Origin of the sequence: Polynucleobacter sp. MWH-Adler-W8 (assembly GCF_001889925.1) — a bacterium.
Taxonomy (GTDB): domain Bacteria; phylum Pseudomonadota; class Gammaproteobacteria; order Burkholderiales; family Burkholderiaceae; genus Polynucleobacter.
The window spans coordinates 1-82,177 of the sequence record NZ_LZFI01000001.1; the positions used below are offsets into that span (position 1 = coordinate 1).

Sequence of the window (82,177 nt, forward strand, 5' to 3'; positions counted from 1 at the left end):
ACCTAGGATGTTTAATTCCGCCTCTAAACTGTTGCTTTAAAAGACAATTTACTCTTGCTCAATGTTAACAAATTTGTTAATATACACGGATGAGCTATTCCATCCTTTATTACAGCGAGCAGGTTCAAGAAGACATTATGAATCTTCCCGACACGCTTCAAGCTCGCTATATTGGATTGACCACTCGAATGATTGAGCATGGGCCGAATTTAGGCTTGCCTCATACGGATTCATTTGGCGGCGGCTTATTTGAATTAAGACTTAAAGGGGCTGAAGGTATCGCCCGAGTTTTCTTTTGTACGATGGTGGAGAAAGAAATAGTGATGCTCCATAGCTTTATTAAGAAGACTCAAAAGACGCCTGAGAAAGAATTAAAGATTGCGAAAGCACGTATGAAGGAGTGGAAAAAATGACAACACAGAAGAAAACAAAAATGCTTACCCATAAACAAATGATAAGCAAAATGCTTAAAAAGCCAGCTGTAAAAGCCGCAGTCAAAGAACTTGATCGCACTGAATTTGCTATTCTTGATGAGATTCTTACGGCAAGGAAAGAGGCTGGATTAACGCAAGCTCAAGTGGCAAAAAAGATGGGAACACAAACCCCAGCTATTGCTAGATTAGAAAGCTCTCTGGCTACCGGCAAACATTCCCCAAGCCTAACTACCCTAAGAAAGTATGCGGCGGCCTTGGGCAAGAGAGTTGAGCTTCATTTAGTCTGAGGACGTCTATATCCACTGTAATCATTTCACCCATAATTCATAATAGCTATGTTTGAAATAAAATTGATTGATCAGTTTTACTTTCTGGGACAACTAATCAGATATGGCATTTAGCATTGAACAGCTAGGGGATATTGACTATTTGGTCGGGCAGTGGTGTCTGCTTCTGGCTCCACTTGAAATCAAAAAAGATCTTGATTACGATTACGAAATCGATGGCCAGACTGTAAGTGTTTTTGAAGTTCGCCCTTTGTGGCGTGGAAAACCAGGAGAGTTAACTCGACGACCGTTTGTAAAATTTCGGTATATACAGTCTGAGGCTCTGTGGCATATTTATTGGATGCGAGCCAGCGGAAAATGGCAAGCCTATGAGCCAAATCCAATCTCAAAAGATCTCAATGAGGCACTACAAGTTATTGATGCCGATCAATATGGCTGTTTCTTTGGATAACAAGCTTGGGTTAGTCACCCTAGTTGCATTGCCTTGACTATTAGCTACTCCAGAATAAAAAACAAGATTTATAGTGTCGATGCTAACTTTCAAATGAAAAAAGAGAGCTAGAAGCTCTCTTTTTGAATTCTTGGTGGCCCGGGGCGGAATCGAACCACCGACACAAGGATTTTCAAATATCCTCCGATAGACCGCTTTCGCTTTGATTTCAAGGGCTTGAGTCACCAGTCTTAACTTGTCTAAAAATTTTGCGTCCTTGTGCCGGTCAAATTTAGCAATGAGATCAGAATCTTGCGAATGGCGATTTTTCAGTGTGTACAGATATGTTGCCATCCCTGCGCCGATCACCCGCCATAGTGCCTGTAAATGTCGTTTTAAACGACAAAATAAAACCACTCGGAAGAGTGGTTTTATTTTCAATTGAAATTAGATTACCCAACCCGCATAGGCAATAGGATCATTTGACGCCCACTAAAGTGCAATCTTTCCTGAATCTCCAATGGGGTTTGATTATGTAAGAACTTGGTAAAGAAGTTTGATTTAGCCAAAAGTAGCTTGCTTGAGAAACAAACGCTTTCATTTGGGAACTCAACATAAGCCTCATCCGTTAACTTCATAAACTCTTTGATTGGATCGGTGCCAAAACCAATTTTTGAAGTTGCGGCTAATCCATGCTGATGACAAAAATCAACATAGTACGCCATCGATTTTTCCATCTTCTCTTTAAGTTCTTCCATTTTTTGATGGCCTTCAAAGCTCGTTGCATCTACTTCACCCACTGCTACGAAAACATAATTCTTGTAGTGTGGGAAAAGTCTCATCGCCCACATCAGGGCATGCATACTGGCACCACGATGGCGACTAACCAAGATGATTGCGGCAGGTTTAGATTTATCTAGTTGAGTGATAGCCTCTGACTTCTCTACCAGCAGATCTGGGAACGCCTCATCCGCTTTTGATAATTGAACCCTAAAGTTCTCATAGTGCTTTCTTGTCAAGAGACAAAGAACTACCACTACAGATGTGACCAGGATAGTTAACCAACCGCCTTCAAATAGCTTTTCACTGATGGTAATCATCAAAATAGAGATGGTGACTACAAAACCTAAAGCGCTGAGCAAAAAGTGCTTTAACCAACCCTTATTTTTACTGTGCTTGATCCAATAGACTGACATACCAAATAAAGACAAACTAAAGGTTAGGAACACATTAATGCTGTACAGAACTACCAAGGTTGCAACAGAGCCGCCTGTAAAGAGAAGAATTAGTAAAGCGGCAACACCCATCACCAAAATACCGTTCTGCCTTACTAAGCGACTTGATAGCTCACGGAACTGTCTTGGCACCCAATAGTCGGCCGCCATGTTAGAAAGCACAGTTGGGCCATCTAAGAATCCCGTTTGTGCGGCAACAAACAACAATCCAGCCTCGAGCAATAGAACTACAGCTAAGGCAATATCGTTAACTCCACCGCCATTAGGATTTAAGTGATTAATAATTGAACCAAACGCTGTTGCATTTAGAGTTTGGCCTTCAACCTTTTCTGCGCCCCAAAGCATATAGAGCAAGATGATGCCGCCAGCAGTAATTGCCAATGAGAATGCTAAGTACCACATCGTGCGTTTGCCATGAGGCACTCTAGGCTCTGCAAGCGTATTCACATTATTGGATACGGCCTCTAATCCTGTATAGGTACCGCCTCCTAACGAGTAGGCTTTTAAAAATAAGGATGCAACCATGATCCAGCCTAAATTTGAACCTAATGCATTTGCTTCGGAGATAGCATTTGGAAATAAATTCCCGAGTTCAGGCGCATGAACGCCAATACCGTAGGCAATCAAAATAGCGTGGGTAATACAAAAGCCCAAGAAGATCGGCAAAAGAATCAAAATGGATTCTTTAATGCCTCTAAAGTTTAAGAATATAAGGAACACCACCAAGCCGAGTTCAATGATCAACTTGTAGTCTTGGTACTCAGGTGGGATCAAACTAAATGCGGCATCTACTCCGCTGGCAAGGGAAATAGCAATTGTTAATACATAGTCAACCAATAATGCTGATCCAGAAATTAATCCCGCCTTTGAGCCCAGCAATGCGGTAGCTACTTTATAGCCGCCGCCACCCGTAGGAAAGAGTTCAATAATTTGGTTGTAGCCCAATGCAATGATGAACACCGTTAAGGCTGTAGCCATTGCCAAGAACAGCGCCATATTGTGATTAGCACCTAAAGCTAAGAAAGCCTCTTCAGGACCATAGCAAGAAGATGACAGTCCATCGGCCCCCAACCCAACCCAAGCCAGTAGCGGAATAATAGATATCGCCCCTCTTGTTTTTGGATCCATTGGATCTAAGGCTTTGCCCTTAAAAAAATTAATGATTTTTTCCATCGTGTCCTCTGCGTTTCTTGGTTATATATCTAGGCGATATCCAACGCCTGTTTCAGTTAATAAAAACCTTGGTTGAGCTGGGTCATCCTCTAACTTTTGGCGGAGGTGCCCCATATAAATTCGTAAGTAGTGGTTATCTTCGGTATGCTGACCACCCCACACCTCTTTCAATAGCTGACGATGTGTCACTACCTTACCGCTATTTGTGAGCAAAATATTCAGCAATTGATATTCAATAGGGCTTAAATGAATCTCTTGATTAGCCTTAGTGACCTTGCGAAGGCTGAGATCGATCCTCACATCACCAAAACTAAATATTGGTGTATTAACCTCTGATTTAGATAGGCGCCTTAAAAGAACTCGCATTCTTGCCATGAGCTCTGCAGTACCAAAAGGTTTTGTGAGGTAATCATCGGCGCCTGCATCAAGTGCTTTTACTTTCTCATGCTCCTGCATTCTGGCTGAGAGCACTAGGATGGGATTGGTAGACCATGTGCGGTAGTTATTGATAAAACCAAGGCCATCGCCATCAGGCAAACCTAAGTCCAAAATGATTAAATCGGGCTTCTCTTTTGCGGCTACTTGCGAACCGCCGAAAATAGTCTGCGCTTCAAAGGCTACTAGATCCATGCCTTTTATGACTTTGATGATGAGTCCGCGAATATCTGCATCATCCTCAATCACCAATACTTTGATGGCTTGATCGCTCATAGCTTGGGTAACCCAGCATTTTCAGCAATAGGCAAAGTAAAGGTAATTACTGAGCCTACCTTTGATTCATTATTCTTTGCCGCTATAGAACCGCCGTGTGCCTCAACAATTTCCCTGCAAATTGCTAAACCCAATCCCATTCCTGATTGATTCGTATCAGAAATTCCTCTAGCAAACATCTCAAATAATTGACCAGGCTCTTGAACAAAACCAGCACCAGCGTCAATTACAGATACTTCAACGAATTGCTCGCTTTTGTTAGCACTCACCTCAATAGTTGCAGATTCAGACGAATACTTGGCGGCATTCTCTAGCAAGTTACAAAGTACCCTTTCAATTAATACTTCATCAAAAAACAATGGCGGTACATCGCGTGCAATGCTTGTCTTAACAATGCTTTGTGGAAACGATGTGGAGAAGTGTTTAATGCTAGAACCAATAACATCCTCTATTGGTTGCCATTCCTTTTTAAGGGTTGGGCCCTGTGTTTGCAATCTGGCCATCTCCAGCAAATTTCCAATCATGCTTGATAGCCTTAGACCCTGGCCTCGAATGGTTTCAAGATCGGCTTTACTCTCAGCATTAATATTTTGATTCCGATCTTGCAGGCTCTCAGCCAAACCAATCATGGTTGTCAGCGGAGTACGAAGATCATGTGAGAGGGAAGAAAGAATTGCGCTCTTTAAACGCTCTGTAGCGGCCTCTACTTTACTGAGCTCCTGTGCTTGTACAGAACGCAATTGAGCAATAGCTAATGCAATTAAATTGGCGGCTGTTTGTAGTAGATCGTCACGACCGTAGTACCTTAAAGACTTTGTGGGATCGGACGCCACAAGAATGCCCAGCGTCTTTAATTCAGAGCGAATGGGTAGATAAATGATGGATTTACCATCCACCTCATCAACCTCATGAAATATCCGAGTGCCGCTCTGCATAGACCATGCAACAGATTGCATATCAAATCTTGTACTCTTTAACTTCTCTGGACTCTCAGTAATGAATAAATCTATTTCAATACCGATTGGGCCCTCTAAAGCTGATTTAGCAACTTGAATAACCTGCTCATCTGATTGGGCGCTAAAGAGTCCTCGGGATAAATTTTGAAGGGCTTTGGCCAGCCCCTCTCTGGCAGAAACATCTTTAATTTGCTCTTTTAATTTTGCGGCTAAATGACCAGTAACTAGACCAACAATCAACATTACCAAAAAAGTAATGAGGTATTGGCTGTCGTCTACAGAAAATGAAAATCTTGGAGTGACAAAGAAGAAATCAAAAAATCCTACATTGATAAAAGCCGAGAATGTAGCGGCATTACGGCCCAATGAAGTAGCAATCAAAAAAGTGCTTAGCAGGAAGATCATGACAATATTGGCAAGATCCACCACGCCTAACAGGGTAGTACAAGCCAGACTTAGAATTGATGAAATCCCAATACAAATCAAGCCAGAGAAGAATGGCTGATTAGCTATAGAGGAATTTATTGTCTTTTTATCCACTTAACTATTTTCGATCTATTGGCGTAAAAAAGGCGTAAAAATGAATTTGTCGTTTTAAACGACATCACCGATACAGGGATGAAAATTTGATTTGTCCTTTTAAAGGACACTTCTTGATGGGGATATCCGATGGCGTCTAACCCTGCCAAGCCATAAAAGAAAATAGCCCAACAAGTGGGCTATTTAAATTCTTGGTGGCCTGAGGCGGAATCGACCAAGCCTAAAGATATCCAATCCTAGCTCTAGACTTGTAATCTTCTAAAGACTTTTTTCAAACCCAAAGTCAGCGGTAGCACCATTAATACTGAGCCAGCAATTAGGGCAATAGTATTAGGGACTCCCAGCCTATCGCCGACAAAACCATAAACAAGGGGTGAAATAGCACCAGAACCAATTGTTACTGTATAAAACACTCCAAATGCTCTTGATCGCATGTGCGGTGGAACTAACTCGGGGACAGTTCCATAAAGCCCAGAGGATGTTCCATTTAAGGCAACACCAACTAATGGCAGCATCAACATAACAACATCAACATTTAGCGGCAAGGTTAAAGCCATCAGAATAGACGTAGCAATCTCTGTTATTAAAGTGGTTTTGATTACGCCAAATCGAGCTGCGATAAACCCGCAAACAAATTTACCTGCGGCGCCACCAGCAAAAGTTAAACTCAGCGCAAAGCCTACCTGCGTGACTGTGGCGCCTTTAGACATTAATAAAAAAGGTAGTAGTGTTAGAAACCCCATACGAGTAGCGCTATCGATAGCAGCAATTGACGATAAAGAAATAAAGCCTAGATTAAGAAAGTTGCTGCCTGCACCTTTTCCGCTTGTATCACTTGATGCCTTATTTAACTGGGTCTTAGAGTGATTGGTAACTGTTGTTTTAGGTAGAACAACTGCTAAGAACATTACAGCCAACAATCCCAAGAGCCCCATCACGCTGGTTACGGTATGCCAATCCCAGACTGCCAATAAAGCCGCACAGAGTGATGGCAATAACACCTTCCCTATATCGCCAGAAAAGTTATATGTGCTCAGAGCACCCCTTAATTCCGAGCCTTCAAAAGCATGGGAAGTTAATGAGGAGGAGAGGGGGTGTTGAACGCTTGCGCCAATACCACTAAGAATTAAACAGGCCGCCAAACCTAAAAAACTGGTAGTCCAACCAGACAATAAAAACCCAATTGCCGCAATCAGAGTGCCGAATAGCAATAGGCGTTTTTCACCGACCTTTTCTGACAACATGCTTGATGGAACTTGTAAGGAAGCCATCGCCCCCGAATATAAAGTCTTTAAAGAGCCAACTTCAGCAAGCGATAGACCAAATGCCATTTGCCAAATGGGAAACATGACATACAGTAGGTCGGTATATCCATCATGAAGAATATGGGCACCACAACAAGACCCCAGGATTCTTTTCTTGAGCGCTTTCATAGCAACAATGTAACCGAGCCCAAATGAAAAAACCACCCGAAGGTGATTTTAGTATTTCTTGGTGGCCCGGGGCGGAATCGAACCAGGGCCGAGGATGCCTGATCCAAGCTCTTTTTAATTTCGTTGTACTCAAATCGAGCTTTTGGATTTACCTTGGAATGTTACTGAGCCCATTGCTCACAAAGTACAGTTGGGTTTCCATAGCCCCGCCCATTTTCCATTCCAGAATTCATGCAATAGTTAAATCTTTCTAAAGCAAGCCCAGTTAAGCCTGTGTTGTATACGCCCCCTCCTGACGTTCCTACTGAAGGAGGCGGCCCCCCAGAGCAAACCAATTGACCGTTTTGTGCAGAGATATTCGTACATTGGGTGGCATTTGTAAGTCTTGCCGCTACCCATTGGCCTCGCCCATTCTGACAAGACGCTACCATAGTTGTCCCCTCCATAGCTGATGCTTGACATGAATTAGACCAATTGCCAGGAATCATTCGATATGGCTGAGCATTTGTCTGAAATGCAAGAAGTGTGAAGAAAGTAAAAACCGATACTCTAAGAAATAACATGGCAGTTCCTTTTAATTATTTAAATGTCCGTTGGTGATAAGAACAAACTTAATCTCCCTCTCTTTGGAGGCTGTACTTCAGAGTGAAGTCATACTGTCTGGCAAAAAGCATGCTGGACATTAACGCAAGAGAATTCCTGGTGATGCCGGGATACTGCCAGGGACTTTATTAAGGCTTAATAATTGCGAAATAATCTTCAAGACCATTGGCGAATAGCCGTTATCGTTTGCTGGAATACTATGAACATCGTCATCAATATTTTTTACTCTTGCAAAATTTTTATTACTTGAGTCATTTTTTCTGACAATCAATAAGGCATATTGATTTTCTTGGCCGATTTTTCGAGCTTGAGTAGTTGCTGATGGAGGCAATGTAACAATGAAGGGGTTTTCTTGATTCTGGGCGGATACTACCTGTCCAAGATATTCGAAGACTGTATTGGGTGATCGAATGGTTAAGATTAGTTCAGATTTAGAGCTCTTATTTTTAGGGGCGTTTAGACTTGCTTTGCAAAAAATGTCAGAGCTAAATTCTTCTTTAACAAAGTTGGCAAATTTGTTCTCATCAACGCAAATCTTAAATTGAGGTTGCAGTTGCATTTGGCCGTACATTCCACCATAAGCACCGGATGATCCACCATACCCGCCATACCCACCTGGACTTTGATAAGGCGATGGCATGTTAGGTTGTGAATAGTTTGCTGTTCTACCTAATGCAGGAGAACTATTTTTCTTTGGCCCCTCTTTGACCTGATCAACAGTCAAGCCGTAACTTAGCAACTTATAAAGCTCGGCTTGGAAGGCGGGATATTCTGGTAAAAGCGGATTGTTTATATACCGAGTAGATTTACCATCAGCTTGCTTAATTTCAATTGAAGCAACTACTAGACTAAACATTACCTCTCTCGGAATATTATCGGAAATAAAAAACTTGGCAGTTCCAATAGGGATTTGAGATAAAAATCCTTGCAGAAAAGTGGCATTATCAAGTGAGGACTGGGAAAAGTTAAAACTATTACCAAAAGATGGGTTGAGACTCGGGCTAAATGAGCTTATGCCAAGAGGGCCGCCTGCAAGCCCTCCAATGAATCCATTCATTGATGGACCTAATCCTGTATTAAAACTTACATTTCCAGATCCATTGATGCTGGGAATATCTAGAAAACTTAACGGGCGCTCATTGGATGCGCGGATGATATTAATCAGGATGCTATTTAATTGGTACTGCTCCAAAATGATAGCGTAGCGTGCCGACATCTCTGTAAAGTCTGGAGTGACGGGAGTAGTACAACCCCCAATCAATATTGTTATTGAAATTGAGTTACAAATTGCTTTGATGCCATTAATGATGGTGGAATTCACTGACACCCCAAGAATTGAACTATGTTCGAAATCTAGGGCGGTAGGTTTGGCAGAATGCCAAGTCAGCTCAGAGGTCTGTTGGAATCATATTAACTGATTACAGTTGGTGATGGAGTAAAGAAAGGGTAAACACTTGAAATATTTGTCGTTTAAAACGACATCGCAAGCACCGGCCCTAGATGACAGTCGCTTAAATAGACGCAGGACCAACACAGGGATGACAAATCCCCAATAAATAAAGCGTCCTTTTAAAGGACAGTTCATGATGGGGGGATGTGAACGGCAACTGTAAACCATGTGGTCGGTACCGGACGTAAAGCATGTGTCCGGTACGTACCCCAGTAATCTTGGTGGCCCGGGGCGGAATCGAACCACCGACACAAGGATTTTCAACTCTGATAGACCGTCTTCGTTATTTTTATTTTCAAAGTCTAACAGCGTACCCTCATCGTTGTGTGCGAGCGTGTGTATTTTTTTCTTCGCTGTAAAAAAGTATTTGTACAGCATCGCAACTATACCTCCCATCCGTCTCACAAAGATTTTTTTATTGTCCAAAAATCCACCAAAACCACCACGATTTCGCATCAAATCAACACTTTTATTAGCGTACCGCAAAGCTATATACAGCGTGGCTCTACGGACTTGTACGAACTTTGTACGCTTATGCGTAGCGTTGCTGTAGCTGTTTGCGTGTCCGTTCTGCTTCACGCTGTTGTCGCTGTCTATCACGCTCCGCTTGTAATCGCTTCTTATCGTTATCAACATTTTGTTTAAGCGAGGAGATGCGTGCTTGTGCTGGTGTAAGCGGTGGCTTGGGTTTGATAGTTTGGATTTCGTAAAAACGCATATTGTATTTACAACACACAACATCACACCTCTGTGTAGTTCAGCACATTATCAACACCGTATTGTGCTTCCCCTAACTGCTTTGCCATATAAGCATTATCAGCATATATCAGCGTGTGGGCTGTTTGCGTTTGACTAATGCGTACCCATAGTTTGTATTGTTTCATTTTGTAAATCCACTTCGCAGTTTGTTAGCGGCAACATCAATCGCCTCGTCAAGCTCGCCTGCCTCTACCGCACTTTTAATAACTTGTAATGTGCTCACTAAATCATTCGCAGTAGCAACTTCTACAGCATACTTGCCTTTTGCCAACTCCAATACTCTTGCTCCGTACCTAACAGCAATCGCCAACTTGCCGTTGTCGCCGACAAACCACCAACTTTTTAATCGCTTGTTTGTTTCAATCTGTTTGCGTACTCCACTTTCTTTATCGGTGTAGCTACGAAACTTTTGTACGCTAAATGTTGTACCACTTTGTTCTGCTTTAGCTAACTCAATCTGCTCCCATAAGCGTTTTGATAACTTTAGGCGACGCTGTTGTACTTGCGGTACTTGAGTTGGCTTTTTAGTAGCCGTAAGTTTGAGTGCGGTGAATGTTGTCATTGCTGTTCCTGTTTTTGTTTGCTTATACACACAATAAGTTCAAGTTTGTACATAGGACAACCGTTATTAGCTCCCTTTACCAATCTCACCAAATAAAAAGCCACTTTTTTATATCAACTCTTTTCACTGACATAAATAAAAGTGACGAATAGAACAGAGGAAAGTCCTATACGCCATTTATTACTACCGATAACGAGTTGCGACACTCAGTTGATATGTCGCCCTAAAACTGGACTTAGAGTCACAGGGATGGAAAATCTGGGCGGTAGCAGAGACTTGAATTCACTATCCTTAACAGGACGCCGTCAGTTTTGCTAACTGATTGAATAAAGTAGATAGACAGCACAAAGTTGATAGTACATAGTGCTATAACAACACGAGTAAGCCCTGCTCACACAGCAACTTACGAACAAGACAGAGGTAGCTACTTATGCTTTTGTCATTGTTGCGTTTCATTTCAACCGCACATAAAAGGAGATAGCGAAACCGCCCTTACCAAATATGGTTGTGCTTTAAGTAGTGTAGTAAAGAACTCGACAAAAGAACTTTTCTATAGCTGAGCCTATTGCTTAAGGCTCAGTGTAGGTTGAATCTGACAAAAGCTCTTTAATCAATATTGATTTACCACTAAAGATATATTTTGTTTAGTAAAGAAAGAGAAAAATGTGATGAGCGAAAGCGAAAGCACAAGCGAACGCAAAGCGTTTGCTTATACAAGGTGACTTAGATAAAAATCACCAACCCAAAAGTTTAAGTACTCCACCTAAATAATCCGTAGCCCTCAAAACCAAGAGCTATAAGGGGTTTTGGACTTGTACAAAGTTGGTACGCTTATGCGTAATCACACAGACTTACACGCATACAGCATAAGTTTGTACATAAACCCCTCAAATCATTGCTACAAGCAGTTTTTTGAATAGAGCGAATACATACACAGCAGATTTGGATAAAAACAGCATACAGCGTGTTTTTTGATGTGGCTTTTGGACAACGCAGTAAATACAACACCAAATATTTTTCATAGTTTCATATCACTTGTTGCTAACCACTTGTTTTTTGGAAAGTTTTTAAACAAGCAGATAGAGGTAGGAATATTGGTAATAAGAAAACACAATAACTACAACATTTTATTTGATAGAAGGGATACAAAATGGCACAAGCTAAAACACTTACGCAGAACGAAGTAGATCAGGTACTACGCTACATAGCAACAAAGCAACGATACGCAATACGCAACAGAGCAATGTTGCTAACCAGCTTTTATAGTGGCATGCGTGTTGGTGAGATTGCGAGTATGCGGGTATGTGATATACGCAACGAGGATGGTACGATTAAAAACGAAGTGCGTTTAAGTAGCTCACAGACAAAGGGAAATGTTGGCAGGGTTGTATTCGTAAATGAGAAGCTACGGACAGAGTTAGCGTCATATCTACACTTTCATAAACCCAAAACCAATACCGAGCCTTTGTTTTTTACCGAAAAACGAATAGGGTTTAGTGCGAACACAATGACACAATGGTTTTTTTGGTTATACAAAAAGGCAGGTATTAGCTCAGCTTCATCGCATAGCGGACGCAGGACTTTTATTACCAATCTTGCTAACAAAGGCGTTGGTGTGCGTGTATTGGCGAGCTTAGCTGGACACAAGTCACTCAACACAACAATGATTTACATTGATACGAACGACGACATTAAACGCAGGGCAGTGGAGTTGATTTAACTTTTAAGACGGGCGATTGCGTTTTCTATCGCTTCTCTCTTGTATTGCCTTTTCAAATCAAACTTGGTAGCACCGCCATTAGCACTTTCGCTGTGTATGCTACGACTACCTTTAACACGCGGCACAGATTGTGGGTCAGCGTTTGGAGCATTGCTAGCACTCGTATCAACTTCTCTGTCTAACCATAATCTCACTTCTTGTGCGAGCTGTGCGTCATTACCATCTAATAAGTCACACAAATACATTACCGCATCTTCGTACGCACTTTCAGCTTGATGGTGTAATCGTAATCGCCCATGTCTATTGCGACTATCAATACGAGAACGGGCAGTGACTGGCGTAGATTCAGCACGAGCGTGATAAAAATCACCCTGCTTTAGTTTGTCCAAATACATATTCAACTCTTGCGGACGCTCTAATACTTGTGTGTAATCAACTTTTAAGTATTCATTAGCATTTTCAAAATCTTGCCATTGCTCATCGGTTAGAACGCCCTTCAAATCCCTGCGTGTTATGTCTTCACCTTTTTTAAGACGGGCGAGCAGTTCTTTTAATCGCTTTAAGCGTTTGGCTTTTGCTTTTGGATCAAGCTGTGCTACAGCATTGGATTTAGCTTGCTGTGCTTGTAGTAGCTTGTTTCGTATTTCGGATAACTTGGACATTTACGCACATAGGGTTAAGGTTCGTACAGATATTATGCTTGAACTTTAACTCCTTGTGCGTGAGCCTACTTATTGGCTTCTTTTAACTTTATCCAACTTTTTCTAAACAACAAATAACCAACCATAAGTACCAATCCCCCAAAAACAGCTCCAAGCGTAATCAAACTTCTTTTAGGCTCTACTTTTATATTTGGGGCATAGATTGGGGTTGTTAAATATGCTTCCTTTGTTTGTGGTTCAGTTAAAGCGATTTCTAAATCACTTATCTGCGTACGCAAATCTTTAACCTCATTCTCCTTGCTTAAAGTAGTAGCCAATAGCAATGTAGAAGCTGAAAACTTGGAGTCTGAAAAGTCAAAGTTAGGTTTTTTACTTGATAATATTTTTGTTATTTGCTCGGCTGACTCAAGTTTAGATTTTAATGTTGCGAGCTGATTTTTTCTTTGCTCAAGTATTGGTTTTGCTATTTCGTTTTGACTTATACGAATATCATTCAATACACTCTCCAAGCATTTCTTTGCGTCTTCCACATTTTTTGCTTTGTATGAGATGCTAATAATAGGGGCATTTTTTGCTAATGCTGGCTTTATGCTTTTAGCAATAACATTACCAGGCTCTATTGAATCCTCAACCTTACAACTCACAAAACTATTTTGTGAGTAATACATAGGCATTTGGAGCTTTTCTAATAAGATATTTGGAGTCTCAACATCACTATTAGCTACCTTAGCAACTTGAATATTTGCTGTTGCTTGATACTTTGGTGGAACTATAAAAGCATAAGCACCGCCCAACACTCCGCCAATAAATCCACTAAGCAAAATCTTTCTGTAGTTTTCCTTAAAAAAGTCAAATACTTCTAACAGAGATAACTCGTCATCTGTATTGTTCAAATTGTTATCTATCATTTGTCAATCCCCCAAGTAATGTCAAGCAACTCCATTACCAAAACAGCCAAACCATATATATAGGCTGAAAGAGAAACGACGAGAAAGATTATTGCTGGGTTTGTAAAACGAATCTTTCGTTTTACAAAAGTGTTTGTGTTTATTCGGGGGGGGGGAGATTTGTATCATGTAAGTTATGCCAATCTATGTGCCGCCATTGTTGCTGTTAGTTTGCTGTAGTGTCTTTCAATCATTGCCGAACTATTACCCATTTGCTTAGAAAGAGTATGAACATTAGTATCATTTTCTATAAGCTCCAATGTAGCATAAGTATGTCGCAATGAGTACAAAGTTCTATTTTTTCCGTCTTCACTTTTCTCTAAACCACTATCACGCATCAACCTTCTAAATGTTCCATTCAAGCTGGGGGGCTGATAGCCGTCTGTAAATGTAAAAAGTTTATGTGCTGTCCGCTCTTTAAGTAGCTGTTCAAACTCAATACCATTGTGTGCCTGCTGTCTGCTATGTAAGCGTTTAAGCACATCAACAGCCCTATGCTTCGCTATCAACCATCTACCGCCAGTCTTACCGTTAACCCATATTCGTAAGTACCTAACGCCCTTGTCCGTATGCCACTCTATGTGCTTCCAACATATACCCAACGCTTCTGTGCCGTGACGCATCCCCGTTAGCAATAACATCTCAACATAATCACGCAGTAGCGGACGCATTTCACGCTCTACAGCAAGTCTGCCTTGCTTGCTCCACTCCACCATATAAACAAGCAATGCCTCTATCTCCGCTCTGCTAAAGGCTGGGCGGGCGATGCTCTTTTGTCCTCGCGTTGATAGCTTAGGTATTGCCACTCGCTCGCTAATCCATCCTCTACCTATAGCAACACTACATAACCTGCTCCACGCACTGGCAAAGTTATTGAGTGTGCTTGCTTTAGGTAGCTTTGCCATTTGCCTATTTCTCCATAGTTCAAACTCCACTATGTCTGCGTGCGTAAGTTCTTCTAAATGTTTTTCCGCAAAGTACGGGATGAAATACTTTTCAATACAAGTGATGTACGAGTGATACACACTCTTGCCTCTACCTAAGTCCAGCTCCTTGCGTAGCTCGTCTAATGTTGCGTCTGCTATTTGTGCGAAGTTGTGTGCTATGTGTGCTAAACCTAACCGCTGTCTAAACCTTATCTCATCGTACATTTCGCACGCAACAGCAACGGCTTGCTCTACGCTTGCTTTGCGTGTGCTTACTCTGTACCAACTTCCATCTGCTAACTTAAAGCGACATTGATATAAAGGGCTGGCACTACGACGATACAAAACTACTTCACCATCACGCAAATACAAAATATTAGGGTTAGAGGTGTAGTGAGCTGTTAGTATTCGTAGATGCTTTGCGAGTGTCATTACGCAAAGTTAAACAGCGTGTTGCTAAAGTGCGGGGAGCGTAGATTATTTTTACGCACGCAAAGAGCAAAAATTTGTACAAGCACAAAAGAAAACACCCCAACCATTCGGTTAGGGTGCTTCAGGTTAAATCTTGGTGGCCCGGGGCGGAATCGAACCACCGACACAAGGATTTTCAATCCTCTGCTCTACCGACTGAGCTACCAGGCCAAGACTGCTTATTATACGCAAACTGTTCTTAAAGCTGTTAAAAAATGCTCTACTGTGCGTTTCCACCTTGTAGTTATCAGCTTTTCTACTGTGTGTACGCTATACAAAATAGTTTTCACTGTGTCCATTTTGTCCCACTGTAAAAACCCTGCGTTTACTTAAACCACACCCTACAAGCACACAAATCTCACCAAAATATTGCTGTTAGCAGTTGTAGCACACCAAAATTCAGGTTGTCCTCGTGCTGTACTGACACTACGCTATAAAAATGCGTCGTCCGTTTACACAGTTAGTTAAAGCACAAAGTACAAGTAGCAACAGCCTCACCACCTTACAAAATGACAATATTGTTTACTTGCGCGACGGAGAGGTAGTGCTGTACAAGCGTGAAAACAGTAGCGTATGGCAGATGCGCTACAGGCTATATGACAAGGAGTGGCGCAGGGTAAGCACAAAGCATCACAACATAGACTACGCAATACGAACAGCAGGCGACATATATGACGAGGCGAGATTTAGAGAGCGTTTAGGGTTGTCGTTCACTCGTCGCAAGTTTGGTGCTATCGCTAAAGTTTGTTTACAAGATATAAGAACAGAAATAGACGCTGGCATAAAGCCAATGACTAACAGCGACTACACAAGAGCAATAAACAAATATCTTATTCCGTTTTTTGAAAACTACTATATAGAAAATATAGACGCAGAAGTAATGCGTCAATATGAAGTGTGGCGCAATGAACTAATGAAACGCATTCCATTAGCAAGCACATTAGCAACTCACGCCAGCGCATACAGACGAGTGATAGATACAGCAATACAGCGTGGATGGCTGAGTGAAAACTTACCCACAGCACAAATGAGTAGGCGCGGAGAAAAAGGCAAAGCACGACCAGGCTTCACAAGAGCAGAGATTGATTACTTATTAGATTTTTTAGATAGCTACAGTAAAGGTGGACATAGTGCTCGCGCAAAAGAAATGCGTCTGCTGAGTAGAGACTACATAGAGTTATTGATTGGTACAGGTATGCGCTGTGGCAAAGAGAGCTTACACATTAAATGGAAGCACATAGAATGGTACACAGACACTAATACAGACAAGCGTTATCTGCGTATATGGGTAAGTGGCAAGACAGGCTCACGCTTACTGATTGCTAAGCATATTGTGAGAGAAACATTAGAGAGGTTGATTAGTAGGGAGGATTTATTTAAGGGGAAGGATTTAGATGCAGTATTAGCAGAGAAACACGATATATATTTGTTTAAGTACAGCAACGGCGAACAGCCTAAAAGTTTTCATACAACATTTATATGGCTTATGAAGGCAAGTGGCTTATTAAAAGACACAGCTACAGGACAGAACAGAACGCTGTACTCATTGCGCCACACTTATGCTACATTGGCTTTAACTGATGGCGCTATGGATGTTCATACGCTTGCTAAACAAATGGGAACGAGTGTGGGCATGATTGAAAAACATTACAGCAAACTTACAGCAACGATGGCGGCAGATAGGCTGGCTTAAATCTATGCCAAAACTCAATGTCACACATTTAGTTGGACGCATACAAGAACGCATAGAGCAACTAGAGCGTGGTGATGCACTGGAAGCCAGAGATATAAATGCGTTGCTTAGTAAAGAGCAACAGCAAGTGTTAAAAGATGCGTGGACTAAACAACAAGCACTACGCAAAATACATAAGCCACCTAAATCAAATGAAGAAGCAAACAAGATTGGCTGGAAAACGATTAGAGAAGTGCGTTTAGAAATATATAAGCAAGCACTACAGGAAGCGCAAGATGGTGTAGGCGGTGGAATAGAAAAGCTATTGCACCAAAGCGAAGTAAAAGCGGCTCATGTGTTTATGGATGCGTTTAGTAAAGCAAAAGATGAAGATAAGAACGCATGGAGCGCAGGCAATATTGCACTACGCAGAAATGGATTTAACAGGATTGATGGGCAAAGCTATGGCTATAGCAACAGGCGTGATAGAGAAGTAAAAGAAATGGAAGATAGCTTGCGCGAAAGAATGGAAGACGATTTGAGCGCAGAAGAAAAGGAGCAGTTGGAGTTGAGTAGAGAGTATGACAAAGCAGTAGCAAAACGACGCAAATAGTGGGTTTATTAAAAAGCAGGCTTTTGCTACCTGTTAAAAACCCTGCGTTTTGTAAAACCTACCCTTTCTGCCCATTTCACCCTTATATCCATTAGCCCAAAAGCCCATAAACAGGCTGTTTATAGATAAAAAGGTTTTATATGTACAAAGCTACAAGAGAATTTATTAAAGCAAGGCAACCTCACACTAAGCTGGAACTTAAAGTTGTCAGCGTAAAACAATTAGGTGGCGGAATAGCTAACAACTGTAGTGATAACGCTATTGATAATGCTGAGAATATGGATGGGGTTAGAAGTGTTACAGGATGGTTAGTACATCCGTTTAATCCACTAACAAATACAACGGAAATAATTCAACACTGGTGGAATATAGATGAGAATAGAAATTACTTTGATACATCGCCTGATGCTTTAGGTGTGAAGTGTGACTATGTATTAGATTTTGATTTATATCGCTATGCTTATGACAACTATGATGACATTGAAAGCATTGTTGCTTGTTCTCTTGTGCTTAAGGACGGCGCTTATACAGCCGCCCTAGCTGATTTAAGCAATATACAAAATGTAAGATACAAACTGATTAACTCGCTAGACACGAAAACTCTATTCACAATGTTTTAGAGACTTACAAGCAATCATTTCAATTAGTTGTTTAGCCTTTAATGGCTTTCATTAATATGACAAAGCTAATACAAATATCAAAATCAATCTTTATGCTCAAAAAAGTAATAAGATTGATAAATGTTATCCAAATCAGATATACCCTTACCCAATCTTATAAAGCTACTAACCTCTTTTAATACTGAGGCAGGCTATCTAGTGCCGACGGAAACTGGAATGTCCAAGTCAATATTGGATGCACATGGCGCATTAAGGAGCTACCTAGCTCAAAATGGAGTACATGATTTTGATTTGCAAGGCAAAGGCACTGATGCAAAGGTAACAGAAGAAATCAATGTAATAACAGCCAGCGAAATAGTTATAACAACACTCTCTCTGTACAGGCCTGAAACAAAGCACGGAGATCCTCGTTTATGGGTTTACAAATTAAATCAATACGCTAATCCATATAACTTACTTGTGTTTATAAAGATTAATGAAAAGTTATTTTTATTTAATGCAAGTGATAAACAACTTATACAGAGTGATGAGGCGGGTAACTTACATTTAGCACCTGACACTCCTTTAGCAGAATTACTACAGGCTAAGAGTGAATTCTTGGATCCACATGCACAAGAGTTAATTAGCAAACTACAGGTTATTTCAAATATGGGGTTTGTAGAGTCATTACGCAACGGAGATACGGGTGTTGGAATGACACTAGAGACATTACTGGGCATACACGCAAACTCCAATAGAGCACCAGACTACAAAGGCATAGAGATTAAAACTAAGAGGGTACGAGGCACAAACAATAGAGCATCAAATAATGTCAGCCTTTTTTCTCAAATCCCAAATTGGAATCTAAGTAGCTGTAAGAATGGTATGGCCATACTTAATAAGTGTGGCTATGTTGATGCAACGACAAATAGACTTCAGCTGTATTGCACAGTAAGTAACTCTCCCAATCCACAGTTTTTACATTTACTTATAAATGAAAATGAAAATTTAGTAGAGTGCAATAAAACACAGAATGGAAAATCTGATCCTGTAGTTGTTTGGGACTTAATGAATTTGTCAGCACAACTAGAGGCAAAGCATAAGAAAACATTTTGGGTAAAAGCGAAGACTAAGAAAAATGAAAAAGATATTGAGTGCTTCCATTACATAGAGGTGGAGCAAACAGAAAATCCACTCACTGCAAACTTGCCAGCTCTAATAGAGATTGGTGCAATAACAATGGATTTCACTCTCTCTAAAAAGGCTACAGGGAATAGCACGAGGGATCATGGCTACCTATTTAGAATTAAACCAAGTAACTTTGATTTACTTTTTCCACCTAGTAAAATAATCAGCTTAACAAGTAACTAACTTTCGTTTGCTTTGTTAATTATTTTTGCAAAGTGTTCACCTACAGCCTTAGCTAAGAAAACAGGTACAGCGTTGCCTATCTGAGTGTACTTGGGCAACTCTCTTGCAAAATTACCTTCGCGTGGATTTCCTGCTCTACGAATACCGCCCGTAGTGCGCGAACCAGCAAAACGATAGTAGTCTGGAAATCCCTGCAATCTTGCCCACTCTCTTACAGTAAGAGTTCGTGGTTGTGAAAAATGAACATAGTCATCAGGCAATGATGTTGCAGTAATGGACGGTCCGCCTTCATCCCACTTTGCAGGTAACACTCTTTGTGCAAACTTTTTAGTTTGCATGCTCTCATGTATTTTCCCATCATGTGCATGCATGTACTTAAATTTAGCAAGAACATTAGGAGCATGCTTGCTGTACTCTTGCTCAGTTAATGATGCCCCCTTTGCAAGTACCTTACCATCTGTAGTTGTACGGAAATATTTTTGGATTTTAGTTTTAGCAGGTTTTACATACTTATCTGTAAATCCACCATTCACATAGTTGTCGTCTACAAGATCGCCCAGCAAGTTGTCTAAATCACATGCTTCATATGTGGGGGATGGCAAGAAGCCATTGGCTACACTGCCTTTAATAAGGGATTCAGATTTTTTATATACATCGTTTCTAATCCCTACTAATAAGACTCTTGGACGATTTTGTGACACGCCATAGTCCTTAGCGCGAACTAAGCTAAAGTTGACTTGGTAGTCTTTCAACTTCTTAAAAGTTGATTGCACATCATCCCAAATCTCTCCCTTAACACCATCTCCATTCCACTTTGCAGATAGCAACCCTTTTACATTTTCAAATAAAAATATTTTTGGTTTCAAAACACTAACAACATAAGCCATGTCTTCGTATAAATGGTTTGATGGTAGCTGTTCTTTATCCACAGAGTATGAGCGTCTGTGACCAATGCCAGAAAATCCCTGACATGGTGGACCGCCAACTAACAAATCTAAATCGCCATTTTTAATATTAATACCTAATTGATTCTTAAATTCTTTAATTGTATTTGTTAATAATTTTTTATTTAGGACTAAGTCTTTAATGTCATTGCAATGAAAAGCTATATCGCGCAGATATGGATATTCGTCTTCACGATTTAACAAATAGCTTTCAATAGCATCTTTGTTTAGCTCATTTACATATGCAGGGTGAAAGCCAGCCAGCTCAAGCCCAAAAGACAAGCCACCACAACCAGCAAAAAAGTCAGCCACATATAATTTTTTGTGTTTCATGTTATCTATTTTACAGTTTTCTATATAAATTAAACTAACTCCACTGCTTTGCGAAGCATATCGTCGTTAGCATCCACATAAATGGCTGTTGTAGATATAGACTTATGTCCCATTAAGCGCATAAGAACACGCAGACTTGTTCCATTGCTTGCTATGCCTGTAGCGTAAGTGCGCCTGCCACTATGGGATGAAGCACCACCAACTCCTGCTTTACGATATAACCAAAAGAACCACTGTGTTAATGTATTAGCAGAGAAGCCTTTTGATTTTTCTGTAGCAAACAAAGGTAGCGATGTTTCCTTAGGTGAGTAATGCTTTAAGTAAGTAGCTAACTCCGTTCGTAGCTTCTCATTTACAAATACAACCCTTCCTTTATTCCCCTTTGTTTGATTTGCGGATAAGCGTATTTCACTTTTAACTGTTCCATCTTCATTCCGTACATCACATATTCTTAGTGCGGCAATCTCCCCCACACGCATTCCACTCCAATAACTTGTAAGTAGCATTGCCCTATTTCTAGTGCTGTATTTCTGTTTAGTGCTTATGTAGCGCAATACCATATCAATTTCCGACTGATTTAATGTTTTTGCTTGTGCCATTTCCTGCCCCCATAAAAGAATTTGTTGTTATTAGTATGTTTTCTTATTAGCAAAATTCCTACCGAAAATTGATAGAAAAAGAGTTTCCAATAATCAATGACTTACAAAGTCAGAGTAGGCTGTTATAAGAATTTGTTAATTTTCTTATTACGCTGTAGTCAATAAGCCACAGTTAAAGCAAGCCCTACACGCTGTTATTTAAGCGATCTGTAGCTTGGGTATTCACTTAGACGAGATTGCGCTTTATGCGAATGATTTGATGTATTGCTTAGTTGTTTGTAATTAAGTTGGTTGTATATAAGCGAACGCAGTTCGCTTGTGTATCGCATTCGCTATCGCTTCTGCTCACACATTTCTTTCTTTTCATATATTGATTTGATAATTGTTATTAAGACTTTCGCTAGATTCAACCTACACTGAGCCTTAAGCAACAGGCTCAGTAGTAGTAAAAGATTCTTTCGCTGAGTTCTTTACTACACCACTATAGGCACAACCAAATTGGTAAGGGCGGTTTCGCTATCTCCTTTTATGTGCGGCTTAAAACGCAACAATGACAAAAGCAATAAGTGGCTACCTTTGTCTTGTTTGCAAGTTGCTGTGTAAGCAGAGCTTGCTCGTGACGCTCACAGCTATATTAGCTGTCGTCTTTGTGCTATTCATATACTTGATTCAATTAGTTAGCAAAGCTAATAGCGTCCTGTTAAGGATAGTGAATACAAGTCTCTGCTACCGCACAGAAATTCCATCCCTGCGACCCTTAGTCCAGTTTTAGGGTGACATAACAACTGAGTGTCACTGCTCATTATCGGTAGTAATTGTTGGCACATAGAACTTTCCTCTGTTCTATTTGCCACATTTATTTATACGAGTGATAAGAATAGAAATTAAAAACTGGCTTTTTATTTGGTGGTTTTAGGTTATTTTGGACAAATGTGTTTAATAGCACTAATTTTGGTTGTCCATTTATAGGCTGTGAAGCTAATGTTTATATAGGTTTATGGAAAAGCAGGGTTTTTTACTACTCATTTTGTAAAAATCCTGCATTTTATAAAACCCCTCTTTTACAAACATTAGGAGCAATAAATGAATACATTAGCAACACTAAAACTAACGGCAACTAAAAAGCCAACACAAGTACCAAGCGTAGTACAGCGCAGGACTAAGTTAGCAAAACGATTGTGGGAACAGATTGAGTTAGCTAAAGCAGAGCAAAATGGAACAAAGTTTTCCGTACCCAAGTTTCGTAGCTACACAGATAAAGAAAGTGGAGTACGCAAACAGATTGAAACAAACAAGCGATTAAAGAGTTGGGTGTTTGTTGGTGACAATGGAAAGTTAGCTATTGCTGTTAGATACGGCGCAAAAATATTGGAGTTAGCAAAAGGCAAGTACGCTATTGAGATAGCAAGTAGCAATGAAGTGGTGCCTACATTACAAATTATTAAAACAGCAGTGGAAGCTGGTGAGCTTGATATTGCTATTGAAAATGCCTCAGTAAAACTGCGTGAAGGATTTGCAAAATGAAGCAATACAATCTGTGGGTGCGCATCAATCAAACGCAAACAGCCAACACTATTGTTTATGCAGAGAATCCTTACACGGCAAAACAGTTAGGTGAGCATATGTATGGTGTGGGCAATGTATTGAACTATACGGAAGTATGAGTAGTGCTTTAGTGGGGGTTGGGTTAAATACTTGTATGCGCTTTTATGAATTTGCCCACACCCCCACCATAAAACCCATTAAGCCAATGAACCCTAAGCAGTACCGCCTGTATAGCCTTAAGCGCAATAAAGATAATGCTAAGCAGGCTTATAGGGCTGAAAAGGACAGGCAGACTCTAACTAACGCACAGCAACAGATTTATAAGAGTACTCACTAAAAATTGCCGCGCAGTTTTTAACGCCAGCTAAGAACCTAACCCCCACCAGTTTTAATCTACCCCCCTACTAACTGCTAAATGTTAAATGTGTGATTTGACGCAGAATCGTGGGGTTTTTGGTGGTTTTTATATGTATTTTTATTTTTATGATTGAGGGGATGAGAGGCTATGCAAAAATACTTTTTATAAGCAGTGGGTGGTTTAAGTAAACGCAGGGTTTTTGTTTTTACTTAAACACTTTTACAACACACCGCACAAAAAACAATCTTGTGCGTTGTCATCCACGCTTGCTACAAAATATTTTTACTGTGTAAGTTTTTTAGAGTCACTGTGTCACACAGCGTGTCACGCACCATTTTGCTATCGCCCTGCGAAGCATATAAACATTGGGCTTTTGACTACCGTAGGAGTATTTTCAATCCTCTGCTCTACCGACTGAGCTACCAGGCCAAGACTTCGAATTATAACGAATTGGCTTGGGGCGCCCTCAAATTTGCTTAGCCCCCTTGATTTCTGGGCTTAGCGGTATTTGCGCTAGTTGGGCGAGGGCCTAGCTTTCGCCCTTATTGCGCGATGTATCTATTCCCAAGGCTTTTAACTTGCGATACAAATGGGTTCGCTCTAGACCTGTGTACTCTGAAATCTTAGTCATGCTACCGCCCATGATTTGCATTTGATGCTCAAAATACGCCTTCTCAAATAAATCTCTAGCCTCCCTCAAAGGGAGATCAAAGTACGTTTTTGCAATTCCACTAATGTACTCACCCTCGGCAGGTGGGGCAACCAACTCGGTTGTTGCTTGCTTTGGTGCGATAACGGAGCTAGCACTCGACTGAACAGCTCTAACCTGTTCTGGCTCTACATATTTAGGAGAGCTCTCCAGCGCTTTGCTGACTGTCTTTAAAAGCTTTTGTAGGGCAATCGGTTTTTCTAGAAAATTGAGGGCGCCAATTCGAGTAGCTTCAACAGCGGTGTCAATAGTTGCATGTCCGGACATCATCACTACTGGCATCGTGAGCTGGCCAGTATTGGACCATTCTTTTAATAATGTAATGCCATCGGTATCAGGCATCCAAATATCTAACAAGACTAAGTCGGGGCGCATTTGTTCGCGAATAGTGCGCGCCTGAACAGCGCTTTCTGCAGCGTAAACAGTATGGCCTTCATCTGTGAGAATCTCATTGAGAAGCTCACGAATTCCCATCTCGTCATCAACAACCAAAATACTAGCCATGCTTATGCTGCCTCTTTTGCTAGATTCATAAACAATATTGACACTTTCGCACCAACCACTTCTTCACCCTGCGTACGGTTCCGAATTTCAATTTTGGCGGAGTGATCATCAATGATTTTCTTAACTACTGCCAAACCCAGACCTGTGCCTTTGCTCTTTGTTGTTACGTAAGGCTCGAAGGCTCTTGCCAATATCTTAGCTGGAAATCCAACCCCACTATCACTTATCGTTAATCGCACAGCATTTTGCGCTATGCCATTGTGTTCGCCATAAGGGACTAATTCTGTCTTAACCTCTACGAGACTGCTGGGGCGAGGCCCCTCAAGAGTGGCATCTTGAGCATTTTGTAACAAGTTATGGATTACCTGTCTTAGTTGTGTGGGATCCCCCATGATATCTGGGCAATGAGGATCTAACTGGGTACGAAGTGGGCTCCCCTCATAAAGTCCCAAAATTTCTGAGGTGAGTGTATTAATGGAGACTGGTTTGAGCTGTGGAGTTGGCGTCTTTGCAAAATCCCTAAAATCATTCACCATCTCTTTCATGGCCTGCACCTGGCCAATGATGGTTTCAGTACTACGATTAATCATCTCTTCTTGCTCTGGACTCAACTTGCCTGCAAGCTTATGCTGTAATCTTTCTGCAGAAAGCTGAATGGGCGTTAGAGGGTTTTTAATTTCGTGGGCAAGGCGTCTAGCAACCTCACTCCAAGCGATAGATCTCTGTGCGCTCACCACATCAGTGATGTCATCAAAAACAACCATGCGTAAATCGCCAGTCAGTTCTGTGCCACGCACGAACAGAGTCACGCCTAATTCATTTTCAAATTCATTAGTAGTGTGTAGTTGAATTTGTTTTTGCCACACAGGCGCATTAGTCTGTGCAGTCTTTTGCTCCGCCTCACCTTCGCCCAACACTGCGAGCTTCATGGTGGAAAAGCCCTCTTTAATAGCCCCCTCAAACTCCAATAGAGCCGGGCTACTGCCAAGGGGCTTTCCATCGAGCAGAGTCAGGTCCTGGCCAAAAATACGGTCTGCGCCTGCATTACTAGAAACAATGTTGTAGTTTTTATCAAAAATACATACGCCTGCAGTGAGACTCCCCAATACACGCTCTAAAAATGCTTTGGACTCCTGCAAAGAGGTGCGGGTGTCAGACAGCTGCCTAGTCATGACGTTAAATTGCCGCGTAAGCATGCCAAGCTCATCGCCAGTATCAAGTTCTGGTTTTGGTGACAAATCTCCCTGCGCAACCTCTTGGGTGCCTCTCAGAAGCATTAGGAGAGGGCGGGCAAGCTGCCTACCCAACATCAGAGCCAAAGTAATCGCCACGAAGACTGCAAAGAAAAGGGTGAGCGTTAATGTGCCTACAAACATCTTACGAAGGCCAGTACGTCCCAGCGCTTTTTCTTGATATTCACTATAAGCAGACTCCACAGCAAAAATATTTTTTGCTAACGGGGTTGGTATATAGCGCACTAATTGTAAAAAGTATTTGTCTTCGGCGTCCTTGCCAGAATCTAATTTGTTATGCGTAGATTTTTTTCTTACGATGGGAACGATTGCCCTGACTCGATAGCCGCGTTGACCACCTTCCACTTCAATTTGATCTAAAAAGGTCATGCCCTTCTTGCTAAATGCTTCTGCAACCACGTCGGCAGTAGGTGCAGGAAAATATTTTTTAGGTTTTAGTTCACTAGTGAAGATCAAATTGCGCTGCATATTGAAGAGGCTAACCTCCTGAATACCAAATTGATTGCGAATTTTCATCACCGCTGCAGCCACCTGCTCGGCAGGGGTGCCCGCTGGAATTTGGACGATCTGCTCGGCAATGAAATTTCCCTCACCCAAAATCTCCTCTTGGGCCACTCGCAAAGTTACGCGCCCCAACTCTAAACCCGAGTTCAGCGCTGTCTCCACCTTGACGTCAAACCAGGTCTCAATACTGCGCGATACAAACTGCAATGACACGCCATACAAAATTAAACCTGGAACAATTCCGACTAAAGCAAAAATCATGGCCAACTTTGCAATCAAACGCGTACCAAAGTGCCCTCGATACCATCGCACAGCGATAACGGCCACCAAAATCAAAATGACTAGGGTTAAGCAAATCCCAATTACTACATTGGCTGCATAGAGCCAAATGAAGTAATTATCAAAAAACTCTGTGTTAGATGAAGCAATCGCCAATAAAACTAAAAGCAATAAAGCAAAGACCCCGATCACACCAATCGTGATCGGAATTATTTTTTTACTCCAAGCCTTGGATGTAAAAAAGCCTGGGTCTAGCATGGCTGCTATCGATCTCATCGCTTAATTAAATTGGGGCCATTAGGAGAAAAAGGGAAGCGATACCAATCGCTTGATACATTCCATTCACGGTTATTGAGTGCGTTTACTTGGAATGGTTTTGGTAGCCTACTGAGATCCAAGCTCATACGCATACTTGCCGTATAAGATTTACCAGGATCTAGTTGAGCGCCTTCAATGACGCGCCATCCACCAATGCTACCCACCGCTTGCAATGCCTCAGACATAGTTGGGGCAGAAAAAGTGAAGCCCTCTGAAGCAATTCGGTATTGCTGCGTCAGCGGCTGATAAGAAAGGCGCGTCTGCCTTTGCGCAAGCACAGACTTTTCATCAAACCAATACCAACGCGATCGCATTAAATCAAACTCCGTTTGAAAATAGAGGACGACGCCTTTTTGTACTGCGTCTTCTAGTCCGGGAGATAACTCGATCTGAAAAGCTGCATTGAGAAGCCAGTCGTTATCCACCTTCTCCAACTCAAAGGATTTGATCTTGATTCCTTCGGCGCTAACGGTTGTTGAAAAAATACCCAACAACATCAAGAACAAAAAGAGGAATTGTTTAATTCTTCGGCTCATGGCCCATTTTTCTTAAACAAAGCATAGTAAAAACCGTCATTTAGCTCACCAGGCAAAATCTGGCCTGGAGCAGCTAATCGTACCGCATTGGAGTGCTGCTCAGCAAACCAAACAGTCTGCTCCTCGCCCTCCTTAGGGAATATCGAGCAAGTGACGTACAAAAGAGTGCCTCCCGCTTTGAGCATCTTCCACGCTTGATTCAGAATTGCACGCTGCCTTTCTTGGAGAGCCCAGATATCTGCTTCGCGCCTTAAAAATGGAATATCAGGATGTCGCGACACTATTCCAGAAGCTGAGCAGGGGGCATCAAGCAGAATCTTGTCAAAAAGAACACCATCCCACCAAGCCGCCTTGGAAGCATCGCCGCGTAACACGCGGACTTTGTCAGATTGCAAACGAAGGCGGTCTAGGTTGCCGCCAATTTTTCCAATGCGCTCGCCATCCAACTCCAGAGCCCGCATCGAACAATCTGCAAGCTCCAATAGATGCGCCGTTTTTCCACCGGGAGCTGCGCAGGCGTCCAACACCAACTCTCCGGTCTGGGGATTTAATAAGATCGCGGCCAGTTGTGCGCCCGCATCTTGCACAGACACAGCGCCAGTATAAAAACCTGGCAAGTCCGATACGGGAACCGCTTCAGGCAACAAGAGAGCGGAAGGCAACTGAACACCAACCAATTCATCTATTGGCTTTGATGAAATTCCGGCCTCAGATAATAAGGATTGATATTGCTCACGCGTATATTGCCTTTGGTTTACTCGCAAAATTAATGGCGCACGCTTGGCTTGTTGAAACAAAATGGATTGCCATGCTTTGGAGTAATTGCGCTTGAGGTTTGCTCGCCACCAAGCAGGGACATACATTGGAATTGGATCAGGCGGAAAATGCTTTTCGTCCGCTGGCGGTTGCACTACAAGGCTGACCTTGCGTAATACCGCATTCACCAAACCTTTGGCATACATGGTTTCGTCATATTCGCCACAGGCTTTCACTGCCTGATCCACAATCGTGTGGGCTGGATAGCCCTTGCTCTCGGCTGGATCTTGTAAAAATAAAGCAATCGCGACGCTGAGCAAATGATCCACTTCAGGAGGCGGAGTCTTTGGAATAAATTGCTTAATGAATTCATGAGAACGCACCCATTTACGAAGTGCATCAAAACTCAGGCTCTGCACGATCGGGCGCTCATAGGCCTCTAGCTCATCCAGAACTTCTGTAAGCGATCTTCCGCTGATGACCTCGCTTACCGCTTGTGCGGCAATCGTGATTGCTTCAGAGAGCGGGAGACTGCGTGGTATTTTTTGATCAGTCAAATTAATTTGCTCCGGGATATACCCCGTTTTTAGCCATACTCATTAAACGTGCCACCCGCTCCTCAGTTGGTGGGTGGGTTGAAAATAGTTGCGCAAGACCGCCGGCACTCAAGGGATTGAGAATCATCATCTGCGCTGTTTCAGGATGTTGTTCAACCGCTTGAAACGGGATGCCTTGTGCATAGTTATGAATTTTTTCTAATGCCTGCGCTAGCGCCTCAGGATCAGCGCTTATTTCTGCACCACTGCGATCTGCCTCGTATTCTCTTGCGCGAGAAATGCTCATTTGAATCAAGCTTGCTGCGATCGGGGCCAAAATTGCCACCATCAAGCTGGCTATTGGATTGTTGGGCCTGCCCTCAGAACCGCGCCCACCAAAGAACATGGCAAAGTTAGCTAATGCTGAAATGGCTCCCGCCATAGTGGCAGCGATAGTCGAAATCAAAATATCACGATGGCGAACGTGGGCAAGCTCATGCGCCATCACACCCCGTAGTTCGCGATTTGAGAGAATTTTCAGAATGCCCGTTGTTGCGGCAACCGAAGCATTGTCTGGATTACGCCCTGTTGCGAAAGCATTAGGAGCGTCTTCATTAATTAAAAATACTTTAGGCATCGGCAAGCCGGCCTTCTCCGACAACTCTTTAACGAGTCCGTAAAACTGGGGGGCAGATCTTTCATCAACCTGCTGTGCATTGGTCATCTTCAACACCATGGTGTCGGAAAACCAATAGCTAAAAAAATTCATTCCAACTGCCAGCAGCAAGGCCATCAACATGCCCTGTTGACCACCCAACATACCGCCAACCACAATAAAGAGTGCAGTAATTGCTGCCATCAAAACAGCAGTCTTTGCAAAATTAAACATTTCTACTCCTTTGTTTGAAAGCGCAACAATTTTTCACCAGCACCAATCGGCTGCAAGCACGTTTTGGCATCTATTTTTTTACCGCCCGGTTTTTGCATCTCTAAGACCTCAAGCACCCCTTCACCACACTGTATAAATGCACCCTTATTACCAAACCCAAGGACCTCGCCTACAGTACCGGTGGCGCTGACAGCTTTAGGGTCTGCAAGTCTTGAATTCCAAAACTTTACGGCTAGCCCATTGAGGTTGCTGCTTGCCCCCGGGAAGGGATTAAAGGCCCGAATACGTTGATCGATTTCTTTGGCGCTGAGAACCCAATCGATCTCCGCCTCACTCTTCAATATTTTTTCAGCGTAAGTAATGCCATCTTTTTCTTGAGGTACTCGAGATAAATCCTTACCTTGCTCTAGAGTATTTAAAACATCCACTATCAATTTTGCGCCAAGCTCTGCTAAGCGATCATGCAAGCTTGAGCTCGTTTCATCGCGAGCAATTTCAATATCAGCGACTAAAACAGTATCCCCGGTATCTAAGCCAGCATCCATTTGCATAATGCAAACGCCCGTTTTGGCATCGCCTGATTCAATTGCTCGCTGAATTGGCGCTGCACCACGCCAACGGGGCAACAGAGAAGCGTGAATATTAAAGCTGCCATATCTTCCTGCTCTCTCGCTAATATCCAAGATCTCTTGGGGCAAGATCAAGCCATAGGCCACGACCACCATGGCGTCAAAGTCTATTGTGGATAAGCGCTCATTGGCCGCCACCGCTTGCGCCTGCTTTTGCGGATCGGAACTAGTGAGCCGCAATGTCTCTGGTTGGAGCACGGGAATATTTTTCTGCAAAGCAAACTCTTTAACTGGGCTTGCCTGAAGGTGCATGCCCCTGCCGGCACGACGATCGGGCTGCGTTAAAGCCAAAACAATTTCATGGCCAGCATCGTAAATTGCACGCATCGCTTGCGCAGCAAACTCAGGAGTTCCAGCAAAGACGATTTTCATTCGGGCGCTTAGCGCTGACCTACTAATTCTTTTGCGCGCTTCTTCATTTTTTGTGAGATACGAGTTCTTTTAAGTATGGATAAATACTCAACAAAAACTTTTCCTTGTAAATGGTCTAACTCGTGCTGCAAACAAACTGCTAATAAACCATCAGCTTCTATTTCGAATTCTTTACCGTCAATATCCACAGCTTTCACTCGAATCTCGGATGGTCTTTCAACCTCGTCATAAAACTCGGGCACAGATAAGCAGCCTTCGCGCCAAGATTTTGTTTCAGAGCTTGCCCAAACAATTTCTGGATTGATAAAAACCATCAATTCGTTTTGTTCATCAGACACGTCAATCACCACGATGCGCTCATGAATATCTACCTGCGTAGCAGCTAAGCCAACACCGGGAGCTTCATACATAGTGTCTGCCATATCGGCGACAATTTTTTTAATGCGAGCGTCCACTTGCTCCACTGGTTTAGCAACCTTGTGCAAGCGCGGGTCTGGGTAACAAAGGACGGATAACAAAGCCATATAGGAATTATCCAACAGAGCTATCAGTCTGTCCTGATTGCCGCAATTCCCCCAAAGAACAAAATTGATTGATGCAAACATCGCCAGTGCCTAATGCCGTTCTCCAAATCGATCGTCAGAGCCATCATTACCCAAGTCGCCTCCATGATTTATATGATCCCCCAGAGTGCCTTTATATATATGGGGACATTCATCTTCTAAAGAGACCAATGGTGGCAATAGTGGGCTCAAGAAACGCCAGCCCTGCAGGCTTAAAAAATGCCCACCTGTTTGCTCAAGCACTATCTAAAGCAGGGGCCTTGATCGTTTCTGGCCTAGCAAGTGGGGTCGACAGTGCCGCACATCAGGCCACTCTTGAGCTTGGGCCCAATCACTCCACTGCGGCAATATTAGGAACCGGCATAGATGTCGTCTACCCCCGGCAAAATATCGAGCTATCTCGGGCCATCAGCGAGCAGGGAGTATTGGTGTCTGAGCTCCCTCTGGGGTCAGGGCCTAAGGCATGGCACTTTCCTAGAAGAAATCGCATTATTGCCGCTTTAGCGCTTGGTGTCGTTGTTATAGAGGCGGCGGAAAAGTCGGGCTCCCTCATCACTGCTCGCCTGGCCGCAGAGCTTGGAAGAGAGGTTTTTGCCCTCCCTGGGCCCATCCACAACGCAAATTCTACCGGTTGCCATCTACTCATTCAGCAAGGTGCAAAACTAGTCTTTAGGCCGGATGATGTTCTTGAAGAGCTTTGTTTTTAAGCAAAAATGCCATTTAAATAGCCTAAAGAGGGGTTTTTATCTGAAAATCGGAAGTGTCGACACGCCCAAAACTGGCCAAAAATAGCGGTTTTTGGACTTTTCCCAATTTATCGGTTAATAATAAAAAAGGGGTATTCAATTGGCTAAGTCCGATTTTGGGTTAAATTGGCCATCCGTTTTACCCAAAAAACATCATTTCTAGCTCAAATTTAGGCATAACGCGTGGCAACTAAAGCAACTACCAAAAAAAGCAGCCCAAAGGCTAGCGCCGGAGATCATCCTAAGGCGCTCATCATTGCAGAGAAGCCTTCTGTTGCCAATGACATTGCTAAGGCCTTGGGCGGCTTTACAAAGTATGAGGATTATTTTGAGAGCGATGAATTCCTAATCTCTTCCGCGGTTGGCCATTTATTAGAAATTGCAGCCCCCGAAGAATTTGACGTAAAACGTGGCAAATGGTCATTTGCCAACTTACCGGTGGTGCCGCCATACTTTGATTTACGTCCGATTGTAAAAACTGAGTCGCGCCTCAAGGTTTTACAAAAGCTCATTAAGCGCAAAGATGTTACTGCGCTCATTAATGCTTGTGACGCTGGGCGTGAAGGTGAATTAATTTTTCGCCTAATTGCGCAACACGCAAAAGCATCGCAATCTATTCAGCGCTTATGGTTGCAATCGATGACTCCAGCCGCCATTCGCGAAGGTTTTACCAATTTACGCAGCGATGAAGATATGAAGCCTCTTGCTGATGCGGCTCGTTGTCGCTCAGAGGCAGACTGGCTCGTCGGCATTAATGGCACGCGCGCAATGACCGCCTTTAATAGCAAGAGCGGCGGCTTCTTCTTAACGACTGTAGGTCGTGTGCAGACTCCAACGCTTTCTATTGTGGTGGAGCGCGAAGAGCTCATTCGCAAGTTCATCTCTAAAGATTACTGGGAAGTGAAGGCTGAATTTATCGCTGCTGCTGGCGTGTATGAAGGCCGCTGGTTTGACCCTAAATTCAAAAAGGATGCTGCCGAGCCCGACGCACGCGAGAACCGCCTATGGAGTGAGGCTGCAGCTCAAAGTATTGTGGCTGCATGCCGCGGCAAAAAAGCAAATGTGACGGAAGAAGCCAAGCCTGCTACACAGCTTGCTCCTCAGCTATTTGATTTAACTAGCTTGCAACGTGAAGCAAACGCGCGTTTTGGATTCTCTGCAAAAAATACATTAGGTCTTGCACAGGCTTTGTATGAGCGCCACAAAGTATTAACCTATCCACGTACCGACGCAAAAGCGCTTCCTGAAGACTACCTCGATACCGTTAAACAAACCATGGAGAACCTTGCTGAGCATTCGCAAGACTATCGTGCTTTTGCTAAACAAATTTTGAAGGGTGACCCAAAGGATCCTAAGTCCAAAGCCGGCTATGGTTGGGTAAAGCCAAACAAACGAATTTTTGATAACTCTAAAATTTCTGATCACTTTGCAATCATCCCAACATTAGAAACACCTAAAACTTTAAGCGAGCCCGAAGCCAAGCTCTACGACTTGGTTGTGCGCCGCTTCTTAGCCGTGTTTTATCCTGCCGCAGAGTTCCGCGTGACCACACGTATTTCCGAGGCGTCCGGACACCACTTTAAAACCGAAGGTCGTGTGCTTGTAAACCCTGGTTGGCTAACGGTTTATGGCAAATCCAATCAAGCAGACGATGAACTAGTCCCCGTCCAAGAAGGTGAGTCAGTACAAACCGAATCTATTGCAGCGGTGCCATTGAAAACCAAGCCGCCAGCACGCTATACAGAAGCAACCTTACTTTCTGCAATGGAAAGTGCGGGTAAGTGGGTTGATGATGAAGACATGCGCGAAGCGATGGCTGAAAAGGGATTGGGTACACCAGCAACTCGGGCTGCCATCATCGAAGGCCTGCTCGCTGAAAAATACATGGTGCGCGAAGCTCGTGAGCTGATTCCAACTGCAAAAGCATTCCAATTGATGACCTTGTTGCGCGGCTTAGATGTTGAAGAGTTAACCCGCCCCGATCTCACTGGTAGCTGGGAGAACAAACTTTCTCTCATCGAGCAGGGCAAGATGAATCGCGATACTTTCATGCAAGAGATCGCACAAATGACTCAGCGTATCGTCAAGCGTGCCAAAGAATATGACAGCGATACCATTCCGGGTGACTATGCCACCATGACCACGCCGTGCCCACACTGTAAGGGTCCGGTAAAAGAAAACTATCGTCGTTTTGCCTGTGAAAAGTGCGGCTTTACGATCAGCAAAACGCCTGGTGGACGCGCATTTGAATATCCAGAAGTTGAAGAGTTGTTGCGTGAAAAAACCATTGGACCGCTGCAAGGCTTCCGCAGCAAAATGGGGCGCCCATTTGCAGCCATTATTAAATTAAGCGAAATTCCGGAGGATGACAAAGATTATCCAAATGCGGGCTTCAAACTTGAGTTTGATTTTGGCAACACGCAAGATGATGAGGCTGAAGCCGTCGATTTCACGGGCCGTCTGGCGCTAGGCGTTTGTCCAAAATGTTCAGGCGCAGTATATGAAGATGGCATGCGTTACGTTTGCGAAAACAATACTGGCCCCAATAAATCATGTGATTTCAAAACCGGAAAAGTAGTGCTGCAACAAGAGGTCTCACCAGAACAGGTTCAGAAATTGCTGAAAGAGGGCAAAACAGATCTTTTAACCAACTTTAAGTCGAACCGCACTGGGCGTGGCTTTAAGGCCTATTTAGCCTTGGATTCCGCGGGCAAAATTGGTTTTGAATTTGAGGCTAAAGCGCCTAAGGCCGAAGGCGCCGCTCCCGCAAAGAAACGAGCGGGCGCAAGTGCAGCGACTAAGTCTGCAGCAAAACCTAAGCGCGCAAGCAAAGCAAAGTCATCCTCTAGCAGTTGAGCTGTAATCAGCTTAGCCGCTAGAGCGGACCACAAAATTCCTCTCGACCCCAAGGCAGTAGCTAAAAATATTCCTGGGCGCTGAGCAAGTGCGCCGATGATTGGTAAACGATCGCCGGCGACACAACGAATTCCCACAAACTCTCCAGACTTCATTAATGAAGAAAGATTGCCTTCTTCGTAATCTACTAAGCGCTTAGCTTGCTCACGATTAAAGTCATCACTCATTTCTCTTGGTGAAAGATCATCCTCACCCTCATCAAAACTAGAGCCAACAATCCATTGATAGCTACCATCATCAAGTTGCTTGGCTGGCAAACAATATCCATCTCCAGAGATGCCAACCTGGGGTAGTTTTTTGATCCAAGGGTCATCTTTCCGAACCGTGAAAATGCTCAACTGACCGCGCACAGGCCTTAAGGGCAAACGAATACCGATACTATTCATAAGATCTTTTGCTTCAAGGGCGCAGGCTACTACAACTTGATTTGCAGTCACAATCAGCTTGTTTGAGGCATCAAATAAATGCCACTGATTGCCAAGCTTTTCTAAGCGCGCGATGCGCGTATTCCACATACAAGTTAATCGCTGATGTTCTTGTAATAACTCTTTGCTTGTTTCATGCAAATTTAAGCCAGCGCCGCGCGGTAACCAAACACCGCTTTGTTCAATTCCACAAAACTGTTTAGCCTCATGAGCATCCATGGCAATGGCTATATTTTCATCAAGATCCAATGAGCGCAGATGCTCTTTTGTTGCAGTGCGATCAAAGGTTTTATCTTTTTTAGTCGGCTGAAATATCCCATGTTGCCGCCACACATTTTTCCAGCGCGCCTCGGCCAGCAGAAATGCAAGGTGCGTTAGACGCAATAAACGGGGGGCGCCTTTGCCAATATGCGGATGTGCAATGGCATAAGCATGGCTTGAACAGGCGGCGGCTGGGGAGGGAGCGGTGTCAATAATACAAACAGCTTTGCCACGCTCAAGCAACTCATTTGCAATGGTTGCCCCACAAATGCCTGCCCCAATCACCACTATTTCATGGTGTTGGGGTTTGGTCATTTAAATAAATCTAAGATTAGTAGGTGCTACTAAAAACTTAAGCGTTTAAGCGTTTTTCAATCTTGGTACGCATCTCTGCTAATTCCTTAGGCAGACGATCGCCAAGATGCTCAAACAACTCTGTATGCAGCTTAAGTTCATTTTTCCAGTCATCTACCTTGGCGGTAATGACCTTTTCAAACTTCTCAAGAGAAAAGTCTAAACCCTTCCAATTTATATCGCCGTGCTCTGGAGAAATACCAAATACGGTTTCAACCCCTTTTGCAGTGCCCTCTGCGCGGCCCAAGATCCACGCCAGAACGCGCATATTTTCACCATAGCCAGGCCAAACAAACTTGCCGTCATCGCCTTTGCGGAACCAGTTCACGCAATAGATCTTGGGCAATACAGCGCCTTCAGCTTCAAGCTTCTTACCGATATTGAGCCAATGCTGGAAGTAGTCACTCATGTTGTAGCCAGCAAAAGCAATCATTGCGAATGGGTCTCGACGAACAACGCCAACCTGACCCGTAATGGCAGCAGTGGTCTCTGAGCCCATTGTTGCGGCCATATAAACGCCCTCTACCCAGTCGCGCGCTTCACTAACGAGAGGCACAGTAGTTGAACGGCGACCGCCGAACAAGAACGCATCAATCGGAACGCCTTCTGGATCATCCCACTTAGAATCAACGGCAGGATTGTTTGTGGCTGCCATTGTGAAGCGAGAGTTTGCATGAGCGGCTTTACGGCCAGCAGCACCATCAGCCGGAGTCCAATCCTTACCTTGCCAGTCAATCAAATGTGCGGGCGGTGTTTCTGTTAATCCTTCCCACCAAACATCACCATCATCAGTTAAACCAACGTTTGTAAAGATTACATCTTCGTTTAATGAATCGATGCAATTTGGATTTGTTTGACGATTTGTTCCCGGAGCGACGCCAAAATAACCAGACTCGGGGTTGATCGCAAATAAACGGGTTTTGCCTGTGACGGGATCTTTGCGTGGTTTGATCCATGCAATGTCGTCACCAATCGTTGTTACCTTCCAACCATCAAATCCTGCTGGCGGAATCATCATTGAGAAATTGGTTTTGCCACATGCAGATGGGAATGCTGCTGCTACGTGATATTTTTTTCCTTCGGGCGAAGTAACGCCCAAAATCAACATATGCTCAGCAAGCCATCCTTGCTCGCGCCCCATGTTAGAAGCAATGCGTAAGGCAAAGCATTTTTTACCCAACAATGCATTGCCGCCGTAACCTGAACCAAAAGACCAGATTTCGCGGGTTTCTGGATAGTGAACGATATATTTAGTTTTGTTGTTTGGCCAAGCCATGTCCTTTTCGCCCGGGCTCAATGGCTTGCCAACTGTATGGATACAAGGAACAAACTCGCCGTCGGCACCAAGCTGATCAATTACCGCTTTACCCATGCGAGTCATCAACTTCATGTTGATCGCAACATAAGGGCTGTCAGACAACTCAACGCCAATGTGTGCAATTGGTGAGCCAATTGGGCCCATTGAAAATGGCACAACGTACATTGTTCTTCCGCGCATGGAGCCATCGAACAATGGGTGCAATGTTGCACGCATTTCTGCTGGGTTTACCCAGTTGTTAGTTGGGCCTGCATCCTCTTGTTTAGCCGAACAAATGTAGGTGCGGTCCTCAACACGCGCAACGTCATCCGGGTCAGATAAGGCTAAAAATGAATTTTTACGCTTGGCTGGATTGAGGCGCTTGAAAACGCCCGCCTTTACCAACAATTCACATAACTCGTCATACTCTGCCTGCGATCCATCGCACCAACGAATAGCATCAGGCTTGGTAAGAGCAGCCACCTCGCCAACCCACTCAACTAAACGCTTGTTTTTTACGTAAGCTGGCGCATTTACATTAATCTGGCCGCTGGTAGTTGAAGTCATATGTTTCCTTATGAAAAATTGAATTTTTAATCCAACAATTTTATCATTTTGGGTAAATCTTTACCTCCACCCACACACAGCACAAACCCTTTACTTGCCAATACAGAACTGGCTGAAGATTTTCCCCAAAAGGTCGTCTGGAAGCAGTTTTCCAGTAACTTCACCCAAATGTCTTTGGGCCAAAGAGAGCTCTTCTGCAAATAATTCGAGAGAATTGTTGCCATTTGCAGCGAATTCTTCTGATTTTTCAATATGTTCGGCTGCACGCTCTATGCAGTCCAAATGTCTTCTACGAGCCAAAATGGCACCCTCCTGGGGTCCAGCCCAGCCCACAAGCTCCAAAATCTTCTGTTTTAGCGCCTCAATTCCCTCTCCGGTTTTGGCGGAAATCAGCAAAGATTCTCTGGACGCAGTTTTTGATGATTCTTGGAGCAAATCAGCCTTATTCACAAGCTCAAGCACAGCGCATTTGGGTGGTAATTCCCTCAAAATCTGGGTTTTTAGGTCGTCCTGTTGGGGGGGCGACTGAGCATCAGTCAAAAAAATCACTACGTCTGCCAAACGAATGGCGTCCCAGGATCTTTCAATACCTTTTGCCTCTACAACATCCGTTGTTTCGCGCAGACCGGCTGTATCAATAATATGCATGGGCACACCGTCAATGGTGATGCTTTCTTTAACCCGGTCTCGGGTTGTCCCGGCAATGGGGGTAACAATAGCCACCTCTTCACCGGCCAATCGATTCAGCAAAGAGCTTTTTCCCACATTCGGCGCACCAGCCAATACCAGCTGAATTCCGTCGCGCAAGATTTTTCCCTGCTTAGCGCCAGCACGTAAAGCCTGTAACTTTTCTTTAACGGCGGTTAAGCGCTGACGCGCCTGAGCGTTTTCTAGAAACTCAATTTCTTCTTCTGGGAAATCTAAGGTTGACTCAACCAAAATTCTGAGTTGGGTTATTTCTTCAATGAGATTGTTAATGTCGTCAGAAAAAGCGCCCTGCAAAGAGCGAGCTGCGCTGCGAACAGCCGCCTCGCTTTGCGCATCAATTAAATCTGCAATAGCCTCAGCCTGGGTTAAATCAATCTTGTTGTTGAGATAGGCGCGCAGGGTAAATTCACCTGGCTCTGCAATGACAAGCCCCTCGTTTTTGCCGAGCTCAAGACAGCGCTTCATCACCAGCTCAAGAAGTTGTGGTCCACCATGACACTGAAGCTCTAAAACATCTTCACCCGTAAAGGAAGCTGGCCCAACAAAATAAATTGCAATGAGCTGATCAATGGCTTGGCCATTCTCATCACAGAGCGTTAATAAGTTTGCTTGTCTTGGGGAAAGATTTTTTTGAAAAAGGGTGCGCGTCAGGGTGCTTAAATTTTTTCCGCTAATGCGAATAACCCCAACGCCCGCCTTGCCTGGCGCGGTTGCAACAGCAATGATGGGCAATTTTCTTGTCATCATTGCTGTCTATTTATTACAGGCGAGTTATGCCGCGCTTAAATTACTTAGCGGGCTTTTTTCCAAATATCCGATTAATCTGCCATTGTTGAGTAATGGACAGAATATTGTTGGTGACCCAATACAACACCAAGCCCGCAGGGAAGAAAAAGAACATGATTGAAAAGGCGATTGGCATGTACATCATCACCTTCGCCTGAATTGGATCTGGAGGCGTTGGGTTCAACTTCGTTTGCACAAACATCGAGACAGCCATGATGACTGGCAGAATGTAATACGGATCAGGCACTGAGAGGTCGTGAATCCACAACACCCATGGTGCGCCGCGCATCTCAACGGATGACAATAGCACCCAATACAAAGAAATAAACACGGGGATCTGAATCACAACCGGTAAACACCCACCCAGTGGGTTAATCTTTTCTTTGCGATACATCTCCATCATGGCTTGATTAAGCTTTTGAGGTTCGCCCTTGTACTGCTCCTTCATGGCCGCCAAGCGTGGCTGCACTTCCTTCATGCGAGCCATCGACTTATAACTTGCAGCAGATAGGGGGAAGAAGACCAACTTAATTAAGATGGTCAACAGAATGATGGACCAACCCCAGTTGCCAGCAATATTGTGAATATGCTCTAGCAACCAAAAAATAGGTTTGGCCAGAATAGTTAGATAACCATAGTCTTTAAGCAGCTCAAGTCCAGGGGCTATGGTTTCAAGCATGCGCTCTTCTTGGGGGCCAACAAATAACTGCGCATTGGCGATTAATGTGGTTCCAGTTGGAATTGCGCCTAATTGTGTCTGCATTCCAACTCGGTACAAATCGCTATCGATTCTTCCTGAATAAATGTCTCGCGGCAATTTGTCATCTGGAATCCATGCACTAGCGAAGTAGTGTTGAACCATAGCAACCCAGCCAGGCTGTCCGGCCGATATCTGTGCGGGTGCAGTAAATTTATTTTTCTCTATATCTGTAAATGGGACTTTTTTAAACTTATTCCCATCGGTATAAATTGCTGGCCCAGTAAAAGTGCTTGCAGAAAAAGCACCTCCAAAAGGTCCAATTTTTTGTTCCTGGGAGCCATCTCGCACAATCTCTGTATACAAACTCAGCGGGGCACCATTTGCTGCCACCTGTGTAACCCGATGTCCAACATAAACATCGTAACTTTGAGGATTAAGGAGAAATGTTTTTTCTAGTTTCACACCGTTACGCTCGGCGGAAAGAACCAAGAATGGTCTGCCAGACCCATCTTTGCCTGAGCGATCAAGCTTAAATGTGCTTGTATGGTTTGGCAAATCCACATTACCAACAGCCACCAAACCTGAGCGAGCTACATAGGTGTGGGTAGGCGTATGTTGGAAAATTTCTACTGGTTTTTGATCTGCGGTTAGTTCTTTTAATAATTTCGCACCAACGACGTTTGCGCCCGCAGAACTTATCTCCAATGAAAGAAGTTCGTTAGACAAAACAAATTTTTCAGCGCTCTCGCCCGTTATTGTTTTGGAGTTGGGCGCCTGGGTAATAGGTGTGCCCGCTATTGCCGCTGGGGCATCAACCTTGAGTGGTGTCGCCTTATCGTTAGATGAAGCAACAACAGCTGGAGATCCGCCAAACAAGGATGGCTTGCCCTCATGAACCTGCCAATTGTTGTAGAGCATGAGACCCGACATCGAGAATACTGCCCAAAGAATTGTTTTTTTAAAGTCCATTTATATTCACTTAAGTTGGTGTTTTGTATCTTTTACAGCAGGATCATAACCGCCGTGTGACAAAGGGTTGCAGCGCAAAATACGCCACACCGTAAGACCAAAACTTTTAATAAATCCGTAGTGACTAAAGCAGTCACATGCATATTGCGAACAGCTGGGAACGTACTTGCAGTGCATGCCTAAATACGGGCTTAAAGTGAGTTGATATATTTTTACCAACTTAATTGCCGCATTATTTAAGGCTCGCACCTAAATCAGCCCCGAAATTTGAGAGCGCAAAATTTCTTTTTCTTTATTTCTGAGTCTGCCTCGAGTTTCGCGACCAATTGGTTTTTTGAGCTTAACCACAACATCTTTGTTTAATGTGCTGGCTTGAGCCATCCAAACCAATTCGCGAATCATCCGCTTTAGGCGGTTTCGATCAACCGCTCTTTTGGCTAGCTTCTTTGCTACTGCAACCCCCAAGTCAGGTTTAACGCCCCCTTGAGTGGATGCAAAATACATACCCCAATACAAACTTGTCTTGGGGCGTGTTTTTAGTAATTCAGAAATCCTTGCGCTATTCAATGGCTAAATTACACAGCCAAACGCTTGCGGCCTTTTGCACGACGAGCATTTAAAACTGCGCGTCCGCTTTTGGTTTTCATGCGAATACGGAAACCGTGTGTACGCTTGCGACGGGTTACTGAGGGTTGGTAAGTTCTTTTCATGTTCGATCCCTGGAAAACCAAGTATTTTCCTTGTTGCAGAGCAAAAGGTCAATCCATCTTGATGAATATGTAGGTGTTTTTCTCTATTTTTATTTAAATTTCTCTTAAATCTTTAATTTAAATAGAGATTTTTCTATTATTCACAAGTTATCCACAGCTTTTCCACGTTTTTGTTACTTGTGGATAACTTTGCAGCATCGCTACAATGGATCCTCCAAAAATATGAGCAACTTACACAATCCTCCCGCCTTGAATTCAATTAGCCCACTGGGGTTCTGGGATGATGCTATCGGCATTTTATCCCGCGAACTGTCGCCCCAACAGTTTAAAACATGGATTCAACCCCTTACTTTATTATCTTTTATTGAAAGTGATGACTCACTAACAATTGGAGCCCCCAATCGATTTAAGTTGGACTGGACCAAAAAGACATTTGCCGACCGATTCCAAGAGCTGGCCTCCCAGTATTTTGGGCGCCCCATTAATGTCGGTTTTACACTCTCTGTCGAGGGTGGCACAACCAATACCGCACCCCCTGTATCACTGGAAGAGCCCATAGAAAAAAATGTTTCTGTGGAAACACTGGAACCAAACATATTGGTAGAAGAGAGTGCTTTTGAGATTGAAGATCACTCAAAACTCAACCCGAACCTTACTTTTGAAACGTTTGTTACTGGCAAAGCCAATCAACTTGCTAGGGCAGCGTCGATTCAGGTGGCGCATAACCCTGGAACCTCTTACAACCCCATGTTCTTATATGGTGGGGTAGGTCTGGGTAAGACCCATTTAATTCATGCGATTGGCAACCACCTCTTAAAAGAGAAGCCAAACGCCCGTATTCGCTATATCCACGCCGAACAGTATGTTTCAGATGTGGTCCGCGCATACCAACAAAAGGCGTTTGACCGCTTTAAGCGCTACTACCACTCCTTAGACCTCTTACTTATTGATGATATTCAGTTTTTTAGCGGCAAATCCAGGACTCAGGAAGAGTTTTTCTACGCTTTTGAGGCTTTATTAAGCAACAAAGCCCAAGTCATTATTACTAGCGATACCTACCCCAAGGAAATGGCGGGTATTGATGATCGCCTTATTTCCCGCTTTGATTCTGGGCTAACGGTTGCCATTGAGCCGCCAGAACTAGAAATGCGTGTCGCTATTTTGATGAAAAAGGCAATTAGTGAAGGCATCCCCATGAGTGAGGACGTTGCATTTTTTGTGGCCAAACACTTACGCTCAAACGTTCGGGAGCTAGAGGGGGCTTTGAGAAAGATTTTGGCGTTTGTTCGATTCCATGGTCGCGAAGTCACGATTGAGGTTGCCAGAACAGCCCTAAAAGACCTGCTTTCTATTCAAAATCGTCAAATTTCTGTCGAAAACATTCAAAAAGCGGTTGCTGATTTCTATAGCATTAAGGTTGCAGACATGTACTCCAAAAGGCGCCCGGCTAATATTGCTCGGCCCCGTCAAATTGCAATGTTTATGGCTAAAGAATTGACACAAAAAAGCTTGCCGGAGATTGGTGAATTATTTGGCGGTAGGGACCACACAACCGTCCTGCACGCTGTTCGCAAGATTGCAGATGAGCGGGCACATGATGGGCAGCTAAACCATGAGATTCACGTTATTGAGCAAACCTTAAAGGCGTAGTTTTTTGCTTGTGGATAAGGTTGTGGACAACCCTAGGGATAAGTTTGGGGATTGGATGTGGATAAATTGTGGAAAGGTTCAGCTTCATGCAAAAATAGGGTGTTGATAAAAAGTTATCCCCTTTTTATGCAGTGCTTATACAAGAGTTTTCCACAGGTTTTTTAGTCTTCAATGTGTTGTTTTATAAGGGGTTTTTGACTTATCCACGGAATTTCGAACCCTTATTACTATTACTACTAAGATATATACAAGGATTTAAAAGCAATGCAACTCGTTAACACTTCTCGCGATAGCCTACTAAAACCACTTCAGGTTGTTAGTGGAATTGTTGAACGCAGACACACGCTGCCAATTTTGGCAAATCTCTTATTTAAAAAAGTTGGAGAAAAAGTTTCATTTATCTCCACTGATATTGAAATTCAAATTACAACAAACGCCAATTTTGGTGTTGGTACAGAAGATGTAACAACAACTGTTGCCGCTAGAAAACTTTTAGATATTTTGCGTGCATTGCCAGAGGGTCCGGTATCTTTAAATCTTAAAGATAACAAGATGGTTGTTCAAAGTGGCAAAAGCCGCTTCTCTTTGCAAACACTTTCTGCAACTGAGTTTCCAGTGATGCAAAGTGTGGGTGAGGTAACCGCTGCTTGGAAGATGTCACAAAAGAGTTTTCGTCAACTCATTAGCCAAGTACATTTTTCAATGGCACAACAAGATATTCGTTATTACTTAAATGGGATGTTGTTGGTAATTGAGGGTAAAGAGGTGGTTGCGGTGGCAACAGATGGCCACCGCCTTGCTTACTCTCAGGTTGAGCTTGCAGAAGCCCCATCAGGCTCTGGTCAAAAACAAGAAATCATTATTCCTCGCAAAACAATTTTGGAGTGTCAACATTTACTCGAGGACTCTGATGAATCCTTAGAAATTAGCTTGACAGCTAATCAAGTGAAGTTTGCGTTTGGTGATATTGAGTTAATTTCGAAATTAGTTGAGGGTAAGTTCCCAGATTTCCAAAGGGTGATTCCGAAGGGGCATAAAAACTCACTCGTAGTTGGTCGTGATGCCCTTCAATCAGCACTTCAGCGTGCTGCTATTTTGACAACAGATAAATTTAAAGGTGTCCGTTTCTCTCTTTCTCCAAACCGCATAACAATCCAATCAACCAATGCTGAGCAAGAAGAGGCTCAAGAGGAGATTGAGACTGAGTATGCTGGTGATGCGGTAGAAATTGGATTTAACGTTAGCTATTTGTTGGATGTTTTATCAAACCTAAAGAGCGAAAAGATTCAAATTAGCTTAGGTGATGCAAATAGCAGTGCCGTAATTACTCTGCCTGGCTCAGAGAGTTTTAAGTATGTTGTGATGCCAATGCGTATTTAACTTAGAAAAAAATGACTGAAGAAAAAAAAGTAGTAGAGCAGTACGGCGCTGCATCGATTCAAATCCTAGAGGGTCTTGAGGCTGTTCGTAAACGTCCTGGTATGTATATCGGAGATACATCCGATGGCACGGGTCTGCACCACCTTGTATTTGAAGTTTTGGATAACTCTATTGACGAAGCTTTGGCTGGCTATTGTTCTGAAATCACAGTTGTTATCCAAACTGATAACTCTATTTCTATTGTCGATAATGGTCGTGGTGTCCCAACAGGGATTAAATACGACGATAAGCATGAGCCGAAACGCAGTGCCGCTGAAATTGTTATGACCGAGCTACATGCAGGCGGTAAGTTCGATCAAAATAGTTACAAAGTTTCTGGCGGTCTACATGGTGTGGGTGTTAGCTGTGTAAATGCGCTATCTAAATGGTTGAAGCTAACCATTCGTCGTGATGGTAAAGCTCATTACATGGAGTTTGCACGCGGCGTTATTCAAAATCGCAATATTGTTGATGAGAATGGCGTTTTAGTTTCTCCAATCACTGTTACTGGCGACACTGAGTTATCGGGAACCGAAGTTCACTTTTTGGCCGACGAGACAATTTTTGGAAATGTTGAGTTTCATTATGAAATTTTAGTTAAGCGTATTCGCGAGCTCTCATTCTTAAACAACGGCGTTCACATTAAACTGATTGATCAACGTACCGGTCAAGAAGAAGACTTTGCTTTCTCTGGTGGTGTAAAAGGGTTTGTTGAGTACATCAATCAAACTAAAAATGTACTGCACCCCAACATTTTTTATGCTGAAGGTAATCGCCCTTCAGACCTAGGCGGTCAAATTACTGCTGAAGTATCTATGCAATGGAATGATAGTTTTAGTGAGCAAGTACTTTGTTTTACTAACAACATTCCGCAGCGGGATGGTGGAACACACTTGACCGGCTTGCGTGCCGCAATGACGCGTGTCATTAATAAATACATTGATGAGCATGAAGTTGCCAAGAAAGCAAAAGTAGAAATTTCTGGTGATGACATGCGCGAGGGCTTGGCCTGCGTTTTGTCGGTGAAGGTCCCAGAACCAAAATTCTCTAGCCAAACAAAAGACAAGTTAGTTTCCAGTGAGGTACGTGGGCCAGTTGAAGAAATTGTTGCCGAAGCTTTGAGCGCATATCTTCAAGAGCGTCCTGCGGATGCCAAGATCCTGTGCGGCAAGATTGTTGACGCCGCCCGTGCTCGCGAAGCCGCACGCAAAGCGCGCGACATGACCAGACGTAAGGGTGTGTTGGATGGACTTGGACTACCCGGCAAGTTAGCCGACTGCCAAGAAAAAGACCCAACAAAATCTGAACTCTTTATTGTCGAGGGAGACTCTGCAGGAGGCTCTGCGAAACAGGGGCGTGATCGTCGCTTCCAAGCAATTCTTCCTTTAAAAGGAAAAATCCTCAACGTTGAAAAGGCTCGTTTTGACAAAATGCTTGCTAGCCAAGAGGTGGTTACTTTAATTACCGTTCTGGGCACCGGTATAGGGATTGAAGAATATAAGGCAGATAAATTACGCTATCACCGCATCATTATCATGACCGACGCGGACGTTGACGGTAGTCATATCCGCACGCTGTTGTTAACTTTCTTCTATAGGCAGATGCCTGAGTTGATCGAGCGCGGCCATATTTATATTGCTCAACCACCGCTTTACAAAGTAAAGTTTGGTAAGAATGAGCAGTACATTAAAGACGACAACGAGCTAAATCAGTTGTTATTAAAAATCGCACTAGAAACCGCCTCTCTACAAACACCAACAGGTGAAATTGTTGAGGGTGAAGCACTTAATGAGTTGGCTAAACACTACCAAGTGATTCAGTCGATTGTTGACCGCTTGTCTCGCACCATTGATGAAGATGCTCTGCGAGCAATTGCTTCAGGAACACCATTAAATCTGGATACAGAAAAATCAGCAAATGAGTCTGCTGATCGTTTAAGGCAAGCACTTGCCGACTCTTTGAATCCTTTAGCTTTGCCACCAGAAATTATTGTGCAAAAAGAAGATCGCACTGAGCGCTTCCGCTTATTGTTATCGCGCCGTATTCATGGAAACCTGAAGCTCTCTTCCATTAACTCTGACTTTGTTCATGGCGATGATTACCAAAGCCTTGCAAATGCAGCAGCTGTTTTATCGGGCAAGGTTGTGGCGGGCTCCAAGGTTCGTCGTGGCGATCCAGATAAAAATCAAAAAGAGCAAACAATTGGCGACTTTAGGGCCGCCTTTGCTTGGTTGTTGTCTGAGGCAGAGCGCGTATTGAGTCGTCAGCGCTATAAGGGTCTTGGTGAGATGAACCCTTCACAGCTGTGGGAAACCACTATGGATGCTAGCTCTAGAACACTCTTGCAGGTAAAGATTGAAGATGCGATTGCCGCAGACCAGGTCTTTACTACTTTAATGGGGGATGAGGTTGAGCCTCGTCGCGCATTTATTGAAAAAAATGCCCTTATTGCCCGCAACCTAGACGTTTAATTTATGACATCCAAAAAATTAAAACCACCTAAGGTGGACAGATCCTCTATTGTTGTGAAATCTTCGCCTATTCACGGAAAAGGCGTATTTGTTGCCAAACCCATTAAAAAGGGTCAGGCAATTATTGAATACAAGGGCGAGCGCATCAGCTGGAAGCTTGCTGAGAAGCGCCACCCACACGACCCCAAAGACCCCAATCACACCTTTTACTTTTCATTAGAAGATGGTCGTGTGATTGATGCGAAATACGGCGGCAATGCTGCACGTTGGATCAATCACTCGTGTAAACCCATTTGCGAAACCCGCGAAGATAGTTTTGGTGGTGAGCCGCGAGTATTTATTTATGCAAAGCGCACCCTTAAGGTTGGTGAAGAGTTGTTTTACGACTACTCACTCGATATTGAGGGGAAAATTACGAAGCAAATGAAAAAAGATTACGAGTGCCGTTGTGGTTCAAAAAAATGCCGTGGCACTATGCTTGCAACTAAAGATAAGTAAAAATAATTTTCATGTTGTTTGTAACAATCCAAGAGCTAGAGGCTACCATCAACTACTGGCGCAGTCAGTCCCCATCAGAGGGTGATGAGTTGCGGCTCTGCCCTGAAGCTTCGGCCCTCGCTAAACCATATGCGTTAATGATTGTGCAGGGCGCCCAAAGGGTTCCGGTTGACGTCTTAGACGAATTAGCTCGTTCAGCAATTCAGCAATTTCAAAAACTGACCTAAAAATTTTTTAGCGCTACCGCTTTAATTGTTTAGGGTAATTGCTATATAAACCCATGCCATCTTCGGGTATCCTCGTATTCTTGCTCCCAAGTAGGGGGTAGAGGGTATGACATTGCAAGAAACAATATTAAAAACAATCGGACTGGGAAAATCCTTTAAGGGATTTTCTGCGGTCACTGATGTGAACCTAGATGTCGCTCGGGGAACCATCCACGCTTTGATTGGGCCTAATGGAGCCGGCAAGACGACTTGCTTCAATTTGCTGACTAAGTTTTTAGAGCCCAGCAGCGGTCAAATCTTATTTAACGGTTTTGATATCACCAAAGAGGCCCCCGCACAAATTGCAAGACGGGGCATTATTCGCTCCTTTCAGATTTCCGCTGTTTTTCCACATTTAACGGTTATTGAAAATGTTCGTGTTGCACTGCAGCGAGGATTGGGTACGGAGTTTCACTTCTGGAAGTCTGGAAACTCTTTAAATGTGCTTAATGAGCGCGCACTAGAGCTTCTACATGAGGTTGGTTTGGAAGGTTTTGCCGACGAGGAAACTCTCAATCTAGCTTATGGCCGTAAAAGGGCGCTTGAAATTGCAACAACTTTAGCTATGGAGCCAGAGTTAATGCTTTTGGATGAACCCACCCAGGGAATGGGCCACGAAGATGTTGAGCGCGTAACAGAGTTGATTGATCGTGTGGCCAAGGGCCGCACTATTCTGATGGTTGAGCACAATATGAAGGTGGTTTCTTCAATTGCAGATCGTATTACCGTTTTACAGCGTGGCTCCGTGCTGGCTGAGGGTTCTTATCATGAGGTTTCAAACAACCCACTGGTTGTTGAGGCTTATATGGGTAGCCATGGGGGAGACAACCTATGAGCACCATGGCGCTAGAGGTTAAAAATTTAGAGTCTTGGTATGGCGAATCTCACATTTTGCATGGCGTGAATTTTGCTGTGCGTGATGGCGAGGTTGTTACTTTACTTGGAAGAAATGGCGCCGGTAGAAGCACCATTCTGAAGACCATCTTAGGATTAACTAGTAAAAGAACTGGTTCTGTAGAGGTCTATGGGGCGGAAACTATCTCCATGCCCACTTATAAGATTGCTCGTTTGGGGGTTGGTTTTTGCCCAGAGGAAAGAGGTATTTTTGCTAGCTTGAGTACAGAGGAAAACCTTTTACTTTTGCCAGAGATTGCGCCCGGCGGCATGGGTTTGGATGAGATTTATGAAATGTTTCCAAATCTCTATGAAAGAAGAAATAGCCCTGGCACCCGCCTATCTGGTGGTGAGCAGCAAATGCTGGCGATGGCGCGAATTCTGAGAACCGGCGCCAAGCTATTGTTATTGGATGAGATTACTGAGGGGTTGGCGCCCGTGATTGTGCAAAAGCTTGGAGAAGTTGTCACCAGTTTGCGCAACAAAGGCTTCACGATTGTGTTGGTTGAGCAAAACTTCCACTTTGCTGCGCCCTTAGCTGATCGTCATTATGTAGTTGAGCATGGAAACGTGGTTGAGGTGGTGCAACAAAGCGAGCTTGCCGAAAAAGCAACTTTATTAAATGAGTATCTTGGGGTTTAGTGGATTTCTATAGGAGACGGTAATGAAGTTAAAGCAAATAACCGCGTGTCTGGTTGCGGCGACCATGTTTGGTTCAAACCCAGTGTTTGCACAAAGCGGATCAAAAGTAAGTGGCGATGTTGTAAAGATTGGCGTCTTAACTGACCTTTCCGGAGTCTATTCCGACTTGGCGGGCCCGGGCGCAGTGATTGCGGCAAAAATGGCGATTGCTGATTTCTCAAAAGACGGCACCGTTATTGGAAAGAAGATTGAGCTCGTAAGCGCTGACCACCAGAACAAAGCTGACATTGCCGCCAACAAAGCGCGTGAATGGTATGACAAAGACGGCGTTGATGTAATTGTTGAATTAGTTTCCACCAACGTTGCCTTGGCTGTAATGGAGGTTGCCGAGCAAAAGAACAAGATTACTTTGGTTTCCGGCGCTGGATCAGTTGCAATTACTAATGAAAAATGTACTGCCAACAACGTGCATTGGACTTATGACACTTACGCCCTTTCAAATGGCACGGGTAAGGCAGTAGTAAAGCAGGGTAAAAAGAACTGGTACTTCATTACCGCTGACTATGCTTTCGGTGCAGCCCTTGAAAAAGATGCCACTGCTGTTGTGACCGCTAACGGCGGTAAAGTTTTAGGCACCAGCAAACACCCATTCCCCAATAGCGATTTCTCTTCCTATCTTTTAAAAGCGCAGGCTAGTGGCGCAGATGTGGTTGCTTTGGCAAATGCAGGCCAAGATACCATTAACACCGTTAAGCAAGCCTCTGAGTTTGGTATCAACAAAAAACAAACCGTTGTTCCTTTATTGATGTTTATCTCCGACGTGCATTCTTTGGGTCTACCCACTGCACAAGGCATGTACCTCACAGAAGGTTTCTATTGGGATAAAGATGACAAGACCCGCGCATTTTCAAAGCGCTTCATCTTGCAGCATAAGCGTATGCCAACAATGGTTCAGGCTGGCGTTTACTCATCTGTTCTTGCTTATTTAAATGCAGTACAAAAAGCAGGTACCGATGACACTCAAGCTGTGATGAAGGCATTAAAGTCTACAAACATCGATGATGGTCTTTTCAAAGGCAAGATTCGTGCCGATGGTAAGTTTGAGCATGACATGTATTTGTTAGAAGTGAAGAAGCCGGCTGACTCTAAGAGCCCATGGGATTACTACTATGTTCGTGCAACCATTCCTGCTGCAGAAGCTACTTTGCCGCTTTCACAATCGAAGTGCAAGTTAGTTAACAAGTAATAAATAGAAATCAAGAATGTTTGAACTTCTCGGAATTACCCCTCAAGGGCTGGTAGCCCAGCTCTTGGTGGGGCTTATTAATGGCTCGTTCTACGCCATATTGAGTTTGGGATTGGCCATTATTTTTGGCCTTCTCAACATCATTAATTTTGCGCATGGTGCTCAGTACACTATGGGCGCTTTTATTGCCTGGATTGGTTTAACCCAGATTAGCCAATGGCTTGGGTTCCCTGACCTAACCATTAATTATTGGTTTGCTCTGATTGTTGTGCCATTGGTTTTGGCGGGATTTGGCTTAATTCTGGAGCGCACGATGTTGCGCCGCCTGTACCACCTTGATCACCTATATGGCTTGTTGCTGACTTTTGGTTTGGCTCTCATTATTGAGGGCATGTTCCGTCATTGGTATGGAATTTCTGGTGAGAGCTACCCGGCCCCGGAGTTATTGCAGGGAGCGATTCCATTAGAGTCGCTTGGCATCATCTTGCCAAAGTATCGCATATGGGTTGTGGTGATTTCTATGACGGTATGTTTCTCAACCTGGTATGTGATTGAGAGAACAAAGTTGGGTGCCTATTTGCGCGCTGGAACCGAAAACCCTAAATTACTACAAGCCTTTGGTATCAATGTTCCGCTGATGATTTCTTTGGCCTACGCCTATGGCGTTGGCCTAGCAGGTTTTGCTGGAGTATTAGCAGCCCCCATTTTCCAGGTGAACCCGTTGATGGGTTCCAACCTCATCATTGTTGTGTTTGCGGTGGTGGTGATTGGTGGCATGGGCTCGATCATGGGTGCCATCCTTACTGGTTTGGGCTTGGGTCTGGTTGAGGGCCTGACTAAGGTCTTTTATCCAGAGGCCTCCGGCGTTGTGATTTTTGTGATCATGGCAATTGTTCTTTTGATTCGTCCTGCTGGACTGTTTGGGCGGGAGAAGTAAGCATGAATCCAAAAACAAAATTGCTTTACGGCATCTTGGTTTTAATTGCCCTGTTATTGCCGTTCCAAGATTTTATTTATCTCGTGTTTGCAATGAAGGTGTTGTGCTTCGCCCTTTTTGCGTGCGCATTCAATTTGCTTTTGGGTTTTACCGGGCTTCTATCTTTTGGCCATGCAGCATTTTTTGGAACTGCTGCCTACATCACCGCCTACTTCTGCAAAGAAGCGGGCCTCTCCCCTGAGTTGGGAATTGTGTTGGGCGTTGTTGGTTCTGGTGTTTTGGGATTCTTAATTGGATCGTTGGCCATTCGCAGACAAGGCATTTACTTTGCGATGGTGACTTTGGCTCTTTCGCAAATGGTTTACTTTTTAGCTGTTCAGCTTCCATTTACAGGGGGCGAAGATGGAATACAGGGCGTCCCCCGCGGCATGTTATTTGGCTTGATTGACCTAAAGGATGACGTCGCGATGTACTACTTTGTTTTGGCAGTTTTCTTATTTGGTTTTGCCGTCATTATGCGCGCTGTGCACTCTCCGTTTGGTCAGGTTCTTAAGGCAATTCGTGAGAATGAGCCTCGTGCAATTTCCCTGGGTTATGACGTTGATCGTTTTAAGTTGATGTCTTTTGTGCTCTCTGCCGCATTATCTGGCTTGGCTGGCTCCATGAAATCTTTGGTGTTTCAATTGGCAACGCTGACCGATGTTCACTGGCATATGTCCGGCGAGGTTGTGTTGATGACTTTGCTTGGAGGCATGGGAACCATTCTGGGCCCAGTGGTTGGCGCAGGAATTGTTGTTGGTTTGCAAAACTATCTTGCCAATATTGGCTCATGGAGCACAATTGCAACCGGCTTCATTTTTGTCATTTGTGTTTTAGCATTCCGCCGTGGTGTTGTTGGTGAAATTGCTGCGTACTATAAAAACAAAAACTGAGCTTTTGTTTTTCCTTTTATTATTTGATTTTTAGTGCGGCGCTTTCGCCGCACTCATTTAATTAAAAGAGACTCTCATCGAATTTTCAATTTTCATATGGCCACTGCTTTTAGCAATGGCTTTCTTTGCTGGGCTGGTTGATGCTGTAGCCGGAGGCGGCGGCCTGATTCAGGTGCCGGCCCTGTTTGCTGCTTATCCCAATGTTCCACCTGCAACTTTGCTGGCGACGAATAAGGTTGCCGCGGTTGGTGGGACCTTTAATGCTGCGCGTAAATTTTTGGGTCATGTTTCTTTGCCTTGGGCAATTGTTTTGCCAGCAATCGTCGCAGGTTTTGTTGGCTCTCTTTTGGGCGCAAATGCAGTGAGCAATTTCCCGGCTGAGCCTTTGCGCAAAGCGTTGCCATTCGTTTTGTTGTTCCTGCTTCTGTACACCTGGTTTCAGCCTTCGCTTGGAGAGGCGCATGCGCCGAAAATTCTTGGGCGTTTTCAACAACTCAAGGGTGTAATTCTTGGCTTAACAATTGGTTTTTATGACGGCTTCTTTGGTCCCGGTACCGGTAGCTTTTTATTGTTTGGTTTTGTGCGCTTTTTTGGTTTTGATTTTCTCCATGCCTCTGCGGCAACAAAATTGGTAAACGTAGCAACCAACCTAGCAGCTATTTTGATGTTGGCTAGCCTGGGTCAAATTAATTGGACGCTTGGTTTTGTCATGATGATTGCCAACATTGCCGGCAGTCAGTTCGGCAGCCGGCTTGCAATTAAACACGGTAGTGCTTTCGTCAGAAAGGCCTTTTTGGTCATTGTTAGCGTGCTGATATTGAAGTCAGCCTGGAATGCTTATTTCATCAATTAAATCAATTGCTTAGAAATCAAACCTTTGTTTTTCTAGGAATTGTTGATCTTTTGTTTCACGTGAAACAAACAAAATGCTATGATCATCGCCCTATCTGAGGCAAATCATGCGTTATTCCAAAAGTTTCGATGTCATTGTGGTTGGAGGCGGTCACGCTGGGACTGAGGCCGCGCTTGCGTCGGCGCGTATGGGATGCGATACCCTATTAATCACCCATAGTATTGAAAACTTGGGCGCCATGAGCTGCAATCCTTCCATTGGCGGGATTGGTAAGGGTCATTTGGTAAAAGAAATCGATGCCATGGGCGGCGCAATGGCTGCGGCTACGGATGAGGCTGGCATTCAGTTTCGCATCCTGAATTCTAGTAAGGGCCCCGCTGTTCGAGCCACTCGTGCTCAGGGTGACCGAGTTCTATATAAGGCCGCCATTCGCCGCCGTCTAGAAAATCAACCTAATTTAAGTATCTTCCAGGCTGCAGTGGATGACTTATTGGTCAAGGGTGATCAGGTCCAGGGCGTTGTTACCCAAATGGGGCTGGAGTTCGAGGCAAAAAAAGTGGTCCTCACGGCAGGTACCTTCTTGGATGGAAAAATCCACGTTGGCTTAAATAATTATGCTGGTGGGCGTGCAGGCGATCCTGCCGCAGTTTCTTTATCGGCTAGATTAAAAGAGTTGAAGCTTCCGCAGGGAAGACTGAAGACTGGTACCCCACCTCGCATTGATGGTCGAACAATCGACTTTTCAGTCATGCTTGAGCAGCCTGGGGACTTGGATCCAGTGCCGGTATTTTCTTATTTGGGGCGTCCAGAGCAGCACCCCAAGCAGGTTCCTTGCTGGATTTCTCATACAAACGAAAAGACTCACGATATTATTCGAGGCGGTTTAGATCGTTCACCTATGTATACCGGTGTGATTGAGGGAGTTGGCCCCCGTTACTGCCCTTCTATTGAGGACAAGATTCATCGTTTTGCCTCCAGAAACAGTCACCAGATCTTCTTGGAGCCAGAGGGCCTAACAACTAACGAGTTTTACCCCAATGGGATTTCTACCAGCTTACCTTTTGATGTTCAGTGGGACTTAGTCCGCAGCATTTGGGGTATGGAGTCTGCGGTGATTGTCCGCCCTGGGTACGCAATTGAGTACGACTTCTTTGATCCACGCCAATTACGTCATAGCCTTGAGACAAGGGCAATTGGCGGGCTTTACTTCGCTGGCCAGATCAATGGCACCACAGGCTATGAAGAGGCTGCAGCGCAAGGTATGCTGGCCGGAATCAATGCCGGCTTGGCAGCGAAGGGCAAAGAGCCTTGGCTGCCTAAGCGCAGCGAGTCCTATATTGGTGTTTTGGTTGATGATTTGATTACCCGTGGTGTCCAGGAGCCTTATCGCATGTTTACAAGCCGGGCAGAGTATCGCCTGAGTTTGCGGGAAGACAATGCAGATATGCGTCTAACCACGATTGGGCGCGAACTTGGCTTGGTGGATGACTATCGTTGGGAAGTATTTTGCAGAAAACAGGAGGCTGTTTCACGTGAAACATCTCGCTTGCAAGACATTTGGGTTGGGCCAAAACATGAGGCTGCCCCCCTAGTTTCTCAGTTGCTGGGTCAAGACCTGTCCCATGAATGCAACTTAACCGAGTTATTGAGGCGCCCAGGGGTTACTTATGAAGCAATTACCGCTTTGGGTAATGGAATGTGGGCCCCAGCAACTCTAGACGAAGATCTTGGCTTGGCTGCTCAAATTAGCGATCAGGTAGAAATCTCAGTTAAATACCAGGGCTATATTGATCGTCAGGCGACAGAAATCGCTCGTCAAGAACACAATGAATCATTTCCCTTATCGGAATCATTGGATTATTCCCAGGTTATTGGCTTATCTAAAGAGGTTCAGCAAAAGCTGAATTTGCATAAACCCGAAACATTAGGTCAGGCTGGCCGCATTTCAGGGGTCACGCCTGCAGCACTTTCGCTTCTATTGGTGCACCTTAAAAAAGGCTTGGGCCGCACTCAAGAGACCCATGAGTGAGGGTTTGCTTGCTTTAGGGATTGGTGATCTTGGGTTGGAATTAAGCCCAAGCAATATCGCCGATTTAGAGCTATTTTTGCAAGAAATGGGGCGCTGGAACCAGGTTCATAATCTCACGGCAATCGAGGGTGAGAAAGATTCTATTCGACTGCATCTTATTGATTCTATTGCAGTTTTGCCAGTATTGAAACGCTTCTTAAGGGGCCCGTCTCCTAAGATTGCTGACCTTGGTTCAGGAGGCGGGTTACCGGCCATCCCTATTGCCATTGTTCAGCCGGAGTGGCAGCTTTCGCTGATTGAGGCCATCCGCAAGAAGACGGCATTTCTGCAGCATGTGCGCGGAAAACTGAAATTGAAAAACATTGAGGTGCTGTGCGAGAGAGTGGAAGATGCTGCAATGCAACATCCAGCACAATTTGATGCAGTCATTTCTCGGGCATTTACAAATCTCGCACGTTTTTTGGATCTGTCATTGCCCTTCTTAAAGCCCGATGGCCTGGTATTTGCAATGAAGGCCAAGCGCGCTGACGACGAAATGAAAGATGTTTCCATGGACGATTGGTGCTTAGTTGCCGATGAGCCCCTTCACATCCCTAATTTAGCGGTGGAGCGACGCCTTTTGGTGTTGGCCCCCGTGAGAAAATCCACCCTCACCTCTTAAGTAAACTCAAAAGTAGCCATGGCAAAAATTTTCTGTATTGCAAATCAAAAGGGTGGTGTTGGTAAAACCACAACCGCCGTTAATTTGGCGGCAGGCTTAGCGGGACTACAGCAGCGCGTTTTGTTGGTGGACCTTGATCCTCAAGGTAATGCCACCATGGGCTCAGGGATAGAGAAAGCAGATTTAAACGCGAGCGTATATCAGGTGTTAATTGGCATGACATCAGTTAAAGAATGTGTGCAGCTTTGCGAAAGCTCCGGGTACGACGTATTGCCGGCTAATCGTGATTTAGCGGGCGCCGAAATTGAATTGGTAGATTTGGATTTACGCGAAGCGCGTTTGAAAGATGCGCTTGCTCAGGTCGCAAATGATTACGACTTTATTTTGATTGATTGTCCGCCCGCCTTGTCTTTGTTAACGCTCAATGGATTGTGCGCAGCCAACGGAGTGATTGTGCCAATGCAATGCGAATACTTTGCATTGGAAGGCCTGTCTGATTTAGTAAACACCATCAAACAAGTGCATGCAAATTTGAACCCCGACTTGGTCATCATTGGTTTATTACGCGTCATGTTTGATGCGCGAATGACTTTGCAGCAACAAGTCTCCGATCAGTTGCTTGAACACTTCGGTGACAAGGTATTTAAGACCATTATTCCGCGCAATGTACGTCTTGCCGAAGCCCCCTCTTATGGGCTTCCTGGTGTGGCTTTCGATAAATCATCACGTGGCGCAAAAGCCTATTTAGAGTTTGGTGCCGAGATGGTTGAGCGCATCAAGCACATGTAATTTTTAGAAAGAACAGTAAAGATCATGGTTGCCATTAAGAAAAAAGGTTTAGGTAGAGGCCTCGAGGCGTTGCTTGGAGAAAAGACGCAGCAAGCAAGTCCTTCCACCGAAATCAATCGTTTGCCATTAACTGCTTTGCAGGCAGGCAAATATCAGCCGCGTCAAAAAATGGAAGCCGGTGCATTGCAAGAGTTGGCAGAAAGTATTCGTGAGCAAGGTGTTATGCAGCCCTTACTGGTTCGCCTGGTGGCTCCCGGTAAGTACGAAATTATTGCGGGTGAAAGACGCTTTCGTGCGGCAACTATTGCGGGCTTAAAAGAGGTTCCGGTTTTAGTTTCTGGCGCCGATGATCAGGCTGCGGCGGCAATGGCCCTGGTAGAAAATATGCAGCGAGAGGATTTAAATCCTCTCGAAGAATCACAGGGCTTAGCTAGGTTGATTGAGGAGTTTGGATTTACGCACGAGCAGGCAGCAAAGGCTGTAGGCAAGTCTCGCAGTGCAATTACCAACTTATTGCGTCTTGCCCAGCTCGCAAAGCCGGTCCAAGCCATGCTGTTGGCCGGCGATATCGATATGGGACATGCGCGTGCGCTATTGCCCCTTCCCGGGTCGAGCCAGGTGGCTTTGGCCCAGAGAATCTCGGCACAGGGTCTGTCTGTCCGTGAGGCGGAGAGAATGACTGCTGCTTTGGTGATTGCGGGCGGTCAAATTGGAGACAAAAAGGCTAAAAGTAAGCCAAGTACTTCTTCACCCAGCAGCGATCCAGATATGCAGCGTTTGACGCAAGAAATTGCAGATTTGATTGGTCTAAGCACGGAATTCAAGCTTAAAGGCAAGGGCGGAGAGCTCAGGCTTCGGTTCAGCCAGTTCGATGAATTAGATTCCTTATTAAAAAAGTTGGGTATTGCTGCTGATTAGCGGCTTACTGGAAATAAATTTTGTGAACAAAAAGCAGCCATTGAGCACCTCTGAATGGGACGAGGTCGAGGAAGATTCCTTTAAAACACTCAGCAAAGAGGAAATGGATGCATTGCGTAAATTAAAACCACGCAGTTTTGCTTCTATCAATTCATGGTGGGTTGTCTTAAGTCAGGTGGCGATCACTATAGCAATTGCGGCTGCTTGCTATGTATTTTCAAGTCCAGCCGACAAAAACGTTTATACTTATTCGGCTTTAGTAGGCGGTTTGATTGGATTTTTGCCTTCCGCGTTGTTTTTGATGCGCATTGAGGCGGCAAAAAAGAGTGTCAAATCCAGCCCCGGCGGCTTTTTGGCGGCAGTAGTTTCTGGTGAATTTATAAAAATCCTAGCAACTATTGCTTTGTTCATAGGCTTTGCCCTAAAGCAGCCTGATTTGAATTGGATCCCGTTGCTTGTTACTTATTTGGCTACGCTTAAGTGTTATTTGTTAGCGTGGTTTTGGAAGTAACAAGACGCAAATAAACAAGGACAAGCAATAGATGTCTAGCGAAGTTAACGCAGCAGCAGAAGCGGCCCATCACGTGGCTAGCGAACCGCTTACACCCACTGCTTATATTGCAGAGCATTTACAAAACCTAAACAATATTGGTGGGGCACAGTCCTCCATTATTGATTTCAGCGTTATCAATTTAGACACAATGTTTTGGACCACCCTCATGGGCCTGGTCGCGGTTTTCCTGCTAGTGATCGCCGCTCGTAGAGCATCCCCAGGAGTTCCAGGCCGTTTTCAATGTTTGGTTGAAATGTTGGTTGAAATGGTTGAGACCCAATCAAAAGGCATTGTGCACGGTGATAGATCCTTTATTGCCCCGCTAGCGCTTTTCGTTTTCTGTTGGATCATTCTTTTAAATACGCTTGATTTGATCCCGGTTGACTGGGTCGTTGGTGTAAATCACTTTATTGGTAACTTTGGCGTTCATGTGCCTCACCATAAGATTGTTCCAACTACAGATTTGAACGCCACTTTAGGCTTATCGTTCTCAGTGCTGCTTTTGGTTTTCTTTTATAGCTTCAAGGTTAAAGGCGTCGGCGGCTTTATGCATGAGCTGATCTCTGCTCCATTTGGTGCCAAGTGGTATCTCATGCCCTTCAATCTTGTTTTGAATATCATCGAATATGTTGCTAAGGGCGTTTCTTTGGGAATGCGACTTTTTGGAAACATGTATGCGGGCGAGCTGATCTTTTTATTGATCGCCTTGTTAGGAAGTATTTGGACCTTTAATTTGGATTTATCGATGTTAGGCTTTGTTGGCAACGTGCTTGCTGGCTCTGCTTGGGCGATCTTCCATATCTTGGTCATTTTGTTACAAGCCTTTATTTTCATGATGTTGACCTTGGTTTACATTGGCCAAGCTCATAGTCACCATTAACCTTTTTATTTTTAACCTCACTTTCAATACTTAGGAGTAAACATGCAAGCATTCTTAGCCAACATTCAAGGACTAACCGCTATCGGTATCGGCCTCATCATCGGCCTCGGCGCTTTAGGAGCCTGTTTAGGCATTGGCCTCATGGGTGGCAAGTTCATTGAGGGCGCAGCCCGTCAACCAGAACTCATCAACGAATTGCAAACCAAGATGTTCCTTTTGGCTGGTTTGATCGATGCTGCGTTCTTGATCGGCGTCGGTGTTGCGATGTTGTTTGCTTTCGCAAACCCACTGCTCGCAGTTATTAAGTAATTGTTTTGGCGTGGATGACCAACGCGTCATCCAACTGTTCTCAACAATACTGAAAGGAATATCGTGAATCTGAACGCGACCCTATTCGCGCAAATGATCGTTTTCTTCGTCTTATGGTGGGTTGTTGCACGCTTTGTGTGGCCACCGCTAGTTAAGGCGTTAGATGAGCGTTCAAGCAAAATTGCTGATGGTTTAGCTGCTGCCGAGCGTGGTAAAGAAGCTCTCGCATTAGCCAGCAATGAAGCTGAGCAAGAATTAACTAAAGCACGTCAAGAAGGTGTTCAACGCGTTGCTGAAGCTGAAAAACGTGCACAAATGTCAGCCGAAGAAATTCGCGCTAACGCACAAGCTGAAGCCGCTAGAATCATTTCTCAAGCGCAACAAGACGCAGCCCAGCAAGTTACTCGTGCCCGCGAAGTTCTGCGCGCTGAAGTGGCTGTTCTCGCTGTTAAAGGCGCCGAGCAAATTTTGCGTCGCGAAGTTGATGCAAAAGCTCACGGCCAGTTGCTTGATCAACTAAAGGCAGAACTTTGATATGGCTGAATTAGCCACTATTGCACGTCCTTATGCGGAAGCGCTTTTTCAAAGCGCCAAGCCGGCTGAGTTTGCAGGCTGTTTGGAGCAACTAAACGAATTGGCACAGCTTGCAGCTTTGCCAGAAGTTGCTGCTTTATCAAACAATCCAAAAGTATCCGCTGACGATTTGAGCAAGTTGCTTTCTGGCATGGTGAAAACCAAGCTAGACCCTAAGGTTGCTAGCTTTTTGAATCTTGTGAATCAAAACCACCGCTTAGCAGCTGTTCCTGAAATTGCTCATCAATTTGAAGCAATGAAGAACAAAAGCGAAGGTGCCGCAGAAGTAAACATTACTAGCGCATTCCCTTTAGAGGGTTCTGCGTTAAATGATTTGTTGTCAAGTTTGAAGAAGCGCTTTGGGGGTAAAGAATTGCGCCCAACTATCCAAATTGATCCAACATTGATTGGCGGAGTTCGCATTCAAGTTGGCGATGAAGTAATGGATAGTTCAGTTAAGGCCCAGTTAGCTCAAATGCAAGCAAGTCTTGGCGCATAAGTGATCCCTATTAAGAACATACGAAATAAGACCCAGGAGTAAGTAATGCAACTCAACCCTTCCGAGATCAGCGAGCTGATCAAAAGCCGAATTAGCGAATTGGGCGTTGACTCCCAAGTTCGCAACGAAGGCACTGTAATTTCAGTGACCGACGGTATTTGCCGCGTACATGGCTTGTCAGGCGTTATGCAGGGCGAAATGTTGGAATTTCCTAACAACACTATCGGCCTTGCATTAAACCTTGAGCGTGATTCTGTTGGTGCCGTAGTGTTGGGTGAATACACTCACATTAAAGAAGGCGACCCAGTGAAATGTACGGGCCGTATTTTGGAAGTTCCAGTTGGCCCAGAGTTGCTCGGTCGCGTTGTAAACGCACTCGGTCAGCCTATTGATGGCAAAGGCCCAATCAATACGAAGTTAACTGACTTTATCGAAAAAGTTGCTCCAGGAGTTATCGCACGTCAATCCGTTAGCCAGCCAGTTCAAACTGGTTTGAAGGCGATTGATGCGATGGTTCCAATTGGCCGTGGTCAGCGTGAGTTGATCATTGGCGACCGTCAAACTGGTAAGACTGCAGTTGCGGTTGACGCGATCATTAACCAAAAAGGTAAAGGCGTTTATTGCGTTTACGTGGCGATCGGTCAAAAAGCTTCCACTATTGCTAACGTTGTTCGCAAGCTCACAGAATTGGGCGCGATGGAGTACACAGTTGTTGTTGCAGCGAGCGCTTCTGAGTCTGCAGCGATGCAGTACCTCTCTGCTTACGCAGGCTGCACCATGGGTGAATACTTCCGAGATCGCGGCGAAGACGCTTTGATTGTTTACGATGACTTAACTAAGCAAGCGGTTGCTTATCGTCAAATCTCCTTGTTGCTCCGTCGCCCACCAGGCCGCGAAGCTTATCCTGGCGATGTGTTCTACCTCCACTCACGCTTACTCGAGCGCGCTGCACGTGTAAATGCTGAGTATGTTGAGAAGTTCACCAATGGCGCCGTAAAAGGTAAGACTGGTTCATTGACTGCATTGCCAATCATTGAAACCCAAGCTGGTGACGTTTCTGCATTCGTTCCAACCAACGTAATTTCAATTACTGACGGTCAGATCTTCTTGGAAACTGACTTGTTCAACGCTGGTGTGCGTCCTGCGATTAACGCCGGTATTTCTGTTTCCCGCGTTGGTGGTGCTGCACAAACTAAAGTGATTAAGAAATTGTCTGGCGGTATTCGTACCGACTTAGCGCAATATCGTGAATTAGCAGCATTTGCTCAGTTCGCATCTGATCTTGACGAAGCAACCCGCAAGCAGCTCGAACGTGGACGTCGCGTTACTGAATTGTGTAAGCAAGCTCAATACAAGCCACTCCAAGTTTGGGAAATGGCCGCTTCACTTTATGCTGTTAATAACGGCTATTTCGATGATCTCGAAGTGAAGAATGTATTGCCATTCGAAAAAGGTTTGCAAGATCATTTGAAATCTAAATTCGCTGACTTAGTTGCGCGTATTGAAGAAACCAAAGATTTGAGCAAAGATGACGAAGCTGCATTGCGCGCTGCCATTGAGGATTACAAGCGTTCTGCCTCTTTCTAAGAGGGCTCGCATAAATTATGGCAAGCACAAAAGAGATACGATCTAAGATCAAGAGCGTGCAAAACACGCGCAAGATCACGAAGGCAATGGAAATGGTCGCCGCATCCAAGATGCGGCGCGCCCAGGAGCGTATGCGTAATGCGCGCCCCTATGCTGAAAAAATTCGTGAGATTGTTGCCAACCTTTCTAAAGCAAATCCAGAGTTTCGCCCTGCTTACATGGCGACTCGTGAGGTGAAGAAAGTTGGCACGATTTTGGTTACAACAGATAAAGGCTTATGCGGCGGTTTAAATACCAACGTCTTGCGTTTGATTGCTAACCAAGTGCGCGATTTGCAAGAACAAAATATTGAGATTGCGTACACCGCAATTGGTTCAAAAGGCTTGCAATTTTTGAATCGCTCAAAAGCAAAACTGATTTCTCAAACAATCCAAATTGGTGATACACCACATATGGATGTTTTGATTGGCGCAATTGTTGCCCAATTAGAAGCGTTTGAGCGTGGCGAGATTGATGCCGTTTATTTGGCATTTACCCGCTTTGTAAATGCAATGAAACAAGAGCCTGTTTTAGAAAAACTCTTGCCTTTGGAGCCAGAAGCTTTGACTCCACAAGAGAAAACAGGCAATTCTTGGGATTACATCTACGAACCTGATGCAGAGTCTATTTTGAATGGTCTGCTTAAGCGTTACGTTGAAGCAATGATTTATCAGGCAGTTGCTGAAAACATGGCTTCTGAGCAGTCTGCACGTATGGTCTCTATGAAGGCCGCTTCAGATAATGCGAAGAACGTAATCGGCGAATTGCAATTGGAATACAACAAAACACGACAGGCTGCTATTACTAAAGAGTTGTCAGAAATTGTTGGCGGAGCGGCTGCGGTTTAAGCGGTCAGCGTTTAGGAATACGAAAGAATTCAGGAATTAAAAGCGGAGAAATGCGATGAGTAACGGAAATATCGTGCAATGTATCGGTCCAGTGGTGGACATTCAGTTCCCACGCGACAAAATGCCAAACATTTATGATGCTTTGACATTAGTTGATAGCGGTGAAAAATCATTTGCTGAAAAAGGTTTGACCTTTGAAGTTCAGCAACAAATTGGTGACGGCGTAGTTCGCGCTATTGCCATGGGCGCAAGCGATGGTTTGCGTCGTGGCATGGAAGTGAAATCTACTGGCGGTCCAATTTCTGTGCCTGTTGGCCCAGCAACACTTGGGCGCATTATGGACGTTTTAGGTCGCCCAATTGATGACGCAGGTCCGATTGCAACTGAAGAGCGTCGTGCTATTCACCAGCCAGCACCGAAGTTTGATGAGCTTTCACCTTCTGTGGACTTGTTAGAAACTGGTATTAAGGTTATTGACTTAGTTTGCCCGTTTGCTAAAGGCGGTAAGGTTGGCTTGTTCGGTGGTGCGGGTGTTGGTAAGACCGTGAACATGATGGAGTTGATTAACAACATCGCTAAGCAACACTCAGGTTTATCAGTGTTCGCCGGTGTTGGTGAGCGTACTCGTGAAGGTAATGACTTCTACCACGAGATGAAAGAATCTAACGTTATCGACAAAGTAGCGATGGTGTTTGGTCAGATGAATGAACCTCCTGGCAACCGTTTGCGCGTTGCGTTAACTGGTTTGACAATGGCTGAAGCGTTCCGTGACGAAGGCCGTGACATTTTGTTCTTCGTTGACAATATTTATCGCTACACATTGGCCGGTACTGAAGTTTCTGCGTTACTCGGTCGTATGCCTTCTGCTGTGGGTTACCAGCCTACATTGGCTGAAGAGATGGGCAAATTGCAAGAGCGTATTACTTCTACCAAGACTGGTTCCGTTACCTCTATTCAGGCCGTTTACGTTCCTGCGGATGACTTGACCGATCCGTCACCAGCTACAACCTTCTTGCACCTTGACTCCACAGTTGTGTTGTCACGTGATATTGCTGCATTGGGTATTTATCCAGCGGTTGATCCATTGGATTCCACTAGCCGTCAGCTCGACCCACAGGTAGTTGGTCAAGAGCACTACGAAGTAGCTCGTGAAGTGCAGATGACATTACAGCGTTACAAAGAGTTGCGCGACATTATTGCTATTTTGGGTATGGATGAGTTGTCACCTGAAGATAAGTTATCTGTATCACGTGCTCGTAAGATTCAGCGTTTCTTGTCACAGCCTTTCCACGTTGCTGAAGTGTTTACTGGTTCACCAGGCAAATACGTTCCATTGAAAGAAACTATTCGTGGTTTCAAAATGATCTGCAGCGGCGAATTGGATCACTTGCCTGAGCAAGCGTTCTACATGGTGGGTTCAATTGATGAAGCCATCGAGAAAGCCAAGAAGCTTTAATCTAGGGAAATTATGTCAACCATACGCGTCGATGTAGTGAGTGCTGAGCAGTCTATTTTCAGCGGGGAAGCCAAGTTTGTTGCACTTCCTGGCGAAAGTGGAGAGCTCGGCATTTTGCGCGGCCACACTCCTTTGATTACACGTATTCGTCCAGGCTCAGTTCGTATTGAAAAAGCTGATGGTGATGAAGAGTTTGTTTTCGTAGCAGGTGGCTATTTAGAAGTTCAGTCAGATAGCGTTACTGTTTTAGCGGATACCGCTATTCGCGGACACGATCTTGATGAAGCTAAAGCGATTGAAGCTAAGAAACGTGCTGAAGAAGCGATGCAAAACCGTGGCACTGATTTTGATTTGGCTTTGGCTCAATCTGAGTTTGCAATGGCGGCTGCACAGCTAGCTGCAATTGCTCGTTTCCGTCGTAAAAAGTAATAGCCGGTCATCTCCTTGCTGTTAAATGATCGGTTTTTAAAGGCCTGCTTGGGCGAAGCGGTTGATCAAACACCGCTTTGGCTCATGCGTCAAGCCGGCCGATACCTCCCCGAGTACAACGCTACTCGCGCCAGAGCTGGAAGTTTTTTAGGGCTCGCAAAAAATCCTGCATATGCGACTGAAGTAACCCTTCAGCCTTTAGATCGCTATCCGTTGGATGCGGCGATTTTGTTCTCCGATATTTTGACAATCCCTGATGCCATGGGATTGGGATTGAAATTTACTGCTGGTGAAGGCCCAAGCTTTGAGCATCCTCTTCGCACTGAAGAGGCAGTTAAGAAATTGCGTGTGGCCGATATGGATCAGCTCAAATATGTATTTGATGCGGTTTCAGAAATTCGGAAAGCATTGATACAGGATGGCAAGCAGCGTGTTCCATTAATTGGTTTCTCGGGAAGCCCGTGGACATTGGCGTGCTATATGGTTGATGGTTCAAGTGCCGATGATTTTCGTCATGCCAAAACGATGATGTTTAGTCGTCCTGACTTGATGCAGCATATCCTTGATATTAATGCTCAGTCAGTGGCAGCCTATTTGATAGAGCAAGTTAATGCAGGCGCTCAAGCTTTGATGATTTTTGATACTTGGGGTGGAATGCTGCCAGATGGCTGGTATCAAAAAATGTCTCTGGCCTCAATGCAAAAAGTGATTTCTTTATTGCCACGCGAACATGAAGGCAGAAAAATTCCAGTAATCATGTTTACCAAAGGCGGCGGGATTTGGTTGAACGATATGGCGCAAGTTGGTGCTGATGTTATTGCCATTGATTGGACAATGTCGCTGAGTCGCGCACGCAAACAATTGCTGGCATTGAACAAGCCATTAGCATTGCAAGGTAATTTAGACCCGCTTATTCTGTTCTCAGAGCCAAAACAAATTGCGCAGCAAGCAAACCTCCTGCTTGAGGATTTGGCGAGTGCTCCAGCCCTTAAATCGGGCTTACATCCTCTAGACGGACATGTCTTTAACCTAGGGCATGGGATTTCTCAATTTACCCCTCCTGAAAGTGTTACGGCTCTCGCCGAAGCGGTCATTGAGCGCTCAAGGGCTCTCAGGACAAAGTCGTAATACTGAGTGATTGCTAACTTGCCGCTAGGATTTTTGGCGAAAGTTATGCACAGATAGCGGGAAAATTCGAAATTCAGTGAGATTGCGAATAAAGATGAAAATTCACTTTCGAATATCTTTGTAAGTTACTGATTTATATAAATAATTACTAAAAAGCTTTAAAAGGGTGCAGAATCCGAAAGCTGATAAATTAGCTTATAAATCAGAATCCTCGGATGATATCCACAGACTTATCCACAAGCAAACTAGAGATTTGAAGTAAATCATGCCCCCTCCAATCGTTGTCCAAGTTGTTGTTGATAAGCCCCTTGCCCAGGGCTTTGACTACTTGTGGGACGAAGAGGCATTAGGGTGCGACCCACAAGTGGGGGCAATAGTTGAGGTTCCCTTTGGGCACAGCTCACTGGTGGGATTGGTAATTAAAGTAAGTGCTCACTCAGATTATGAACTTGATAAATTAAAAGGGGTAAGCAAGATTGCGCCCCTTCCCCCCTTGGACCCTGCAATATTGAAGTTAATGAACTTTGCCAGCCAGTATTACATTCATGCGCTAGGCGAGACCATTATTCCCACCATTCCACAGATGTGGAAAAAGCCTGATGATTGGGAAAAGATCCCCAAGAAATTAGCTGCAGATCAAGAAAAGCAAAAGAAAAAAAACAAGCTAGAGGCCGTTGAGGGATTTGTTGATGAGGCCCAGCTGAACGATGGTCAAAAACTCGCCTTAGAAAAATTACGCACTATTCCTTCGGGAGAATTCAAAGCAATACTGTTGCAGGGACAAACTGGTAGTGGAAAGACTGCTGTATTTTTAAATTGGTTGAGTGGTATTTTGGAGGATGCGAGTGCACAAGTATTGCTCTTGGTCCCTGAAATTAATTTAACGCCACAGTTGGAGCGCAGAGTGCGCGCTTATTTTCCAGATAAAAAAATGGTGGTGCTTCATAGCGGTGTCAGTGAGAAAGTAAGAGGCATTGCTTGGTATGAGGCGATGACTGGTCAGGCCCAAATTATTTTGGGAACAAGATTGGCTGCATTAACCCCCCTTCCTAATCTACGCGCCATTGTTGTGGATGAAGAGCATGATCCATCTTATAAACAGCAAGATGGTATTCGTTACTCCGCAAGGGATCTTGCGATATGGCGTGCCCACGACCTTAAGATACCGATCTTATTGGCCTCTGCTACACCATCGCTTGAGACTTGGATGGCTGCCAGGGCTGGTCGTTATGAATATATTCGCCTAGATCAGCGCGCTCAAGGCGCAAGTTTGCCAAAAGTGCATTTGATCAATACGCGCGATCCACAAACGCAATTTAGTCCGGGTGATATAGAGAAGCCAAAATCCAAAAGCCTGATTACTAAAACCCTTGCGAATGCGGTTAGTCAGAATCTAGAAAATAAGCAGCAAAGCTTAATACTGATCAACCGACGAGGTTATGCTCCAGTGCTTAGCTGTGGCGCTTGCTCATGGCTCTCAAGATGCGAGCAATGCAGCTCCTATATGGTGCTGCATAAAGCTGGAGCATTAAGCAGGAAATCAGTTTTAAGTTGCCACCATTGCGGCTTGGTTAAATCGATTCCAAACCATTGCCCTGATTGTGGCAATGCCGACTTGAAGACCTTGGGACAGGGAACTCAAAAGATTGAAGATGCTATTGAGGAGATGTGGCCGGCTGCAAGAGTGCTGCGAGTCGATACAGACTCCAGCAGAAAGAGTAAGGGTGCCGAAGAGCTCTTTCAGGAAATTCACGAAGGCAATGTCGATATTGTGGTTGGGACCCAGATGATTGCCAAGGGGCACGATTACCAAAATATTGGCTTAGTAGCTGTATTGGATGCTGACAGCAGATTGTTTTCTCAAGATTTTAGGGCTGCAGAGCGATTATTTGCACAGCTAGTTCAGGTTGCAGGACGGGCTGGGCGATCCAATAAGGATGGTGAAGCAGGCGGCGCTATTTATATTGAAACCCAGTTCCCAGAATCTGCGGTTTTTCAGTTTTTACTGCGCCATGACGTAGATGGGTTTTTAAGCTTTACGGCCAATGAAAGAAAAGAAGCGGGTTTGCCGCCATTTGCCTATCAGGCTCTCATCCATGCTGAGGCTAAAAGTTTAGATAAAGCAATTCAGTTTTTGAGTGGTTTGAAAGGATATTTAAAGTCTCGGGGCCACATCAATAAAGGCCTCAGAGTCTATGATCCAGTACCTAAGGCGATGATGCGAGTAGCTGGATCGGAGCGCGCTCAACTTCTGGTGGAGTCTGATGATCGAAAAACCCTGCAAGAAATCTTAGAGGCGATGGATCTTTATTTGCGGGAGAACTCTCAGGGGCGCATTAGTAAAGAAGGGCGCATTCGTTGGTTAATTGAGCGCGACCCTATTTCAATCTGATTGATTTCAGATATCAGGCGCCAGGGCCCGCGTTATATATTTCTGGGGTCAGGAGTTGATTGAGTTCTTCGTTAAGAATTTCATCGGAGGCGGGTTTGATTTTGAATAGCCAAACACCGTATGGATTTTCATTGACGATCTCGGGTGATGCATCCACTGCTTCATTGAGGGCAACAATCTCACCGCTTACTGGCGCATGAATATCACTGGCCGCCTTCACTGACTCAATAACGGCAATAGCCTCCCCCTGCTTTACTTGTTGCCCAAGCTTTGGGGCCTGAAAGAACATCACATCGCCTAGCGCCTCTTGCGCATGATTACTAATACCAACCCACACTAAGCCATCATTTTCCTGATCGGCCCATTCGTGAGTTTCTGCAAATTTAAATGTATCTTGGCTATTCATTGTTTTATCCTTTAGGTGCATTTTATGCCGACTCCCCTAAACTAGCTTTCCCCAATGATTCACTTAACTATTTGTACGTATGCCAATTAAATTAGGAATTGTTCCTGTTACTCCGTATGAGCAAAATTGCTCGATTTTGGTTTGCCAGGAGACTGGCGATGCTGCTGTCGTTGATCCTGGCGGGGATATTGAAAAGATCCTTGAGGGCGTTAAGCAGATGGGTGGCAAGGTTAAAAAGATATTACTGACGCATGGACATTTAGATCACTGCGCGGCCGCCAAAGACTTGGCTGATCAGCTTGGTGTGCCTATTGAGGGGCCACAAGAAGAGGAGCGTTTTTGGATTGATCAGCTGCCAGAACAAACAGTTCGTTTTGGTTTTGGGCATGCCAAAGTTTTCGAGCCTGATCGTTGGTTAAATAATGGCGATCATGTGCAGGTGGGAAATATTGATCTAGAGGTATTTCATTGCCCTGGTCACACACCTGGTCACGTTGTATTTTTTGACAAAGAAGATCGTCTTGCAATTGTGGGCGATGTTTTATTCGCGGGCTCAATTGGCAGAACTGATTTTCCGCGTGGTAATCATGCAGATTTAATTAATGCGATTAAAACCAAATTGTGGCCCTTGGGAGATGATGTACAGTTTGTTCCTGGTCACGGACCAATGTCGACGTTTGGTCAAGAGCGCAAAACGAACCCCTATGTGGGAGATGGCGCGTAGCTAATTAATGAATCTAGCTATTTGAACTACAAGTGAGTAATTAGGTTTTTGCTGAACCGGTACGATGCGTACGGTTGTAGAGGCAACTTGCGCAAATCCAACGTTGTTTGCGATTGCTTGTCGGAATCCATGTGCCACCCTCAAGTCGTTTTTCACGGCTGCAAGAAGAGCAAAATTTCAGGCTCTGGGAGGTTTCTTGGGTAGCTGCTGGAGTCGATGTAGTCATGGGTAATCCGGGTAAGGCAAATCTTATACAGAGATCTATTTTACCCGTTTTGTCCCGCTGGGGCTGGGGTTAGCACAACCCGAACCGAATCAGCCGTTTTGTTGCCGTCAAAATCTAACCAGGCCTTGTTTTCAAAGTCATAGAGCTTGCACTTACGCGCAGTATCAAAATACCAGCCCCAAGAGAACTTTTGCACAAAAATACGGTCTGGAAGGATCGTTTCTAGGGTCTGTTGGGCCTCTGGCAGGCGATAAAGCGGTACGCTCATATCCACATGGTGCGCAGTGTGCTCCATGATGTGGTGCATCAATTTGCCCCAAATCCAGTTAAAAGTCAGGTGAACGGTTGTGGATACAAACGGCTGGGCGCGTAACCACTCCGATTTCTTGTCATACCAAGAGACTTTTGGATGGGTGTGGTGCACGTAAACCACAAATCCAATCATGCCGTTCCAGAACAAGAATGGCACTGCAAAGCCAGTGATCAAGCCAATCCAAATAGATTGCCCGGTAGCAATGGCCCCAGCAATTAAGCAGCCAATCCAAACGATTGCAAATGCGGTAACAAGCAAATTGTCTTTTAAGAAAATGGGACGATCACCAGGTTTGTTTTTTGCATTTGGGAAGTACTCACGTCTCCACCAAATTTCAATGAGGTAATAAAAAACAGGGCCCCAGCCGCTACGGTAAAGGCGCTCTAGAGCCTTACGCAACGGGGGAAGTGCGTCGTATTCTGATTTTGATAGGGGTGCCCATACAAAATCAAAACCCTTTAGATTGGTTTGACCGTGATGTACAACGTTATGACCAACATCCCACAAGCTATATGGTGTGAGAGATGGCAAGAACGCAATACGACCTAACACTTTGTTCAGTTCGCGATTGGGTGTGTAACTTTGATGGCAAGCATCGTGACCCAATATAAAGATGCGACCTGTTACAAAACCGGCAATCAAACCAAAAACAATTTTGAGCAACACGCTCTCTACGAAGATTGTTCCTGCGATACAGCCAAGCCAGAGGAAGGCATCAATTGCTAGGAGCATGATTGCGCGCCCAGTTTCGCCCTGTGCCATCGGGATTAGCCAGCTTCGAATGATTTTTCGATGCGGTAATGGCGCCTCTGGGTGCAAAGGATTAGTTAGGGAAGGCTCTGAAAGGGCGGTATTTAGATGTGTAGACACGATAAGAATCAATAAGTTAGGTGCAAATGATAGCGGTTTTCGCAATTTCACGCATGATGTAGGTCAAAAACCCCTTGATTTTTGGCGCGCCCGGCAGGAATCGAACCTGCGACCCTTGGCTTCGGAGGCCAATACTCTATCCACTGAGCTACGGGCGCTAGTGGAAAAACTGGTTACCCCTCTATTGTAAGTGTCTATAACCCTTCTCTCTAGTTATAATCTCGACAAAACAACCCTGAAACCCGTCAAACGATAAATTCTTATGAGCAACGAGCACGGAAGTCTAATTAAGTCCCCAAAACAACTCATCATCATGGTGTTCGCAAGCTTTTTCGTGCCACTCATCATCATTTTGTTATTAATGGTGTTTGTGAACAATGGCAAGCGCGCAGATTCATCTGCATCTGCCGATCAAATTATTAAGCCAGTGGGGCAACTCAATTTTAAAGATGCTAGCGAGCCTGCGGCTCCTGCTACTAGCGCCAAATAAGTCTTTAGCGCATATTTAAAAGCTGGCCTTGTGCCAGCTTTTTTATTTTCATTTATTCACTCTTTGCATCTAAGGCAACTTGATAGGCTTCTTTTTTTGTGAGGCCTAAAGTTTGCGAAAGAACGGCAGCAATTTCTTTGCTCCCCATATAAGGGCTCAGCGCATTAGCCCACAACAAGAGAGCTGAATGCTCTGGAGTCTCATCGCTATTGGCTGATCGCCCTGCAACCACGATGACAAATTCACCCTTAAGGCTCTCTGCCACCTCTAGCCAGTGAGTAACGTCTTGCGCTTGAAGTGGCACTAGTTGCTCAAATTTTTTGGTTAACTCACGGCAGACTAAAAGCTGACGATCAGCCTCTAAATTTTTTGCAAGCAATGCAAGTGTTTCTTTAATGTGGTGCGGAGACTCGAAAAAGATGCTTGCCTTTTTGCTGCTGGAGATATCGTGCAGCAGAGCATCACGCTCTTTAGTTTTATTGGGCCAAAAACCTAAAAACTGAAAGCGTCCTTCCGAGTGATGCATCACTGAGCCGGCTGCTGAGATGGCGCTTGATACAGCGCTTGCGCCCGGAATGGGAATTACTCTTAGCCCTGCTTTTTGAACCTCATTTACCAGCTTTGCCCCTGGGTCCGAGACTCCCGGGGTTCCGGCATCTGAAATATAAGCCCAGCGCTCATTGTTCAAAAGGTGTTGTATGACTGTTTGAGCGCCGCCAATTTCATTGTGTTCGTGCAACGCTAAACATTTTTTATGAATGCCAAATTGTTGGAGTAATGCCGCACTATGTCTGGTGTCTTCACAAGCAATCCCATCGACTGAATTGAGAACATGCAGGGCGCGTAAAGTAATGTCGCCCAAATTGCCGATAGGTGTCGCAACCATATACAGAGCTCCTACAGGTAAATCCTGCTGCTTTAAGAAATCGAAAGAGCTAAGTTCCATGGGGGCTGCCTGCAAAAAGTTAAACAATTAGTAAGAGGATACGTTGCTTTTGGGATAAGCTGATTGCTACTGAAATTAGGACATCTTTGGCGCATAATATTGTTATGGAAAAAGATATCAACGAACGTTTGCGTCTGCGTGCCTCCCAGCATTTTCTGGACAGCATTGCCGTGAAACAAGAGGCTGAAAAACTGCTCCCCGAATCTGTTGCTAGGGGCGTACTGGCGATGGTCGATTGTTTGCGTGCCGGCGGTAAGATCATGGCCTGTGGCAATGGTGGTTCTGCAGCCGATGCGCAGCACTTTGCAGCAGAGCTCGTTGGTCGTTTTGAAAGGGAGCGCCAAGAGTTGGCTGCAATTGCTTTGACGACCGACACTTCAATTCTTACGGCCATTGGAAATGACTATAGCTACGATGAGATTTTTAGTAAGCAAGTTCGCGGTCTTGGGAAAAAAGGTGACATTCTGTTGGGTATTTCAACCTCAGGGAATTCGAAGAACGTGATTAAAGCCATTGAGGCTGCCAAAAAGCTCGGTATGAAAATTATTGCATTCACCGGCAATGGTGGCGGCAAGATAGCTCAGTTATTAGATAAAGATGATATTCACTTGTGCGCACCATCAACGCGTACAGCGCGCATTCAAGAAACGCATTTGGTTTTGCTGCATGCTTTATGTGATGGCGTAGATCATGTTTTGCTTGATTAAAAATTATTGATAGCTCACATTAGAAAACAGATCCATGAAAATTTTTTCCACGTTTAAATTACTTATTGTTTTACTCATAGTCACGCAGTTAACTGCGTGTGGGGTATTGGCTGTTGGCGGTGTTGCTGCTGGAGCAACAGTGCTCGCAGACCGTCGCACACCAGCCGTACAAGCAATCGATAAAGGAATTGAGTTAGAGGCAGAAAATGCGTTAGCAAAACGCTTTGGCGATAACGCACACATTAACGTGACTTCATTTAATCAAAAAGTATTGCTCACTGGCGAAGTGAAGGATGCTGATATTAAGGGTGAGGCAGGCGCTTATGTCAAGGCGATGAAAAATGCGCGAGCCGTGTTTAATGAATTGGTTATTGGACCCAACAGTAGCTACACATCACGTGCAAACGATTCTTATCTTGAATCTAAGATCAAAACACAAATGGTCTTTACAGATCAGTTGCCGTCAAACTCTATGGTTATAGTTGCAGAAAGTAGCAGCGTTTATCTTATGGGCATCTTGACTCAAAGTGAGGCTGACCTTGCTAAGAAAGTTGCGAGTAATGCAAATGGCGTAAAAGATGTTTACGTTTACTTTGACATCATTTCTGAAGAAGAAAAAGTGCGTCTAGAAAAGCAAGGCAAAGCAGATCAAACTCAACCTAGTAGCCCTCCAAAATTTCAATAATTTTTTCGTAGGTTGGTGATGTTTAAAAAGCGAGCGATTGTAAAAATAGTTTTTTTATTTACAGTGCTCGCTTATTTCTTGCCTACTGCGCAGGCGAATATTCAAGACGAGAATGCATTCGCACTTGCAAAACAAAATGCTTGCTTGGGCTGCCATGCAATCAATAAAAAAATTGTTGGCCCTAGTTTTCAAGCGGTGGCAGAAAAATATAAGAGCGACCCCAATGCTCAAGCATTTTTAAAAAATAAAATTGCTAAAGGAGGGTCTGGTTCTTGGGGCATTGTGCCTATGCCGGCCAACTCAAAATTGAGTGATGCGGATTTATCTACATTAACTAGCTGGATATTGCGTGGCGCACCCAACAAAAACTAAGGCTAGAAGTTAAGGCGCTAGACCGGGTCTTCCTAAGAGCCACCACCAGGCTTGATTAGAGCGTTTGAGGTTTTCTTTTAGGGCGTAGTCCATGCCAGCCCACTGCGCATTGGCAGCCTCTTCCACAATAGTCGCGGGATTTGCTGGGGGCAACTTAAGGCAAGCATCAGCATCGCCATAGGCGTATTCAACGGTCATCCCTGCCTTTTGAGCCAAATGCATCATGGCTTTGTTATTGGCAAGACAATGAACGTAAAGGGTTTCAATGCTGGTATTGCGTGAGTGAACGGCTGAGCGTTGTAACAACGCTGTGCCCAGGCCCTGGGAGCGCCCTTCTGGTAACACAGACACACCAAATTCAGCAGCTCGCGCCTCACCCTTATGCTCAGGCAAATAGGCTAGATGGGCCATACCAACTAGCTTCAGATCTAAATTGAAAACACCAAAAATGACATCCCGATTGAAATCAAGACCTTCTACATAGTGACGAATCACCTCATCAGGAGTCTGGGTGCCAAACCGTAGCCGCCTATCTTCATCATTTAGTTGTAGTAAATGATTCAATATTTCCCGTCTATATCCAGCGTGAAGTTCGCGAACGGGTACAGCCTGCCCAGCCATATAAGGGCTTGAAGGTAAGTGACTATTCGCTAATTTATTGTGCATAGCAATATTTTAGCAGGGATAGCTAAAAATTACAGGGTTTTCCCTAAGTTTGTTGCAAATAGGCCAAATCAGCATCAAAAAACAGCGTAATTTTTGGTTTGTTTAGGGCTAAACCTTAAAAAATAAGAAATTTCGAAAAAAAGTTGAAATTTTTTTCGAAATATAACCCATTGTTTTAATTGGATATATTTTTAAACTAAGAAAAAACTTAGCCTTTTTTAATTAAAAGAGTACGAAAGGTGTTGACGACCCTAAAAATGTGGGATATAGTCTCACCTCTCTGCTGAATGTTTTACGAAATACGAAAAACAAGTCAGCCCTCTTTAAAAATTAGTCAACCGATAATTGTGGGTACTAAGTGAAAGCATCCAGTCCTTCGGGACAGATGTAAATAAATAGTACTCATAGACAGTAAAAAGATTTGGTTTTATTACCAAGTCAATTTCTTGAATGAGTGCGACGATCCGCAAGGATCACAGGAATTGAACTGAAGAGTTTGATCCTGGCTCAGATTGAACGCTGGCGGCATGCCTTACACATGCAAGTCGAACGGCAGCACGGGTGCTTGCACCTGGTGGCGAGTGGCGAACGGGTGAGTAATACATCGGAACGTACCTTATCGTGGGGGATAACGCAGCGAAAGCTGTGCTAATACCGCATACGCCCTGAGGGGGAAAGCGGGGGATCGAAAGACCTCGCGCGATTAGAGCGGCCGATGCCTGATTAGCTTGTTGGTGGGGTAAAAGCCCACCAAGGCGACGATCAGTAGCTGGTCTGAGAGGACGATCAGCCACACTGGGACTGAGACACGGCCCAGACTCCTACGGGAGGCAGCAGTGGGGAATTTTGGACAATGGGGGAAACCCTGATCCAGCAATGCCGCGTGAGTGAAGAAGGCCTTCGGGTTGTAAAGCTCTTTTGTCAGGGAAGAAACACCGGCTCTAACACAGTCCGGGAATGACGGTACCTGAAGAATAAGCACCGGCTAACTACGTGCCAGCAGCCGCGGTAATACGTAGGGTGCAAGCGTTAATCGGAATTACTGGGCGTAAAGCGTGCGCAGGCGGTTATACAAGACAGGCGTGAAATCCCCGGGCTTAACCTGGGAATGGCGCCTGTGACTGTATAGCTAGAGTGTGTCAGAGGGGGGTAGAATTCCACGTGTAGCAGTGAAATGCGTAGATATGTGGAGGAATACCAATGGCGAAGGCAGCCCCCTGGGATAACACTGACGCTCATGCACGAAAGCGTGGGGAGCAAACAGGATTAGATACCCTGGTAGTCCACGCCCTAAACGATGCTGACTAGTTGTTCGGGATTTACATCCTGAGTAACGTAGCTAACGCGTGAAGTCAGCCGCCTGGGGAGTACGGTCGCAAGATTAAAACTCAAAGGAATTGACGGGGACCCGCACAAGCGGTGGATGATGTGGATTAATTCGATGCAACGCGAAAAACCTTACCTACCCTTGACATGTCACTAACGAAGTAGAGATACATTAGGTGCTCGTAAGAGAAAGTGAACACAGGTGCTGCATGGCTGTCGTCAGCTCGTGTCGTGAGATGTTGGGTTAAGTCCCGCAACGAGCGCAACCCTTGTCTTTAGTTGCTACGCAAGAGCACTCTAAAGAGACTGCCGGTGACAAACCGGAGGAAGGTGGGGATGACGTCAAGTCCTCATGGCCCTTATGGGTAGGGCTTCACACGTCATACAATGGTGCATACAGAGGGTTGCCAACCCGCGAGGGGGAGCTAATCTCAGAAAATGCATCGTAGTCCGGATCGTAGTCTGCAACTCGACTACGTGAAGCTGGAATCGCTAGTAATCGCGGATCAGAATGTCGCGGTGAATACGTTCCCGGGTCTTGTACACACCGCCCGTCATACCATGGGAGTGGGTTTTGCCAGAAGCCGTTAGCCTAACCGCAAGGAGGGCGACTGCCACGGCAGGGTTCATGACTGGGGTAAAGTCGTAACAAGGTAGCCGTATCGGAAGGTGCGGCTGGATCACCTCCTTTCTAGAGAAAAGATGCTGAATCCTAGTGCCCACACTTATCGGTTGACAATAAAAGCCACGGGTCTGTAGCTCAGCTGGTTAGAGCACTGTGTTGATAACGCAGGGGTCGTAGGTTCAAGTCCTACCAGACCCACCACCAGCCAGAAACAAGACTTAGTGGGACGTTGGGGGATTAGCTCAGCTGGGAGAGCACCTGCTTTGCAAGCAGGGGGTCGTCGGTTCGATCCCGTCATCCTCCACCATCATCTAAATGTCAAAACTAAGCGAATATTTAATCGTTTAGTTTTGCCATTTATGGCTGTTCTTTAAAAATTTGAGTAAGCAAAGTGTCAAATGTTTCTTTGAGAGGACATTTGACAATGTAATAAGGGTAAAGATTGAATCATCAATCAGTAATACAAACGAGTTTTACCAAGTTCTTAACAAAGTACTTACAGTTTGGATTACGGCAAACATGTCAGAAGTAGAAGTAAACCTGTAACAGGTGCTAGCAATGGTGCTCGTTATAGGATCAAGTGAATAAGTGCACATGATGGATGCCTTGGCGATTACAGGCGACGAAAGACGTTATAACCTGCGATAAGCCCCGGGGAGCTGGTAAATAAGCTTTGATCCGGGGATTTCTGAATGGGGAAACCCACCACTTTTGTGGTATCCATACCTGAATACATAGGGTATGAGAAGCGAACCTTGTGAACTGAAACATCTAAGTAGCAAGAGGAAAAGACATCAACCGAGATTCCCAGAGTAGTGGCGAGCGAAATGGGAAGAGCCTTCTAGTGATATCTCAGTAATTAACAGAATGGAATGGAAAGTCCAACAATAAAGGGTGATAGTCCCGTATGTGAAAATTATTGAGTGGTACTAGGCTAGAGACAAGTAGGGCGGGACACGTGAAATCCTGTCTGAATATGGGGGGACCATCCTCCAAGGCTAAATACTCGTAATCGACCGATAGTGAACAAGTACCGTGAGGGAAAGGCGAAAAGAACCCCGGGAGGGGAGTGAAATAGATCCTGAAATTGTGTGCATACAAACAGTAGGAGCCTCGTAAGGGGTGACTGCGTACCTTTTGTATAATGGGTCAGCGACTTACATTCAGTAGCAAGCTTAACCGAATAGGGAAGGCGTAGCGAAAGCGAGTCCGAATAGGGCGCTAGTTGCTGGGTGTAGACCCGAAACCAGTTGATCTATCCATGGCCAGGTTGAAGGTGCGGTAACACGTACTGGAGGACCGAACCCACTAACGTTGAAAAGTTAGGGGATGAGCTGTGGATAGGGGTGAAAGGCTAAACAAAACTGGAAATAGCTGGTTCTCTCCGAAAACTATTTAGGTAGTGCCTCGTGTATCACTGTAGGGGGTAGAGCACTGTCATGGTAGTGGGGTCCATTGCGGATTACTGCGCCATAGCAAACTCCGAATACCTACAAGTGCAAGCACGGGAGACAGACATCGGGTGCTAACGTCCGGTGTCAAGAGGGAAACAACCCAGACCGCCAGCTAAGGTCCCTAATATATGCTAAGTGGGAAACGAAGTGGGAAGGCTAAAACAGTCAGGAGGTTGGCTTAGAAGCAGCCATCCTTTAAAGAAAGCGTAATAGCTCACTGATCGAGTCGTCCTGCGCGGAAGATGTAACGGGGCTAAGCATATAACCGAAGCTGCGGATCACAGCAATGTGATGGTAGGAGAGCGTTCTGTAAGCCTGTGAAGGTGTCTTGTAAAGGATGCTGGAGGTATCAGAAGTGCGAATGCTGACATGAGTAGCGATAAAGGGGGTGAAAAGCCCCCTCGCCGTAAGCCCAAGGTTTCCTGTTCAACGTTCATCGGAACAGGGTGAGTCGGCCCCTAAGGCGAGGCAGAGATGCGTAGCTGATGGGAACAAGGTTAATATTCCTTGACCATTGTTAGATGCGATGGGGGGACGGATCGCGGAAAGTTGTCCGGGTGTTGGAAGTCCCGGTTCTTGCGTTGGAGATGGCTATTAGGTAAATCCGGTAGCGTAATTCAAGGGCGTGAGACGAGCGAATTTATTCGCGAAGCAATTGGAAGTGGTTCCAAGAAAAGCCTCTAAGCTTCAGTCTAACAAGACCGTACCGCAAACCGACACAGGTGGGCGAGATGAGTATTCTAAGGCGCTTGAGAGAACTCAGGAGAAGGAACTCGGCAAATTTGTACCGTAACTTCGGGATAAGGTACGCCCTGGTAGTTTGACCCTGTACAAGGGGAGGACGAAAGGGTTGCAATAAAAAGGTGGCTGCGACTGTTTAATAAAAACACAGCACTCTGCAAACACGAAAGTGGACGTATAGGGTGTGACGCCTGCCCGGTGCTGGAAGATTAAATGATGGGGTGCAAGCTCTTGATTGAAGTCCCAGTAAACGGCGGCCGTAACTATAACGGTCCTAAGGTAGCGAAATTCCTTGTCGGGTAAGTTCCGACCTGCACGAATGGCGTAACGATGGCCACACTGTCTCCTCCTGAGACTCAGCGAAGTTGAAATGTTTGTGATGATGCAATCTACCCGTGGCTAGACGGAAAGACCCCATGAACCTTTACTGTAGCTTTGCATTGGACTTTGAATCGGTCTGTGTAGGATAGGTGGGAGGCGTTGATAACAGGATGCTAGTTCTGTTGGAGCCAACCTTGAAATACCACCCTGATTTATTTGAGGTTCTAACCTTGGCCCGTTATCCGGGTCGGGAACAGTGCATGGTAGGCAGTTTGACTGGGGCGGTCTCCTCCCAAAGTGTAACGGAGGAGTACGAAGGTACGCTTGGTACGGTCGGACATCGTACCTAAAGTGCAATGGCAAAAGCGTGCTTAACTGCGAGACCGACAAGTCGAGCAGGTGCGAAAGCAGGTCATAGTGATCCGGTGGTTCTGTATGGAAGGGCCATCGCTCAACGGATAAAAGGTACTCTGGGGATAACAGGCTGATACCGCCCAAGAGTTCATATCGACGGCGGTGTTTGGCACCTCGATGTCGGCTCATCTCATCCTGGGGCTGTAGCCGGTCCCAAGGGTATGGCTGTTCGCCATTTAAAGAGGTACGTGAGCTGGGTTTAAAACGTCGTGAGACAGTTTGGTCCCTATCTGCCATGGGCGTTGGAGATTTGACGGGGGCTGCTCCTAGTACGAGAGGACCGGAGTGGACATTCCGCTGGTGTACCTGTTGTTTCGCCAGAAGCATCGCAGGGTAGCTATGAATGGAAGAGATAACCGCTGAAAGCATCTAAGCGGGAAACTTGCCTGAAGATGAGATCTCCCGTAGGTTTAACCTACATAAAGGGTCGTTGAAGACCACAACGTTGATAGGTCGGGTGTGGAAGTGCAGTAATGCATTAAGCTAACCGATACTAATTGCCCGTTAGGCTTGATCCTATAACCAGCACTATTGTGTTGGATGTTTGCCAGATTTAATCTGCATCCTTATTACATGCTTACTCAAATAGAGTTGTTGATTTAATCAGCAACTCGACCCTCTACGCCCGGTGACCATAGCAAGTTGGAACCACTCCTTCCCATCCCGAACAGGACAGTGAAACGACTTTACGCCGATGATAGTGCGGATTACCCGTGTGAAAGTAGGTAACTGCCGGGCACCAATGCGACGCCCAGACCCTCTTAGGTCTGGGCGTTTTTACTTGTGCAAAGCGTTTAGAGATATTGACAGAAACTCCATTTGGAGTCAGAATATTGGGTTCGCGGAGGGGTGTCCGAGCGGCTAAAGGAGGCAGACTGTAAATCTGTTGGCTATGCCTACGTAGGTTCGAATCCTACCCCCTCCACCAGATGTGCGGGATTAGTTTAATGGTAAAACAGCAGATTTCCAATCTTCGGTCAAGAGTTCGATTCTCTTATCCCGCTCCAGAATTTGTTGCATTAGATTTCGCCCATGTGGCTCAGTGGTAGAGCACTCCCTTGGTAAGGGAGAGGTCGGCAGTTCGATCCTGCCCATGGGCACCATGTTTGATTTTATTAATTGTGTATTTCGTGTTTGGTTTAAGAGTTAACTAAAGGCAGATTAAAAATGGCAAAAGAAAAATTCGAGCGGACAAAACCGCACGTAAACGTAGGCACCATCGGTCACGTTGACCACGGTAAAACTACATTGACAGCAGCAATTGCAACCGTGCTTTCTAAAGCATTCGGTGGCGAAGCTAAAGCATACGATCAGATCGATGCTGCTCCTGAAGAAAAAGCACGCGGTATTACGATTAATACAGCGCACGTTGAGTACGAGACAGCAAACCGTCACTACGCACACGTGGATTGCCCAGGACATGCTGACTACGTGAAGAACATGATTACTGGTGCTGCTCAGATGGACGGCGCTATTTTGGTTTGTTCTGCTGCTGACGGCCCAATGCCACAAACTCGTGAACACATCCTCTTGGCACGCCAAGTGGGTGTTCCTTACATCGTGGTGTTCTTGAACAAGTGCGACATGGTTGATGACGCTGAATTGTTAGAGCTCGTTGAAATGGAAGTTCGTGAGCTTTTATCTAAGTACAACTTCCCTGGCGATGACACACCAATCATTCAAGGTTCTGCTAAGTTAGCTTTAGAAGGCGACGAAGGCCCATTGGGTAAAGAAGCCATCATGAAATTGGCTGAAGCATTAGATACTTATATCCCAACTCCAGAGCGTGCTGTTGATGGTGCCTTCTTGATGCCAGTAGAAGACGTGTTCTCTATCTCCGGTCGCGGTACTGTTGTGACTGGTCGTATCGAGCGCGGTATCGTTAAAGTAGGCGAAGAGATCGAAATCATCGGTATCAAGCCAACACTCAAGACCACTTGTACTGGTGTTGAAATGTTCCGTAAATTGCTCGACCAAGGTCAAGCAGGCGATAACGTTGGTATCTTGTTACGCGGTACAAAACGTGAAGAAGTTGAGCGCGGCCAAGTATTGGCTAAGCCAGGTTCAATCACCCCACATACTCACTTTACAGCCGAGGTGTACATCTTGGGTAAAGACGAAGGTGGTCGTCATACACCATTCTTTAACAACTATCGTCCACAGTTTTACTTCCGCACAACGGACGTAACTGGTTCAATCGAGTTGCCAAAAGACAAAGAAATGGTCATGCCTGGCGATAACGTCACGATTACCGTAAAACTCATCGCGCCAATCGCGATGGAAGAAGGTTTACGTTTTGCGATCCGTGAAGGTGGCCGTACTGTTGGCGCCGGCGTGGTTGCAAAGATTTTGGCTTAAGTAGTAAGTTTTAAT

The 82,177-nt window shown here is 44.7% G+C and carries 77 protein-coding genes, 7 tRNA genes, 3 rRNA genes and 1 pseudogene; 52 read left to right on the forward strand and 36 right to left on the reverse strand.

Going from position 1 to position 82,177, the window contains the following annotated elements:
• The first annotated feature begins 89 nt into the window (after positions 1 to 89).
• From AOC28_RS00005 to AOC28_RS00015, 3 genes are all read left to right on the forward strand, one after another.
• Positions 90 to 413 (forward strand): type II toxin-antitoxin system RelE/ParE family toxin, encoded by a 324-nt coding sequence (locus tag AOC28_RS00005; protein ID WP_072582000.1) that lies wholly within the window; start codon positions 90 to 92, stop codon positions 411 to 413.
• Between the two features lie 20 nt (positions 414 to 433).
• Positions 434 to 721, forward strand: coding sequence for a helix-turn-helix transcriptional regulator (locus tag AOC28_RS00010; protein WP_072582115.1), 288 nt, complete (start codon positions 434 to 436; stop codon positions 719 to 721).
• Between the two features lie 103 nt (positions 722 to 824).
• A complete protein-coding gene (locus AOC28_RS00015; protein ID WP_072582001.1) occupies positions 825 to 1,172 on the forward strand; it encodes a DUF3024 domain-containing protein in 348 nt (115 codons plus the stop codon).
• On the opposite strand, the gene AOC28_RS11275 is transcribed toward AOC28_RS00015, so the two are convergent.
• The 10 genes from AOC28_RS11275 to AOC28_RS00055 all read right to left on the reverse strand — a co-directional run bounded on the left by AOC28_RS11275 (position 1,128) and on the right by AOC28_RS00055 (position 10,573).
• Positions 1,128 to 1,505, reverse strand: coding sequence for a hypothetical protein (locus tag AOC28_RS11275; RefSeq protein ID WP_143143846.1), 378 nt, complete (start codon positions 1,503 to 1,505; stop codon positions 1,128 to 1,130). The two genes, AOC28_RS00015 and AOC28_RS11275, sit on opposite strands and share 45 nt — an antisense overlap.
• A 98-nt stretch (positions 1,506 to 1,603) precedes the next feature.
• Positions 1,604 to 3,559: an APC family permease gene (locus AOC28_RS00020; RefSeq protein ID WP_072582002.1), complete on the reverse strand. Its 1,956-nt coding sequence runs from the start codon at positions 3,557 to 3,559 to the stop codon at positions 1,604 to 1,606.
• A 21-nt stretch (positions 3,560 to 3,580) separates the two neighbouring features.
• Positions 3,581 to 4,270 (reverse strand): winged helix-turn-helix domain-containing protein, encoded by a 690-nt coding sequence (locus AOC28_RS00025; protein WP_072582003.1) that lies wholly within the window; start codon positions 4,268 to 4,270, stop codon positions 3,581 to 3,583.
• A complete protein-coding gene (locus AOC28_RS00030) occupies positions 4,267 to 5,766 on the reverse strand; it encodes a DUF4118 domain-containing protein (protein ID WP_072582004.1) in 1,500 nt (499 codons plus the stop codon). The genes AOC28_RS00025 and AOC28_RS00030 overlap by 4 nt, the downstream gene beginning before the upstream one ends.
• A 242-nt stretch (positions 5,767 to 6,008) precedes the next feature.
• Positions 6,009 to 7,235: an MFS transporter gene (locus AOC28_RS00035; protein WP_083657582.1), complete on the reverse strand. Its 1,227-nt coding sequence runs from the start codon at positions 7,233 to 7,235 to the stop codon at positions 6,009 to 6,011.
• Positions 7,236 to 7,360: 125 nt separating this feature from the next.
• Positions 7,361 to 7,762, reverse strand: coding sequence for a hypothetical protein (locus AOC28_RS11280; protein WP_143143847.1), 402 nt, complete (start codon positions 7,760 to 7,762; stop codon positions 7,361 to 7,363).
• Between the two features lie 119 nt (positions 7,763 to 7,881).
• Positions 7,882 to 9,123 carry a hypothetical protein gene (locus AOC28_RS00040; RefSeq protein ID WP_072582006.1) on the reverse strand — a complete coding sequence of 414 codons (1,242 nt, stop codon included), beginning with the start codon at positions 9,121 to 9,123 and terminating at the stop codon, positions 7,882 to 7,884.
• 84 nt (positions 9,124 to 9,207) lie between these two features.
• Positions 9,208 to 9,708, reverse strand: a complete 501-nt coding sequence (locus AOC28_RS11345; RefSeq protein WP_072582007.1) for a hypothetical protein — start codon at positions 9,706 to 9,708, stop codon at positions 9,208 to 9,210.
• 76 nt (positions 9,709 to 9,784) lie between these two features.
• Positions 9,785 to 9,970, reverse strand: coding sequence for a hypothetical protein (locus AOC28_RS00050; protein WP_072582008.1), 186 nt, complete (start codon positions 9,968 to 9,970; stop codon positions 9,785 to 9,787).
• Positions 9,971 to 10,132: 162 nt separating this feature from the next.
• Entirely contained in the window at positions 10,133 to 10,573 is a 441-nt protein-coding gene (locus AOC28_RS00055; protein ID WP_072582009.1) for a DUF6641 family protein, read from the reverse strand.
• Positions 10,574 to 11,723: 1,150 nt separating this feature from the next.
• Here AOC28_RS00055 and AOC28_RS00060 point away from each other — a divergent pair.
• A complete protein-coding gene (locus AOC28_RS00060) occupies positions 11,724 to 12,293 on the forward strand; it encodes a site-specific integrase (protein ID WP_072582010.1) in 570 nt (189 codons plus the stop codon).
• Here the strand turns inward: AOC28_RS00060 and AOC28_RS00065 are convergent.
• The 4 genes from AOC28_RS00065 to AOC28_RS00080 all read right to left on the reverse strand — a co-directional run bounded on the left by AOC28_RS00065 (position 12,290) and on the right by AOC28_RS00080 (position 15,470).
• On the reverse strand, positions 12,290 to 12,955 hold the full coding sequence (locus tag AOC28_RS00065; protein WP_072582011.1) for a hypothetical protein: 666 nt from the start codon (positions 12,953 to 12,955) through the stop codon (positions 12,290 to 12,292). The genes AOC28_RS00060 and AOC28_RS00065 overlap by 4 nt on opposite strands.
• Before the next feature lie 65 nt (positions 12,956 to 13,020).
• Positions 13,021 to 13,863 carry a Wzz/FepE/Etk N-terminal domain-containing protein gene (locus tag AOC28_RS00070; protein ID WP_072582012.1) on the reverse strand — a complete coding sequence of 281 codons (843 nt, stop codon included), beginning with the start codon at positions 13,861 to 13,863 and terminating at the stop codon, positions 13,021 to 13,023.
• Between the two features lie 173 nt (positions 13,864 to 14,036).
• Positions 14,037 to 15,260: a tyrosine-type recombinase/integrase gene (locus AOC28_RS00075; RefSeq protein WP_083564187.1), complete on the reverse strand. Its 1,224-nt coding sequence runs from the start codon at positions 15,258 to 15,260 to the stop codon at positions 14,037 to 14,039.
• 134 nt (positions 15,261 to 15,394) lie between these two features.
• Positions 15,395 to 15,470: transfer RNA gene (locus AOC28_RS00080), tRNA-Phe, on the reverse strand.
• Between the two features lie 268 nt (positions 15,471 to 15,738).
• Between AOC28_RS00080 and AOC28_RS00085 the strand changes: the two genes are divergently transcribed.
• The 4 genes from AOC28_RS00085 (at position 15,739) to AOC28_RS00100 (ending at position 19,554) form a co-directional block, all read left to right on the forward strand.
• Entirely contained in the window at positions 15,739 to 16,992 is a 1,254-nt protein-coding gene (locus AOC28_RS00085) for a tyrosine-type recombinase/integrase (protein WP_072582013.1), read from the forward strand.
• A 4-nt stretch (positions 16,993 to 16,996) separates the two neighbouring features.
• Positions 16,997 to 17,584 (forward strand): hypothetical protein, encoded by a 588-nt coding sequence (locus AOC28_RS00090; RefSeq protein WP_072582014.1) that lies wholly within the window; start codon positions 16,997 to 16,999, stop codon positions 17,582 to 17,584.
• Positions 17,585 to 17,724: 140 nt separating this feature from the next.
• Positions 17,725 to 18,204, forward strand: a complete 480-nt coding sequence (locus tag AOC28_RS00095) for a hypothetical protein (RefSeq protein WP_072582015.1) — start codon at positions 17,725 to 17,727, stop codon at positions 18,202 to 18,204.
• Positions 18,205 to 18,324: 120 nt separating this feature from the next.
• A complete protein-coding gene (locus AOC28_RS00100; RefSeq protein WP_072582016.1) occupies positions 18,325 to 19,554 on the forward strand; it encodes an MvaI/BcnI family restriction endonuclease in 1,230 nt (409 codons plus the stop codon).
• Here AOC28_RS00100 and AOC28_RS00105 read toward each other — a convergent pair.
• The gene (locus tag AOC28_RS00105) at positions 19,551 to 20,831 is read right to left on the reverse strand and encodes a DNA cytosine methyltransferase (protein ID WP_072582017.1); all 1,281 of its coding nucleotides are present in this window, start codon (positions 20,829 to 20,831) and stop codon (positions 19,551 to 19,553) included. The two genes, AOC28_RS00100 and AOC28_RS00105, sit on opposite strands and share 4 nt — an antisense overlap.
• 29 nt (positions 20,832 to 20,860) lie before the next feature.
• The gene (locus AOC28_RS00110; RefSeq protein ID WP_072582018.1) at positions 20,861 to 21,430 is read right to left on the reverse strand and encodes a site-specific integrase; all 570 of its coding nucleotides are present in this window, start codon (positions 21,428 to 21,430) and stop codon (positions 20,861 to 20,863) included.
• A gap of 1,083 nt (positions 21,431 to 22,513) precedes the next feature.
• On the opposite strand from AOC28_RS00110, the gene AOC28_RS00115 reads away from it, so the two are divergent.
• Positions 22,514 to 22,954, forward strand: a complete 441-nt coding sequence (locus AOC28_RS00115) for a DUF6641 family protein (RefSeq protein ID WP_072582019.1) — start codon at positions 22,514 to 22,516, stop codon at positions 22,952 to 22,954.
• A complete protein-coding gene (locus AOC28_RS11350; RefSeq protein ID WP_158009027.1) occupies positions 22,951 to 23,094 on the forward strand; it encodes a hypothetical protein in 144 nt (47 codons plus the stop codon). The genes AOC28_RS00115 and AOC28_RS11350 overlap by 4 nt, the downstream gene beginning before the upstream one ends.
• A 768-nt stretch (positions 23,095 to 23,862) precedes the next feature.
• Here the strand turns inward: AOC28_RS11350 and AOC28_RS00125 are convergent.
• The 7 genes from AOC28_RS00125 to def are packed head-to-tail and all read right to left on the reverse strand — an operon-like array spanning position 23,863 to position 31,142.
• Positions 23,863 to 24,546, reverse strand: a complete 684-nt coding sequence (locus AOC28_RS00125; protein ID WP_072582021.1) for a response regulator — start codon at positions 24,544 to 24,546, stop codon at positions 23,863 to 23,865.
• Positions 24,547 to 24,548: 2 nt separating this feature from the next.
• Positions 24,549 to 26,858, reverse strand: a complete 2,310-nt coding sequence (locus AOC28_RS00130) for an ATP-binding protein (RefSeq protein ID WP_072582022.1) — start codon at positions 26,856 to 26,858, stop codon at positions 24,549 to 24,551.
• Positions 26,855 to 27,436 carry a DUF4390 domain-containing protein gene (locus tag AOC28_RS00135; RefSeq protein ID WP_072582023.1) on the reverse strand — a complete coding sequence of 194 codons (582 nt, stop codon included), beginning with the start codon at positions 27,434 to 27,436 and terminating at the stop codon, positions 26,855 to 26,857. The genes AOC28_RS00130 and AOC28_RS00135 overlap by 4 nt, the downstream gene beginning before the upstream one ends.
• On the reverse strand, positions 27,433 to 28,749 hold the full coding sequence (gene rsmB, locus AOC28_RS00140) for a 16S rRNA (cytosine(967)-C(5))-methyltransferase RsmB (protein ID WP_072582024.1): 1,317 nt from the start codon (positions 28,747 to 28,749) through the stop codon (positions 27,433 to 27,435). Before rsmB ends, AOC28_RS00135 begins: the two co-directional genes overlap by 4 nt.
• Position 28,750: 1 nt before the next feature.
• Positions 28,751 to 29,617 carry a zinc metalloprotease HtpX gene (gene htpX / locus AOC28_RS00145; protein ID WP_072582025.1) on the reverse strand — a complete coding sequence of 289 codons (867 nt, stop codon included), beginning with the start codon at positions 29,615 to 29,617 and terminating at the stop codon, positions 28,751 to 28,753.
• Positions 29,618 to 29,619: 2 nt separating this feature from the next.
• Positions 29,620 to 30,618 carry a methionyl-tRNA formyltransferase gene (gene fmt, locus AOC28_RS00150; protein WP_072582026.1) on the reverse strand — a complete coding sequence of 333 codons (999 nt, stop codon included), beginning with the start codon at positions 30,616 to 30,618 and terminating at the stop codon, positions 29,620 to 29,622.
• Between the two features lie 8 nt (positions 30,619 to 30,626).
• Positions 30,627 to 31,142 (reverse strand): peptide deformylase, encoded by a 516-nt coding sequence (gene def, locus AOC28_RS00155; protein WP_072582117.1) that lies wholly within the window; start codon positions 31,140 to 31,142, stop codon positions 30,627 to 30,629.
• 71 nt (positions 31,143 to 31,213) lie between these two features.
• Here def and dprA point away from each other — a divergent pair, with 71 nt between their 5' ends.
• Both dprA and AOC28_RS00165 read left to right on the forward strand, forming a co-directional pair.
• On the forward strand, positions 31,214 to 31,888 hold the full coding sequence (dprA, locus tag AOC28_RS00160) for a DNA-processing protein DprA (protein ID WP_072582027.1): 675 nt from the start codon (positions 31,214 to 31,216) through the stop codon (positions 31,886 to 31,888).
• A 222-nt stretch (positions 31,889 to 32,110) separates the two neighbouring features.
• Positions 32,111 to 34,783, forward strand: coding sequence for a DNA topoisomerase III (locus AOC28_RS00165; protein WP_072582028.1), 2,673 nt, complete (start codon positions 32,111 to 32,113; stop codon positions 34,781 to 34,783).
• 59 nt (positions 34,784 to 34,842) lie between these two features.
• On the opposite strand, the pseudogene mnmC reads toward AOC28_RS00165, so the two are convergent.
• The 7 genes and pseudogenes from mnmC to rpmH all read right to left on the reverse strand — a co-directional run.
• A pseudogene (gene mnmC, locus AOC28_RS11475) lies at positions 34,843 to 35,844 on the reverse strand (FAD-dependent 5-carboxymethylaminomethyl-2-thiouridine(34) oxidoreductase MnmC); the annotation flags it as partial.
• Positions 35,845 to 35,881: 37 nt separating this feature from the next.
• Positions 35,882 to 37,747: a phosphoenolpyruvate carboxykinase (GTP) gene (locus AOC28_RS00175; protein ID WP_072582030.1), complete on the reverse strand. Its 1,866-nt coding sequence runs from the start codon at positions 37,745 to 37,747 to the stop codon at positions 35,882 to 35,884.
• Positions 37,748 to 37,837: 90 nt separating this feature from the next.
• Positions 37,838 to 39,199, reverse strand: a complete 1,362-nt coding sequence (mnmE, locus tag AOC28_RS00180; protein ID WP_072582118.1) for a tRNA uridine-5-carboxymethylaminomethyl(34) synthesis GTPase MnmE — start codon at positions 39,197 to 39,199, stop codon at positions 37,838 to 37,840.
• 43 nt (positions 39,200 to 39,242) lie between these two features.
• Positions 39,243 to 40,910 carry a membrane protein insertase YidC gene (yidC, locus tag AOC28_RS00185; RefSeq protein ID WP_072582031.1) on the reverse strand — a complete coding sequence of 556 codons (1,668 nt, stop codon included), beginning with the start codon at positions 40,908 to 40,910 and terminating at the stop codon, positions 39,243 to 39,245.
• Between the two features lie 6 nt (positions 40,911 to 40,916).
• Positions 40,917 to 41,159, reverse strand: coding sequence for a membrane protein insertion efficiency factor YidD (gene yidD, locus AOC28_RS00190; RefSeq protein ID WP_072582032.1), 243 nt, complete (start codon positions 41,157 to 41,159; stop codon positions 40,917 to 40,919).
• Positions 41,160 to 41,414: a ribonuclease P protein component gene (gene rnpA, locus AOC28_RS00195; RefSeq protein WP_237767697.1), complete on the reverse strand. Its 255-nt coding sequence runs from the start codon at positions 41,412 to 41,414 to the stop codon at positions 41,160 to 41,162.
• 71 nt (positions 41,415 to 41,485) lie between these two features.
• Positions 41,486 to 41,620, reverse strand: a complete 135-nt coding sequence (gene rpmH / locus AOC28_RS00200; RefSeq protein WP_011903922.1) for a 50S ribosomal protein L34 — start codon at positions 41,618 to 41,620, stop codon at positions 41,486 to 41,488.
• A gap of 222 nt (positions 41,621 to 41,842) precedes the next feature.
• Here rpmH and dnaA point away from each other — a divergent pair, with 222 nt between their 5' ends.
• The 26 genes from dnaA (at position 41,843) to priA (ending at position 68,518) form a co-directional block, all read left to right on the forward strand.
• A complete protein-coding gene (dnaA, locus tag AOC28_RS00205) occupies positions 41,843 to 43,270 on the forward strand; it encodes a chromosomal replication initiator protein DnaA (protein WP_192846836.1) in 1,428 nt (475 codons plus the stop codon).
• 264 nt (positions 43,271 to 43,534) lie between these two features.
• Positions 43,535 to 44,650, forward strand: coding sequence for a DNA polymerase III subunit beta (dnaN, locus tag AOC28_RS00210; RefSeq protein ID WP_072582033.1), 1,116 nt, complete (start codon positions 43,535 to 43,537; stop codon positions 44,648 to 44,650).
• Between the two features lie 11 nt (positions 44,651 to 44,661).
• On the forward strand, positions 44,662 to 47,160 hold the full coding sequence (gyrB, locus tag AOC28_RS00215; RefSeq protein WP_072582034.1) for a DNA topoisomerase (ATP-hydrolyzing) subunit B: 2,499 nt from the start codon (positions 44,662 to 44,664) through the stop codon (positions 47,158 to 47,160).
• Between the two features lie 3 nt (positions 47,161 to 47,163).
• Complete coding sequence (locus AOC28_RS00220; protein ID WP_072582035.1) at positions 47,164 to 47,658, forward strand: SET domain-containing protein-lysine N-methyltransferase; 495 nt, start codon at positions 47,164 to 47,166, stop codon at positions 47,656 to 47,658.
• Between the two features lie 11 nt (positions 47,659 to 47,669).
• Positions 47,670 to 47,885 (forward strand): DUF3717 domain-containing protein, encoded by a 216-nt coding sequence (locus AOC28_RS00225; protein ID WP_072582036.1) that lies wholly within the window; start codon positions 47,670 to 47,672, stop codon positions 47,883 to 47,885.
• 106 nt (positions 47,886 to 47,991) lie between these two features.
• A complete protein-coding gene (locus tag AOC28_RS00230; RefSeq protein WP_072582037.1) occupies positions 47,992 to 48,759 on the forward strand; it encodes an ABC transporter ATP-binding protein in 768 nt (255 codons plus the stop codon).
• Positions 48,756 to 49,460 (forward strand): ABC transporter ATP-binding protein, encoded by a 705-nt coding sequence (locus tag AOC28_RS00235; protein ID WP_072582038.1) that lies wholly within the window; start codon positions 48,756 to 48,758, stop codon positions 49,458 to 49,460. The genes AOC28_RS00230 and AOC28_RS00235 overlap by 4 nt, the downstream gene beginning before the upstream one ends.
• 22 nt (positions 49,461 to 49,482) lie before the next feature.
• Entirely contained in the window at positions 49,483 to 50,706 is a 1,224-nt protein-coding gene (locus AOC28_RS00240; protein ID WP_072582039.1) for an ABC transporter substrate-binding protein, read from the forward strand.
• Between the two features lie 16 nt (positions 50,707 to 50,722).
• Positions 50,723 to 51,643, forward strand: a complete 921-nt coding sequence (locus AOC28_RS00245; protein ID WP_072582040.1) for a branched-chain amino acid ABC transporter permease — start codon at positions 50,723 to 50,725, stop codon at positions 51,641 to 51,643.
• Between the two features lie 2 nt (positions 51,644 to 51,645).
• Positions 51,646 to 52,575: a branched-chain amino acid ABC transporter permease gene (locus AOC28_RS00250; protein WP_072582041.1), complete on the forward strand. Its 930-nt coding sequence runs from the start codon at positions 51,646 to 51,648 to the stop codon at positions 52,573 to 52,575.
• 115 nt (positions 52,576 to 52,690) lie between these two features.
• The gene (locus tag AOC28_RS00255) at positions 52,691 to 53,428 is read left to right on the forward strand and encodes a TSUP family transporter (RefSeq protein ID WP_072582042.1); all 738 of its coding nucleotides are present in this window, start codon (positions 52,691 to 52,693) and stop codon (positions 53,426 to 53,428) included.
• Positions 53,429 to 53,534: 106 nt separating this feature from the next.
• Positions 53,535 to 55,457, forward strand: a complete 1,923-nt coding sequence (gene mnmG, locus AOC28_RS00260) for a tRNA uridine-5-carboxymethylaminomethyl(34) synthesis enzyme MnmG (RefSeq protein WP_072582043.1) — start codon at positions 53,535 to 53,537, stop codon at positions 55,455 to 55,457.
• The gene (rsmG, locus tag AOC28_RS00265) at positions 55,450 to 56,118 is read left to right on the forward strand and encodes a 16S rRNA (guanine(527)-N(7))-methyltransferase RsmG (RefSeq protein WP_072582044.1); all 669 of its coding nucleotides are present in this window, start codon (positions 55,450 to 55,452) and stop codon (positions 56,116 to 56,118) included. Before mnmG ends, rsmG begins: the two co-directional genes overlap by 8 nt.
• 18 nt (positions 56,119 to 56,136) lie before the next feature.
• Entirely contained in the window at positions 56,137 to 56,907 is a 771-nt protein-coding gene (locus AOC28_RS00270) for a ParA family protein (protein WP_072582045.1), read from the forward strand.
• A 24-nt stretch (positions 56,908 to 56,931) separates the two neighbouring features.
• Positions 56,932 to 57,825: a ParB/RepB/Spo0J family partition protein gene (locus tag AOC28_RS00275; RefSeq protein ID WP_072582046.1), complete on the forward strand. Its 894-nt coding sequence runs from the start codon at positions 56,932 to 56,934 to the stop codon at positions 57,823 to 57,825.
• Positions 57,826 to 57,847: 22 nt separating this feature from the next.
• On the forward strand, positions 57,848 to 58,336 hold the full coding sequence (locus AOC28_RS00280; protein ID WP_072582121.1) for an ATP synthase subunit I: 489 nt from the start codon (positions 57,848 to 57,850) through the stop codon (positions 58,334 to 58,336).
• Between the two features lie 31 nt (positions 58,337 to 58,367).
• Positions 58,368 to 59,258 (forward strand): F0F1 ATP synthase subunit A, encoded by an 891-nt coding sequence (atpB, locus tag AOC28_RS00285; protein WP_072582047.1) that lies wholly within the window; start codon positions 58,368 to 58,370, stop codon positions 59,256 to 59,258.
• A gap of 42 nt (positions 59,259 to 59,300) precedes the next feature.
• On the forward strand, positions 59,301 to 59,567 hold the full coding sequence (gene atpE, locus AOC28_RS00290; RefSeq protein ID WP_028818346.1) for a F0F1 ATP synthase subunit C: 267 nt from the start codon (positions 59,301 to 59,303) through the stop codon (positions 59,565 to 59,567).
• A 63-nt stretch (positions 59,568 to 59,630) separates the two neighbouring features.
• Entirely contained in the window at positions 59,631 to 60,101 is a 471-nt protein-coding gene (locus tag AOC28_RS00295) for a F0F1 ATP synthase subunit B (protein ID WP_072582048.1), read from the forward strand.
• Position 60,102: 1 nt separating this feature from the next.
• Positions 60,103 to 60,639, forward strand: coding sequence for a F0F1 ATP synthase subunit delta (locus AOC28_RS00300; protein WP_072582049.1), 537 nt, complete (start codon positions 60,103 to 60,105; stop codon positions 60,637 to 60,639).
• 45 nt (positions 60,640 to 60,684) lie between these two features.
• A complete protein-coding gene (gene atpA / locus AOC28_RS00305; protein WP_072582050.1) occupies positions 60,685 to 62,226 on the forward strand; it encodes a F0F1 ATP synthase subunit alpha in 1,542 nt (513 codons plus the stop codon).
• 17 nt (positions 62,227 to 62,243) lie between these two features.
• On the forward strand, positions 62,244 to 63,113 hold the full coding sequence (atpG, locus tag AOC28_RS00310; RefSeq protein WP_072582051.1) for a F0F1 ATP synthase subunit gamma: 870 nt from the start codon (positions 62,244 to 62,246) through the stop codon (positions 63,111 to 63,113).
• A gap of 55 nt (positions 63,114 to 63,168) precedes the next feature.
• Positions 63,169 to 64,569, forward strand: a complete 1,401-nt coding sequence (atpD, locus tag AOC28_RS00315) for a F0F1 ATP synthase subunit beta (RefSeq protein WP_072582052.1) — start codon at positions 63,169 to 63,171, stop codon at positions 64,567 to 64,569.
• A gap of 12 nt (positions 64,570 to 64,581) precedes the next feature.
• Positions 64,582 to 64,998, forward strand: coding sequence for a F0F1 ATP synthase subunit epsilon (locus AOC28_RS00320; RefSeq protein ID WP_072582053.1), 417 nt, complete (start codon positions 64,582 to 64,584; stop codon positions 64,996 to 64,998).
• A 9-nt stretch (positions 64,999 to 65,007) separates the two neighbouring features.
• Positions 65,008 to 66,126: a uroporphyrinogen decarboxylase gene (gene hemE / locus AOC28_RS00325; RefSeq protein ID WP_072582054.1), complete on the forward strand. Its 1,119-nt coding sequence runs from the start codon at positions 65,008 to 65,010 to the stop codon at positions 66,124 to 66,126.
• Between the two features lie 265 nt (positions 66,127 to 66,391).
• Positions 66,392 to 68,518 carry a primosomal protein N' gene (gene priA / locus AOC28_RS00330; protein ID WP_072582055.1) on the forward strand — a complete coding sequence of 709 codons (2,127 nt, stop codon included), beginning with the start codon at positions 66,392 to 66,394 and terminating at the stop codon, positions 68,516 to 68,518.
• Between the two features lie 13 nt (positions 68,519 to 68,531).
• On the opposite strand, the gene gcvH is transcribed toward priA, so the two are convergent.
• Positions 68,532 to 68,924 carry a glycine cleavage system protein GcvH gene (gene gcvH, locus AOC28_RS00335; protein ID WP_072582056.1) on the reverse strand — a complete coding sequence of 131 codons (393 nt, stop codon included), beginning with the start codon at positions 68,922 to 68,924 and terminating at the stop codon, positions 68,532 to 68,534.
• Positions 68,925 to 69,009: 85 nt separating this feature from the next.
• Here gcvH and AOC28_RS00340 point away from each other — a divergent pair, with 85 nt between their 5' ends.
• The gene (locus AOC28_RS00340) at positions 69,010 to 69,648 is read left to right on the forward strand and encodes an MBL fold metallo-hydrolase (RefSeq protein ID WP_071464409.1); all 639 of its coding nucleotides are present in this window, start codon (positions 69,010 to 69,012) and stop codon (positions 69,646 to 69,648) included.
• 40 nt (positions 69,649 to 69,688) lie between these two features.
• Here the strand turns inward: AOC28_RS00340 and AOC28_RS11285 are convergent, their stop codons facing one another.
• From AOC28_RS11285 to AOC28_RS00350, 3 genes are all read right to left on the reverse strand, one after another.
• Positions 69,689 to 69,874, reverse strand: coding sequence for a hypothetical protein (locus AOC28_RS11285; protein ID WP_041396810.1), 186 nt, complete (start codon positions 69,872 to 69,874; stop codon positions 69,689 to 69,691).
• 40 nt (positions 69,875 to 69,914) lie between these two features.
• Complete coding sequence (locus AOC28_RS00345) at positions 69,915 to 71,057, reverse strand: fatty acid desaturase (RefSeq protein ID WP_071464410.1); 1,143 nt, start codon at positions 71,055 to 71,057, stop codon at positions 69,915 to 69,917.
• A gap of 82 nt (positions 71,058 to 71,139) precedes the next feature.
• Positions 71,140 to 71,215: transfer RNA gene (locus AOC28_RS00350), tRNA-Arg, on the reverse strand.
• Positions 71,216 to 71,319: 104 nt separating this feature from the next.
• Here AOC28_RS00350 and AOC28_RS00355 point away from each other — a divergent pair.
• Complete coding sequence (locus AOC28_RS00355) at positions 71,320 to 71,547, forward strand: hypothetical protein (RefSeq protein ID WP_236638845.1); 228 nt, start codon at positions 71,320 to 71,322, stop codon at positions 71,545 to 71,547.
• A 52-nt stretch (positions 71,548 to 71,599) separates the two neighbouring features.
• On the opposite strand, the gene rsmI is transcribed toward AOC28_RS00355, so the two are convergent.
• The gene (gene rsmI, locus AOC28_RS00360; protein ID WP_071464425.1) at positions 71,600 to 72,493 is read right to left on the reverse strand and encodes a 16S rRNA (cytidine(1402)-2'-O)-methyltransferase; all 894 of its coding nucleotides are present in this window, start codon (positions 72,491 to 72,493) and stop codon (positions 71,600 to 71,602) included.
• Between the two features lie 104 nt (positions 72,494 to 72,597).
• On the opposite strand from rsmI, the gene AOC28_RS00365 reads away from it, so the two are divergent.
• From AOC28_RS00365 to AOC28_RS00375, 3 genes are read left to right on the forward strand one after another with little or no spacing between them, the layout of a single operon-like run.
• A complete protein-coding gene (locus AOC28_RS00365; protein WP_071464426.1) occupies positions 72,598 to 73,200 on the forward strand; it encodes a phosphoheptose isomerase in 603 nt (200 codons plus the stop codon).
• Positions 73,201 to 73,234: 34 nt separating this feature from the next.
• Positions 73,235 to 73,885, forward strand: coding sequence for a BON domain-containing protein (locus AOC28_RS00370; RefSeq protein WP_072582057.1), 651 nt, complete (start codon positions 73,235 to 73,237; stop codon positions 73,883 to 73,885).
• A gap of 18 nt (positions 73,886 to 73,903) precedes the next feature.
• Positions 73,904 to 74,257 carry a c-type cytochrome gene (locus AOC28_RS00375; RefSeq protein WP_071464428.1) on the forward strand — a complete coding sequence of 118 codons (354 nt, stop codon included), beginning with the start codon at positions 73,904 to 73,906 and terminating at the stop codon, positions 74,255 to 74,257.
• Between the two features lie 9 nt (positions 74,258 to 74,266).
• Here AOC28_RS00375 and AOC28_RS00380 read toward each other — a convergent pair whose 3' ends face one another.
• Positions 74,267 to 74,923 carry a GNAT family N-acetyltransferase gene (locus tag AOC28_RS00380; protein ID WP_072582058.1) on the reverse strand — a complete coding sequence of 219 codons (657 nt, stop codon included), beginning with the start codon at positions 74,921 to 74,923 and terminating at the stop codon, positions 74,267 to 74,269.
• A gap of 484 nt (positions 74,924 to 75,407) precedes the next feature.
• On the opposite strand from AOC28_RS00380, the gene AOC28_RS00385 reads away from it, so the two are divergent.
• The 9 genes from AOC28_RS00385 (at position 75,408) to tuf (ending at position 82,162) form a co-directional block, all read left to right on the forward strand.
• Positions 75,408 to 76,940 (forward strand): 16S ribosomal RNA (locus AOC28_RS00385).
• A gap of 58 nt (positions 76,941 to 76,998) precedes the next feature.
• A tRNA-Ile gene (locus AOC28_RS00390) sits at positions 76,999 to 77,075 on the forward strand.
• A 30-nt stretch (positions 77,076 to 77,105) separates the two neighbouring features.
• A tRNA-Ala gene (locus AOC28_RS00395) sits at positions 77,106 to 77,181 on the forward strand.
• A 267-nt stretch (positions 77,182 to 77,448) separates the two neighbouring features.
• Positions 77,449 to 80,322: ribosomal RNA gene (locus tag AOC28_RS00400) — 23S ribosomal RNA — on the forward strand.
• A gap of 106 nt (positions 80,323 to 80,428) precedes the next feature.
• A 5S ribosomal RNA gene (gene rrf / locus AOC28_RS00405) occupies positions 80,429 to 80,542 on the forward strand.
• Together the 16S, 23S and 5S rRNA genes with 5 tRNA genes alongside form the textbook arrangement of a ribosomal RNA operon.
• 105 nt (positions 80,543 to 80,647) lie before the next feature.
• Positions 80,648 to 80,732, forward strand: a tRNA-Tyr gene (locus AOC28_RS00410).
• Positions 80,733 to 80,737: 5 nt separating this feature from the next.
• A tRNA-Gly gene (locus AOC28_RS00415) sits at positions 80,738 to 80,811 on the forward strand.
• Positions 80,812 to 80,832: 21 nt separating this feature from the next.
• Positions 80,833 to 80,907 (forward strand) — tRNA-Thr (locus AOC28_RS00420).
• 64 nt (positions 80,908 to 80,971) lie between these two features.
• Positions 80,972 to 82,162, forward strand: a complete 1,191-nt coding sequence (tuf, locus tag AOC28_RS00425; protein ID WP_071464430.1) for an elongation factor Tu — start codon at positions 80,972 to 80,974, stop codon at positions 82,160 to 82,162.
• Positions 82,163 to 82,177: the final 15 nt, after the last annotated feature.

Excerpts from the sequence above, each read along its gene's own strand:
- AOC28_RS00005 (WP_072582000.1), top strand. The coding sequence starts at position 90 with ATGAGCTATTCCATCCTTTATTACAGCGAGCAGGTTCAAGAAGACATT.
- AOC28_RS00010 (WP_072582115.1), top strand. The coding sequence starts at position 434 with ATGCTTACCCATAAACAAATGATAAGCAAAATGCTTAAAAAGCCAGCT.
- AOC28_RS00015 (WP_072582001.1), top strand. The coding sequence starts at position 825 with ATGGCATTTAGCATTGAACAGCTAGGGGATATTGACTATTTGGTCGGG.
- AOC28_RS11275 (WP_143143846.1), bottom strand. The coding sequence starts at position 1,505 with ATGGCAACATATCTGTACACACTGAAAAATCGCCATTCGCAAGATTCT.
- AOC28_RS00020 (WP_072582002.1), bottom strand. The coding sequence starts at position 3,559 with ATGGAAAAAATCATTAATTTTTTTAAGGGCAAAGCCTTAGATCCAATG.
- AOC28_RS00025 (WP_072582003.1), bottom strand. The coding sequence starts at position 4,270 with ATGAGCGATCAAGCCATCAAAGTATTGGTGATTGAGGATGATGCAGAT.
- AOC28_RS11280 (WP_143143847.1), bottom strand. The coding sequence starts at position 7,762 with ATGTTATTTCTTAGAGTATCGGTTTTTACTTTCTTCACACTTCTTGCA.
- AOC28_RS11345 (WP_072582007.1), bottom strand. The coding sequence starts at position 9,708 with ATGCGAAATCGTGGTGGTTTTGGTGGATTTTTGGACAATAAAAAAATC.
- AOC28_RS00050 (WP_072582008.1), bottom strand. The coding sequence starts at position 9,970 with ATGCGTTTTTACGAAATCCAAACTATCAAACCCAAGCCACCGCTTACA.
- AOC28_RS00055 (WP_072582009.1), bottom strand. The coding sequence starts at position 10,573 with ATGACAACATTCACCGCACTCAAACTTACGGCTACTAAAAAGCCAACT.
- AOC28_RS00060 (WP_072582010.1), top strand. The coding sequence starts at position 11,724 with ATGGCACAAGCTAAAACACTTACGCAGAACGAAGTAGATCAGGTACTA.
- AOC28_RS00065 (WP_072582011.1), bottom strand. The coding sequence starts at position 12,955 with ATGTCCAAGTTATCCGAAATACGAAACAAGCTACTACAAGCACAGCAA.
- AOC28_RS00070 (WP_072582012.1), bottom strand. The coding sequence starts at position 13,863 with ATGATAGATAACAATTTGAACAATACAGATGACGAGTTATCTCTGTTA.
- AOC28_RS00075 (WP_083564187.1), bottom strand. The coding sequence starts at position 15,260 with ATGACACTCGCAAAGCATCTACGAATACTAACAGCTCACTACACCTCT.
- AOC28_RS00085 (WP_072582013.1), top strand. The coding sequence starts at position 15,739 with ATGCGTCGTCCGTTTACACAGTTAGTTAAAGCACAAAGTACAAGTAGC.
- AOC28_RS00090 (WP_072582014.1), top strand. The coding sequence starts at position 16,997 with ATGCCAAAACTCAATGTCACACATTTAGTTGGACGCATACAAGAACGC.
- AOC28_RS00095 (WP_072582015.1), top strand. The coding sequence starts at position 17,725 with ATGTACAAAGCTACAAGAGAATTTATTAAAGCAAGGCAACCTCACACT.
- AOC28_RS00100 (WP_072582016.1), top strand. The coding sequence starts at position 18,325 with ATGTTATCCAAATCAGATATACCCTTACCCAATCTTATAAAGCTACTA.
- AOC28_RS00105 (WP_072582017.1), bottom strand. The coding sequence starts at position 20,831 with ATGAAACACAAAAAATTATATGTGGCTGACTTTTTTGCTGGTTGTGGT.
- AOC28_RS00110 (WP_072582018.1), bottom strand. The coding sequence starts at position 21,430 with ATGGCACAAGCAAAAACATTAAATCAGTCGGAAATTGATATGGTATTG.
- AOC28_RS00115 (WP_072582019.1), top strand. The coding sequence starts at position 22,514 with ATGAATACATTAGCAACACTAAAACTAACGGCAACTAAAAAGCCAACA.
- AOC28_RS11350 (WP_158009027.1), top strand. The coding sequence starts at position 22,951 with ATGAAGCAATACAATCTGTGGGTGCGCATCAATCAAACGCAAACAGCC.
- AOC28_RS00125 (WP_072582021.1), bottom strand. The coding sequence starts at position 24,546 with ATGGCTAGTATTTTGGTTGTTGATGACGAGATGGGAATTCGTGAGCTT.
- AOC28_RS00130 (WP_072582022.1), bottom strand. The coding sequence starts at position 26,858 with ATGAGATCGATAGCAGCCATGCTAGACCCAGGCTTTTTTACATCCAAG.
- AOC28_RS00135 (WP_072582023.1), bottom strand. The coding sequence starts at position 27,436 with ATGAGCCGAAGAATTAAACAATTCCTCTTTTTGTTCTTGATGTTGTTG.
- htpX (WP_072582025.1), bottom strand. The coding sequence starts at position 29,617 with ATGTTTAATTTTGCAAAGACTGCTGTTTTGATGGCAGCAATTACTGCA.
- fmt (WP_072582026.1), bottom strand. The coding sequence starts at position 30,618 with ATGAAAATCGTCTTTGCTGGAACTCCTGAGTTTGCTGCGCAAGCGATG.
- def (WP_072582117.1), bottom strand. The coding sequence starts at position 31,142 with ATGGCTTTGTTATCCGTCCTTTGTTACCCAGACCCGCGCTTGCACAAG.
- dprA (WP_072582027.1), top strand. The coding sequence starts at position 31,214 with ATGCAAACATCGCCAGTGCCTAATGCCGTTCTCCAAATCGATCGTCAG.
- AOC28_RS00175 (WP_072582030.1), bottom strand. The coding sequence starts at position 37,747 with ATGACTTCAACTACCAGCGGCCAGATTAATGTAAATGCGCCAGCTTAC.
- mnmE (WP_072582118.1), bottom strand. The coding sequence starts at position 39,199 with ATGACAAGAAAATTGCCCATCATTGCTGTTGCAACCGCGCCAGGCAAG.
- yidC (WP_072582031.1), bottom strand. The coding sequence starts at position 40,910 with ATGGACTTTAAAAAAACAATTCTTTGGGCAGTATTCTCGATGTCGGGT.
- rnpA (WP_237767697.1), bottom strand. The coding sequence starts at position 41,414 with ATGTATTTTGCATCCACTCAAGGGGGCGTTAAACCTGACTTGGGGGTT.
- rpmH (WP_011903922.1), bottom strand. The coding sequence starts at position 41,620 with ATGAAAAGAACTTACCAACCCTCAGTAACCCGTCGCAAGCGTACACAC.
- dnaA (WP_192846836.1), top strand. The coding sequence starts at position 41,843 with ATGAGCAACTTACACAATCCTCCCGCCTTGAATTCAATTAGCCCACTG.
- dnaN (WP_072582033.1), top strand. The coding sequence starts at position 43,535 with ATGCAACTCGTTAACACTTCTCGCGATAGCCTACTAAAACCACTTCAG.
- gyrB (WP_072582034.1), top strand. The coding sequence starts at position 44,662 with ATGACTGAAGAAAAAAAAGTAGTAGAGCAGTACGGCGCTGCATCGATT.
- AOC28_RS00220 (WP_072582035.1), top strand. The coding sequence starts at position 47,164 with ATGACATCCAAAAAATTAAAACCACCTAAGGTGGACAGATCCTCTATT.
- AOC28_RS00225 (WP_072582036.1), top strand. The coding sequence starts at position 47,670 with ATGTTGTTTGTAACAATCCAAGAGCTAGAGGCTACCATCAACTACTGG.
- AOC28_RS00230 (WP_072582037.1), top strand. The coding sequence starts at position 47,992 with ATGACATTGCAAGAAACAATATTAAAAACAATCGGACTGGGAAAATCC.
- AOC28_RS00235 (WP_072582038.1), top strand. The coding sequence starts at position 48,756 with ATGAGCACCATGGCGCTAGAGGTTAAAAATTTAGAGTCTTGGTATGGC.
- AOC28_RS00240 (WP_072582039.1), top strand. The coding sequence starts at position 49,483 with ATGAAGTTAAAGCAAATAACCGCGTGTCTGGTTGCGGCGACCATGTTT.
- AOC28_RS00245 (WP_072582040.1), top strand. The coding sequence starts at position 50,723 with ATGTTTGAACTTCTCGGAATTACCCCTCAAGGGCTGGTAGCCCAGCTC.
- AOC28_RS00250 (WP_072582041.1), top strand. The coding sequence starts at position 51,646 with ATGAATCCAAAAACAAAATTGCTTTACGGCATCTTGGTTTTAATTGCC.
- AOC28_RS00255 (WP_072582042.1), top strand. The coding sequence starts at position 52,691 with ATGGCTTTCTTTGCTGGGCTGGTTGATGCTGTAGCCGGAGGCGGCGGC.
- mnmG (WP_072582043.1), top strand. The coding sequence starts at position 53,535 with ATGCGTTATTCCAAAAGTTTCGATGTCATTGTGGTTGGAGGCGGTCAC.
- rsmG (WP_072582044.1), top strand. The coding sequence starts at position 55,450 with ATGAGTGAGGGTTTGCTTGCTTTAGGGATTGGTGATCTTGGGTTGGAA.
- AOC28_RS00270 (WP_072582045.1), top strand. The coding sequence starts at position 56,137 with ATGGCAAAAATTTTCTGTATTGCAAATCAAAAGGGTGGTGTTGGTAAA.
- AOC28_RS00275 (WP_072582046.1), top strand. The coding sequence starts at position 56,932 with ATGGTTGCCATTAAGAAAAAAGGTTTAGGTAGAGGCCTCGAGGCGTTG.
- atpB (WP_072582047.1), top strand. The coding sequence starts at position 58,368 with ATGTCTAGCGAAGTTAACGCAGCAGCAGAAGCGGCCCATCACGTGGCT.
- atpE (WP_028818346.1), top strand. The coding sequence starts at position 59,301 with ATGCAAGCATTCTTAGCCAACATTCAAGGACTAACCGCTATCGGTATC.
- AOC28_RS00300 (WP_072582049.1), top strand. The coding sequence starts at position 60,103 with ATGGCTGAATTAGCCACTATTGCACGTCCTTATGCGGAAGCGCTTTTT.
- atpA (WP_072582050.1), top strand. The coding sequence starts at position 60,685 with ATGCAACTCAACCCTTCCGAGATCAGCGAGCTGATCAAAAGCCGAATT.
- atpG (WP_072582051.1), top strand. The coding sequence starts at position 62,244 with ATGGCAAGCACAAAAGAGATACGATCTAAGATCAAGAGCGTGCAAAAC.
- atpD (WP_072582052.1), top strand. The coding sequence starts at position 63,169 with ATGAGTAACGGAAATATCGTGCAATGTATCGGTCCAGTGGTGGACATT.
- AOC28_RS00320 (WP_072582053.1), top strand. The coding sequence starts at position 64,582 with ATGTCAACCATACGCGTCGATGTAGTGAGTGCTGAGCAGTCTATTTTC.
- priA (WP_072582055.1), top strand. The coding sequence starts at position 66,392 with ATGCCCCCTCCAATCGTTGTCCAAGTTGTTGTTGATAAGCCCCTTGCC.
- gcvH (WP_072582056.1), bottom strand. The coding sequence starts at position 68,924 with ATGAATAGCCAAGATACATTTAAATTTGCAGAAACTCACGAATGGGCC.
- AOC28_RS11285 (WP_041396810.1), bottom strand. The coding sequence starts at position 69,874 with ATGACTACATCGACTCCAGCAGCTACCCAAGAAACCTCCCAGAGCCTG.
- AOC28_RS00355 (WP_236638845.1), top strand. The coding sequence starts at position 71,320 with ATGAGCAACGAGCACGGAAGTCTAATTAAGTCCCCAAAACAACTCATC.
- rsmI (WP_071464425.1), bottom strand. The coding sequence starts at position 72,493 with ATGGAACTTAGCTCTTTCGATTTCTTAAAGCAGCAGGATTTACCTGTA.
- AOC28_RS00365 (WP_071464426.1), top strand. The coding sequence starts at position 72,598 with ATGGAAAAAGATATCAACGAACGTTTGCGTCTGCGTGCCTCCCAGCAT.
- AOC28_RS00370 (WP_072582057.1), top strand. The coding sequence starts at position 73,235 with ATGAAAATTTTTTCCACGTTTAAATTACTTATTGTTTTACTCATAGTC.
- AOC28_RS00375 (WP_071464428.1), top strand. The coding sequence starts at position 73,904 with ATGTTTAAAAAGCGAGCGATTGTAAAAATAGTTTTTTTATTTACAGTG.
- AOC28_RS00380 (WP_072582058.1), bottom strand. The coding sequence starts at position 74,923 with ATGCACAATAAATTAGCGAATAGTCACTTACCTTCAAGCCCTTATATG.
- tuf (WP_071464430.1), top strand. The coding sequence starts at position 80,972 with ATGGCAAAAGAAAAATTCGAGCGGACAAAACCGCACGTAAACGTAGGC.